Source organism: Pseudomonas sp. KCJK9016 (assembly GCF_046231795.1).
GTDB lineage: Bacteria > Pseudomonadota > Gammaproteobacteria > Pseudomonadales > Pseudomonadaceae > Aquipseudomonas > Aquipseudomonas bananamidigenes.
This window is the reverse complement of sequence record NZ_JBJJMM010000018.1, coordinates 1-114,227: the sequence shown is the minus strand read 5'-3', so window position 1 is coordinate 114,227 and position 114,227 is coordinate 1. Positions and strand designations below refer to the sequence as shown.

100 protein-coding genes and 2 pseudogenes (1 of these 102 running past the window's edge) are annotated in these 114,227 nt (G+C 61.1%); 63 read left to right on the top strand and 39 right to left on the bottom strand.

Annotation, left to right across the window (positions count from 1 at the left end; translation table 11 throughout):
• The 5 genes in view from ACK6BI_RS18735 to ACK6BI_RS18715 are tightly spaced (at most 48 nt apart) and all read left to right on the top strand, a layout consistent with a single transcriptional unit that may run on beyond the window.
• A protein-coding gene (locus tag ACK6BI_RS18735; protein WP_409318212.1) for a glycosyltransferase crosses the window boundary here: on the top strand, positions 1-804 show its 3' portion. The gene continues 501 nt to the left of window position 1, outside the view; only the last 804 of its 1,305 coding nucleotides appear in the window; its start codon lies off the left edge, out of view; it ends in the stop codon at positions 802-804.
• Positions 801-1,955, top strand: a complete 1,155-nt coding sequence (locus ACK6BI_RS18730; protein ID WP_409318211.1) for an acyltransferase family protein — start codon at positions 801-803, stop codon at positions 1,953-1,955. The genes ACK6BI_RS18735 and ACK6BI_RS18730 overlap by 4 nt, the downstream gene beginning before the upstream one ends.
• Entirely contained in the window at positions 1,949-2,767 is an 819-nt protein-coding gene (locus ACK6BI_RS18725) for a class I SAM-dependent methyltransferase (RefSeq protein WP_409318210.1), read from the top strand. The genes ACK6BI_RS18730 and ACK6BI_RS18725 overlap by 7 nt, the downstream gene beginning before the upstream one ends.
• Before the next feature lie 48 nt (positions 2,768-2,815).
• Positions 2,816-4,009, top strand: a complete 1,194-nt coding sequence (locus ACK6BI_RS18720) for a DUF3142 domain-containing protein (protein WP_409318209.1) — start codon at positions 2,816-2,818, stop codon at positions 4,007-4,009.
• Positions 3,996-6,134: a hypothetical protein gene (locus ACK6BI_RS18715; RefSeq protein WP_409318208.1), complete on the top strand. Its 2,139-nt coding sequence runs from the start codon at positions 3,996-3,998 to the stop codon at positions 6,132-6,134. The genes ACK6BI_RS18720 and ACK6BI_RS18715 overlap by 14 nt, the downstream gene beginning before the upstream one ends.
• Here ACK6BI_RS18715 and ACK6BI_RS18710 read toward each other — a convergent pair.
• On the bottom strand, positions 6,131-6,760 hold the full coding sequence (locus tag ACK6BI_RS18710; RefSeq protein ID WP_409318207.1) for a LysE family translocator: 630 nt from the start codon (positions 6,758-6,760) through the stop codon (positions 6,131-6,133). The two genes, ACK6BI_RS18715 and ACK6BI_RS18710, sit on opposite strands and share 4 nt — an antisense overlap.
• Before the next feature lie 144 nt (positions 6,761-6,904).
• Here ACK6BI_RS18710 and ACK6BI_RS18705 point away from each other — a divergent pair, with 144 nt between their 5' ends.
• Positions 6,905-7,378 (top strand): Lrp/AsnC family transcriptional regulator, encoded by a 474-nt coding sequence (locus ACK6BI_RS18705; protein WP_007954205.1) that lies wholly within the window; start codon positions 6,905-6,907, stop codon positions 7,376-7,378.
• A gap of 3 nt (positions 7,379-7,381) precedes the next feature.
• Here the strand turns inward: ACK6BI_RS18705 and lpdA are convergent, their stop codons facing one another.
• Positions 7,382-8,782, bottom strand: coding sequence for a dihydrolipoyl dehydrogenase (gene lpdA, locus ACK6BI_RS18700; protein ID WP_409318206.1), 1,401 nt, complete (start codon positions 8,780-8,782; stop codon positions 7,382-7,384).
• 193 nt (positions 8,783-8,975) lie between these two features.
• Between lpdA and hflK (ACK6BI_RS18695) the strand changes: the two genes are divergently transcribed.
• From hflK (ACK6BI_RS18695) to cfaB, 5 genes are all read left to right on the top strand, one after another.
• Complete coding sequence (gene hflK / locus ACK6BI_RS18695) at positions 8,976-10,934, top strand: protease modulator HflK (protein WP_409318233.1); 1,959 nt, start codon at positions 8,976-8,978, stop codon at positions 10,932-10,934.
• Complete coding sequence (hflC, locus tag ACK6BI_RS18690; RefSeq protein ID WP_409318205.1) at positions 10,931-11,974, top strand: protease modulator HflC; 1,044 nt, start codon at positions 10,931-10,933, stop codon at positions 11,972-11,974. The genes hflK (ACK6BI_RS18695) and hflC overlap by 4 nt, the downstream gene beginning before the upstream one ends.
• Positions 11,971-13,026 (top strand): protease modulator HflK, encoded by a 1,056-nt coding sequence (gene hflK / locus ACK6BI_RS18685; RefSeq protein WP_409318204.1) that lies wholly within the window; start codon positions 11,971-11,973, stop codon positions 13,024-13,026. Before hflC ends, hflK (ACK6BI_RS18685) begins: the two co-directional genes overlap by 4 nt.
• Positions 13,023-14,930, top strand: coding sequence for a cation-translocating P-type ATPase (locus ACK6BI_RS18680; protein WP_409318203.1), 1,908 nt, complete (start codon positions 13,023-13,025; stop codon positions 14,928-14,930). Before hflK (ACK6BI_RS18685) ends, ACK6BI_RS18680 begins: the two co-directional genes overlap by 4 nt.
• A 166-nt stretch (positions 14,931-15,096) precedes the next feature.
• Entirely contained in the window at positions 15,097-16,284 is a 1,188-nt protein-coding gene (cfaB, locus tag ACK6BI_RS18675; RefSeq protein WP_409318202.1) for a C17 cyclopropane fatty acid synthase CfaB, read from the top strand.
• Between the two features lies 1 nt (position 16,285).
• Here cfaB and cls read toward each other — a convergent pair whose 3' ends face one another.
• Positions 16,286-17,725, bottom strand: a complete 1,440-nt coding sequence (gene cls / locus ACK6BI_RS18670) for a cardiolipin synthase (protein WP_409318201.1) — start codon at positions 17,723-17,725, stop codon at positions 16,286-16,288.
• Positions 17,726-17,871: 146 nt separating this feature from the next.
• Between cls and ACK6BI_RS18665 the strand changes: the two genes are divergently transcribed.
• Positions 17,872-18,390, top strand: coding sequence for a DUF3617 domain-containing protein (locus ACK6BI_RS18665; protein WP_409318200.1), 519 nt, complete (start codon positions 17,872-17,874; stop codon positions 18,388-18,390).
• A 39-nt stretch (positions 18,391-18,429) separates the two neighbouring features.
• Here the strand turns inward: ACK6BI_RS18665 and ACK6BI_RS18660 are convergent, their stop codons facing one another.
• The 6 genes from ACK6BI_RS18660 to folE2 are packed head-to-tail and all read right to left on the bottom strand — an operon-like array spanning position 18,430 to position 23,642.
• Complete coding sequence (locus tag ACK6BI_RS18660) at positions 18,430-19,767, bottom strand: dihydroorotase (RefSeq protein WP_409318199.1); 1,338 nt, start codon at positions 19,765-19,767, stop codon at positions 18,430-18,432.
• A gap of 3 nt (positions 19,768-19,770) precedes the next feature.
• Entirely contained in the window at positions 19,771-20,331 is a 561-nt protein-coding gene (locus tag ACK6BI_RS18655) for a carbonate dehydratase (protein WP_409318198.1), read from the bottom strand.
• A complete protein-coding gene (locus ACK6BI_RS18650; RefSeq protein ID WP_409318197.1) occupies positions 20,328-21,203 on the bottom strand; it encodes a metal ABC transporter substrate-binding protein in 876 nt (291 codons plus the stop codon). The genes ACK6BI_RS18655 and ACK6BI_RS18650 overlap by 4 nt, the downstream gene beginning before the upstream one ends.
• A gap of 11 nt (positions 21,204-21,214) precedes the next feature.
• On the bottom strand, positions 21,215-22,081 hold the full coding sequence (locus ACK6BI_RS18645) for a metal ABC transporter permease (protein ID WP_409318196.1): 867 nt from the start codon (positions 22,079-22,081) through the stop codon (positions 21,215-21,217).
• Positions 22,081-22,749 (bottom strand): metal ABC transporter ATP-binding protein, encoded by a 669-nt coding sequence (locus ACK6BI_RS18640; protein ID WP_409318195.1) that lies wholly within the window; start codon positions 22,747-22,749, stop codon positions 22,081-22,083. Before ACK6BI_RS18640 ends, ACK6BI_RS18645 begins: the two co-directional genes overlap by 1 nt.
• Positions 22,746-23,642 (bottom strand): GTP cyclohydrolase FolE2, encoded by an 897-nt coding sequence (folE2, locus tag ACK6BI_RS18635; protein ID WP_409318194.1) that lies wholly within the window; start codon positions 23,640-23,642, stop codon positions 22,746-22,748. Before folE2 ends, ACK6BI_RS18640 begins: the two co-directional genes overlap by 4 nt.
• Before the next feature lie 84 nt (positions 23,643-23,726).
• Between folE2 and ACK6BI_RS18630 the strand changes: the two genes are divergently transcribed.
• Positions 23,727-24,926: an N-acetylmuramoyl-L-alanine amidase gene (locus ACK6BI_RS18630; protein WP_409318193.1), complete on the top strand. Its 1,200-nt coding sequence runs from the start codon at positions 23,727-23,729 to the stop codon at positions 24,924-24,926.
• On the opposite strand, the gene ACK6BI_RS18625 is transcribed toward ACK6BI_RS18630, so the two are convergent.
• Positions 24,923-25,297, bottom strand: coding sequence for a glutamine synthetase (locus tag ACK6BI_RS18625; protein ID WP_409318192.1), 375 nt, complete (start codon positions 25,295-25,297; stop codon positions 24,923-24,925). The genes ACK6BI_RS18630 and ACK6BI_RS18625 overlap by 4 nt on opposite strands.
• Positions 25,298-25,512: 215 nt before the next feature.
• Here ACK6BI_RS18625 and zigA point away from each other — a divergent pair, with 215 nt between their 5' ends.
• Positions 25,513-26,718: a zinc metallochaperone GTPase ZigA gene (zigA, locus tag ACK6BI_RS18620; protein WP_409318191.1), complete on the top strand. Its 1,206-nt coding sequence runs from the start codon at positions 25,513-25,515 to the stop codon at positions 26,716-26,718.
• The gene (locus ACK6BI_RS18615; RefSeq protein ID WP_409318190.1) at positions 26,718-27,368 is read left to right on the top strand and encodes a DUF1826 domain-containing protein; all 651 of its coding nucleotides are present in this window, start codon (positions 26,718-26,720) and stop codon (positions 27,366-27,368) included. The genes zigA and ACK6BI_RS18615 overlap by 1 nt, the downstream gene beginning before the upstream one ends.
• Before the next feature lie 11 nt (positions 27,369-27,379).
• Here the strand turns inward: ACK6BI_RS18615 and ACK6BI_RS18610 are convergent, their stop codons facing one another.
• A complete protein-coding gene (locus ACK6BI_RS18610; protein ID WP_409318189.1) occupies positions 27,380-27,736 on the bottom strand; it encodes an NADH:ubiquinone oxidoreductase in 357 nt (118 codons plus the stop codon).
• A 25-nt stretch (positions 27,737-27,761) separates the two neighbouring features.
• Here ACK6BI_RS18610 and ACK6BI_RS18605 point away from each other — a divergent pair, with 25 nt between their 5' ends.
• A complete protein-coding gene (locus tag ACK6BI_RS18605) occupies positions 27,762-28,733 on the top strand; it encodes a CobW family GTP-binding protein (RefSeq protein ID WP_409318188.1) in 972 nt (323 codons plus the stop codon).
• Between the two features lies 1 nt (position 28,734).
• On the opposite strand, the gene ACK6BI_RS18600 is transcribed toward ACK6BI_RS18605, so the two are convergent.
• Positions 28,735-29,148, bottom strand: coding sequence for a DUF3301 domain-containing protein (locus ACK6BI_RS18600; RefSeq protein ID WP_409318187.1), 414 nt, complete (start codon positions 29,146-29,148; stop codon positions 28,735-28,737).
• A 117-nt stretch (positions 29,149-29,265) separates the two neighbouring features.
• Here ACK6BI_RS18600 and pdxY point away from each other — a divergent pair, with 117 nt between their 5' ends.
• Positions 29,266-30,138, top strand: coding sequence for a pyridoxal kinase PdxY (pdxY, locus tag ACK6BI_RS18595; RefSeq protein WP_409318186.1), 873 nt, complete (start codon positions 29,266-29,268; stop codon positions 30,136-30,138).
• A 115-nt stretch (positions 30,139-30,253) separates the two neighbouring features.
• On the opposite strand, the gene ACK6BI_RS18590 is transcribed toward pdxY, so the two are convergent.
• Positions 30,254-30,736 (bottom strand): acyl-CoA thioesterase, encoded by a 483-nt coding sequence (locus ACK6BI_RS18590; RefSeq protein ID WP_003229693.1) that lies wholly within the window; start codon positions 30,734-30,736, stop codon positions 30,254-30,256.
• Positions 30,737-31,017: 281 nt separating this feature from the next.
• Here ACK6BI_RS18590 and ACK6BI_RS18585 point away from each other — a divergent pair, with 281 nt between their 5' ends.
• Positions 31,018-32,781 carry a cation:proton antiporter gene (locus tag ACK6BI_RS18585; protein ID WP_260521582.1) on the top strand — a complete coding sequence of 588 codons (1,764 nt, stop codon included), beginning with the start codon at positions 31,018-31,020 and terminating at the stop codon, positions 32,779-32,781.
• A 22-nt stretch (positions 32,782-32,803) separates the two neighbouring features.
• On the opposite strand, the gene ACK6BI_RS18580 is transcribed toward ACK6BI_RS18585, so the two are convergent.
• The 4 genes from ACK6BI_RS18580 to uvrD form a co-directional block, all read right to left on the bottom strand.
• Positions 32,804-33,211 carry an SMI1/KNR4 family protein gene (locus ACK6BI_RS18580; RefSeq protein ID WP_409318185.1) on the bottom strand — a complete coding sequence of 136 codons (408 nt, stop codon included), beginning with the start codon at positions 33,209-33,211 and terminating at the stop codon, positions 32,804-32,806.
• A gap of 137 nt (positions 33,212-33,348) precedes the next feature.
• Positions 33,349-34,224, bottom strand: a complete 876-nt coding sequence (locus ACK6BI_RS18575) for a Tim44 domain-containing protein (protein WP_409318184.1) — start codon at positions 34,222-34,224, stop codon at positions 33,349-33,351.
• Between the two features lie 175 nt (positions 34,225-34,399).
• Positions 34,400-34,840 carry an EamA family transporter gene (locus tag ACK6BI_RS18570; RefSeq protein ID WP_065260887.1) on the bottom strand — a complete coding sequence of 147 codons (441 nt, stop codon included), beginning with the start codon at positions 34,838-34,840 and terminating at the stop codon, positions 34,400-34,402.
• 129 nt (positions 34,841-34,969) lie between these two features.
• Positions 34,970-37,153 carry a DNA helicase II gene (gene uvrD / locus ACK6BI_RS18565; RefSeq protein WP_409318183.1) on the bottom strand — a complete coding sequence of 728 codons (2,184 nt, stop codon included), beginning with the start codon at positions 37,151-37,153 and terminating at the stop codon, positions 34,970-34,972.
• A 259-nt stretch (positions 37,154-37,412) separates the two neighbouring features.
• On the opposite strand from uvrD, the gene ACK6BI_RS18560 reads away from it, so the two are divergent.
• The 3 genes from ACK6BI_RS18560 (at position 37,413) to ACK6BI_RS18550 (ending at position 41,625) form a co-directional block, all read left to right on the top strand.
• Positions 37,413-40,286: a putative bifunctional diguanylate cyclase/phosphodiesterase gene (locus ACK6BI_RS18560; RefSeq protein ID WP_409318182.1), complete on the top strand. Its 2,874-nt coding sequence runs from the start codon at positions 37,413-37,415 to the stop codon at positions 40,284-40,286.
• 151 nt (positions 40,287-40,437) lie between these two features.
• Positions 40,438-41,304 (top strand): transcriptional regulator HexR, encoded by an 867-nt coding sequence (gene hexR, locus ACK6BI_RS18555; protein ID WP_065260884.1) that lies wholly within the window; start codon positions 40,438-40,440, stop codon positions 41,302-41,304.
• Positions 41,305-41,412: 108 nt separating this feature from the next.
• A complete protein-coding gene (locus ACK6BI_RS18550; protein WP_409318181.1) occupies positions 41,413-41,625 on the top strand; it encodes a PA3496 family putative envelope integrity protein in 213 nt (70 codons plus the stop codon).
• Here the strand turns inward: ACK6BI_RS18550 and ACK6BI_RS18545 are convergent.
• Positions 41,567-42,529, bottom strand: coding sequence for a LysR family transcriptional regulator (locus ACK6BI_RS18545; RefSeq protein WP_409318180.1), 963 nt, complete (start codon positions 42,527-42,529; stop codon positions 41,567-41,569). The genes ACK6BI_RS18550 and ACK6BI_RS18545 overlap by 59 nt on opposite strands.
• Before the next feature lie 191 nt (positions 42,530-42,720).
• On the opposite strand from ACK6BI_RS18545, the gene ACK6BI_RS18540 reads away from it, so the two are divergent.
• Positions 42,721-44,136 carry an acetyl-CoA carboxylase biotin carboxylase subunit gene (locus ACK6BI_RS18540; RefSeq protein ID WP_065260882.1) on the top strand — a complete coding sequence of 472 codons (1,416 nt, stop codon included), beginning with the start codon at positions 42,721-42,723 and terminating at the stop codon, positions 44,134-44,136.
• An 11-nt stretch (positions 44,137-44,147) separates the two neighbouring features.
• On the top strand, positions 44,148-45,956 hold the full coding sequence (gene oadA / locus ACK6BI_RS18535; protein WP_260521573.1) for a sodium-extruding oxaloacetate decarboxylase subunit alpha: 1,809 nt from the start codon (positions 44,148-44,150) through the stop codon (positions 45,954-45,956).
• Between the two features lie 80 nt (positions 45,957-46,036).
• Here the strand turns inward: oadA and ACK6BI_RS18530 are convergent, their stop codons facing one another.
• From ACK6BI_RS18530 to ACK6BI_RS18510, 5 genes are all read right to left on the bottom strand, one after another.
• Positions 46,037-47,518: an autotransporter domain-containing protein gene (locus tag ACK6BI_RS18530; RefSeq protein ID WP_409318179.1), complete on the bottom strand. Its 1,482-nt coding sequence runs from the start codon at positions 47,516-47,518 to the stop codon at positions 46,037-46,039.
• Positions 47,519-47,719: 201 nt separating this feature from the next.
• A complete protein-coding gene (locus ACK6BI_RS18525) occupies positions 47,720-50,677 on the bottom strand; it encodes an autotransporter domain-containing protein (protein WP_409318178.1) in 2,958 nt (985 codons plus the stop codon).
• Positions 50,678-50,889: 212 nt separating this feature from the next.
• Positions 50,890-51,561: a GNAT family N-acetyltransferase gene (locus ACK6BI_RS18520; protein WP_409318177.1), complete on the bottom strand. Its 672-nt coding sequence runs from the start codon at positions 51,559-51,561 to the stop codon at positions 50,890-50,892.
• A 12-nt stretch (positions 51,562-51,573) separates the two neighbouring features.
• A complete protein-coding gene (locus ACK6BI_RS18515; RefSeq protein ID WP_409318176.1) occupies positions 51,574-52,020 on the bottom strand; it encodes a GNAT family N-acetyltransferase in 447 nt (148 codons plus the stop codon).
• A gap of 10 nt (positions 52,021-52,030) precedes the next feature.
• Positions 52,031-52,654, bottom strand: coding sequence for an FMN-binding negative transcriptional regulator (locus ACK6BI_RS18510; protein ID WP_409318175.1), 624 nt, complete (start codon positions 52,652-52,654; stop codon positions 52,031-52,033).
• A gap of 92 nt (positions 52,655-52,746) precedes the next feature.
• Here ACK6BI_RS18510 and ACK6BI_RS18505 point away from each other — a divergent pair, with 92 nt between their 5' ends.
• Complete coding sequence (locus ACK6BI_RS18505; RefSeq protein WP_409318174.1) at positions 52,747-54,297, top strand: PLP-dependent aminotransferase family protein; 1,551 nt, start codon at positions 52,747-52,749, stop codon at positions 54,295-54,297.
• A gap of 114 nt (positions 54,298-54,411) precedes the next feature.
• Here ACK6BI_RS18505 and ACK6BI_RS18500 read toward each other — a convergent pair whose 3' ends face one another.
• The 3 genes from ACK6BI_RS18500 to ACK6BI_RS18490 all read right to left on the bottom strand — a co-directional run bounded on the left by ACK6BI_RS18500 (position 54,412) and on the right by ACK6BI_RS18490 (position 57,665).
• Positions 54,412-55,512: a polyamine ABC transporter substrate-binding protein gene (locus ACK6BI_RS18500; protein ID WP_409318173.1), complete on the bottom strand. Its 1,101-nt coding sequence runs from the start codon at positions 55,510-55,512 to the stop codon at positions 54,412-54,414.
• Positions 55,509-56,534, bottom strand: a complete 1,026-nt coding sequence (locus tag ACK6BI_RS18495; protein ID WP_409318172.1) for a histone deacetylase family protein — start codon at positions 56,532-56,534, stop codon at positions 55,509-55,511. Before ACK6BI_RS18495 ends, ACK6BI_RS18500 begins: the two co-directional genes overlap by 4 nt.
• A gap of 132 nt (positions 56,535-56,666) precedes the next feature.
• Positions 56,667-57,665, bottom strand: a complete 999-nt coding sequence (locus ACK6BI_RS18490; protein ID WP_409318171.1) for an AraC family transcriptional regulator — start codon at positions 57,663-57,665, stop codon at positions 56,667-56,669.
• Between the two features lie 330 nt (positions 57,666-57,995).
• Between ACK6BI_RS18490 and ACK6BI_RS18485 the strand changes: the two genes are divergently transcribed.
• Complete coding sequence (locus ACK6BI_RS18485) at positions 57,996-58,472, top strand: hypothetical protein (protein ID WP_409318170.1); 477 nt, start codon at positions 57,996-57,998, stop codon at positions 58,470-58,472.
• A gap of 74 nt (positions 58,473-58,546) precedes the next feature.
• On the opposite strand, the gene ACK6BI_RS18480 is transcribed toward ACK6BI_RS18485, so the two are convergent.
• The 3 genes from ACK6BI_RS18480 to aspA all read right to left on the bottom strand — a co-directional run bounded on the left by ACK6BI_RS18480 (position 58,547) and on the right by aspA (position 62,969).
• On the bottom strand, positions 58,547-59,554 hold the full coding sequence (locus tag ACK6BI_RS18480) for an asparaginase (RefSeq protein ID WP_409318169.1): 1,008 nt from the start codon (positions 59,552-59,554) through the stop codon (positions 58,547-58,549).
• Positions 59,555-59,657: 103 nt separating this feature from the next.
• Positions 59,658-61,103 carry an alanine/glycine:cation symporter family protein gene (locus ACK6BI_RS18475; protein ID WP_409318168.1) on the bottom strand — a complete coding sequence of 482 codons (1,446 nt, stop codon included), beginning with the start codon at positions 61,101-61,103 and terminating at the stop codon, positions 59,658-59,660.
• Between the two features lie 441 nt (positions 61,104-61,544).
• Positions 61,545-62,969 (bottom strand): aspartate ammonia-lyase, encoded by a 1,425-nt coding sequence (gene aspA / locus ACK6BI_RS18470; protein WP_085731330.1) that lies wholly within the window; start codon positions 62,967-62,969, stop codon positions 61,545-61,547.
• A 179-nt stretch (positions 62,970-63,148) separates the two neighbouring features.
• Between aspA and ACK6BI_RS18465 the strand changes: the two genes are divergently transcribed.
• From ACK6BI_RS18465 to ACK6BI_RS18445, 5 genes are all read left to right on the top strand, one after another.
• The gene (locus ACK6BI_RS18465; RefSeq protein WP_409318167.1) at positions 63,149-64,066 is read left to right on the top strand and encodes a LysR substrate-binding domain-containing protein; all 918 of its coding nucleotides are present in this window, start codon (positions 63,149-63,151) and stop codon (positions 64,064-64,066) included.
• A 216-nt stretch (positions 64,067-64,282) separates the two neighbouring features.
• Positions 64,283-64,774, top strand: coding sequence for a 5-(carboxyamino)imidazole ribonucleotide mutase (purE, locus tag ACK6BI_RS18460; RefSeq protein ID WP_003229641.1), 492 nt, complete (start codon positions 64,283-64,285; stop codon positions 64,772-64,774).
• A gap of 10 nt (positions 64,775-64,784) precedes the next feature.
• Positions 64,785-65,867 (top strand): 5-(carboxyamino)imidazole ribonucleotide synthase, encoded by a 1,083-nt coding sequence (locus ACK6BI_RS18455; RefSeq protein WP_409318166.1) that lies wholly within the window; start codon positions 64,785-64,787, stop codon positions 65,865-65,867.
• A gap of 112 nt (positions 65,868-65,979) precedes the next feature.
• Positions 65,980-66,225: a GlsB/YeaQ/YmgE family stress response membrane protein gene (locus tag ACK6BI_RS18450; RefSeq protein WP_065260866.1), complete on the top strand. Its 246-nt coding sequence runs from the start codon at positions 65,980-65,982 to the stop codon at positions 66,223-66,225.
• An 89-nt stretch (positions 66,226-66,314) separates the two neighbouring features.
• Positions 66,315-66,851 (top strand): DUF3299 domain-containing protein, encoded by a 537-nt coding sequence (locus ACK6BI_RS18445; RefSeq protein WP_065260865.1) that lies wholly within the window; start codon positions 66,315-66,317, stop codon positions 66,849-66,851.
• 125 nt (positions 66,852-66,976) lie between these two features.
• On the opposite strand, the gene ACK6BI_RS18440 is transcribed toward ACK6BI_RS18445, so the two are convergent.
• The gene (locus ACK6BI_RS18440) at positions 66,977-67,876 is read right to left on the bottom strand and encodes a D-hexose-6-phosphate mutarotase (protein ID WP_409318165.1); all 900 of its coding nucleotides are present in this window, start codon (positions 67,874-67,876) and stop codon (positions 66,977-66,979) included.
• 59 nt (positions 67,877-67,935) lie between these two features.
• The gene (locus ACK6BI_RS18435; protein ID WP_003229628.1) at positions 67,936-68,340 is read right to left on the bottom strand and encodes an acyl-CoA thioesterase; all 405 of its coding nucleotides are present in this window, start codon (positions 68,338-68,340) and stop codon (positions 67,936-67,938) included.
• 378 nt (positions 68,341-68,718) lie between these two features.
• Here ACK6BI_RS18435 and ACK6BI_RS18430 point away from each other — a divergent pair, with 378 nt between their 5' ends.
• The 8 genes from ACK6BI_RS18430 (at position 68,719) to ACK6BI_RS18395 (ending at position 79,238) form a co-directional block, all read left to right on the top strand.
• The gene (locus ACK6BI_RS18430; RefSeq protein ID WP_409318164.1) at positions 68,719-70,017 is read left to right on the top strand and encodes an MFS transporter; all 1,299 of its coding nucleotides are present in this window, start codon (positions 68,719-68,721) and stop codon (positions 70,015-70,017) included.
• A 154-nt stretch (positions 70,018-70,171) separates the two neighbouring features.
• Positions 70,172-71,173 (top strand): phosphate ABC transporter substrate-binding protein PstS, encoded by a 1,002-nt coding sequence (locus tag ACK6BI_RS18425; RefSeq protein WP_065258236.1) that lies wholly within the window; start codon positions 70,172-70,174, stop codon positions 71,171-71,173.
• 424 nt (positions 71,174-71,597) lie between these two features.
• Positions 71,598-73,631, top strand: coding sequence for an ABC transporter permease subunit (locus ACK6BI_RS18420; protein ID WP_409318232.1), 2,034 nt, complete (start codon positions 71,598-71,600; stop codon positions 73,629-73,631).
• A gap of 15 nt (positions 73,632-73,646) precedes the next feature.
• Positions 73,647-75,317 carry a phosphate ABC transporter permease PstA gene (gene pstA / locus ACK6BI_RS18415; protein ID WP_260521554.1) on the top strand — a complete coding sequence of 557 codons (1,671 nt, stop codon included), beginning with the start codon at positions 73,647-73,649 and terminating at the stop codon, positions 75,315-75,317.
• A gap of 82 nt (positions 75,318-75,399) precedes the next feature.
• On the top strand, positions 75,400-76,233 hold the full coding sequence (pstB, locus tag ACK6BI_RS18410; RefSeq protein WP_166221929.1) for a phosphate ABC transporter ATP-binding protein PstB: 834 nt from the start codon (positions 75,400-75,402) through the stop codon (positions 76,231-76,233).
• 65 nt (positions 76,234-76,298) lie between these two features.
• Positions 76,299-77,060, top strand: coding sequence for a phosphate signaling complex protein PhoU (phoU, locus tag ACK6BI_RS18405; protein WP_065258232.1), 762 nt, complete (start codon positions 76,299-76,301; stop codon positions 77,058-77,060).
• Positions 77,061-77,239: 179 nt separating this feature from the next.
• Positions 77,240-78,196: a response regulator gene (locus ACK6BI_RS18400; RefSeq protein WP_409318163.1), complete on the top strand. Its 957-nt coding sequence runs from the start codon at positions 77,240-77,242 to the stop codon at positions 78,194-78,196.
• 145 nt (positions 78,197-78,341) lie between these two features.
• On the top strand, positions 78,342-79,238 hold the full coding sequence (locus ACK6BI_RS18395) for a peptidoglycan DD-metalloendopeptidase family protein (protein WP_409318162.1): 897 nt from the start codon (positions 78,342-78,344) through the stop codon (positions 79,236-79,238).
• 53 nt (positions 79,239-79,291) lie between these two features.
• Here ACK6BI_RS18395 and ACK6BI_RS18390 read toward each other — a convergent pair whose 3' ends face one another.
• The 3 genes from ACK6BI_RS18390 to phoB form a co-directional block, all read right to left on the bottom strand.
• Entirely contained in the window at positions 79,292-80,632 is a 1,341-nt protein-coding gene (locus tag ACK6BI_RS18390) for a hemolysin family protein (protein WP_065258229.1), read from the bottom strand.
• 111 nt (positions 80,633-80,743) lie between these two features.
• A complete protein-coding gene (gene phoR, locus ACK6BI_RS18385) occupies positions 80,744-82,030 on the bottom strand; it encodes a phosphate regulon sensor histidine kinase PhoR (RefSeq protein WP_409318231.1) in 1,287 nt (428 codons plus the stop codon).
• 113 nt (positions 82,031-82,143) lie between these two features.
• A complete protein-coding gene (gene phoB / locus ACK6BI_RS18380) occupies positions 82,144-82,833 on the bottom strand; it encodes a phosphate regulon transcriptional regulator PhoB (protein WP_003229608.1) in 690 nt (229 codons plus the stop codon).
• A 151-nt stretch (positions 82,834-82,984) separates the two neighbouring features.
• Between phoB and ACK6BI_RS18375 the strand changes: the two genes are divergently transcribed.
• Positions 82,985-83,368 (top strand): hypothetical protein, encoded by a 384-nt coding sequence (locus tag ACK6BI_RS18375; RefSeq protein ID WP_409318161.1) that lies wholly within the window; start codon positions 82,985-82,987, stop codon positions 83,366-83,368.
• Positions 83,369-83,431: 63 nt separating this feature from the next.
• Here the strand turns inward: ACK6BI_RS18375 and ubiA are convergent, their stop codons facing one another.
• Together ubiA and ACK6BI_RS18365 are read right to left on the bottom strand one after the other, a co-directional pair.
• A complete protein-coding gene (ubiA, locus tag ACK6BI_RS18370; protein WP_409318160.1) occupies positions 83,432-84,322 on the bottom strand; it encodes a 4-hydroxybenzoate octaprenyltransferase in 891 nt (296 codons plus the stop codon).
• Positions 84,322-84,873 (bottom strand): chorismate--pyruvate lyase family protein, encoded by a 552-nt coding sequence (locus ACK6BI_RS18365; protein ID WP_409318159.1) that lies wholly within the window; start codon positions 84,871-84,873, stop codon positions 84,322-84,324. Before ACK6BI_RS18365 ends, ubiA begins: the two co-directional genes overlap by 1 nt.
• Positions 84,874-85,072: 199 nt before the next feature.
• On the opposite strand from ACK6BI_RS18365, the gene ACK6BI_RS18360 reads away from it, so the two are divergent.
• The 3 genes from ACK6BI_RS18360 to ACK6BI_RS18350 all read left to right on the top strand — a co-directional run bounded on the left by ACK6BI_RS18360 (position 85,073) and on the right by ACK6BI_RS18350 (position 86,881).
• A complete protein-coding gene (locus tag ACK6BI_RS18360; protein WP_065258224.1) occupies positions 85,073-85,240 on the top strand; it encodes a rubredoxin in 168 nt (55 codons plus the stop codon).
• Positions 85,241-85,264: 24 nt separating this feature from the next.
• On the top strand, positions 85,265-86,413 hold the full coding sequence (locus ACK6BI_RS18355) for an NAD(P)/FAD-dependent oxidoreductase (protein ID WP_409318158.1): 1,149 nt from the start codon (positions 85,265-85,267) through the stop codon (positions 86,411-86,413).
• A 192-nt stretch (positions 86,414-86,605) separates the two neighbouring features.
• Positions 86,606-86,881: an HU family DNA-binding protein gene (locus ACK6BI_RS18350; RefSeq protein ID WP_003213368.1), complete on the top strand. Its 276-nt coding sequence runs from the start codon at positions 86,606-86,608 to the stop codon at positions 86,879-86,881.
• 80 nt (positions 86,882-86,961) lie between these two features.
• Here the strand turns inward: ACK6BI_RS18350 and ACK6BI_RS18345 are convergent, their stop codons facing one another.
• The 3 genes and pseudogenes from ACK6BI_RS18345 to tssI (ACK6BI_RS18335) form a co-directional block, all read right to left on the bottom strand.
• Positions 86,962-87,315 (bottom strand): hypothetical protein, encoded by a 354-nt coding sequence (locus ACK6BI_RS18345; protein WP_409318157.1) that lies wholly within the window; start codon positions 87,313-87,315, stop codon positions 86,962-86,964.
• Positions 87,316-87,328: 13 nt separating this feature from the next.
• Positions 87,329-87,715: pseudogene (locus ACK6BI_RS18340) on the bottom strand (DUF2931 family protein); the annotation flags it as partial.
• Positions 87,682-89,579, bottom strand: a pseudogene (tssI, locus tag ACK6BI_RS18335) (type VI secretion system tip protein TssI/VgrG). The pseudogenes tssI (ACK6BI_RS18335) and ACK6BI_RS18340, both read right to left, overlap by 34 nt.
• A 715-nt stretch (positions 89,580-90,294) precedes the next feature.
• Between tssI (ACK6BI_RS18335) and tssA the strand changes: the two are divergent.
• The 21 genes from tssA to tssI (ACK6BI_RS18230) form a co-directional block, all read left to right on the top strand.
• A complete protein-coding gene (tssA, locus tag ACK6BI_RS18330; RefSeq protein ID WP_409318156.1) occupies positions 90,295-91,857 on the top strand; it encodes a type VI secretion system protein TssA in 1,563 nt (520 codons plus the stop codon).
• Positions 91,858-91,889: 32 nt separating this feature from the next.
• Entirely contained in the window at positions 91,890-92,393 is a 504-nt protein-coding gene (gene tssB / locus ACK6BI_RS18325; protein ID WP_409318155.1) for a type VI secretion system contractile sheath small subunit, read from the top strand.
• A 28-nt stretch (positions 92,394-92,421) separates the two neighbouring features.
• Entirely contained in the window at positions 92,422-93,897 is a 1,476-nt protein-coding gene (gene tssC, locus ACK6BI_RS18320) for a type VI secretion system contractile sheath large subunit (protein WP_065258217.1), read from the top strand.
• Positions 93,898-93,906: 9 nt separating this feature from the next.
• On the top strand, positions 93,907-94,314 hold the full coding sequence (gene tssE, locus ACK6BI_RS18315; protein ID WP_065258216.1) for a type VI secretion system baseplate subunit TssE: 408 nt from the start codon (positions 93,907-93,909) through the stop codon (positions 94,312-94,314).
• A gap of 11 nt (positions 94,315-94,325) precedes the next feature.
• The gene (locus ACK6BI_RS18310; protein WP_409318154.1) at positions 94,326-94,850 is read left to right on the top strand and encodes a PAAR domain-containing protein; all 525 of its coding nucleotides are present in this window, start codon (positions 94,326-94,328) and stop codon (positions 94,848-94,850) included.
• 11 nt (positions 94,851-94,861) lie between these two features.
• Positions 94,862-95,854 carry a DUF6402 family protein gene (locus ACK6BI_RS18305; RefSeq protein WP_409318153.1) on the top strand — a complete coding sequence of 331 codons (993 nt, stop codon included), beginning with the start codon at positions 94,862-94,864 and terminating at the stop codon, positions 95,852-95,854.
• Positions 95,851-96,237 (top strand): hypothetical protein, encoded by a 387-nt coding sequence (locus ACK6BI_RS18300; RefSeq protein WP_409318152.1) that lies wholly within the window; start codon positions 95,851-95,853, stop codon positions 96,235-96,237. The genes ACK6BI_RS18305 and ACK6BI_RS18300 overlap by 4 nt, the downstream gene beginning before the upstream one ends.
• A gap of 264 nt (positions 96,238-96,501) precedes the next feature.
• Positions 96,502-96,924, top strand: coding sequence for a hypothetical protein (locus ACK6BI_RS18295; protein ID WP_409318151.1), 423 nt, complete (start codon positions 96,502-96,504; stop codon positions 96,922-96,924).
• Positions 96,925-96,993: 69 nt separating this feature from the next.
• Entirely contained in the window at positions 96,994-98,781 is a 1,788-nt protein-coding gene (gene tssF / locus ACK6BI_RS18290; protein ID WP_065258212.1) for a type VI secretion system baseplate subunit TssF, read from the top strand.
• The gene (gene tssG / locus ACK6BI_RS18285; protein WP_409318150.1) at positions 98,745-99,752 is read left to right on the top strand and encodes a type VI secretion system baseplate subunit TssG; all 1,008 of its coding nucleotides are present in this window, start codon (positions 98,745-98,747) and stop codon (positions 99,750-99,752) included. The genes tssF and tssG overlap by 37 nt, the downstream gene beginning before the upstream one ends.
• Before the next feature lie 11 nt (positions 99,753-99,763).
• Positions 99,764-102,421: a type VI secretion system ATPase TssH gene (gene tssH, locus ACK6BI_RS18280; RefSeq protein ID WP_409318149.1), complete on the top strand. Its 2,658-nt coding sequence runs from the start codon at positions 99,764-99,766 to the stop codon at positions 102,419-102,421.
• A gap of 10 nt (positions 102,422-102,431) precedes the next feature.
• The gene (locus ACK6BI_RS18275) at positions 102,432-103,952 is read left to right on the top strand and encodes a sigma-54-dependent Fis family transcriptional regulator (RefSeq protein WP_065258209.1); all 1,521 of its coding nucleotides are present in this window, start codon (positions 102,432-102,434) and stop codon (positions 103,950-103,952) included.
• Positions 103,953-104,045: 93 nt separating this feature from the next.
• Positions 104,046-104,186: a type VI secretion protein gene (locus tag ACK6BI_RS18270; RefSeq protein WP_065258208.1), complete on the top strand. Its 141-nt coding sequence runs from the start codon at positions 104,046-104,048 to the stop codon at positions 104,184-104,186.
• An 18-nt stretch (positions 104,187-104,204) separates the two neighbouring features.
• The gene (tagH, locus tag ACK6BI_RS18265; protein WP_409318148.1) at positions 104,205-105,398 is read left to right on the top strand and encodes a type VI secretion system-associated FHA domain protein TagH; all 1,194 of its coding nucleotides are present in this window, start codon (positions 104,205-104,207) and stop codon (positions 105,396-105,398) included.
• A gap of 5 nt (positions 105,399-105,403) precedes the next feature.
• Complete coding sequence (gene tssJ / locus ACK6BI_RS18260; protein ID WP_065258206.1) at positions 105,404-105,904, top strand: type VI secretion system lipoprotein TssJ; 501 nt, start codon at positions 105,404-105,406, stop codon at positions 105,902-105,904.
• 2 nt (positions 105,905-105,906) lie between these two features.
• Positions 105,907-107,238 (top strand): type VI secretion system baseplate subunit TssK, encoded by a 1,332-nt coding sequence (gene tssK / locus ACK6BI_RS18255; protein WP_065258205.1) that lies wholly within the window; start codon positions 105,907-105,909, stop codon positions 107,236-107,238.
• Between the two features lie 5 nt (positions 107,239-107,243).
• Positions 107,244-108,119: a type IVB secretion system protein IcmH/DotU gene (gene icmH, locus ACK6BI_RS18250; protein WP_065258204.1), complete on the top strand. Its 876-nt coding sequence runs from the start codon at positions 107,244-107,246 to the stop codon at positions 108,117-108,119.
• A gap of 13 nt (positions 108,120-108,132) precedes the next feature.
• The gene (gene tssM / locus ACK6BI_RS18245) at positions 108,133-111,672 is read left to right on the top strand and encodes a type VI secretion system membrane subunit TssM (RefSeq protein WP_409318147.1); all 3,540 of its coding nucleotides are present in this window, start codon (positions 108,133-108,135) and stop codon (positions 111,670-111,672) included.
• Positions 111,672-112,400, top strand: coding sequence for a PP2C family serine/threonine-protein phosphatase (locus ACK6BI_RS18240; protein ID WP_065258202.1), 729 nt, complete (start codon positions 111,672-111,674; stop codon positions 112,398-112,400). Before tssM ends, ACK6BI_RS18240 begins: the two co-directional genes overlap by 1 nt.
• Positions 112,397-113,398 carry a serine/threonine-protein kinase gene (locus tag ACK6BI_RS18235; protein ID WP_065258201.1) on the top strand — a complete coding sequence of 334 codons (1,002 nt, stop codon included), beginning with the start codon at positions 112,397-112,399 and terminating at the stop codon, positions 113,396-113,398. Before ACK6BI_RS18240 ends, ACK6BI_RS18235 begins: the two co-directional genes overlap by 4 nt.
• 28 nt (positions 113,399-113,426) lie before the next feature.
• A partial coding sequence (gene tssI, locus ACK6BI_RS18230; protein ID WP_409318146.1) for a type VI secretion system tip protein TssI/VgrG occupies positions 113,427-114,227 on the top strand: 801 nt, incomplete at its 3' end.

Here is a 114,227-nt window from a genome sequence, read left to right as displayed (position 1 = left end):
CGCCTGACGATCAAGGGACTGGTGGCTGACAGTCGCGAGCTCGATCTGAATGCCTTCGGCCCGAAGCATCTGCGCCGTGGCCAGGGTATCGATTTCGGCGCGCCGGTCCGTGAGCAGGAATTGGTGCTGGACGGCGTGGTGTACACCTCGGTATTCAACCCCGGCGACGGGCGCAAGAACTGGGAAGACATGCTCAGCGCGTTCTGCGTGACCTTCCGCGATGTGGAAGACGCCACGCTGGTACTCAAACTCACCCACCACGATGCCGAAGAAGCCCTCAGCGACATCCTTCACCACCTGTACAAAAACCAGTCCTACCGCTGCCGCATCGTGCTGATCTATGGCTACCTTGCGGACGCGGACTACGAGCGTCTGGTGCAGGCCACCCGCTACGTGGTCAACACGTCCTACGGTGAGGGCCAATGCCTGCCGCTGATGGAATTCATGTCCTGCGGCAAGCCGGCGGTGGCGCCGCGCACCACGGCGATGATCGATTACCTGAGCGAAGAGAACGCCTTCCTGGTCCAGTCCACGGAGGAACTGACTGCATGGCCTCACGATCCGCGCAAGGCGTTCCGCACATTGCGCTACATGACCAACTGGGCGTCGGTCTGCGTCGCCTATCGCAACAGCTATGAGGTCGCGAAACACGATCCGCAGCGATATGCGCAAATGGCCGCAGGGGCGGTCAGCAGCCTGCAGGGATTTTGCAGCCAGGCGGTGGCCGAGCGGCGCTTGCGGGTCTTTCTCGCGCAGTTGTTCGAGCACCGGGCCGCTGCAGATACAAAGGTGTCCCGGGCATGAGCGGCAAACGAATCCTGGACATCGAAGTACTGCGAGCGATCGCAGTGCTGGGTGTGCTGATTCATCATATTCAGGGCAGCCTGTTCCCTGACCCGGTGCCGCTGCTTGAAAGGATTCATGCCTGGGCACAGCCGTGGTGGGGCGTTGACCTGTTTTTTGCCATCTCCGGGTTCGTCATCGCCCGCAGCCTGATCCCGGCGCTGCGAGGCTGTTCGACCCGCCAGGAATACTGGGAGCAGACGCGTAACTTCTGGTTGCGCCGGGCCTTCCGTCTTTTGCCGTCGGCCTGGTTATGGCTGGCACTGATGCTGCTGGCGTGCCTGTTTCTCAACCGCTCCGGGGCCTTCGGCACGCTGCACGCCAACCTGCAAGCGACGCTGGCGGGCGTGTTGCAGTACGCCAACTTCCGGTTTGCCGACAGCTTTTTTCATTACGAGTACGGCAGCAGTTTCGTGTACTGGAGCCTGTCGCTGGAAGAGCAGTTCTATCTGCTGTTCCCGCTGCTGATTCTGGTGTGCCGCAAGCATCTGGTCTGGGCGTTGCTGGCACTGGTCACGGTGCAGCTGTTCACCCTGCGCACGCCGCTGCTGATGGTGATCCGCACCGATGCGCTGGCTCTCGGGGTGCTGCTGGCGATGTGGAGCGTGCAGCCGTCCTGGCGGCGCTGGGAGCCGACTTTCCTGCGTCGCCCGTGGGCCGGTGTGTCTGCGCTGATCGTGCTGGCGTTGCTGTTGAGCTACATGGCCACCGACCGCTTCACTTTCGCGCCTTACCGCATAGGCTCGATTGCCGTGCTCGGTGCGCTGCTGGTGTGGATCGCGTCGTACAACCGCGATTACCTGCTGCCGACGGGCAGAGTGCAGCGGCTGATGGCATGGATCGGCAGCCGCTCCTACGGCATGTATCTGATCCACATCCCGGCCTATCAACTGGTGCGGGAACTGATCTTCCGCTTGCAGGGCGCCGGATTGCCCAGTCCTGCCGGGCATCCGGTCGTGACGCTGCTGATTGCCGGTGGCCTGATCGTGCTGCTCAGCGAGCTGAATTACCGTTTCATCGAAATGCCGATGCGCAATCGAGGCGCCGCCCTGGTGCGGCGCCTCGGTACATCGCGCAACGCCGTCCCATCCTCTGGAGCCACCTCATGCTGAGCCTTTTGAAGAAACTCACGGCGCCGACGCCTGCCCTGACTGCGGCGCAGCCTGCTGCCGACAAGGTCGATCCGTACATGCTCGGCCTGCACGACGCGATGCTCAGCGGCTGGTTCAACCAGGAGACCGGCGAGCTGTTCAAAGGCTTTCCGGTGAGCGCCGATGACACCTTGCTCGACGTCGGCTGCGGCGACGGTGGCAACGTGCATTTCTGTGGCATGCGCGGGGCGAAGATCATCATCGCCGACATCGATGCTGCCAAGGTCGAAGCCACCCGCCAGCGCTTGAGCGATACGCCGGCCCGCGGCGTCGAGTGCCACGTCACCGACTGCAACCCGCTGCCGATCGCCGATGGCACCGCCACGCGCGTGGTGTCCACGGAAGTCATCGAGCACGTCGACGACCCGGCACAGTTCCTCGCCGAACTGGTGCGTGTCGGCCAGTCGGGCGCGCTGTACCTGTTGAGTGTGCCGCACCCCAGTTCCGAGGATCTGCAGAAAGACATCGCGGCGCCGGAGTATTTCCAGAAGCCCAACCACATTCGCATCATCAGTGAAGAACAGTTCAAGGCGATGGTCAGCGAGGCCGGTCTGGAGATCATCAGCCATAGCCAGTACGGGTTTTACTGGTCGTTGTGGATGATGCTGTTCTGGGAAGCCAAGGTGGAATTCAGCAATCCGGATCATCCGCTGCTCAATCATTGGGCCGAGACCTGGCAGGCCGTGCTCGACTCGCCGCGCGGCGCGCAGATCAAACAGGCGCTGGATGCGGTGGTGGCGAAGAGTCAGGTGATCATCGCCCGCAAGCCCTGAGTGCTTTTGTGTAACCTTGCAGCCTGATGTCTCAGGGATCTGCAAGGTATGCGCTTTTTCATCGGGTGGTCGGCCCTCGTGGCCATGTTGTCGCTGTGTGCCTGTGAACGTCAGGACACCGTGCCGCTCGATCAGCAACTCTATGTCTGGCAGCGGCAATGGACGCCGGCCCATGAACGTGCCCTGAAGGACAGTCGCGGCGACTTCTCGACGCTTCGGGTGCTGGCGCTGCAAGCGTTCCCGAATGACGGGTGGCGTCGGGCGCGAGTGGATTTCGCGCTGCTGAAACAGGATGCCCGGCCGCTGATCGCAGTGATACGCCTCGACGGCCAGCTCAAGGCGCTCGACCAGCAACAGGTCAAGGAACGGATCCTTCAGGTGCTTGCCGACTGGCAAGAGCAGGGCCTGACACTCAGCGGTGTCGAGATCGATCATGATGCCGGCAATGCGCGACTGCCGGCCTATACCGAATTCCTGGCCCATTTGCGCGGCGTATTGCCGGCCAGCCTGCCCTTGAGCATCACCGCATTACCCGCGTGGCTCGACAGCCCGCAGTTGCCGGCATTGCTGGCGAGCGTCGACAGCAGCGTGTTGCAGGTGCATGCCGTCAGTGATCCGCGTCGCGGTCTGTTCGACCCCGGGCAAGCCCAACGTTGGGCCAGGGCCTGGGGGCGGGTGACTGAAAAACCGTTCTACCTGGCGCTGCCTGCCTACGGGGTGGCGCTGTTACCGGACGTCGGTGGCGCTCCAGTGGTGGAGAGTGAAGTCACATTGGAGCGCAGCGGCCAGCGACGGGAACTGCTCGCCGATCCGCAGCAATCAAGCCGACTGGCCAATGAATTACGCGAGGATCGCCCGGCGCATCTGGCCGGTCTGATCTGGTTTCGCCTGCCGCTGGCCAACGACCGCAGGGCCTGGAGCCTGGACACGCTGCGGGCGGTCGCCCGAGGGGACGCGTTGAGCAGCCATCTCAGCCTGACCTTCACCGAACAGAACGGCCTGCAGGACATCGCCCTGCGTAACGTCGGCAACCTCGACAGCGCCTGGCCCGCTCGCATCACCATCAAGGCCCGGGGTTGCGAAGGCGCCGATGCGCTCGCCGGTTATGCATTGCAACAGACCGCGGATCTGCTTACCTTCACCCGCTTGCGCGACGGTCGATTGCCGGCGGGCGGGCAGCGCGCCATCGGTTGGGCACGTTGCGCAACCATTGATCAAGGAGGTTCGCATGTTGACCCGTAACTGGCCCCGCCATCTGCTGTGCCTGAGCCTTGCCCTGCCGCTGGGATCGGCGCTGGCCTGCGGCCCGGATTTCCCGATGCGTCTGCTCGATGATCGCGGACAATCGCTGGCGGAATTGCCGGAGGGCAACTTCAGATTCGAGATCAGTCGCCTCGGCAAAGCCGTTGCCGGGCTCAAGAACGTCACGGCGGTCACCTACAACCCCGATGCCACCTATGGCGAACCGAATGACCCTGCCGATCAGCGTGAGAAGGCCGAACAGCTCGGGCTGAGCGCGGAACAGCAGGCACTGGTCAAACGTCTGCGCAGCCTGACCGATGCCCGCCAGGCCGAGGAGCAGGGCGCGAGCCTGCCGACGGAGCTGCGTCTGTATGTGGCGGGCGCCGTAGCATTCGGCGCCGGTGACCATCAATTGGCTGTCGAATACTTCCGCCAGTTGCTGGCACTGCCGGCCGAGCAGCGTCCATTGCGTAGTACCTGGGCCGCTTATTCGCTGGGCCGGGCGTTCTTCGCCATGAGCAGCGAAGCCGGTGATGCGCTCGACGCGCTGGAAAACGCCATCGAGGCTTTCCGCCAGACGCGGCAATTGAGTATCGACGGTTTCAGCGATCCGCTGGAGCTGGGCGTGGCCAGCCTCGGCGAAGAGGCTCGAGCGCTACGCACGGCGGGCAGTTGGGACAAGGCCGTCGAACTCTATGCCGCGCAAAATCTGCATGGCTCGGAGGTCGGCTACACCTCGCTGAAGCTGTTGATGAACGATCTGGCCGAAGAACCCGAAGACAGGCTGGAAAAGTTGCTGCGTGGCAAAGCGGTGCAGCAACTGGTGACCGCCTCGCTGATCAGCCGGATCGGCTGGTCGTTCGGCGATGAACCGCCCAACCAGAAGAAACTCATCAAGGCGTTGCAGGACAGCACCCGCGGCAGCCTCGACAACGCTGATCGCCTGGCGGCCATGAATTACCAACAGGGCGATTACGCCAGCGCCAGGGCGTTCCTCGAACACGCCGGCGACAGTGGCCTGGCGTGGTGGTTGCGAGCGAAGCTGGCGGTGCGCGATGGCGATAAAAACGCGGCTGCAGCGGCCTATGCCAAAGCCGCGCAAGCCTTCCCGCAGGACGAATCCTGGGGCGAACGGCGCACGGCTGACTGGAATCTCGAGACCCTGCAGCCCAAGTGTCGGGTCGAGGGTGAAAGCGCGATTCTGGCGCTGCAACGTGGCGAATACCTGCAGGCCTTCGATCAGTTGTATCGCAGCAAGGCCATTTATTGGTTCGACGCTGCGACTGTGGCCGAGCGGGTGCTGACGCTCGATGAGCTCAAACAGTATGTCGATGCCAAAGTTCCTGCGCCGCCTGCGCTGAGTCAGCAGGATCGCGACAATTACGTGCCGCTGCCAGTGGCTGCGAGCCTGCGCAATCTGCTGGGCCGGCGGTTGTTGCGCGAGGGCCGTTATGAAGAGGCCGTCGGGTATTTCGACAATGCCGGTCTGCAGAACAAGGCCCGGCTCTACGGTGAGCAACGCATGCAAGCCGATTCGGCGTGGTGGCCGACCAAACGCGCCAGTGCATTGTTCAATGCGGCGTGGACGGCCCGCGAGTGGGGCATGGACATCCTGGGCTACGAGATGGCCCCGGATTACGCGACCTTCGGTGGCAACTACAGCCTGGAAACCACCGAGCTGAAAGTCGGGCCGCTGGTGAGCGAAGCCGAGGTGCAACGGCAGAAGGCCAGTGAAGCGCAGCCGGACGAGCGTTATCACTATCGTTTTGTCGCCACCGCGCTGGCCAGCCGTGCCGCGGACAACCTCCCTCATACCAGCCAGGCGTTCGCTGCCGTGCTGTGTACGGCTGCCGGTTTCAACAGCAGCGTGCAGGAACAGAAGGCGCTCTATCAGCGTTATGTAAAGGAAGGTCCGTACATGGGCTGGGGTGGCTATTTCGGCCAGCAATGCCCTTACCCGGACTTCGCCAACGCCGACAAACGCTATGTGACACAAGTTGTCGATGCTGTACGCGGAGTGTTGCGACCCTACAAGCGGGCCGTGCAGATCGGCGCCGTCGTCGGGGTGACTGCCATCGCGCTGGTGATCATTACCCGTCGCCAGCGCAAGGCCCGCAAAACCTAAGCCTGCTGGACGAACGTCAGGCGTACGGCAAAACCGATCAACAGGCTGCCGAACAACCACTGTTGCACCCGTCGGGCCGTCGGGCTGTGTTTCAGCCAGCGGCCCAATGCGCTACCGAGCAAGGCATAGGCGCTGTCGAACAGCAATCCGGCGGCCACCAGCATCGCGCCGAGCGCCGCGAATTGCCTCAACACCGGCTCGCCATCCGCCACGATGAATTGCGGCAGCAGGACCGAGCAGAACAGCAGGGCTTTGGGGTTGAGCAGGTTGGTCAGCAGGCCGCGACGGATCGCTGCGCGCCACTGGCCATGGCTGTGCGCCATGGTGTCGGCGTGGAGGTCCGGCAGCAGCGTGGTGCGCAGGCACTGGACACCGATCCACAGCAGGTACGCCGCCCCGGTCATTCGCACCGCATCGAACGTCCATGGCGCCGCCTTGAACAGCGCCGCCAGCCCCAGTGCCGCGAGCGCTACATGACAAGCCCGGGCGATGGCCAGACCTGCCGCCGTGGCGAGCGCTGCAGCGCGCCCCTGACGGGCGCCGGTCTGCAACAGCAGGATCATGTCCGGGCCGGGCAGCAGATAGACCACCGCCAACGCCATGAAAAACAGCCAGAGACTCGCCATGTCGCACCCCTTTCGTTGTCGATTCGGTGCAACCAGTCTATGGCCGAGGGGCAGGGCAGGTGCTTGCGTAGTTGGCTTCTAAAGCTGTCCGGATTGGCATAACCTGCTTTCTTTTTGCGGTTAAACCATCAGGATCTGCCAACCATGAAACTCGACGCCTTTGATCGCAAGATTCTCGCCGCGCTGCAACGGGACGGGCGCCTGAGCAACGTGCAACTGGCGGACGAGATCGGCTTGTCGGCATCACCGTGTCTGCGTCGGGTGCGGATGCTGGAAGAGGCGGGGGTGATCCGCGGTTATCAGGCGAACCTGGATCGTGACGAAGTGGGGCTGGGGCTGACGGTGTTTGTCGGGGTCAAGGTCGAGCGGCACAACGATGAACAGGCCGAGGCGTTTCACCGGGCGGTGACTGCGTTGCCGGAAGTGATATCGGCGTTTCTGGTGTCCGGAGAATCGGACTTTCTGTTGCAAGTCGTGGTGCCGGATCTGCGCGCCTATGACCGTTTTCTCACCGGTTGCCTGTTGAAGCTGCCGGGTGTCAGCGATATTCGCAGCAATTTTGCGATTCATACCGTGAAAACCCCAGGGGCTTTGCCGCTGGGGCATTTGCCGTCCTGATACTTACATCTGCGTCGCCATGCCCTCGACATTCATCGCCGCCTGACGCAACGCTTCGGAACGGGTCGGGTGAGGATGGCAGGTCAGGGCGATGTCCTCGGCCGATGCGCTGAATTCCATGGCCACGCAATACTCGCCGATCATTTCGCTGACGCTCGGACCCACCAGATGCACGCCAATCACTTCGTCGGTGTGCGCGTCGGCGAGGACTTTGGCAAAACCTTCGGTTTCGTGATTGATCTTCGCCCGGCTGTTGGCGGTGAAGGGGAACTTGCCAACCTTGTAGGCCCGGCCTTCGGCCTTGAGCTGCTCCTCGGTCTTGCCGACGCTGGCCAGCTCCGGCCGGGTGTAGATCACGTTGGGGATCAGATCGTAGTTGACCTCGCCCGCCTTGCCGACGATCTGCTCGATGCAGGCCATGGCTTCATCTTCAGCCTTGTGGGCCAGCATCGGTCCTGAAGTGACATCGCCGATTACCCACACGCCCGGCGCTTCGGTGCGATGGTTCTTGTTGGCGAGCATGCCGCGTTTGTCGGTGTGCAGGCCGACGTTCTCCAGCCCCAGGCCCCGGGTATAAGGGCGACGGCCGATGGCGACCAGCACGTAATCCGCTTCCAGCAGCTCGGCGCTGCCGCCGGCGGCCGGTTCGATGCTCAGTTGTACACCGTTGGCCGAGGACGTGGCGCTGGTGACTTTTGAGCTCAGTTTGAACGTGATGCCCTGTTTGCTCAGTGAGCGTTGCAGGGTCTTGCCGGCTTCGCCGTCCACGCCCGGGCAGATGCGGTCGAGGTATTCCACTACCGTTACCTGCGCCCCGAGCCGCCGCCAGACCGAACCCAGTTCCAGGCCGATGACGCCGGCACCGATCACCACCAGATGTCTGGGCACTTCGCCCAGGGACAGCGCGCCGGTGGAATCGAGGATGCGCTGGTTGTCGATTTCGACGCCGGGCAGGGGCGTGGGCTCGGAACCGGTGGCGATGACGATGTGGGTAGCGGTCAGTTCAATGCGGCTGCCCTGATTGCCGGTCACGCTGACTTTTCCGGGGCCGTCGATGTGGCCCCAGCCCTTGATCCAGTCGACTTTGTTCTTGCGGAACAGAAATTCGATACCTTTGGTCAGCCCGGCGACGCTTTCGTCCTTCTGCTTCATCATCTGCGCGAGGTTGAGCGTCGGTTTGACCTCGATGCCAAGGTTGGCAAATTCCCCACCCGTTGCAGCGTCGTACAGTTCGGACGCGTGCAACAACGCCTTGGACGGCATGCAACCGACATTGAGGCAGGTCCCGCCCAGCGTGGCGCGGCCTTCCACGCACGCGGCCTTGAGGCCCAACTGACCGGCGCGGATCGCTGCGTTATAACCGCCGGGCCCGCCGCCCAGAATCACTACGTCATAGTTGCTCATGCGCTTACTCCTGGCTGAAGAATGCGGATCGCTAAAAATTACGTACGTAATATGTGCGTTTCCGGACATTTCGGTCAAGGCTTCAGGAACGCGACAGGTTGGGCATCCTTGAATGTGAAATTGAGTGCAAATATTTCACGGCTTTCGTTATATCGTAACGAGTTGTGCAGTGAGCCAAGGGTTTTGGGGGGATATGCAAGTCGATCTGGACGTTGATGGCACGCAAGTCACCGGTTTGCCGCGCTTTCAGCAGGCGGCGGCGCAGGGGCGTCGATTGTGCCGGTTGGCCATTGGGCTCGGTGGGTTGGCGGCGGTCGGAGTGGTGCTGGCGTTTTTTGTGGGCCTGTTCGCCGCGCAATCGCTGTGGCCAGCGCTGTTGATCAATCAGAGCGCTGCGTTGCTGGTGTTGGTCGCCGGGTTGCAATCGGCGGGGTGGGTGACCGATTGGCGAGCACGGGTGATCAACCCGGTGGCGGCGGTTACCGGCGATGAGGCAGTCCCCGAGCCGGACGGCTGGTACGAGCGACTGCTGGATCGGCTCAGTCGTCGCAGCTTGCATCTGCTGGGTCAGATCGGAGCGCCGACCTTATGGCTGGGCGGTCTCGCGCTGTTGGCATTATTGGGTATCGAGCAGGTGTGGAACCTGGCATTGCCCTCCGCCACCGTGGGCATGTCCGCCTCCGTCAGCGCGGCGATTGCCCTGCTGCTGGCGTTCGGCCTGCTGGTGCTGGAGCGGCAACTGGCCCAGGAACATCCGGCGCAATGGCCCGAGGCCGGTGCGCTGGCACAACTGACGCGTGTGACCATCATCAGCCTGGTGCTGGGCGCGTTGTGCTTGTTGTTCGCCAACGAGAATTCGGTCTGGCCCGTACGCCTGGCAGTGCTGATCGGCATCTTGCCGGGGCTGGTCGCTGCGGAGTTGCTGCTGCGCGCTGTGCTGTCGCTGTTCAGCCCGCGCCGTGAACAGCTGGAGCCGGTGCTGCTGGCCCGCAGTTTCGTCGCCGATCTGCTGCGCTGGCCGCCGCAACCGTTACTCGCGTTGCAGCACGAATTGCACAACCGCTTCGGTATTGATCTGCGGCAGATCTGGGCGTTCAGCTACATGCGTCGCGCATTCCTGCCGATATTGGTGCTGGTGGCGGCAGTCGGCTGGTTGCTCACCGGCGTTCATGAAATTCCACTGCAAAGCCGTGGCATTTACGAGCGCTTCGGCAAACCGGTGCAGGTGTTCGGCCCCGGTTTGCATGCTGGCCTGCCATGGCCGTTGGGCCGGGTACTGAGTGTCGAGAACGGCGTGGTGCACGAACTGGCGACCAGCGTCGGCGAGAACCCGGCGCCGGTTCAGGTGGATCCGGCGGAAGGTCCGGCACCGGTCACCGCCAACCGCTTGTGGGACGCCAGCCACGTCAATGACAAGTCACAGGTCATCGCCAGCAGTCGTAACGAGCAACAGAGCTTCCAGATCGTCAACATGGACGTGCGGTTTGTTTACCGCATAGGCCTCAGCGATCAGGCTGCGTTGGCCGCGACTTACAACAGCGCGGATGTGCCGACGCTGATCCGCAGTACCGCGAGCCGGATTCTGGTTCACGATTTTGCATCGCGCACCCTCGACGGTTTGCTGGGGCAGGACAGGACAGGGCTGGCTGACGAGATCGGTCGCGCGGTGCAGAGCGATCTGCAGAAACTCGACAGTGGCGTAGAAATTCTCGCCACGGTGGTCGAGGCGATTCATCCTCCGGCGGGTGCTGCCAATGCCTATCACGGCGTGCAAGCGGCGCAGATCGGCGCCCAGGCGTTGATCTCTCGCGAGCGTGGTGCGGCGGCCGAAGCGAGCAATCAGGCGCAATTGCAGGCAAGCCTCGCGCGCGATCAGGCCAGCGCCAATGCCCACGAAACCCGCTCGATCGCCCGTGCGGCGGATCTGAAATTCAGCGCCGAACAAAAGGCCTATGCCAGTGCCGGCCAGGCCTTCGTGCTGGAGCAATACCTCAGCCAGCTCAGTCAGGGACTGGGCAAAGCCAAACTGTTGGTGCTCGACCATCGTCTGGGCGGCAGCAGCAACGCGCCGACCATTGACCTGCGTACGTTCATGCTGCCGGCTGACCCGTCGCCGGCGCGCACCACCGCTCAACCAGGAGCCACCCATTGAGCCAGTCGCACACACACGATCACCATGACCACAGCGGTCATGACCATGCTCATGGCGGCCACCACCATCACGGGCATCATCACCATCATCATGGCGCGCCGGAGGAGGCCGGGCCTTTCCCGTGGCGACGCATGGGCTGGGCTGTGTTGCTGGTGGCGTTTGCCATCGCAGCGGCCAGTCTGGTGCAGGTGCGCTCCGGCGAAGCCACGGTGATTACCCGTTTCGGCAACCCTTCCCGGGTGTTGCTGGAGCCCGGTCTGAGTTGGCGCTGGCCGACTCCGTTTGAGGCGGCTATCCCGGTTGATCTGCGCCTGCGCACTACATCCAGCGGTTTGCAGGATGTCGGCACCCGTGACGGTTTGCGCATCATCGTGCAGGCGTATGTCGCGTGGCAGGTGCAGGGTGATGCGGACAACGTCCAGCGCTTCATGCGTGCGGTGCAGAACCAGCCGGATGAAGCGGCGCGGCAGATTCGCACCTTTGTCGGCTCGGCACTGGAAACCACCGCCAGCAGTTTTGACCTGGCCAATCTGGTGAACACCGATGCCAATCAGGTGCGCATCGCCGATTTCGAGGCACAGTTGCGCCAACAGATCGATCAGCAATTGCTCGCCACTTACGGCGTGCGTGTGGTGCAAGTGGGTATCGAGCGACTGACCTTGCCGTCCGTGACCCTTACCGCGACAGTCGACCGGATGCGCGCCGAGCGTGAAACCATCGCCACGGAACGCACGGCTATCGGCAAGCGTGAAGCGGCACAGATTCGTTCGGGTGCCGAGCGTGATGCGCGAATCGTGCAGGCCGATGCCACAGTGAAAGCGGCGGAAATCGAGGCGCAATCACGCGTCGAAGCTGCGCAGATTTACGGCCGCGCTTACGCGAGTTCTCCGCAGCTCTACAACCTGCTGCGCTCGCTTGACACCCTCGGCACCATCGTTACGCCGGACACCAAATTGATCCTGCGCACTGACGCCGCACCGTTTCGCGTGCTGGTGGACGGTCCGCCGACTCTGGATAGCAAGCGTGGAACGCAGCCATGAGCGATGAAGTTCCACGTGGAACACAATCACTGGACAGTCCGTGGATTCAGGCCGGTCGTCTGACCTTTTTCGCTTTGTACGCGGTAACGGTTCTGGCAGCGCTGGCCTGGGCGTTTTCCAATGTACGGCAGATCGACCCGCAGAACCGCGCAGTGGTCAGGCATTTCGGCGCATTGGACCGCATCCAGAATGCCGGGCTGTTATTGGCCTGGCCACAGCCGTTCGAACAGGTCGTTCTGCTGCCTGCGGCCGATCGGGTCATCGAGCGTCGCGTGGAAAATCTGCTGCGCAGTCCTGCTGCGATACAAGCGGATCGCGTCGCGACCTTTGCCACGCCAATAAGCGATGCATTGGCCGGTTCCGGCTATTTGCTCACGGGTGACGCCGGTGTCGTTCAGCTGGATGTGCGGGTGTTCTTCAAGGTCACCGATCCTTATGACTTCGTGCTGCAAGGCGATCATGTGCTGCCAGCACTGGATCGACTGGTGACCCGCAGCGCGGTGGCCCTGACCGCGGCGCGGGATCTGGACACCATTCTGGTGGCGCGACCGGAGCTGATCGGTGCCGACAATCAAGCTGCCGAACGACGGGAGCGGTTGCGTGGCGATCTGGTGCAAGGCATCAATCGGCGCTTGGCGGAATTGAAGGCGAGCGGGCAGGGCATCGGTATCGAAGTGGCGCGGGTCGATGTGCAGTCGAGTCTGCCCGAGCCGGCCGTCGGCGCGTTCAACGCTGTGCTGACCGCCAGTCAACAGGCTGACAAGGCTGTGGCCAATGCTCGTACCGACGCCGAGAAAATCACTCAGACCGCCAACGAACTGGCCGACCGTACCTTGCAGGTCGCCCATGCCCAGGCCGGAGAGCGTCTGGCCAAAGCCTCCGCCGATACCGCTACCGTGCTGAGCCTGGCGGGGCAACAGAACACCGACCCGCAGATGCTGCTGCGCCTTTACCGCGAACGGGTACCGAAAATTCTCGGCCAGGCCGGTTCGGTCACCACGGTCGATCCGAAAGATGATTCCCGCCTGATCATTCAGGGAGCCAGTAAATGACTGTCACCAATGCCGCACCGAGCCTGTTGTCCTCGGCCGAACAACGTCGTGCTGCGCGCCAGTTGACCCTGGCGATGCTGGCCCTCGGTTTGCTCGGGCTGGGATTGATCTGGCGCTGGTTGATGCCTGAACAGACAGGCGTCAGTCAGTTACTGCTGGGTGTCGCGTCTTTGCTGGTGGCAGTGCCGGTGATGCGCTCGGCATGGTTCAGCTTGCGATACCCGAGCCTGCACGGCATCACCGATCAATTGATTGCACTGGCGATGCTCGGCGCCTGGGCCACCGGTGATCTGCTCACCGCTGCACTGCTGCCCATCATCATGATCTTCGGCCATGTGCTGGAGGAGCGTAGCGTGATCGGCTCACAAGAAGCGATTCATGCGTTGGGCCAGCTCACTCGCAGCCATGCACGAAAAGTTCAGGCAGATGGTACGGTCATCGAAGTCGATAACGGCACGCTCAAGGCCGGCGACACCGTCGAAGTCCGGGCCGGTGATCGGTTGCCGGCGGACGGTCGCGTGTTGTCTGGCCAGGCCAGCCTCGACACCGCGTCGATCACGGGTGAGTCGGTGCCCGTTGAGGCAGGTGTCGGAATGCCCGTGTTCGGCGGGGCGATCAACCTCGATGGTCTGTTGCGGATAGAAGTGACCCGCACCGGCGGTGAATCTACCCTGGGCAAGGTCATCGCCCTGATGCAGAACGCCGAGCGCTCCAAGCCGCCGATCACCCGTCTGCTGGAGCGTTATGCCGGCAGCTACATGGTGCTGGTGTTGCTGCTGGCGGCAGTGACGTGGTTTGTCACCCAAGATGCGCAGGCGATGCTGGCTGTGCTGGTCGCAGCCTGTCCTTGCGCATTGGTGTTGTCGGCACCGGCCACGGCGATTGCCGGGGTGGCGGTGGCGGCGCGGCACGGGATTCTGATCCGCAGTTCGGCTTTTCTTGAAGAACTGGCCGACCTTACTTCACTGGTGGTGGACAAAACCGGCACGCTGACTTACGGCACGTTGCGCTTGCAGTCGATCAGCAGCACGCAGGCGGATCACGATTCGGTGAGGACACTGGCCGCCAGTCTTGGCGCTGCCAGCAGTCACCCGGTCAGTCGGGCGCTGGCCGGACTGATCCACGCAGACCAGATGCTGGTGCTGACCGACATTCACGAACGCCAAGGGCTGGGTGTGGTCGCCAGAACGGAGCAAGGTGAAGCCGCGCTGGGTCGCCCGGAGCTGTTCGCGCAACTGGGCATTGCGACCACATCGATTCCCGAGCATGACGGCCCGATTGCCGGCCTGGCATTGAACGGCAAGTTCCTCGCCTGGCTGTTGCTCGCTGACAGCGTCAAACCGGAAGCGAAATTCGCTTTGAGCGAACTGCGCGAGTTGGGCCTCGGTCGGCAACTGCTGCTGACCGGCGATCGCCAGAGCGTGGCGCACACCCTGGCCCGGGATGTCGGCTTGCAGGAAGTCGAAGCTCAGGCGTTGCCCGAAGACAAACTCAATCGGGTATTGAAGGAAATCGACAATGGTTTCCGGCCGATGGTGGTCGGTGACGGCATCAATGATTCGCTGGCACTCAAGGCCGGTGTGGTAGGCGTTGCGATGGGCGCGGGTGGGGCGGATATCGCGTTGGCGTCCGCCGACATCGTGCTGATCGGCAGCGATCTGCGCCGGCTCGGCACGTGTGTGCGCCTGAGTCGCCAATGCCGGCGCACGTTGCAGGTGAACGTGATCATCGGTCTGGGCTGGACGTTGGCCATCGTCGTATTCGCTGCGTTCGGTTGGCTGGGGGCGGCCGGGGCGATGATTGCCGCGTTGTTGCACAACCTGAGTACCTTGTTGGTATTGGGCAACGCCGGGCGCTTGTTGCGATTCCAGGAGCCGTTGTTGAAGCTTGACGGGCAGAACTGATCATTTTTCGAACGGTGCGCCGATCCCGCAGTCTTCTGTACAGGCGCACCGCAGGAGGGAGATCGGTGCTGCTGTGTGATAGGTGGCGACTATTGAATCGATAGCCTGCTAATTTTCAAGGATGGTCTACCCTCAGATCAGACGTCTGAAACCAGGGGGATATTCCATGCTCGCGCAACTTCCACCGGCCTTACAGAATCTGCGGCTTCCGCTTCGCCTGCGACTCTGGGACGGCCATGAATTCGATCTTGGGCCCGAGCCCAGCGTGACCATCGTGGTCAAGGATCCGCAAATGGTGGCCCAGCTCACCCATCCCAGTCTGGATGCGCTGGGGGGCGCATTCGTCGAGGGTAAGGTCGAGCTTGAAGGCTCGATCAGCGAGGTCATCCGCGTCTGCGACGAGCTGAGCACCGCGCTGCTCGATGAAGATGAAGGCAGTCATCCCGTGCGCACCTTGCACGACAAGGAAACCGACGCCCAGTCGATTTCCTACCACTACGACCTTTCCAACGAGTTCTACCAGCTGTGGCTGGACAGCAACATGGTGTACTCCTGCGCCTATTTCGAGACCGGCAGCGAATCCATCGAGCAGGCGCAGGAAGCCAAGTTTCGCCATTTGTGCCGCAAACTGCGGCTGCAGCCGGGTGAGTATCTGCTGGATGTCGGCTGCGGCTGGGGTGGGCTGGCGCGTTTCGCTGCCCGGGAATTCGGTGCCAGGGTTTTTGGCATCACCCTGAGCAAGGAGCAGTTGGCGCTGGCCCGTGAACGGGTGAAAGCCGACGGCCTGGAAGATCAGGTCGAATTGCAGTTGCTCGACTACCGGGACCTGCCTCAGGACGGGCGGTTCGACAAGGTCGTGAGCGTGGGCATGTTCGAGCATGTCGGTCACGCCAATTTGCCCGAGTACACCCGCATCCTGTTCGGTGCGGTGAAAGAGGGCGGTCTGGTGATGAACCATGGCATCACCGCCAAGCATACCGATGGCCGCCCGGTGGGACGCGGCGCCGGGGACTTCATCGAAAAATATGTGTTCCCCAACGGGGAGTTGCCACATCTGGCGATGATCACGGCCAACATCAGTGAAGCAGGTCTGGAGATTGTCGATGTCGAGAGCCTGCGCCTGCATTACGCGCGAACCCTCGATCACTGGAGCGAACGTCTGGAAGACAATCTGGAAGCCGCCGCGAAACTGGTACCGGAACAGGCCCTGCGCATCTGGCGACTTTACCTGGCCGGTTGTGCCTATGCGTTTGCCAGGGGCTGGATCAATCTGCACCAGATACTCGCCGTGAAGGCGCATCCCGATGGCAGTCATGAGCTGCCTTGGACACGCGACGACATCTACAACCCTTGAACTAGAGAATCGGTGAAATCAGCCGGGCGATCCGCATGCCGAGTTGTTGCAGGCGATGGATCTCCCGGCTTTCTTCCTTGGCGACTTCGTAAGACAGGGCGAAGTCATCGTTGAGCATCTGTTCCACGTGGCCGGCGAATTCGCTGTCGACTGTCAGCAGCATCACTTCGAAATTCAACCGGAACGAACGGTTATCCAGGTTGGCGCTGCCGATGGCGCTGATCTCGTTATCGACCAGTACCACTTTCTGATGCAGGAAACCCGGTTGGTAGCGGAACACCCGCACCCCGGCGCGCACCGCTTCGAACGCATAGAGGCTCGACGCGGCGTAGACGATCCGGTGATCGGGACGCGAGGGCAGTAACAGTCGCACATCGACACCGCGCAGAACCGCAAGACGCAATGCAGCGAATACCGCTTCGTCAGGAATGAAGTAGGGGCTGGTGATCCACACGCGTTCAGTGGCGGCATGGATGGCTTCGACGAAGAACAGCGAGCAGGTTTCACAGGCATCCGCCGGGCCGCTGGCCAGCAACTGGCAGAGTACGCCGTCATCCGGGTAAACCTCGGGCAGGATCAACGGCGGCAGTGTGCGCGCGGCCCAGAACCAGTCTTCGGCAAATGACTCCTGCATGCAGGCGACCACTGGCCCCCGCACCTGCACATGCGTATCGCGCCATGGCGCCAGGGGTGGTTTTTCGCCCATGTATTCGTCGCCGACGTTGTGTCCACCGACAAACCCGATCATTCCGTCGACCACTACGATTTTGCGGTGGTTGCGGAAGTTCACCTGAAAGCGATTGAGCCAGCCGCTGCGGGTGGCGAAGGCCTTGACCTCGACACCGCCGTCACGCAATTGCTGCACGTAGCTGTGGGGCAGGGCGTGGCTGCCGATGCGGTCGTAGAGCAGGTGAATGGCGACGCCTTCGGCGGCCTTCTTCAACAACAGTTGGAGCAGGCGCTGACCGAGGCGGTCGTCGTGAATGATGAAAAACTGAATCAGCACCGCTTCCCGTGCCTGGCCGATTGCGTGGAAAATTGCCTCGAATGTGGTGCTGCCGTTGATCAGCAATTGCACTTCGTTATTGGCCAGGCACGGCATGCGTCCCAGCTTCGGCATTGCCCGCAACGAGTCGTAGGCGTTTGAAGCGCGAGCCGTCAGGGCCTCTTCTACCCAAGGGCGCCAGTTCAGTTCGGATACGGCCTGGCGCATCTGTTCGTTGGCCTGGCGTCGGGCCTTGATATAACCGTCGAAGGTGCTGCGACCGAACACCAGATAGGGAATGAGCGTGAGATAGGGAATGAAGACCAGAGACAGCGCCCAGGCGATCGAGCCTTGTGCGGTACGGACGGTCAACACGGCATGAATGGCGGCAATGGTGCCCAGACTGTGTATCAGTGCGATCAGATAACCGAAGATGTGCGGTCCGAAATAATCCATGGGGCAACCTTGCTCCTGAAGATTCAATGCTTAACAGACCATGTTCCTTTGCGCTTGTCGCTATTTTATTTTCAGCCGTGAAAGCCGCCCATGAACCGAAACAAGCGGCTGGCGTCTAACGGCCACTACTGATCAGGAGTTTTGTAATGAACGTTCGTCTGCTGGGTTTGGCGCTGGGTCTGGGGTTGGCATTGCCGTTGGTGGCTCAGGCGCAAATGCTGCAGCCGGGGTTGTGGGAAATGACGTCGAGCAACGTGAAAGTCGATGATCAGGTCATGGACGTGCAATCGATCCTTGGCCAGATTCAGGGCCAGATCACTCCGCAACAACGGGCGCAGCTGGAGAAGCAGGGGATCAATATCGGCGGCAAGGGCATTCGTGCCTGCCTGACGCCACAGCAAGTGGCGACCAACGATATTCCGCTGGCGGATCCGCAGTCGGGCTGCAAACAGCAAATCACCGAGCGCAACGGCAATCAGTGGAAATTCCGCTTCAGCTGTCCTCGGGCTCAGGGCACAGGTGTGGCCACGTTCGTCAGTGATCGCGAGTTCACGACTGTCGCCAACGGCACGTTCAATGCCATCGGGATCAACCAGAAGGGTAGTCTGGAGACCCGCGCCGTGTGGTTGGGACAGGATTGCGGCACGGTCAAACCAAGAGCCTGAAAAACGAACCGCCTCCACAACATTGTGGGGGCGGTTTTTTTAGCGCATGAATCGCAGTGGCAACCCCTGACACGCTTCGTGCAGTCGATTGGAGTGCCACGCGATCTGTCCCGATACCAGCGTCGTACTCACCCGATGGCGAAAGCTGCGACGGGCAAACGGCGTCCACCCGCACTGTGACAGAACCGGTTGCCGCGATACCGCGACACCCTCGGGCTCTGGCTGAATCAGTACCAGATCCGCCCAATATCCCTCCCTCAGATAACCGCGATCCGGAATGGCAAACAGATCCGCCACCCGGTGGCTGGTCTTCGCCACCAGGGTGGTGATCGGCAACACGCCGTCCGCTACCAGCTCCAGCAGCGCCGGCAACGCATGCTGCACCAGTGGCAGGCCGGACGGTGCCTGGGCGTATGACAGCTGTTTCTCCGCCCAGGTATGCGGGGCGTGGTCACTGCCGATCACATCCAGACGATTGCTCAGCAAGGCAAGACGCAGGGCATCGCGGTCAGTCCGGGTCTTGATCGCCGGGTTGCATTTGATCTGGTTGCCGAAGTCCGGATAGTCGCGATCATCGAACAGCAAATGATGCAGGCAGACTTCCGCCGTGATGCGTTTGTGCGCCAGCGGTTTGTCCTCGAACAGTTCCAGTTCTCGCGCGGTGGTCAGGTGCAGCACATGCAAGCGCGTGCCATGGCGTTTGGCGAGATCAACCGCCAGCGAAGAGGAGCGATAACAGGCCTCGGCATTGCGGATCAACGCATGGGCGTCCGACGGGAGATGCTCGCCGAAACGCTCATACAGCTTTGCGGTGTTGGCCTCGATACTCGGCGTGTGTTCGCAATGGGCCAGCAGAATCGTCGGCACCTCGGCGAATAATCGTTCCAGCGTCCGGGGATCATCGACCAGCATATTGCCGGTCGACGCGCCCATGAACACTTTGACCCCGGCCACCTCACTCGGATTGAGCGCCGCGACAGTGTCCAGGTTGTCGTGGCTGACACCGAAGTGAAAGCCGTAGTTGCCCACCGAATTGATCGCCGCCCGGCGCTTTTTGTCAGCCAATGCTTCGAGGGTGAGGGTGGCCGGGTTGGTGTTGGGCATGTCCATGAAGCTGGTGATGCCCCCGGCCACCGCTGCGCGGGATTCGGTGTAGATGCTGCCCTTGGTCGGCGAACCCGGTTCACGGAAATGCACTTGATCATCGATCATTCCTGGTAGCAGCCATTGACCGCCGGCGTCGATTTCCAGCACGGCGTTTTCGCCTTCGATGCTGCGGGCGATCTTTATGATGCGACCGTGGCTGACCAGCAGATCGGCGTCGAACTCACGTCCTTCATTCACCAGTCGCGCATTGCGAATCAGCACACTGTTCATGGTTCAGAACTCGTTCTGCAGGGCCTTGTAGCCGCGCACCAGATCGACATTGGTGCGCGCCACATCTTCGGAAAACTCTGAAGCGCTGACGCTCACCGGCGGGTACTGCGACAGATCGGTGTTCGGCCCGATACGGGTGGTGGAGGGGACGTAGAACGCATCCGGCAAATCCCGGCCATCGACCACCGAGTTGTGCCGCACCACACAACCGTTTCCGACCACGCAATTGAACAACACGCTGTTGAAACCGATGAACACCCGGTCGCCGACTTTGCACGGGCCATGCACGATCGAGCGGTGGGCGATGGAGCTGAACTCGCCGATGGTCACCGCTGCGCCAGACTTCGAGTGAATCACCACGCCATCCTGGATGTTCGAGTTGGCGCCGATGGTGATCGGCTCCATTGCGCCCGAGGCGTCCACTTCATCGGCGCGAATGACCGCGTAGGGACCGACGAACACGTTGTCGCCGATCACCACTTTGCCGCAGATGATTGCGGTTTTATCGACGTAGGCAGACTCGGCAATTTGCGGTAGATCGCCGGAAGGATTTTTTCGGATCATGGTTGGCTCAGGGCGTCGTAAAGAGTGTTGAGGTTGGATTCGAACAGGCCGGTAAACGTGCTGGCCGGACCCGAAGCGGCGAGGGCGTCGGAGTACAGCGTGCCGCCGATGTGCGCGCCGCTTTCGTCGGCGATCTGTTTGAGCAGGCGTGCGTCCTTGATGTTTTCCATGAACACGGCTTTGACCTTGGCCTGGCGGATCTGGGTGATCAGCGCGGCGACTTCGGCGGCGGAAGGTTCGCGCTCGGTGGACAACCCTTGCGGCGCCATGAAGTCGATCCCGTAGGCCTGGCCGAGATAACCGAACGCGTCGTGGCTGGTGACGATCTTGCGATTGCCGGGCGGCAGTGAACCCAGTTTGGCCTTGGCTTCGGCGAGCAAGGCGTAAATTTGTTTCAGGTAGGTCTTGCTGTTGCGTTCGTAGTCGGCCTTGTTCGCCGGGTCTGCGGCAATCAATGCCTTGGTGATGTTGGCGACGTACAGTTCGGTGTTGGCCAGGTTGTGCCAGGCGTGCGGATCGGGAACGGTTTCGCCGTCTTCTTCCAGAGCGCGGGGGATCACGCCGTGGCTGGCGCTGATGACCGTGGCTTTGGTGTCGGTGCTGGTCACCAGTCGATCCAGCCATGGTTCGAAGCCCAGGCCGTTTTTGACGATCAATTTTGCTTTCAGCAGTGCCTTCGCATCTTCCGGTGTCGGTTCGTAGGTATGGGCATCGGCGTCGGGACCGACCATGTTGGTAATCTGGATATGCTCGCCGCCGACCTGATGCACCATGTCGGCAAGGATGCTGAAACTGGTGACCACTGGCAGTTTTTCCGCCGCCGACAATGACATCGACAGCATCAGGCTGAACAGCACAAGTAGAGCGCGCATCGGGAAACACCTCATTGGAATGTGAACAAGGGCGGGCGACGCAGCAGGCCATGAACCGGCCCGAGCACGACAGACAGCAGGTAACCGATGCCTGCGACCAGCACGATGGCCGGGCCGCTGGGCAACGAGTAGTAGAACGACAGCAGCAGCCCGAGCCATACCGACAGGCTTCCAATCACGGCGGCAATGGCGATCAGGATCGGCAGGCGCCGGCTCCAGAAACGTGAAGCGGCGGCGGGCAGCATCATCAGTCCGACCACCATCAACGCACCGATGGCCTGGAACCCGATAACCAGGTTGAGCACCACCAGCGTCAGGAACACGCCGTGGGCGATCGGGCCGAGTCGGCTGACGGTGCGCAGGAAGAGGGGATCGAGGGTGTCGAGTAGAAGCGGGCGGTAGATCAGCGTCATGGCCATCAGACTTAGCAGCGACACGCCGAGCATTCCGTTCAGAGTGGGACCGTCGACGGCCAATGCCGAGCCGAACAATAAGTGCAACAGGTCGAGACGTTTGCCGGCGATGCCCAGAATCAGCACGCCGCTGGCCAGGGAGATCGGATAGATCGCCGCGAGGCTGGCGTCTTCGCGCAGGCCGGTACGACGGGTTATCCATGCGGCGAGACCCGCCATGCTCAGGCCGGCACCAAGGCCGCCAAGGGTCAGCGCGGGGAGACTAAGGCCGGCAAACCAGAAGCCCAGCGCGGCACCGGGAAGAATGCCGTGGGCGACGGCGTCGCCGATCAGGCTCATGCGCCGCAGGATCAGGAATACGCCCAATGGTGCGGTGCTGCACGCCAGCAGCAGACCGCCGAGCAGGGCGCGGCGCATGAACACGAATTCAAGAAACGGTTGCCAGAAATGCGCGGCACTGAGCATCAGGCCACCTGCACGTCAGGTGCTTGCTGGATCAGTTCGACACTGGGGCCGAACACGCAGCCGCTGTCTTTGATCAGCAGCGTTTGTGGAATGTGTTGGCGGACGGCGGCGAGGTCGTGGCAAACCATGACCAGCGTCCGGCCCTGCGCATGCCAGGTATGGAGGTGTTGCCACAGGAGCGCCTGGCCCAGTTCATCGAGAGCCGCATGGGGTTCGTCGAGCAGCAGCAAGGGTGTGTCGGCCAGACTCAATCGAGCGAGCAGGGCGCGTTGCAGTTCACCGCCGGAGAGCGCCATCAGCGGACGCTGTTCCAGACCGCTCAAGTGCCAGTCTTTCAGTGCCTGGGCCAGTCGTTGTGTGCGCAGTCGCGACGACAGTCGGCGCCCCCAGAAACCGGCGGCGACCAGCTCTTGAAGACTGATCGGGAATTGGCGATCCAGGTGCTGCTGTTGGGGGAGGAATGACAAACCACTTTGGCGGGGGACGCCCAGCGCTACGGTGCCGGCGAGCGGTCGCTGCAATCCACTGATGACTTTGAGCAGGCTGCTTTTCCCGCTTCCGTTCACACCGATGATCGCGGTGAGACTGCCGCGTTCCAGTTGAAGGGTCAGCGGTGGCGTGAGCGGTTGGCCGGGGGCGCCCCAACGCAATGACTGCAGACGGATCATACTGTCTCCCGGCTCCAGTGACTTTCAGCGACTGCATCGTGGGCGTGGAGGCTTTCGGCATGGATCACCCGTAGATGGAATTCGCGGATGCCGGGTGAGCGGCGCAGTGCCAGATTCAAGCGACGAGCGGCGTCTTCGCAGAACATCAGGTTCTGGCCATTGGCGAGGGAAAAGGCTTGTTCGTCAGCGCGTTTTACCGCGGTTTGCACGGCGGTGCCGAGAGCGGCTTCGGTGTCATTGATGGCTGAGGTCAGCGGTAGTCCGTCGACGAACTCTTCAAGGTGCAGATGCAGTTGTGCAGTACTGCGCTGGCTGTGGGGTGTAGCGATGATCCCATGAGTCGAGCCCAGCCAAGCGAGAACTTCAGCATGTTGCAATGGCTTGTTGGCAAAGTCGTCGACGAATTGCTGCTGGATCAATTGCCTCGCCAGAGCAGCAGAGCAGGGGCAAGTCGATGAGTAGGCCACCTCAATTTTCAGTTCCACGTGGAACACTGTGTTTTTCAGAGTGGCTGCAATGGTCACCGGATAGGCTTTCCAACCTGCCAACGGGCTGACCAGCGCGGGTCTTTTGAGCAGCAGATCGGTATGGATATTCAGATAAGCGTTGTTAGCCAAGTCTTCATGAGTGTCGAGAAAACGCTGCAGAACCTGGTGCAGAAGTGCCGGCGTAAGATTTTTCTGTTCCAGCATTTCCAGCGCCAGATACAGCCTTGACATGTGAATGCCACGGGCTTCGCCGTCATCCAGGCTGACACCCACATCGGCTTTGGCAGCCAAGCGTTGGCCTTCGAGAGATACAGGTAGAGCGATGCCGCGCATTCCCACCCAATCAAGCGGCAAGGCTTGGCGGGCGGCTTGCGAGGCGATATCCGGCAGCGTCAGCGCATTCATGTTCAGTACCATCGTGTTGATTGTGACTTATGTTACATTATAACAATTCAAACCACGATGCCTTTTTCATGAATGGGCTTTCTTATGCACAGACGTCATTTGCTTAACCTGATGTTGGCCAGCGCCGCACTGGTTTTCCCTTTCAGCGCCAATGCCACGCAGATTCGTAACGCTCGCCTTTGGCGTTCGGATGACAAGCTCCGTCTGGTGTTTGATTTGAGTGGGCCGGTGACTTACAAGACGTTCACATTGAGTGCGCCTGATCGTTTGATCATTGATCTGAGTGGTTCCAGTTTGAATGGAGATTTCAGCCAGCTGGCGCTCAGCGAAACGGTTATTCGCAGTATCCGTTCCGGGCATTTTGGCAAGGATGACACGCGCATCGTTCTGGATTTGAATCACCCTGTTCAGCTCAATGCTTTCCTGCTGGCACCTCAAGATGGGCAGGGACATCGCCTGGTTCTGGATCTTTTGAACGATACAAAAGTGACAAAGCTAAGCGTTCCACGTGAAACACCGGTGAAAACAAGTCACCCAAAACGAGACATCATTGTCGTGGTTGACCCTGGCCATGGCGGTAAAGATCCTGGTGCAGTAGGCGCGAAAGGTGAGCGTGAAAAAGACGTTGTGCTCTCGATTTCACAACTTCTCGCACGTCGTCTGAAACGGGAAAAGGGATTCGATGTGAAGCTCGTGCGCAATGACGACTTCTTCGTACCCTTGCGCAAGCGTGTCGATATCGCCCGTCAGCACAAGGCCGACATGTTCATCTCGATACACGCGGATGCTGCGCCGCGTCTGACGGCTTCCGGTGCTTCGGTGTATTGCCTGTCTGAAGGAGGTGCAACATCCGCCACCGCGCGCTTTATGGCACAGCGTGAGAATGGTGCCGATCTGCTTGGAGCGACGAGCCTGCTGACCCTCAAGGACAAGGATCCGATGCTTGCTGGTGTGATCCTCGATATGTCGATGAATGCCACCATTGCTGCCAGTTTGCAATTGGGCAGCACAGTCCTGGGAAGTCTGGCTGGTATCACCACGCTGCATCAAAAGCGCGTGGAACAGGCGGGGTTTGCGGTACTGAAGTCACCCGATGTGCCATCCATTCTCGTGGAGACCGGGTTCATTTCTAACGCGCGGGACAGTCAGCGCCTGGTTACCGCGCGCCATCAACAAGCAGTTGCCGATGGACTGTTTGATGGATTACAGCGCTATTTCCAGAAAAATCCACCGGCTGACAGCTATATCGCTTGGCAGCAAACACAGCAACAGATTCGCGTCTAGCAGCCAGTGATTCGACTGCAGGTGAACCTTGCGCTGCTTCCGCCGGAGCTGGAAAAACGATTAATTGTCGTCCAGCCCACCCGGCGGTTGTAGCCGACCCAGGTTTCGCCGTCTGAGGCGATCCCGGTGAAGAACGTCAATTGTCCGTAAACGCTGTTGGTTTGAGCCCAATAGCGCCGGCCAATCTTGTCGAAACCGCGCAGATAAATCGTCTTGCCGGCCGTGTTGACACTGTAGGCGCTGCCATCGGCATCGACACACGACAACAGGTTCGCGCTCCGTGTGCAGGTGGCGAGTCCTGGGACTTGTGCCCATGAATCAGAGGTCATCAACACCAAAGCAAGGAGTGAGCATTTCAGCGCATTTTTCATGAGACGACTCGACGGCGAAGTGTTTTCAGCTTCCGGCCCTTTGTCATTTCCGGCAAGAAGAATATGGATCTTCAATATTGTTATACTATAACATATGAGGAAGAACCTTTCCGTGGCTCTGTGTTTTCATGCGTCTGCTGCTTCATCGACGCCCGAGAGCGCCTGCCACCGAGAGTATTTTCTGCGTTTAGCTACCGCTTGAAGAGGTTTATCCCATGTCTTCTCGACTTCCCGTAACCGTTTTATCCGGTTTCCTCGGCGCCGGAAAAAGTACACTTTTGAATTACGTACTACGTAACAGGGACGATCTACGTGTAGCTGTCATCGTCAACGATATGAGTGAAATCAACATTGATGGCGGCGAAGTTCAGCGAAATGTCGACCTGAACCGCGCAGAAGAAAAGCTCGTGGAAATGAGCAACGGTTGCATCTGCTGTACGTTACGCGAAGACCTTCTGGAGGAAGTTGCCAAGTTGGCCCGGGAAAACCGATTCGATTATCTGCTCATAGAATCCACCGGAATCTCCGAACCGCTGCCGATTGCCGAAACCTTCACCTTTCGCGACGAGCAGGGCCAAAGCCTGGCCGACATCGCTCGCCTCGACACTATGGTCACTGTAGTCGACGGTCTGAATTTCCTGCCTGATTTCCAGGCGGCCGAGAGTCTGGCCTCCCGTGGTGAACTGCTCGCAGAAGAGGATGAGCGTTCGATCACCGATCTGTTGATCGAACAGATCGAGTTCGCCGACGTTCTGCTGATCAGCAAAATCGATCTGATCAGCCGCAGCGAGCGGGAAGAGCTCATGGCGATCCTCAAGCGGCTGAACGCCAACGCCGAAATCATCCCGATGGTGATGGGGGAAGTACCGCTGAAAAAGATCCTCAATACCCGTCGCTTCGACTTCGACAAGGCAGCGACGGCCCCGGGTTGGCTCCAGGAACTGCGTGGCGCCCATGTGCCGGAAACCGAAGAATACGGCATCGCCTCCACGGCCTATCGCGCGCGCCGTCCCTTCCACCCACAGCGTTTTTTTGAATTCATCGCCAGCCCTTGGGTGAACGGCAAACTGCTGCGCTCCAAAGGGTTTTTCTGGTTGGCAAGCAAACCCACGGATGCCGGCAGCTGGTCCCAGGCCGGCGGTTTGATGCGCCACGGTTTCGCCGGTCGCTGGTGGCGCTTTGTGCCGAAGAATCAGTGGCCACAGGATCAGGAAAGCACCGCTGCGATCATGGAAAACTGGACCGCCAGCGTAGGAGACTGCCGTCAGGAACTGGTGTTTATCGGTCAGAATATCGATTTCGGACAACTCAAATCAGCCCTGGATGGCTGCCTGCTGACCGATACGGAGATGGCGCTCGGTATAGAAGGCTGGCGATTGCTGGCCGATCCGTTCGGCTCCTGGCATGACGAGGTCGCGTGATGCTTGCGCTCAAACCGCCGCAAAACGGAACGCGCCATCAAGTCCTCGGTCCGACCCCGCAAACACTCGCGAGCATTCTTGAGGATGAAATCAACCTCGCCGTCTGGCAGCGCCAGCTTCCGCTGCACGTCGCTGATTTTGCGAGCTTATTGCTCTCACTGGATGAACCTTATGCCGAAGCGCTGAGCCTTGAATTGCCCGATGAAGACAGCGAACCGGACCTGAGCGGGCTGGCCAGCGAATACCGTGATCTGGAAGGTCATGAAGGGTTTATCGCTGACCTGAAATGGTTGACCGGCGCCTTCGCCTGCCTGCTCGGCGCCCGACGGATCGGCTTGCGGTTGCGTGTGCTGGACAAGGCCATGTGCCCGCGTTTTCACGTTGATCATGTGCCTGTCAGGCTGATTACCACCTACGCCGGCATAGGCAGCGAGTGGTTGAAGGAAGGGGAAATGGATCGCCGGCAACTGGGAAAACCGCTCGCCGAACCGCAGGAAAAATCGCGGATTCAGCAGCTGGCGAGCGGCGAAGTAGCGCTGCTCAAGGGAGAGAAGTGGCATGGCAACGAGGGTTTCGGCCTGATCCATCGCTCTCCGAAACCGGCGCCGGGCGAACGGCGTCTGATGCTGACCCTCGACTGGTTGGGCTGAAGGCTCAAGGCTCAAGGCTTGAGCCAGTTACCCTGGCTCTGGCTTTCGCAGTACGGCTTCAAATACGCCGCATCGGTGGTCACGCCGTAATAGTGGATATCCTGGCGATAAGGCATATTGGCGACTTGCGCGTTGCTGCATACGCCAAACGCTCCGGCAGGGCACTGATCGACGTATTGCACGTCGACTGTCTGCCCCGCCAACGTGGGTTGGCAGAAGCCGTCATTGAACAGTTTCTCCGGGATGTTGCGGTTCTGTTGGCAGACCTTCACGTCGAGGCGTTCCGCCTGGCTGTGCACCACACACGCCTGTGCCAGGGCTTCGCCCGACATCAGCGCCAGCAGCAATGACCATCCCATCCACCGCATTCCCGACCTCCAGAAATCCTTGATCATGTTGCAGAACATTCCCACCCATGTCATCGCAGGCCCGTTGGGCGCCGGCAAGACCAGCCTGATCCGCCAGCTCATGGCGCAGCGACCGGCCGGTGAGCGCTGGGCCGTGCTGATCAACGAGTTCGGCCAGATCGGCATCGATGCTGCGCTATTGACCCGGGACGCCGATGGTATCGCACTGGGCGAAGTCGCCGGGGGCTGTTTGTGTTGTGTGAATGGCGCACCGTTTCAGATCGGATTGGGACGATTGCTGCGCAAGGCTCAGCCGGATCGTCTGTTCATCGAGCCTTCCGGACTCGGGCACCCGGCGACATTGTTGCAGCAACTGCTTGAAGCGCCATGGCGTGGCGTTCTTGCGGTTCAACCCAGTGTGCTGGTACTGGATGCCCAGGTGCTGGCGGCAGGCAAGGTACTACCGCCAGCGCAACGGGAGGCGATTCCGAATGCCGGTTTGCTGGTGTTGAACAAGGCGGAAAACCTCGATAAGCCCACACGGGAGCGGATCGCCCGCCAGCTGCCATTCGTCAGGCTTATCTGGACGCAACAGGCGTTGTTGCCATTGAGTGAGTTGCCGGGTGTGAAGGAACAAGCGCAGGCAGGTGTGGATAAGTTCGTCGTTCCCAAGGGGCTGGCGCAGATGCCGGCCGTCTGGAGCGATCCGGCGTTGCCGATCTGCCTGAGCCAGGCGCAGGAGGGCGGCTGGAGCATCGGCTGGCGCTGGCACCCGAGCCAGGCATTTGACGTGATTCGCATTACCCAGTGGCTCGAAGCCCTGAACTGGCGTCGGGCGAAGCTGGTTATCCACAGTCCGACTGGTTGGGAATCAGCCAATGCCCTGGATAATGCCAAAGTGGAATGGCTGCCCAGCGAGTGGCGCAAGGATTCACGGATCGAGCTGATTTTCGAACAGCCGCAGAGCCTCGAGGAATTGCAGACGGCATTGGCCGGCTGTCGGATTCAAGCGGTGTAGCTCAAGGCTTCCACTTGGTGTGCTCCTGGCGCCACTGGCTCAGTTCGATGACTTGCGCGCTCGGCCTGGCCACTTCTACCACCGGCGGCGTGTCGTCGAACGGTGCCGGGTAGGGCGCCAGCTCGATCTGCACGCTGTGGGGGCCGTATTGGGTGATGCTGCCGTTGTGACGGGTTTCGCCGGTCACCGTGAATTCGAAGTTGTAGACCCGCGCCAGACGTCGCCGACCGCTGGCATCCTTGATGAAACCGATCTTCTTCAACGCCACGTTGCCGTCGAGCAGTTCGACGCCGACATTCACGCAGTGCTGCTTGACTCGTTCCAGCGCCCGTTCACGCAGGCCATGGTTGTGCCATAGCCACGCGCCGGCAACGGCGAACAGCATCAGCACGAAAATGTTTTCCAGGGTCAGCATCAACGAGAAACTCCAAAAGTTGGCGTCAGCTTAACTGTGTCGCCGGTCTGTCGTACAGGCTGCGTTTCGTCGCATACTGCGCGGCTTGAATTTCAATCGTTTTACGGAAAAACCCGAATGAAACGTACGCCTCATCTGCTCGCCATCCAGTCCCATGTGGTGTTCGGCCACGCCGGCAACAGCGCTGCGGTTTTTCCGATGCAGCGGGTCGGGGTCAATGTCTGGCCGCTCAACACCGTGCAGTTTTCCAACCATACCCAGTACGGCCAGTGGGCCGGGGAAGTGCTGGCACCACAGCGCATTCCGGAACTGGTCGAGGGCATCGCGGCCATCGGTGAGCTGGGCAATTGCGACGCGGTGCTGTCCGGCTATTTGGGCAGTGCGGCACAGGGACGGGCGATTCTCAGTGGCATCGAACGGATCAAGGCGACCAATCCCAAAGCCTTGTACCTGTGTGATCCGGTGATGGGGCATCCGGAGAAGGGTTGCAGCGTGCCGGCCGAGGTCAGCGATTTCCTGCTCGACGAAGCCGCGGCGGTCGCAGACTTCATGTGTCCGAACCAGTTGGAGCTGGACAGCTTTTCCGGGCGCAAGCCGCAATCATTGTTCGATTGCCTGGCGATGGCGCAGGCGCTGCTGGCTCGCGGGCCGAAAGCGGTGCTGGTCAAACATCTGGATTATCCGGGTAAACCGGCGGATGGCTTCGAGATGTTGCTGGTGACGGCCGAGGGCAGTTGGCATCTGCGGCGGCCGCTGCTGGCGTTTCCGCGTCAGCCGGTGGGAGTGGGCGACCTGACGTCCGGCCTGTTCCTGGCCCGGGTGCTGCTTGGCGACACTCTGTTGGCGGCATTTGAATATACGGCGGCAGCGGTGCATGAAGTGCTGCTGGAAACCCAGGCCTGCGCCAGTTATGAGCTGCAACTGGTGCGGGCGCAGGACCGGATTGCGCATCCGCGAGTGAAGTTCGAGGCCACGCCGATCAGTCTGTAAGACCGCGTTGCCCTCATTCGCGAGCAAGCCCGCTCCCACATTTGGAATGCGTTTCTCCTGTGGGAGCGGGCTTGCTCGCGAACTATCTACAGAGCGCCAAAGATCGAAGGGCTGATCAGGCGTCGCCCTTGATTTCCTGATAGCGCTTTTCCAGCTCCTGGCGAATCTGCCGGCGTTGCTGGGCCTGCATGTAGCGGCGCTTGTCTTCGCTGTTCTGCGGCTGCAATGGCGGCACGGCAGCAGGCTTGCGCTGATCGTCCACGGCGACCATGGTGAAGAAGCAGCTATTGGTGTGACGTACCGAGCGTTCGCGGATGTTTTCGGTGACCACTTTGATACCGACTTCCATCGAGGTATTGCCGGTGTAGTTGACTGACGCCAGGAACGTCACTAGTTCGCCGACGTGGATCGGCTCGCGGAAAATTACCTGGTCCACCGACAGGGTCACCACGTAGCGGCCGGCATAACGGCTGGCGCAGGCGTAGGCCACTTCGTCGAGGTATTTGAGCAGGGTGCCGCCGTGGACATTGCCAGAGAAGTTGGCCATGTCGGGGGTCATCAGTACCGTCATCGACAGCTGGGCGTTTCCGGGTTCCATAACGTTCTCACGGGTCAAGGCAGGTTGCTGGAAGAGGCACCTCTGCGGGTGCCTGGTCGCTTTTCAAAAGCACCGTTATCGGGACGCCGGGCGACTGGTCGCCGTCACGCTCGGGTCGATCTGTTTCCATATATTGCACCGCCTTTCAGCCGGAAGTCGCGGTGTTACCCTGCCAAAGCCCACCCCAAGGGCGATTCCCGCACCTAAAGCGGATTTTTACCCAGCTCGCCCAGACATTTCTCACGTCTGTCGCGGGCATCGTCATTCAAGGAGCCCACGCCATGCATGCCATCAGCTTTATTCAGGATCTGGCGGTGATCATGTTGGTTGCAGGTGTGGTGACCGTGCTGTTCCACCGTTTCAAACAGCCGGTGGTGCTCGGTTACATCGTCGCGGGCTTCATCATCGGCCCGCACACCCCGCCGTTCGGCCTGATTCACGACGAGGAGACCATCAAGACCCTCGCGGAGCTGGGCGTGATTTTCCTGATGTTCTGCCTGGGGCTGGAATTCAGTCTGCGCAAGCTGTTCAAGGTGGGGGCCACGGCGTTTATTGCGGCGTTCCTGGAAATCATCCTGATGATCTGGATCGGCTACGAAATCGGCCGCTGGTTCGACTGGAACACTATGGATTCGCTGTTCCTGGGCGCGATCCTGGCCATTTCCTCGACCACCATCATCGTCAAGGCGCTCAACGACCTGAAGATGAAAAACGAGCGCTTCGCCCAGTTGATCTTCGGCGTACTGATCGTCGAGGACATTCTTGGCATTGGCATCATCGCCCTGTTGTCGAGCATCGCGGTCAGCGGCACGGTGAGTTCCGGTGAAGTGTTTTCAACGGTCGGCAAACTCTCGTTGTTCATGATCGTCGCGCTGGTCATCGGGATACTGCTGGTGCCGCGCTTGCTGGCTTATGTAGCGAAATTCGAAAGTAACGAGATGCTGCTGATCACTGTGCTCGGACTGTGTTTCGGCTTCTGCCTGCTGGTGGTCAAGCTTGAGTACAGCATGGTACTTGGCGCATTCCTGATCGGCGCGATCATGGCCGAGTCACGGCAATTGTTGAAGATCGAGCGCCTGATCGAGCCGGTTCGCGACCTGTTCAGTGCCATCTTTTTCGTTGCCATCGGCTTGATGCTGGATCCGATGATCCTTTTGCAATACGCGTGGCCGATTGCGGTGATCACCGTCGCCGTGGTGCTGGGCAAGATGCTGTCCTGCGGACTCGGGGCGTTTATCGCCGGCAATGACGGACGGACCTCACTGCGAGTCGGGATGGGGCTTTCGCAGATTGGCGAATTCTCCTTCATCATCGCTGCACTGGGCATGACGTTGCAGGTCACCAGCCATTTTCTATACCCGGTCGCCGTGGCGGTCTCGGTCATCACAACGTTGCTGACGCCCTACCTGATCCGCGCAGCCGATCCGTTGTCGATCAAGCTGTCGGCCGCCATGCCAAAACGTCTGGGCCGGGTGTTCGGGATGTACGGCGAATGGTTGCGCAGCATCCAGCCGCAGGGCGAAGGCGCGATGCTGGCGTCGATGATCCGGCGGATTCTGCTGCAGGTCGGGGTCAATCTGGCGCTTGTGATCGCGATTTTTTTTGCCGGAGCGTTCTTTGCCGGACGCCTCTCGACCTGGCTGCAGGACTGGATCAGCGATCCAAGCTGGCAAAAGGCATTGATCTGGGGCGGGGCGCTGCTGTTGTCGCTGCCGTTCCTGATTGCTGCTTACCGCAAGCTCAAGGCCCTCTCGATGCTGCTGGCGGAGATGGGCGTGAAGCCGGAGATGGCGGGGCGACATACACAGCGAGTGCGCCGGGTGATCGCCGAAGTGATCCCGATTCTCTCGCTGCTGGTGATTTTCCTGCTGCTGGCAGCCTTGTCGGCCAGTATCTTGCCGACCAACAAGTTGCTGGTGCTGGTCGCCGTGGTCGCGGCCGCCGTGGCGGCGCTGCTCTGGCGCTGGTTCATCCGGGTGCATACGCGGATGCAAGTGGCCTTGCTGGAAACCCTCGACAATCACAAGGAATCGTCGGGGCATTGACCCCGGTGGGGCGGCTGGCGGCTCAGCTTTCCAGCCAGACGTCCCGGGCCCAGTGCCAGACCGATTCCCAGGATTCTTCGGTGATCAGCTCTTCTTCGCCGGACCACAGCACCACGGTGCCGTCTTCTTCGACGCAGTAGTAGTTGTCGCCGTCCTGGCAGATCGGGATCAGATCGCGCGGTACGCCGGCATCCCATGCGTTGGCCGCCACATCCGGCAGATAGGTGTGGGACTGCGGGTCGGTGACGGTCACCGGCTCCAGGCTGCCATAGACCACATCGCTGACGGTCAGCAGGAATTCCTTGAAGAGGAACGGGATGTTGATGAAGAGTTCTTCTTCGATCTCTACCAGTTGGTCTTCGTCAGGCAGCTCCAGAGGAACCGGCACGGGTTCATTGGCTTCGCGCAGTTGTTCGATGATTTCTTCCACGTCCGGGATCCTCTTGCTTGAATGGCGCGGTTTATATGGGCCGGTTTATACAGTAGCTCGCTATAGATGCAACCGCGAAATAGAAAACCCCGGCCTGGGCCGGGGTTTCCTTTGCTGCATGTTTGACGCCGGAGGGATCAGCCGTTCTGGCGGATACCGGCGACCAGCCAAGGCTGGTTTTCGCCCTGAGGACGTTCCATGTTCCAGCTTTCGCTGAACACTTCGCCCTGGTCGAAACGCGAGGTTTTCGACACGCCGCTGAAGGTCAGGGTGGCGATGGTCTTGTCCGCCCGATCGTCCACGCCATCCAGCTGTACCTGAAGGTTGTCGATGTAGGTGGACTGGAAGCCGTCACCCAGATCCGCACGCTCACGCTTGAGGAATTCGAGCATTTGCGGGGTCACGAACTCGGCGATCTTGTCCATTTCGTTGGCATCCCAGTGCTGCTGCAGCGCCTGGAAGTGGCTGCGGGCGGCCTCGAGGAAGCGCTGCTCGTTGAACCAGGTCGGTGCGTTGATCACCGGACGGGCGGCAGCCGGAGCGGCCGAACCACCGAAGATCGAGCCCATGGCTGCTGGCTTCTGTTCGAACACTTCACGCTGCATCGGTGCGCCGGCCGGAGCGAACTGCTCCTGCTGCTTGCGGCGACGAGCGGCGATGAAGCGGAAGATCACGAACGCGATCACGGCCATGATCAGGATGTCGAAGAACTGCATGCCCTGGAAGCCGCCGCCCATGAACATGGACGCCAGCAGGCCACCGGCGGCGATGCCGGCCAGAGGGCCGAGCCATTTCGAAGCGCCGCCGGCCTTGGCAGCAGCGCCCGCGGCACCGGCAGCACCGGCGGTCGCCGCGGCGCCGCCCATGGCTGGGGAAGACGGAGCCATCTGGCTGGTCTGGTGCGTCGGCGCAGCGCCGGCGCTTTTGCCACCACCGAAGCGCTTGGCGTTGGCGTCGAGGCTCATCGTCAGGCCGATGCACAACGCCATGGCGATGCTAAGAAAACGTTTCATAAAGGGAATTCCCGTTTGTGGAGACACGCGCGCCATGTTGCACAGCTGAAGTGTCACTGGCTAGCGAGAGAGTGTTTCGGGCTTTTGCCTGACAGGTTACGTTCAGCTCGGTCGAGGCAATAAGACCATGTACTTTTGTCTGTAGGAAAAAGATGTAGGTTCAGTGAGAAGTTGATCAACGTTTAAGCGCCAGCATCACCACGCCTGCCGTGATCAAGCCGATGCCGCCCCATTGGCGCAGGTCGAGTTTCTCGCCCAGCAGGATCACGCCGAGTACCGCCACCAGTACCACGCTGAGCTTGTCCACTGGAGCGACCAGCGAGGCCGGCCCGACTTTCAAGGCGCGGAAATAGCACAGCCACGAAGCCCCGGTACCCAGCCCCGACAACAGCAGGAACAAATAGCTTTTGGCAGAGATCTCTCCCAGCGACTGATATTGGCCCGTGGCGTATAAAATCAAGGCCAGGCTGACCAGTACCACGATTGTTCGCAGAAGGGTGGCAAAGTCGGAATTGACGTTTTCGATGCCCACCTTGGCGAAGATCGCCGTCAGCGCGGCGAAGGTGGCCGAAAGCAGGGCCCAGAATGTCCAGGAGGAAAAGAAGCCTGAGCCCATGGATAACGCCCCGTTGGATGAATGGTGACATGAATGCTGCTCGCGATGGCTGCACCGTGGTTTATCAGGTAAACCGCGGCGCTTCGATTCGCGAGCAGGTTCGCTCCCGCAACACAGCAAAACCGGGTTTCAGATCGCTTCCAGCTTCGCATACCCCAGCATCAGCCACTTGCTGCCTTCACTGAAGTTCACCTGAACCCTGGCCTGAGCGCCGGTCCCCTCGAAGTTGAGGATTACGCCATCGCCAAAGATCGAGTGCCGGACGGCCTGGCCGAGGCTCAGGCCGGTCTCCGGAATCTCGCTGCCGCTGAACAGGTTGCTGCCGCTCATCGACTGATTGCCGCCGAACGGACGGCTGACGCTGTTCGACAGCCGCACCTCCTGGACCAGACCTTTCGGCACTTCCCGTACGAATCGCGATACCTTGTTGTAGGTTTCGCTGCCATACAGGCGCCGGGTTTCGGCATAGGTCATCACCAGATTCTGCATGGCCCGGGTGATACCGACATAGGCCAGGCGTCGCTCTTCCTCAAGACGCCCCGGTTCTTCCAGACTCATCTTGTGCGGGAACAGACCTTCTTCCATGCCCACCAGGAACACGTAAGGGAATTCCAGGCCCTTGGCGCTGTGCAGGGTCATCAGCTGAATGCTGTCTTCATGTTCGTCGGCCTGGGTGTCACCGGCTTCCAGCGAGGCGTGACCGAGGAAAGCCGCCAGCGGTGTCAGGTCTTCGTCCTCTTCGGTGTTCTCGAAGTTGCGCGCAGCGCTGACCAGTTCTTCAAGGTTTTCCACCCGGGCCTGGCCTTTCTCGCCTTTTTCCGCTTCGTGGTAAGCGATCAGGCCGGATTGCTCGATGACGGTCTGGGTCATCAGATGCAACGGCATATCGGCGCATTTGGCGGCGAGGTTCTCGATCAGCTCGATAAACGCACCGAGGGCGCTGGCTGCGCGACCGGTCAGGCCTTTGTTGGTCACCAGCTGGCGCATGGCTTCCCACATTGACACATCGCTGTGGCGTGCATGTTCGCGGATCGCCTCGACGGTTTTCTCGCCGATGCCCCGTGCCGGAACGTTGATCACCCGCTCCAGTGCTGCATCGTTGCCGCGACCTTCCAGCAAACGCAGGTAGGCCATGGCGTTCTTGATTTCCGCTCGCTCGAAGAAGCGCTGACCGCCATAGATACGGTATGGAATGCGCTCGCGCAGCAGGGCTTCTTCCAGAACGCGGGACTGGGCGTTGGAGCGGTAGAGAATCGCGATATCGCTGCGAGCCAGGCCGGTTTTCAGTGCGCTTTCGATGGTTTCGACAACGTAGCGTGCTTCATCGTGTTCGTTGAACGCGGCGTACAGATTGATCGCTTCACCGTCGCCACCGTCGGTCCACAGCTCTTTGCCCAGACGTCCGGTGTTGTTGGCAATCAAGGCGTTGGCCGCTTTCAGGATGCCGGCGGTGGAGCGGTAGTTCTGCTCCAGACGGATGGTCTCGGAATCCGGGAAGTCGGAGGAATACTGATGAATGTTCTCGATTTTCGCGCCGCGCCAGCCGTAGATCGACTGATCATCATCGCCGACCACCATCAGGCTGTCGCCGCCCTTGCCCAGCAGACGCAACCAGGCGTATTGCACGGCGTTGGTGTCCTGGAACTCGTCCACCAGGATGTGCCGGAAACGCTTCTGGTAATGCGCCAGCAGGCCCGGATGGTCGCGCCACAGGTCGAGGGCGCGCAGCAGCAGTTCGGAGAAATCGATGACCCCGGCGCGCTGGCAGGCAGCCTCGTAGGCCTCATAGATGCCGCGCATGGTGGCCAGGTACAGGTCGCCGCTGGCCTGAATGTGTTGCGGGCGGAGACCTTCATCTTTCTGCCCGTTGATGAACCACTGGGCCTGACGGGCCGGCCAGCGCTGTTCGTCCAGCCCCAGCTCGCGGATCACCCGCTTGACCAGCCTTTGCTGGTCATCGCTGTCGAGGATCTGGAAGGTCTGGCTCAGCCCGGCTTCCTGCCAGTGCGCCCGCAGTAAGCGGTGCGCCAGGCCATGGAAGGTGCCGACCCACATGCCGGCCGGGTTGATGCCCAGCAATTGCTCGATGCGGTGACGCATCTCGGCGGCGGCCTTGTTGGTGAAGGTCACCGACAGGATCGAGTGGGGCGAGGCGTTTTCGACCTGGATCAACCAGGCGATACGGTGCACCAGCACTCGGGTTTTGCCGGAGCCGGCACCGGCCAGGACCAATTGACGACCAACGGGGGCCGCTACGGCCTGGCGTTGGGCATCGTTGAGGGAATTCAGCAGAAGGGAGAGATCATCGCGCATCGGGGCATTCTAGGGTGCGTCGCAGGCCCGGGCAAACCGAGCTTTGCATTAGCCGATGAAAGTGCTGTCAATGACGACCGGTCGGTCACCCGCCACAGGCGTTGGCCCGCCTCGCTTCGGGGCTTTGACGGGTGGCGTGAGGCTGAAAAGTTTCGGCGAAATTATGATCTGGAGCAGTTTGGCAAGTGGTTGGGCTTGTGTATGCTCCGTCCACGTTTTCGGGCGCATGCTCACACTTATAAGAACAAGAACGTTGCCTATGACCCTCAGCTTCGACCTGTCGGGCCCCTCTGTGGAACCCCGGATGATCCGCAAGCATTACGCCACCCAGATGGCGGTCGAACGCACGCGTCTTCTTTATCAGGGTTCGCTGTTGCCCACCCTGTTCATGCTGATCAATGGTCTTGTCTGCGCCGGTCTGCTCTGGAGTCCGCAGCGCTACTTCGTGGTCAGCGCCTGGCTGATCTGGCTATTGTCGCTGGTGGCGTTGCGAGTGATCCAGGTCGCGGCATTCGATTCGGCGATACCCGATCGCCAGGCCCGGCCGGTTTGGGGGCGAATGTTTCTGCTCGGGTCGACCATGACCGGTTTGACCCTGGCCGCAGCCGGCATCGCCCTCGTGCCGGCCGACAATTTCCTGCAGCAGGCATGGGTTTTCGGCCTGATCGGCGCTGCGACGCTGTCGGCCAGCGTGGCCTACGCCGTAAGCATTCCGGCCTTTCTATCCTTTACCTTGCCATGCCTGCTTCCGGCCATCGGCTATCTGTTCTGGGGAGGCGACGAACTGGCGCGTGGCTGGGGCTGGCTCGGTCTGATTCTGCTCGGTTCCCTGAGCGTGGTGGCATGGCAGGTCAACCGCTTGATCGACCGTGGCTTGCTGCGGCGCTTTCAGAATCAGCACCTGATCGAACACCTGCAACAGGCGCAAACTCGCAGCGATCTGCTCAATCAGGCGTTGGCAAAGGAAATCGAGCAGCGTCGCTCGGCCGAAGGCAAGTTGCGTGAGGCGCAGGCCGAGCTGGAGGATCGGGTGGCCCGGCGCAGCCGTGAGCTGGATGTCGCCAATCAGGCCCTGAGCAAAAGCGAAGCGCGCCTGGCCCTGGCGTTGAAGGCCAGTGAGCTGGGGTTGTGGGACTGGAACCTGCAGACAGACGAGGTTCACCACACGCAGATCCAGGAATTGTTCGGCATTGACCCTGAATACGTCACCGGCTTGCTCAGGCATTTACGACCACGCTTGCATCCCGAAGATGTGCCGCCACTCAAACGGGCGCTGATCGAGCATTTGAAAGGCCGCAGCGAGGACTATCAGATCGAATACCGGGTGCGTCATGGCGACGGGCACTGGGTCTGGATCGAAGACCGGGGCCGGGCGGTCGAGCGCGATGAGAGCGGTCGGGTGCTCCGTATGGTCGGCACCCGACGCGACATCAGCGCCAGCAAAAATCTGGAAGCCCAGCAGCAATTGGCCGCGACGGTGTTCGAGGCGGCCAGTGAAGGCATCGTGATCCTCGACCCGAATTATTCGCTGATCGCGGTCAATCAGGCTTTCAGCCGGGTGACCGGTTATGACATCGATGACATGCTTGGTCGCAATGTCGTGGAACTGCCATGCAGCCGCGACGCCCGGCGACATTACGTCTCCATCCGCCAAGCGCTGGAGCAGCACGGCAGCTGGCAAGGCGAGCTGGTGGAGACCCGCAAGAACGGCGAGCTTTATCCGCAATGGCTGCAATTGAATGCGGTGCGCGATAGTCGGGGAAATGTCAGTCATATCGTCGGCTTCTTCGCCGATTTGTCCGCGCGTCGCGAATCCGAGGAGCGGATGCGCTACCTGACCCACTATGACGAACTTACCGGCCTGGCCAACCGCTCGCTGTTCCGCGAAAGGTTGCATGAAGCGCATCAGCGTGTGCGACAGGGCGGGCGACGTAATCTGGCGCTGCTGCACATCAACCTGGATCGCTTCAAATTGCTCAATGACAGCCTGGGCCATGAGATAGCCGACCAGTTGCTGCAAAGGATGTCGCGGCGCCTGGTCAGTGCCTTGCCGGAAGCGGACACGATCGCCCGATTATCCGGCGACGAGTTTGCGGTGTTGTTCGATGCTTACAGCAACCTGTCGAGCCTGGCGCGAGTCGCGACACGGTTGTCGTGCAAGCTGCGTCTGCCGCTGACGGTGGAGGGGCATGAGCTGGTGGTGAGCGCTTCGATGGGGATCAGCATGCTGCCGGACAACGCCCGGGAGATCGCGGCGCTGGTCAGTCAGTCGAACATGGCGATGCAACATGCCAAGCATCTGGGCGGCAACAATTTCCAGTTCTACACCGACAGCCTGCAGGCCAGCACGTTGGAGCGTCTGCAACTGGAAAACCAGCTGCGCAAAGCCATCGAAGAGCGGCAGCTGAGCGTGTTCTACCAGCCGAAACTGTGTCTGGAGACCGGCCGTCTCAACGCCGCCGAAGCACTGGTGCGCTGGGATCATCCGAGCATGGGCCGAGTGCCGCCGGGGGATTTCATCGGGCTGGCGGAGGAGACGGGGCTGATCGGCCCGATCGGCGAGTTTGTGCTGCGTCAGGCTTGTCGGCAGGCGTGCGATTGGCAGCGTCAGGGTCTGGAGCCGATTCGGGTTTCGGTGAATCTTTCAGTGCATCAGTTGCGCCAGGGAAAACTGGCCAGCCTGGTGCGCCAGGTGCTGGAAGAAACCGGGCTGGCGCCGCACCACCTCGAGCTGGAGCTGACTGAAAGCCAATTGCTCGACAGTGTCGAGCACATCATCGCAACCTTTCAGCAATTGCGTGATTTGGGTGTGAAGCTGGCGATTGACGATTTCGGTACCGGTTATTCGTCATTGAGTTATCTGAAGCGGATCCCGGTGGATTACGTGAAGATCGATCAGGCATTCATTCGCGGGTTGGGCGAGGGCAGTGAAGACGCAGCGATCACCCGCGCGATCATCGCCATGGCCCATGGGCTGTCGCTGAAAGTGGTGGCTGAAGGTGTCGAGCGGCAGGAGCAACTTGATTTCCTGAAAGCCGAGGGCTGTGACGAAGTGCAGGGGTATCTGATCAGTCGCCCGGTGGAGGCCGCCGGCCTCGCTGGCTTGTTGCGTCGGCAGGAAAATCCTCGGTAAAGGGGCTACATGCAATGCATGTCGCCTGATACGGGGCGATCCGGTTACGCATTGAGCAGGCAAAAAGCCAATTCATGTAGTATAACTACAAGCTTGCTACATCCCCGGCATCTGGCCAAAGCACATCTTTCCATAACAAGAGTCCAGCCCCTTGAATCTGCTGCAGCACATCGCCCAGTCACGTCACCTGTTACGCAAGTCGGAGCTCAAGGTCGCCGACCACGTGCTGCTTGACCCCGCGGCGGTGATGCACAGTTCCATGGCAGACCTGGCCCACAGCGTCGGCATCAGTGAACCGACCATCGTGCGTTTTTGTCGTGCCATCGGTTGTTCCGGTTTTCAGGATCTGAAACTCAAGCTTGCGCAAAGCCTCGCGGCGGGCGCGAGTTTCGGTCAGTTCGCGATCCATGAAGACGACTCGGTCGCCGACTACAGCCTGAAAATTTTCGACACCACCCTGCACACGCTGATGGAAGTTCGCGAGAAGCTCGATCCGCAGGAGTTGCAGCGCGCGGTGACGCTGATGTCTCAGGCCCAGCGCGTCGAGTTCTATGGTTTTGGTGCATCGGGCGCAGTGGCTGCGGATGCGCAGCACAAGTTCTTCCGTCTGTTGCTGACCGCTGCGGCGTATTCCGATCCGCACATGCAGGCGATGTCGGCGGTGACGCTGAAGCCCACCGACGTGGCGATCTGCATTTCCCAGTCCGGTCGTTCCAAGGATTTGCTGATCACTGCCAACCTCGTCCGGGAAAGCGGTGCATCGCTGATCACCTTGTGCCCGAGCCAGACACCGTTGGCTGAGCTGTCGACGGTCAACCTGGCAATCGATGTGCACGAGGACACTGAAATCTATACGCCGTTGACGTCGCGCATCGCCCACCTGGTCGTGATCGATGTGCTGGCCATGGGCGTGGCCATGGCGCGGGGTCCGAGCCTGGTGAACCACCTCAAGAGCGTCAAGCGCAGTCTGCGCAGCTTGCGACTGTCGCCAAAAGCGGTCAAAGCGCTGGATGACTGAAGGTCATGGAATGAGGTCAATCTTCATCTGTCTGTAACCCCGGCGAAGCCAAACCGTCATCCCCCGCGCCTATCGTGAAACTCCCGTACTCGCCTTGGGAGACTCGAAATGGCTCAGCCTTACGAAGAACGCAACAGCGCCGCGAAAACCCGTCGTCAGCAGGAAGACCAGCGCCGCATGGAATTTCGTCGCGCCATCGAAGATCGCTTCGAACTCCGTCAGCTTCAGTGCGAGATCAGCGATTTTCCCGAGGATATAGAACTCAACTACTGGCAGGCATCTTCCGCGGCTTCCCGTCGAAGCGCTCAACCAGCGCGCTGACCTGCGCTCGCTCGCTACGGATGAATGCCAGGAAGGCATGCGCCACCGGTGACAGCCGCTTGGCCTTGGCCTGTACCAGGCACCAACTGCGAAAGAGCGGCAGTTCTTCGACCGGAAGCTCCACCAGGCCGCCGGTCGCCAGCTCCAGGTTCAGGGCGTGGCGCGTCAACAGCGCCACGCCCAGACCTGCCACAACGCATTCACGCTGAGCTTCGGCCGACGCCACTTCCTGTGTCTGCGTGAAGTGCACGCGTTTTTCCTTGAAGTACTCCTCGCAGGCCAGTCGCGTTCCCGAACCCGGCTCCCGAATCAGCAGTGTGTAGGGTTCGAGGTCCTGCAAGCGCAGCGGCCCCATGTGCGACAGCGGGTGATCCGGCGGGGCGACCGCGACAATCGGGTTGTTGAGGAACGGCAGAAACTCCAGGCCCATGTCCTGCGGCACCATCGACATGATCACCAGGTCGTCGCGGTTGTCGGAAAGGCGGCGGATCACCTGACCGCGGTTGACCACCGTCAGTTGCAGATTGACTTCGGGGTGCTGGCGCCGGAAAGCGGCGAACAGGTGCGGCACGAAATACTTGGCGCTGGATTCCACCGCCAGTTTCAACTGACCCTGCAAGGAGCCCTGCATGTCCGACAACTGCATGTCGAGGTTTTCCAGGCGGCCGAAGATGTCGCGGCTGGCGCGCTGAAGTGCTTCGGCGGCCTCGGTCATGTAGAGTTTTTTGCCGACATAGTCGAACAGCGGCTGTCCGATCAGCTCTTCCAACTGACGAATCTGTAGGCTGACGGCCGGCTGCGTGAGAGACATTTCCTCGGCTGCGCGACTGTAGGAGCGTAAGTCACACACTTCGTTGAAGATCTGCAATTGACGCAATGTCATACGCATCAAGGACTTACGCATTTTTCACCCACTCGGGCCACTGGCTGATGCTGTGACTATAAGTCTTTACTTATGCCTGACCCAATTTTTATTCATTTTTGTTAATTCCTTGTGAGCGCTAGTGTGAAGCCGCGACCAGATTGAAACATTTGGTCACGCGTCGACCTGGGTCTAGCAGGTCGTGGGTACCACCGGCTCAAGGGAACCTCCAAGTGATAACAAAGATCCTGATCGCCAACCGGGGTGAGATCGCCGTACGAATCGTGCGTGCCTGCGCCGAAATGGGCATTCGCTCGGTTGCGATTTTTTCCGACGCCGACCGCCATGCCTTGCATGTGAAGCGTGCCGATGAGGCCCACAGCATTGGTGCCGAGCCGCTGGCCGGTTACCTCAACCCGCGCAAGCTGGTGAATCTGGCCGTGGAAACCGGCTGCGATGCGCTGCATCCCGGGTACGGTTTCCTTTCGGAAAACGCCGAACTGGCGGAGATTTGCGCCGAACGCGGAATCAAATTCATCGGCCCGTCGGCGGAAGTCATTCGCCGCATGGGTGACAAGACCGAAGCGCGCCGCAGCATGATCAAGGCCGGCGTACCGGTCACACCGGGTACCGAAGGCAACGTCTCGGGCCTGGAAGAAGCCTTGAGCGAGGGCGACCGTATCGGTTACCCGGTGATGCTCAAGGCCACCTCCGGTGGCGGCGGGCGCGGTATCCGTCGTTGCAACAGCCGCGAAGAACTCGAACAGAATTTCCCTCGGGTCATTTCCGAAGCCACCAAGGCTTTCGGTTCGGCGGAAGTGTTCCTGGAAAAATGCATCGTCAATCCCAAGCACATCGAAGCGCAGATCCTCGGCGACAGCTTCGGCAACGTTGTGCACCTGTTCGAACGGGACTGCTCTATCCAGCGTCGCAACCAGAAGCTGATCGAAATCGCCCCGAGCCCGCAACTGACCCCGGAGCAGCGTGCCTACATCGGCGATCTGTCGGTGCGTGCAGCCAAGGCAGTGGGTTACGAGAATGCCGGCACCGTGGAGTTCCTGCTCGCCGAGGGCGAGGTGTACTTCATGGAGATGAACACCCGGGTGCAGGTGGAACACACCATCACCGAAGAAATCACCGGGATCGACATCGTCCGCGAACAGATCCGCATCGCCTCCGGCCTGCCGCTGTCGGTGAAGCAGGAAGATATCCAGCATCGCGGTTTTGCCCTGCAGTTCCGGATCAACGCTGAAGATCCGAAAAACAACTTCCTGCCGAGCTTCGGCAAGATCACCCGTTACTACGCTCCCGGCGGCCCGGGCGTGCGTACCGACACGGCGATCTATACCGGCTACACCATTCCGCCGTTCTACGACTCGATGTGTCTGAAGCTGGTTGTGTGGGCACTGACCTGGGAAGAGGCGATGGATCGTGGCCTGCGAGCCCTCGATGACATGCGTCTGCAAGGTGTGAAGACCACCGCCGCGTATTACCAGGAAATCCTGCGCAACCCGGAATTCCGTAGCGGCCAGTTCAATACCAGCTTCGTGGAAAGCCACCCTGAACTGACCAACTACTCGATCAAGCGCAAACCCGAAGAGCTGGCCCTGGCCATTGCCGCCGCCATCGCCGCCCACGCAGGCCTGTGAGGAATAGAACAATGACTAAAAAGATTTTCGTAACCGACACCATCCTGCGCGACGCCCACCAATCGCTGCTCGCCACCCGCATGCGTACCGAAGACATGCTGCCGATCTGCGACAAGCTCGACAAGGTCGGCTACTGGTCGCTGGAAGTCTGGGGTGGCGCGACCTTCGACGCCTGCGTGCGCTTCCTGAAAGAAGACCCGTGGGAGCGCCTGCGCCAACTGCGTGCCGCGCTGCCCAATACGCGTCTGCAGATGCTTCTGCGCGGCCAGAACCTGCTGGGCTACCGGCATTACAGCGATGACGTGGTCAAGGCGTTCGTCGCCAAGGCAGCGGTCAACGGTATCGACGTGTTCCGCATCTTCGACGCGATGAACGACGTGCGTAACCTGCGCGTGGCGATCGAAGCGGTGAAGGCTGCCGGCAAACACGCCCAGGGCACTATCGCCTACACCACCAGCCCGGTGCACACCATCGATGCCTTCGTCGCCCAGGCCAAACAAATGGAAGCCATGGGTTGCGACTCGGTGGCGATCAAGGACATGGCCGGCCTGCTGACCCCGTACGCGACGGGCGAGCTGGTCAAAGCATTGAAAGCCGAGCAGTCGCTGCCGGTGTTCATTCACTCCCACGACACCGCCGGCCTGGCTGCCATGTGCCAGCTCAAGGCAATTGAAAACGGTGCCGACCACATCGACACCGCGATCTCCAGCTTCGCTTCGGGCACCAGCCACCCGGGTACTGAATCGATGGTCGCGGCCCTCAAGGGCAGCGAGTTCGACACCGGTCTGGACCTGGAGCTGTTGCAGGAAATCGGCCTGTACTTCTACGCCGTGCGCAAGAAATACCACCAGTTCGAAAGCGAGTTCACCGCCGTCGACACCCGTGTTCAGGTCAACCAGGTACCGGGCGGGATGATTTCCAACCTGGCCAACCAGTTGAAAGAGCAGGGCGCTCTCAACCGCATGAACGAAGTGCTGGCGGAAATCCCGCGTGTGCGTGAAGACCTCGGCTTCCCGCCGCTGGTGACACCGACCTCGCAGATCGTCGGTACCCAGGCGTTCTTTAACGTGCTGGCCGGCGAGCGCTACAAGACCATCACCAACGAGGTGAAGCTTTACCTGCAAGGCGGATACGGCAAGGCGCCGGGCACAGTGAACGAAAAGCTGCGCCGTCAGGCCATCGGCAGTGAAGAAGTGATCGACGTGCGTCCCGCCGATCTGCTCAAGCCGGAAATGACCAAGCTGCGTGCCGACATCGGCGCACTGGCCAAGTCCGAAGAAGACGTGCTGACCTTCGCCATGTTCCCGGACATCGGTCGCAAGTTCCTCGAAGAGCGTGCCGCCGGCACCCTCACGCCGGAAGTGCTGCTGCCGATCCCGGAAGCGGGCAAGGTGGCCTCGGCCGGCGGCGAAGGTGTACCGACCGAGTTCGTCATCGACGTCCATGGCGAAACCTACCGCGTGGACATCACCGGTGTGGGTGTCAAGGCCGAAGGCAAGCGCCACTTCTATCTTTCCATCGACGGCATGCCGGAAGAAGTGGTGTTCGAACCGCTCAACGAGTTCGTCGGCGGCGGCAGCAGCAAGCGCAAGCAGGCGTCGGCACCAGGCCATGTCAGCACCACCATGCCGGGCAACATCGTTGATGTGCTGGTCAAGGAGGGCGATATCGTCAAGGCGGGCCAGGCCGTGCTGATCACCGAAGCGATGAAGATGGAGACGGAAGTCCAGGCCGCTGTTGCCGGCAAGGTCACCGCCATCCATGTCGCCAAGGGCGACCGGGTGAACCCGGGCGAGATCCTGATCGAGATCGAAGGCTGAAATAACGGCCTCGATACAACGCTTTAAACCTCGGGGGGGCATGTGCTCCCCTTTTTTTTCGGCCGCGCCCCGAAGAGGATTCAGAACGCCATTCGCCATTGACCCGATACGCCGTGGTTGCGGCTGTCGGAGCCGATCTCTCCGGACAGACCGATATCCAGTGTGTGACTGTCAGAGAGTGCCAGTTCCAGTCCTGTGTCGAGTTTCAAGCTGTTGCGATCCAGTTCTGCTCCATAAACGGTGTAGTCGGACCCGCCGGCGACCAGCCGTTGTCGGGTACTGGTGAAGGTCTCTCCGTAAACGTGTTTCCACCCTGCGCTGAACCGCGGCGTGAGACGCATGCCGTTATCCAGTGTGCCGACCTTCGCCATGCGCAGACCGACGGTGGTGTTGAAGTTGCCTTGAGTTTGCGCGTGAACCTTGAGCGCCGCCGCGCCGCCTGTTTCGGTGTAACCGTTGCGCCGGTAGTGCTGATAACCGACACCGGCAAAGGGTTCGAAGGTCACGTTGGCCCCTCCCAGGTTGTATCCCGACTCGATGAACGCTTGTCGGGTGCTGGCGTGGTAGTTGCCCTTGAGCCGGTCATGGAAGCGACCGAATGCGACTTCGCGGCGGGTGCGGCCTTCATGACCGCTCCAGATTGCACCGAAGCGAAGTGACGACGGGCCGCTCTGGCGCAAGGCGTAGGCACCCAGGTGCCAACTGTCGAGATCGCCGTTCAGTTCTTTAGTGTCGATGCGAGTGTCGGATATCCCTCCCATCATTCCCAGGTACCATTCTTCGGTAACGCGCCAGTCCGTACCCAGCAGCAATCCTTTGGTGAAATGCTGCATGGGTTCCACATCGCGATCCAGTTTGCCGCCATGGCCGAGAGCTTGCAGCCAGACCCTGCCGCTGTCTGTGCTTGCGGCCGCATGACGTGGAGCGTTTCCCTGAACATCATGGGTGTCATCGAGTTGATGCATGGCCGATAGCAGGCTGTCGCTGACCGGTGTGACACTGCTTAAAGTCGCCTTGGCGAGGGTGGCATTGCTTCCGCCCGCCAGTTGATCCCAGGCGATGGCGGCTGTGGTTTCGTCGACCGCAAGCACGGCTTCGATGGCTGCGTTGCCGGCGGATGGAGGAGCATCCGTTGACGCTGGCAGCTCAACCACTTGGGTTTGTTGAGCTACGGGCGTTTCGGCCAGAGCCGGTTCCGGTGAAGGCACCGGTTTTTCGATGCTTTCTTCGAGGGCGCTGCCACTTTCTGTCGTGGCGAGCCTCTTGGAAGCAATGTCATTGGAAGGAATGTCATCGGATGTGTGAACTGGAACCGCCAAGTCCTTGGTGCTGACCGGGCTTGTTATGGGCGTCGGAGTGTTCCTTTCTTCACGAGGGGGTTCTTCAGCGGGACTGAGTGGAGCAGGTATTTCCTTCTTCTTGCGCGGCTTTTTGACCTTCACTTCGATATCGACGTGCGCGTCGGGCTCTGATTGCTCCGCCAGTGAAAATTCTACGCAACCGGTAGCCAGCGCAATGGCCAGGACAAGATGTTTGAGCTTGGAATTATGTTGTAGGGGCATTCCGTTCGGCCTCTTGAAGGGTGAGGCCAAACTGTAAAAGTCGAAGCAGGTGCCTCGATGCCGGGCGATTCCGAACCGTACGAAGGTGTTGGCGTCCGCTTTTGTAGCTCAATCAATGGCGAGGCATGAACCCGCCATGATTACTTGATCGACCGGACGCTTTTGCCTACAGCATCTGCTGAAGTATCGATTGGCGAAACCTCAGAAACTCATCTGCCATTGCCCGATCAACCCATGATTGCGACTGTTGCTGCCAATCTCGCCGCTGTAACCCAGCCTCAGCGTGTGCCGCGCGGAAACACCCAGATCCAGGCCGGCCTCAAGCACCAGGCTGTCACGATCCAGCGCGGTGCCATCGACGTTGAATGCTGTACCGCCAACGACGAAGGCCTGACGGGTCGAGCTGCTGACATCACCATAGGTGTGCTTCCAGCCGGCGGCCATCCGTGGTGTCAGGCTCATGCCATTGTCCAGTGAGCCGAGGTGCGCCAGGCGTACGCCGAAGGTGCTGCTGAAGTTGTCCTGGGTTTGGCTGTCGACCTGCAAAGCCGCCGCGCCGCCCTTTTCCTGATAGCGGTCGCGGTGATAACGCTGGTAGCCGAGGCTGGCGTAAGGTTCGGCGCTGAGCCGGCCGCTGCCCATGGCGTAGCCGAGTTCGGCGAAGGCCTGCTGGCTGTCGGCGTCGTAGTCGCCTTTGGGGCGGTCGCTGAAACCGTTGAACGCGACCATGCGTTTGCTTTCGCCTTGATGACTACTGTAAGCCGCGCCCAGGCGCACTGCGAACGGGCCATTCTGATGGTGGGCGTAGACCCCGGCGTGCCAGCTCTCGACATTGCCGTCGACACCGGTGGCGTCCAGATCGGTCTTCGAATACCCACCAAGAATGCCCAGTCGCCATTGTGGATTCAGTACCCAATCGGCACCGAGCACGCTGCCCCTGGTGCGCTGCTCGAGGCTGCCGTTGCCGTGTTCGCCATCGAGCTTGCCGTAGCCGCCGATGGCTTGTAGCCAGAGTCGTCCGCGAGCATTCGGATCATTCAGGTTTCGCGCTTCGGATGGCACACCGTTGGCGGCGAGGATCGGTGTGTCACGCTGCTCGAGGCCGACCATCAAGCCGGGACTGCCGCCCATTTGCCGCATCGCTGAAAGCATGCTGCCGCCCACCTGGCTGCTGGCGCCGAGGGTAGCGCTGGTCAGGTTGGCGTTGCTGGCGCCGGCCAGTTGTTCGATGGCCGCGCCGGCACTGCCTTGAGTGGTGTTGAGCAAGGCGTTGTACAGCACGTTGTTCTTACCTGTCGAGGCCAGGCTGTTGGCGGCGTTGCTGCCGTTGCCGGTGATGGCGTATTCATTGAACGCCACATCATTGCGGGTGTAGGTCAGATCAACCTGAGTCGGCGAGTAAGCAAGTGTCGGGGTGAGAAAGGCGTAGTCGCTGGTGACCGCACCGAACGTGCCGTTGACCTGCGCAGCCTGCAACACCGTGTATCGGCTTTGCCATGGATAGGTGCCGGTGCCGGGATTGACCGCGAGCGTCGCACCGTTGAGGTTGGCCGTGCCGCCGACCTGCACCGGGGCGCTGCTGCCATCGGCGTTGACGCCGTAAGCGAGGGTGGAGGCGTTGCCCATGTTCAAGTCGTGCACGACTGACGCGGTGCCGAGTCGGGTGTCGGTGCGCAAGGTACCATTCACATTGAGGTTGCCCACTGAGCCACCGCCGGCATAAACGCCGCCGGCGTCTACAGTCAGGTTGCCGGCGATGCCGCCCTGGTTGATCAGGGTGGCGCCATTGCGCACGGCACCGCCGTTGCTGAAATCGCCGCTGCCGCTCAGCGTCCAGGCGCCTTGCTTGACTTCCAGCCACTCGAAATTGCGGCTGTTACCAAAGCTGCCGCCCGCCGCGTCGTCCATCACCACGCGGTCATAACCGCTGCCGCCATCGACGACACCAATAAACCGGCTGCCGCTGCGCAGGGTCAGGCTGTCGTTGCCACCGCCCAGGTCCAGCGCCAGACCGTTGCTGCCGCTGAGGGTGCCGCCGTTGATCACGTTGTCGGCGAATTCACCGACGAACTTCACGCCGAAGCCGTCGAGCCCTTGAATGGTGCCGTAGTTCTCCAGCGTGGTGGCCGCCAGTCCCGAACCACCGCTGCCGTCGTCCACCAGAATGGCACTGTTGGCGCCGCTGATCAGCGCGCCTTTGCCGTTGAGGATGTAACCGCCGCCAAGGGCGATGCCTTCACTGCCATTGGCGAAGCCGCCCTTGTCCACGCCGCCCGCGCCGATGCCCTGAATGGTGCCGTAGTTTTCGATGTGGGCGATCTTGTCGATATCCACGCCGTCACCGTCACCATTGGCTTGCAACCCGGAATACGCGCCAGTGATGGTGCCGTGGTTGATCACCGTGCCGTCGCCATCGGAGCCGAAACCCGAGCCATTGCGCCCGGTGATCTGCCCGTAGTTGACCAGCGTCGCGCCAAGGTCGGTGGTGATGCCGTGGCGTCCACCGGAAATCACGCCGTAGTTGGTGACGGTGACGCCGGTTGCACTGTCGATATCGATGCCGTCGAACTTCTGGTCGGCGTTGAGCGAGTCGCCGGTCGATATCTCGCCGTAGTTGCTGATGGTCGCGTTGGCACCGGTCTTCATGCCGTCGCTGGCGTCGCCGCGAATCAGTCCGCCCGCGCGGTTGATGATCGTGGTTTTGACGCCGTCGCTGCGCAGCGCATCCAGATCCAGGCCCTGGCCTGTGGTCGAACGAAGGGTGCCGCTGTTGTCGATCAGCAGGTTGCCGCTGACGAAGTTGCTGTCGATGCGAATCGCGTCGTTGGAGCCGAGAATCTGCCCGCCGCTGCGGTTGTAGATTGCATAGTTACGCGCCTGGGTCAGGTCGCCGCTGCTGTCGATGGCCCGGCCACCGGTGGAGATGATCTTGCCGGCGTTGTCGATGATCACGCCGGCACTGCTGGTGCCGTCCTTGAGGCTTACGGCCTTGCCGCTGTTGGTGATACTGCCCGGTGCCGAAATCGTCAGGGTGTCACTGCCGCCCAATGTCTGCGACGCGGTGGTGGCGGTGTCGATCACGACATTCTTGCCGTGGGCGGCACTGGTGGCGATCAACAGGGCAGTGGCAAGCGACAGGCGCTGAGGCGGGAGCGGCATGGGGAGAACGTCCTTTTAGTTATTAGAGAGGGCGTTCTGTATAGCGAAGGGGTTTTACAGAATGATGTCTGGGTTATGTGCATTCTTTTGCAGATATGTCTGCGAGTTGAGTGCTTCATCTGCAATTCGCTGCAGATGAAGCAATAACAGACAAGAAACCCCTTCAACTGCCGCACTCGCCGTCGGGGGCTTCCTTCTTTGCGTTTACATACTCAGGCGCGGCACTCGACCAACCCCTTCACCTGTCCCTCGGCCGTCTGGTTCTCATCGCTCAACCAGCGCTCGAATCCGGCCGCCATGGCCGGCCATTCCGTATCCAGAATCGAATACCACGCGGTATCGCGGTTCCGGCCTTTCACGACCATGTGCTGGCGGAACACGCCTTCGAAGCTGAAACCCAGGCGCTCGGCCGCGTACTTGGAGCGGGCGTTGCCGTTGTTGCATTTCCATTCGAGGCGACGGTAGCCGAGGGCAAAGGATTCCTTGGCCAGCAGGTACACCGCCTCGGTGCTTTTCGGCGAGCGCTGCATGGGGGCGCCGAAGGTGACGTGGCCGATTTCGATGCGGCCATGAGCCGGGACGATCGACATCAGACTGAGAATGCCTTGCACCTGGCCGCTGGCGCGATCGATGACGCTGAAGAAATACGGATCGCTGTGGGCCGCGTGGTTGTTCAGCCAGTCATTGAAAGCGCTGCGTTCCGGAAACGGGCCGTAGGGCAAGTAGTCCCAGAGCTTCGGGTCGGCGCCCGGGCCTTGCAGGGCGTTGAACAGGTCGTTGCCGTGGCGCGCCGGGTCGAGTTTTTCCAGGCGAATGAAGCGGCCTTCGATCAGGGTGGTCGAAGGCGGTGGAACGCCTTTCCAGTCAGCGAGAGAAATCGTCATGCGCGTAGATCCTTAAATGGCTTTGCGAAACTGGATGAAACCCGGGCGTTCGGCGATGCGCTCGTAGAGCTGGATCGCGGTGGCGTTGGTTTCGTGGGTCAGCCAGTGCACCTTGCAGCACCCGTCGGCCTTGGCCGTGGCGTAAACGTGTTCGATCAGCAGGCGTCCCACGCCGGTGCCACGGGATTGCGGCTCCACCAGCAGGTCCTGCAGGTAGCAGGAGTTCTCGATGCTCCAGTTCGAACGATGGTAGATGAAATGCACCATGCCCACCGCCTTGTCACCGGCCCAGGCGAGCGCGGCATGAGTCGGTTCGTTCGGGTCGAGAAAACGCTGCCAGGTGCTGTGGCTGACGGCCTCCGGCAATTGGGTGTTGTAGAAGCGCAGGTAGGCCTGCCACAGCGGCAGCCAGGCCGCGTGATCGTCGGCGCAGACCGGACGGATGTCGATTTGACTCATGGTGATTTCCTTAACGCATCAAGTGAGCGAGGGTTTGATCATTGATGTCGGAGCTGGCGGCCAGGCCTTCGCGTACGCCGGCGATATCGGCGGGGCTGCGGTTCTGGCTGAGCTTGCGTTTGCCTTCGAGACGGTCGATCGGGATGGCAAAGCCGACGATGGCCTTGAGCATGCCGTCGATGTAATCGGCCGGAGCATCGTCGACCGACCAGGGCTCGGCACGGCCAGCCTCATGGCGATCGGTAAGGGTGCTGACGATGTCCAGCAGGCGACCGCCATCGCTGAAGGTTTCGGCGTGGCCGTAGGCGTGCACGGCGACGTAGTTCCAGGTCGGTACGACTTTGCCGTGTTCGGCCTTGCTCGGATAAAAGCCCGGGCTGACGTAGGCATCGGCACCTGGAAAAACCACCATGGCTTCGGCGCCGTCGCGCAGGTCTTTCCATTGCGCATTGGCCTTGGCCAGATGCCCGTACAGCGTACCGTTCGGACCTTGTTCGCGATGCAGCAGCACCGGCACATGGCTGGCCTGCAAACCGTGCTCACCGTGGGTCACCAGGATGGCGAGGCGGGTGGCGAGGATCAGTTCGTGCAGTTGGGACATGTCGTCGATGGCAAAGGCGCGGGGCGTGTACATGGAGAGATTTTCCTTGGCGAATGCCTGCATCGTAGGCAGGCTATTGGTCTGTTGTAAGAGCCATTGACGGCCAATTTCATAGGTCCATTGTCATGCCCGATCCGACCACCCTGTCGTTGTCGTTCAATCCTGCCGGCATCGAGCTCGACCGCCGCAAAGGCCTCAGCCGTCAGCTCTATCAGGCACTGCGCCTGCGGGTGCTGGACGGGCGTCTGGCCAGCGGAACCCGCTTGCCGGCCAGCCGGGATCTGGCCGCCGCGCTGTCGGTCTCCCGCAACAGTGTGGTGCGGGCTTACGATCAGTTATATGCCGAAGGATTTATCGAAGGGCGGGTCGGGGACGGTACTTACGTGGCGCAGTTGCCTGAATCGATAACGCCGTCGAAAAAACTGTCCACACAAGTATCCACAGGCTTTTCAACAGGGTTGCCCACAGACTTATCCACAAAAACCGTCGATTCCACTGTCTATTCATCCAGAAAAGTTATCCACAGCGGTGCGTTGCAGCGCCTGGAACAGAACCATTTGCCCCTGCCGCCGAGCGGACCGCCACGGGCGTTTCGCGTCGGTGTTCCGGCCTATGATCTGTTCCCGTTCGACGTCTGGGCCAAGCTGAACGCGGCGTTCTGGCGCAAGCCCGATCTGCAGCAATTGTGTTATGGCGATCCGGCAGGTGATGCGCGTCTGCGCGGTCTGGTCGCGGCCTATTTGCGCAGCTCTCGCGGCATGCAGTGCTCGGCTGAACAAATTGTGATCACCAGTGGTGCCCAGCAGGGAATCAGCCTTTGTGCACAGTTGTTGGTGGAACCGGGTGCAGGGGTGGGCATCGAGAACCCCGGATACCGCGCAGCGGGTCATGCCTTTGCGCTGGCCGGCGGCCGCCTGCGCGGCATTGCCGTGGACGAGGAGGGCATCGACTGTGCGGCGCTGGCCGCTGCCGAGGATTGCCGGGTGGCTTATGTGACACCGTCGCATCAATACCCGACCGGTGTGGTGATGAGCCTGGCACGACGCCTGGAACTGCTGGCCTGGGCGGAGCGTACCGGCGGCTGGATCGTCGAGGACGACTACGACGGCGAATATCGCTATACCGGTGCACCGTTGGCCCCGTTGGCTGCGCTCGATCGCCAGGGGCGCGTGCTGTACGTCGGCACTTTCGGCAAAGTCGCGTTTCCGGCGCTGCGTCTGGGCTATCTGGTATTGCCGCCAGGACTGGTGCGAGCGTTTACGCAACGGCGCGCGGTGGATGTGCGGCACTCGGAAGTGAGCACCCAGGCCGTGATGGCCGAGTTCATGGCCGCCGGGCACTTCCAGCGACACATCCGACGGATGCGCCGTGCGGCCCTGAGCCGGCGTAACACCCTATTGGCGGGGTGGCCTCGAGACGTACCTGGTGTCGGCAGCCTGCCGAGCGTCGCGGCAGGGCTTCACTTGACGGTCGCGGTCGATTCATTGGCCCGGGAGCAGGCGCTGGTCGAAAGCGCCGCCCGGGCTGATGTCGAGATCAACGGGTTGAGCAGTTACTGGTTGCCGGACTCGGACAGCCCCATGGACCGGCGAGCCGGACTGGTTCTGGGATTTGCAGCGGTGCCCGAGGCCGGCATCACGGCCGCTTTGAAGCGCCTGGAACAGGCCTGGCGGTAACGGAGACAAACGCTCCGCTGCGGTGTAATCGTCGTTCGGTGTGTCAGGGGCGGGGTAAAGAAGGACCCGCGCAGGCGCGGGTCGTCAAGGTTGGCAGATGCGGCTTCTCGGCAGTCAGGTACCGGACTTGATCTTGGTCCACGCCCGGGTCCGTGCCCGCTCCGCATCGCGCGGCAGCGGCTGCAGGGTGTAGAGCGTATTCATCGCCGCTTCGGTCGGGTACAGGTTGGGGTTGTTGCGGATCGCCGGATCGACGTGTTCGGTGGCGTCCTTGTTCGGGTTCGGATAGCCGACAAAATCGCTGACCGGCGCAATCACTTGCGGTTGCAGCAGGTAGTTGATGAAGGTGTAGGCGTCCTGCGGGTTCTTCGCGCCTTTCGGGATGGCCAGCATGTCAAACCAGATCGGCGCCCCTTCCTTCGGCAGGCGCATGTCGACCACCACACCGTTCTTCGCTTCCCTGGCACGGTTGGCGGCTTGCGAGAAGCTGCCCGAATAGCCGACCGCGACGCAGATGTCACCGTTGGCGATGTCGGCCATGTACTTGGACGAATGGAAGTAGGTCACGTACGGACGAATCTTCATCAGCAACGCTTCGGCCTTGGCATAGTCCGCCGGGTTCTTGCTGTTGGGATCCAGACCCAGGTGTTGCAGGGCCAGCGGCAGGATCTCCGATGGCGAGTCGAGCAGAGCGACGCCGCATTGCTTGAGCTTACTGATGTTTTCTTCCTTGAAGATCAGGTCCCAGCTGTCCACCGGCGCGTTGTCACCCAAGGCAGCCTTGACCTTGGCCGGGTTGAAGCCGATCAGGATGGTGCCGTACATGTACGGCACGGCGAACCGGTTGCCCGGGTCGTTGGCCTCGATCAGCTTCATCAGTTTCGGGTCGAGGTGGTTCCAGTTCGGCAACTGGCTGCGATCCAGCGGCTGGAACACCCCGGCCTCGATCTGCTTGGCCAGGAACACGTTGGACGGCACCACCACGTCGTAGCCCGAGTTGCCGGTCAGCAGCTTGGCCTCCAGCGCTTCGTTGGTATCGAAGATGTCGTAGACCAGTTTTGTCTGACTGTTCTGCGCCTTGAAATCTTCCAGGGCCTTGGGCGTGATGTAGTCGAACCAGTTGTAGACGCGCAGGGTACGTTCTTCGGCGTGGGCCACGCCGTTCAGCAGCACTGCGCACAGCGCGGGAGCGATGAAGTGCTTGAGACTTTTCATGACTCGAAACCTTCCAGCACGTTCACCGCATTGATGCCGATTTCTTCCACTGCGTAGCCACCTTCCATGACGAACAGGGTTGGTCTGCCGAGGGCGGCGATGCGTTTGCCCATGGCCAGGTAGTCCGGGCTGTCGAGCTTGAACTGCGAGATCGGGTCGTCCTTGAAGGTGTCGACGCCCAGTGACACGACGACGATGTCGGCACCGTAGTTTTCGATCTCCCGGCAGGCCTGTTCCAGCGCAGCGCTCCAGACATCCCAGCCGGAACCCGCCGGCAGCGGGTAGTTGAAGTTGAAGCCTTCGCCGGCCCCTTCGCCGTGCTCATCCTCGTAACCAAGGAAGAACGGAAATTCCGCTTCCGGGTGGCCATGGATCGAGGTGAACAGCACGTCGCTGCGCTCATAGAAAATCGACTGGGTGCCGTTGCCGTGGTGATAGTCCACATCGAGGATGGCGACTTTTTTGTGGCCTTGATCGAGGAATGCCTGAGCGGCAATGGCAGCGTTGTTGAGGTAGCAATAACCGCCCATCAAGTCACCGGCAGCGTGGTGTCCCGGTGGACGGCACAGAGCGAAGGCACTACGGGCACCACGCTGGATTTCCGCTTGCGCGGTCAGCGCAACCTGCGCTGCGCTGTACGCCGCTTGCCAGGTGCCAGCGGTGATCGGCGCGCCGCCGTCGAAGCTGTAATAGCCAAGCTGGCCGTGCAGGCTGGTGGGTTTGACTTGACGCAGGGTGCGCGCCGGCCAGGTGTAAGGCAGCAAGTCGCCGTCGGTGTTGAATTCGGTCCAGCGCGCCCAGGCGCCTTTGAAGAAATCGAGGTAATCGCGGCTGTGGATGCGCTCGATCGGTCCGAGGCCGAAATCCTTCGGCGCTTCGACCGGGCCGAGGTTTTGGTTTTTTACTCGTTGCAGTACATGGTCGGCGCGGGACGGCATCTCGAAGCAAGGCTTGAGCTGGCCGTCGATCAATTCGCAGCGGCCATGGTGCAGATGGTGATCGTCAGAATAGATCGTCAGCATTTGTTGTTCTCCGCAGGGGCTGATTCGGTGGGCCCCAGTGTTGCGGCGCAGCGCGCATCGGAAAACGGCCAGAGAGGCCAAAAGGGGATCGATGTGGCCAAAAATGCTGACCTGATATCGCCCCTCGACGGTTTAACCGTGTGGACGGAACTGACTGGGTGCCACGCCGCTCCAGCGCACGAAGGCATGGCGGAAGCTTGCGGTCTCGCTGAAACCCAGGGCTTCGGCGATGCGATAGATGGGCAGCTGATCCTCGCAGAGCATCTGCTTGGCCCGCTCGAAGCGCAGTTCGTCGAGCAGTTCCTGATAGCTGCACCCCATGTCTTTCAGATGCCGTCGCAGCGTGCGTGGCGAGCAATTCATCTGCTGTGCCAGACCTTCCAGCCCCGGCGCGGCGTTGAGTTGCGCGCTGAGCAGCTGGCGGATACGCCCCAGCCACGCCTGACGACCGGTGAACTCGGTGTTCTGTTTGCGGCAACGCTCGGCCATGGCCTGGTGAGTAATGATGTCGGCCAGTGGCAGCGGTTGGTCGAGCCAGCGCCGGTCGAAAGCGAAGGCATTGTCCCTGGCACCGAAGTGCAGAGGGGCATTGAAGTGTTCGGCGTAGCTGTCGCGGTAGTCCGGAGCGGCGTGCTCGAAGCGGGCGGCCAGCAGTGGCAGTGAATGACCGAGCAGGTCGTCGCAGATGACTTTCAGCGACACCAGACAGAACTCGGCATTGAACACGGCCATCGCCGGACTCTCGCGGTAATCGGCGGCGACGAACCAGACGCGCTCGCCGTCGTCCTCCAGGCTCAGTTCGAAAAGTGTTCCCAGCAGCGCCGGATAACGGATCGCCAGCCGCAAGGCGTCACCGAAGGTGGCACAGGTCAGTAGCGCGTAACCGAGGATGCCGTAGCAGGAAACATGCATGCGCCGGCCCAGTTCCAGGCCAATGTCATGCTTGAGCGCGACCGCGTTGGCACAGACCTGCATCTCCTGATTGGTGGTGATGCGGGTGTCGGCCCGGCTCAGATCCGCCGCGCTGATGCCGCTGCCGGCGAGCAGTGCCTCGCTGGACAGACCCTGGTCCCTGAAGGTGTTGAGCACAAGGGCGACGGCGTTGAGGGTGGTGAGGTGGGAGTGGAGCATAGAGACGTCCCGAGCGAAATACCTCTCTTTAAAGGCAAATTACATACCAAAACTTGGTCTCGGTTGTTTGCGGTAATTAATGTGTCACAGACACGGCCCTTTTTAATTCGTCCGATATAGGGAGCATGGCTCCCGCCTGTTTAATTTAATGCGAAATCATTTTCCTGGCGACTGTCAGAAATAACAGGTTTTCAAATATATAAACACCGTTGGTCATTTAGTTGCTAAATTTACTTAATTTGATTTCTTTCCTTGATTTGTATTTTTCGGGGTCTACGCTCAGTTTGTAGTCTCGGTGTTTGGCGTTTTTTAATAAGGGAAAGTGAAAAAATGAATCCGAATAATAGGGAAGTCGATGATCATCGCGCTTATGTAGAAAATATCTTGAAAACGCACGGAGAAGGAAAGAATCCTGTAAGTGAGGGGAGCATAAAAGGGAAGCTGGATGACCATGAATTTGAATGTCCGGCCGACTCATGGGTGGAATTTACGAACAAATACGGAGAGAGATTACTGCTCCTGTTCCGGAGCGATGACTTGCGTATTAATCTGGAGGTCAAACAATCAGCTTTATCCTCGAGTACTTATGTGTTCGATATGGGTGGAGGCGATTTTCTTTATGTACTTCCTGGTAATGATCAGCCCCGGTGGAATGCGGACACAGCAAAGTTTTCAAGTGTGTATTTTGATGCTGGTACAGGAAGGCTCGAGTCCGACGTCGAGGCGACTCTTTGGCGGGGTTATCCCCCAGATCAGGAAACGGCAAGATTGAAAGCGAAACTCTTTGTGGTTAAGCCTGCAAAATAGTAGATACCCCTCCATTGCAGTAAGGAGGGGTGTCTTTCATCTTAATTGATGAGTTGACCGCAGAATAGATCAACTTACAAAGACAGTTCTCCACATAGATCCAGTTCCACGAACTGCCGAACGCTTGTTATTTCAAGTCCCGCACCCAGCAAGGCATTCAACTTGCCGAACGCTGCTTCGCGAGTCATGCCGCCACCGGACAGCACGCCAACGCCCCGCAAGCGGCTGCCGGCTTCGTAGATATCCAGCTCCACGCCGCCCTCATGACACTGCGTGACCGCAACCACCACGACACCTTTATCCCGCGCCCGACCGAGGCTGGCGAGAAACTCCGGGTTGTCGCTCGGCCCGGTGCCGCTGCCGTAGCACTCCAGCACCAGACCCTGAATGCCGCTGTCGAGCAGGCCGTCGATGATCCCGGCGCTGATGCCCGGGAACAGCGGTAACACGGCAACTTTGGCCAGTTGCTTAGGTTGGTTGTAATTCAGCGCTGCCGGCAGGGACGTGGCTTTCACGCCGCCGCCCTGACGCTCCAGACGTTTGAACGGATGACGGCCGAAGCTGCGCACTTTTGCGCAACGGGTCGGGGCCAGCAGCTCGCCGTGGAAATACAGGTGAACACCCGGCGCCAGGCCGTGGCCGAGGGCGACCAGTGCGCCGCTGAGGTTTTCCCAGGCGTCGCTGTCGGTGACGCCGGCCGGCAGCATCGAACCGGTGAAGCACACGCGGGCATTCAGGCCCAGCAGTTGGAAACTCATGGCGGCGGCGCTGTAGGCCAGGGTGTCGGTGCCGTGCAGGATCAGCACGCTGTCGCAGCCTTGCACATCGACGGCATCGACCACGGCTTCGCGCAGTTGCTGCCAGTAGGCCGGCGTCATGTTGGCGCTGTCGATCAGCGGCGCCATTTCGCGAAAGCGCCACTGCGGCACGATCAGCTCGGGCTGGCTGTGCAGGTAGTCGCGCATCCGCGCTTCGAAACCGGAGGCCGGGGCCAGGCCGTTCGCGCTGGCCTGCATGCCGATGGTGCCACCGGTGTACAGCACCATGACGTGCCGGGCGGCAGGGTAGGTCGAGGAATGCATGGGGAGTTCTCCGAAACGATGAGTTCCTGTGGGAGCGAGCTCGCTCCCACAGTTTTTCGAACTGTAACTGACGGGCGCAGGGGATGCGCCCGTCATTCACCCATCAGCGTTGCGCTGCAGGGATACCTTGCGCCTGAGCGTCCGCCTTGGCAGCAACCGAAGAGTCGGTCGGCCAGGCCTTCAGGTCCAGGTCCAGATCGCTGAACTTGCTGGCGTCGAACACCGGCTGGTCGACACCGGCACGGCGCTGCTCGTCGTAGTCGCGCATTACACGCAGACCGACCTTGAACAGCATGGCCAGGGCCATCAGGTTGACGAAGGCCAGGCAGGTCATGGTGATGTCGGCGAAGGCAAACACGGTCGACAGGTCCTGCATCGAACCCCAGACCACCAGCGCCAGTACCAGACCACGGAACGTCATCAGCACAGCGCGGTTGCGGCTGAGGAACTGCAGGCTGTTTTCGCCCAGGTAGTAGTTGTAGAGGATGCAGGTGAAGACGAACAGCGACAGTGCCACGCTGACGAACAGGCGGCCCCAGTCACCGACCACGGCGGCCAGCGAGTTCTGGGTCAGGACGATACCGTCACCTTCGAAGCCCGGGGTGTAGAAGCCCGACAGCAGGATCAGCAGCGCGGTGCAGGTGCAGATCACGAAGGTGTCGAGGAATACGCTGAAAGCCTGGACCACGCCCTGGGCGCCCGGGTGCTTCACCGCCGCCACGGCAGCGACGTTCGGCGCACTGCCCAGGCCCGCTTCGTTGGCGAACACGCCACGCTTCACGCCCATGACGATGGCGCTGCCAAGCAGGCCGCCGAAGGCCGGGTCGAGGCCGAAGGCGCTCTTGAAGATGGTTTCCAGCATCGCCGGCACATGTTCGATCTGGGTGCCGATCACGTACAGCGTCACGGCGATGTAGGCCAGGGTCTTGATCGGTACCAGCAGGTCGGACACCGCAGCGATGCGTTTGATGCCGCCGATGAAGGTAATGGCCAGCAGCACCGCCAGGACGATACCGGTGTGACGCGGGTCGAAGGCAAAGGCGTTCTGCAGCGAATGGGTCACGGTGTAGGACTGCAGGCCGATGAAGGCGAAGCCGTAGGTCACCAGCAGCAGGATGGAGAACACCACTGCCATGCCTTTGAGCTTCAGGCCGTGCTGGATGTAGTAGGCCGGACCGCCACGGTACAGACCGTCACCGTCGGCGCGCTTGTAGACCTGAGCCAAAGTGCATTCGAAGAAGCTGCTGGACATGCCGACCAGAGCGGTCACCCACATCCAGAACACGGCGCCCGGACCACCGAGGGTCACGGCGATGCCGACACCGGCGATGTTGCCCGCACCGACGCGGCCGGCGAGGCTGAGCATCAGGGCCTGGAACGAGCTGAGTTGACCGGCGCTGCCTTTGAGGCTGTCGCGGAACACCGCGAACATATGGCCGAAGTGACGCAACTGGACGAAACGCGAGCGAATCGTGAAGTAGCTACCGAGCCCGACAATGAGCACGATCAGTACTTTCCCTGAGAGGAAGTCGTTGATGACTTCGAGCATGGATTTTTCCTCGCTGTTTTTTGTGTAAGCAAATACTGGATGGTTGGAAACATCGCGTTACACCGGTGTGCGTGCGGCACAACAGGCGAGGCGAAGGTTCGTCCCGGATCCATATCGCGGGTTTGTTATTAGTTCGGGTTTCGCATGGGTTATGGCCTCGTTACCGACGACCGCTCACGCGAAGAGGGGCGGCACTATACCGATCAGTGCGGCGCCCGTCTGCACGGTTGTGGTGCAAGCGACGAAACGAAGCTTTGAAACACCCGACGTTACCGGCGTCGGGTTTGTCTGAAAGCCGGTGTTTGGCCAGCTTTCATACATACGGTTCTCAGGTTCAAACAGTTAAAAAAAAGGGCTTGGGGAGAGTCCCCCAAGCCCTCAAAAGGTGAGAGGTGTCTAGTCCCTCGACCTGGTGAGCGGTGCTACGAGTAACGCGTCGGATCAGGCTTTCAGAGGCACCAGACGCGGAGCAATCATGTTTTCCGGGCGCAGGATGTCGGCGAGCATGGCATCGTCGAGCAGACCTTCTTCGCGCACCAGTTCCAGCACGCCGCGGCCGCTTTCAAGCGCGATACGGGCGATGCGGGTGGCGTTTTTGTAGCCGATGTACGGGTTCAGCGCGGTAACCAGACCGATCGAGTGTTCGACCAGTTCGCGGCAGCGGGCTTCGTTGGCGGTGATGCCGACGATGCAGTGCTCGCGCAGCATGTCCATGGCGCGTTGCAGCAGGCGGATCGAGTCGAGGATCTTGAAAGCGATCAGCGGCTCCATCACGTTCAGTTGCAGTTGGCCGCCTTCGGCCGCCATGGTCAGCGCCAGATCGTTGCCGATGACCTGGAAGGCCACCTGGTTCACGGCTTCCGGAATGACCGGGTTGACCTTGCCTGGCATGATCGAGCTGCCTGGCTGACGCGCCGGCAGGTTGATTTCGTTGATGCCGGTACGCGGGCCGCTGGACAGCAGGCGCAGGTCGTTGCAGATCTTCGACAGCTTGACCGCCGTGCGCTTGAGCATGCCGGAGAACAGCACGAAGGCGCCCATGTCGGAGGTGGCCTCGATCAGGTCGGCAGCCGGTACCAGCGGTTGACCGCTGATCAGCGCCAGACGCTGTACCGCCAGGGCCTGATAGCGCGGGTCGGCGTTGATGCCGGTGCCGATCGCGGTGCCGCCCAGGTTCACTTCGGTCAGGACTTCCGGAGCCAGCGTCTTCAGACGGGCCAGGTCTTCGCTCATGGTGGTGGCGAAGGCGCGGAACTCTTGACCCAGGGTCATCGGCACGGCGTCCTGCAGCTGGGTACGACCCATTTTCAGGACGTGATTGAATTCTTCACCCTTGGCCGCGAACGCCTGGATCAGGCTGTCGAGGCTGGCCAGCAGCGCGTCGTGACCCAGCAGCAGACCCAGGCGGATCGCGGTCGGGTAGGCGTCGTTGGTCGACTGCGCCATGTTGACGTCGTCGTTCGGGTGCAGGTACTGGTATTCGCCTTTCTGGTGACCCATCGCTTCCAGCGCGATGTTGGCGATCACTTCGTTGGCGTTCATGTTGGTGGACGTACCGGCGCCACCTTGAATCATGTCGACCACGAACTCTTCGTGGAAATCACCGCGGATCAGACGTGCACAGGCTTCGCTGATGGCAGCGTGCTTGGCTTCGCTCAGGTGGCCCAGCTCACGGTTGGCGTCAGCGGCGGCCTGTTTGACCATTGCCAGGCCGACAACCAGTTTCGGGTAGTGCGAAATCGGAACGCCCGAGAGGCGGAAGTTGTTCACCGCTCGCAGGGTCTGGATACCGTAATACGCTTGAGCAGGGACTTCGAGGGAGCCAAGCAGATCGTTTTCTGTACGGAAAGATGCAGCGGAGGACATGATGGAAATCATCTCGATATGGACCCGGTCTGTGCCGGAACGCTGCGAATCCTAGGCTTCTGCGATTTTTTGGGCCAATGCTGTTAAACACTGCCCTATGCATATTCGGCATAATGCCCGTGTGACGCCGCATGCGCGGCAGACGTGTGACCTGTTTTGGTGCGTGTCCGGGAGGACGTATGAATCTGGAAAGCAAATGGCTTGAAGACTTCAGTGCTTTGGCCGCTACCCGCAGCTTTTCGCAGGCGGCCGAACGGCGCTTCGTGACCCAGCCTGCGTTCAGCCGGCGGATCCGCAGCCTGGAAGCGGCGCTCGGGCTGACGCTGGTCAACCGCTCGCGCACGCCGGTGGAGCTGACGGCGGCAGGGCAACTGTTTCTGGTGACCGCCCGCACCGTGGTCGAACAGCTCGGCGAAGTGCTGCGCCATTTGCATCATCTGGAAGGCGGACAGGGCGAAGTCATCCAGGTCGCGGCGGCGCACTCGCTGGCGCTGGGCTTTTTCCCGCGCTGGATCGCGCAACTGCGTAATGAAGGTCTGAACATCGCCACGCGGCTGGTGGCGACCAACGTCGGCGATGCCGTGCACGCGCTGCGTGAGGGTGGCTGCGATCTGATGCTGGCGTTCTACGACCCGGATGCAGCAATGCAGATGGACCCGGAAATCTTCCCCTCGCTGCATTTGGGCCAGACCGAAATGCTCCCGGTGTGCGCGGCGGACGCCAACGGCAAGCCGTTGTTCGATCTGGAAGGTGACGCCAGCGTGCCGCTGCTGGCCTACAGCGCCGGAGCGTTTCTCGGGCGATCGGTGAACGGTTTGCTGCGTCAGCGTCAGCTGCGTTTCACCACGATTTATGAAACCGCCATGGCCGACAGTCTGAAAAGCATGGCCCTGGAAGGCCTGGGTATCGCCTGGGTTCCGCAGTTGAGCGTGCGCAACGAGCTGGCCCGGGGTGAATTGGTGATCTGCGGCGGCCCGCAATGGCATGTGCCGCTGGAAATTCGCCTGTACCGCTGCGCGCTGGTGCGCAAGGCGAACGTTCGGCTGTTGTGGCGCAAGCTGGAAGGCGGCGCGGCGCAAGGTACGGCCGGTGCGTGAAACCTGTCTCGGCCACTGACCTTCGAGTCAATAAAACCGGGCTTTTGCGGCAGATGACAGATGGTCGCAACGGGGGCTGTTTATTGCTTTCTTTGCGGTATACTGCGCGGCCTTCGGCCGGTTCGTCCGGCCATTTTTCCTACAACAAGCCACGCAATCTGCGTGGCTTGTTGTTTTTGACGCGCCTGCGGGCGCCCAGAGAGAAGAGGCGCGACGATGAGTGCACTGGTTGGCGTGATCATGGGCTCCAAGTCCGATTGGTCCACCCTTAGCCACACCGCCGATATGCTGGAAAAGCTCGGCATCCCGTACGAGGTCAAGGTGGTTTCCGCCCACCGCACCCCGGATCTGCTGTTCCAGTACGCCGAAGAGGCCGAAGGCCGCGGCATCGAGGTGATCATCGCCGGTGCCGGTGGCGCAGCCCACCTGCCAGGCATGTGTGCGGCCAAGACCCACCTGCCGGTGCTGGGCGTGCCGGTGCAGTCTTCCATGCTTTCGGGCGTCGACTCGCTGCTGTCGATCGTGCAGATGCCGGCGGGCATCCCGGTTGCCACCCTGGCCATCGGCAAGGCCGGCGCGATCAACGCCGCTCTGCTGTCGGCGAGTATCCTGGGCGCCAAGCATCCACAATTCCACGCGGTACTGAAGACCTTCCGTGCCGAGCAGACAGACAGCGTCCTGGACAATCCAGACCCACGTATTGCCTGAGGGTGTCGAGATGAAGATCGGTGTAATCGGTGGCGGCCAGTTGGGTCGCATGTTGGCCCTGGCGGGCACTCCGCTGGGCATGAACTTCGCTTTCCTCGATCCGGCGCCTGATGCTTGTGCCGCTGCACTGGGTGAACACCTGCGGGCCGATTACGGCGATCAGGATCACCTGCGGCAACTGGCCGATGAAGTCGATCTGGTGACTTTCGAGTTCGAAAGTGTCCCGGCCGAGACCGTGGCCTTCCTTTCACAGTTCGTGCCGGTCTACCCGAGCGCCGAAGCCTTGCGCATCGCCCGCGACCGCTGGTTCGAGAAAAGCATGTTCAAGGACCTGGGGATTCCGACCCCGGCGTTCGCCGACATCCATTCGCAAGCCGACCTGGACGCCGCCGTCGCGTCGATCGGTCTGCCGGCCGTGCTGAAAACCCGCACCCTGGGTTACGACGGCAAGGGCCAGAAAGTCCTGCGCAAGCCTGAAGATGTGGTCGATACCTTCGCTGAACTCGGCAGCGTACCGTGCCTGCTGGAAGGCTTCGTGCCGTTCACCGGTGAAGTGTCGCTGATCGCCGTGCGGGCCCGCGATGGCGAGACGAAGTTCTATCCACTGGTGCACAACACCCACGAGAGCGGCATTCTCAAGCTGTCGGTCGCCAGTTCCGATCACCCGTTGCAGGCCCTGGCTGAAGACTATTCCGGCCGCGTGCTCAAGCAACTGGACTATGTCGGCGTGATGGCATTCGAATTCTTCGAAGTCGACGGCGGCCTCAAGGCCAACGAAATCGCTCCGCGCGTGCACAACTCCGGGCACTGGACCACCGAAGGCGCCGAGTGCAGTCAGTTCGAAAACCACCTGCGGGCTGTCGCCGGTCTGCCGCTGGGGTCGACCGCCAAGGTCGGCGAGAGCGCGATGCTCAACTTCATCGGCGTCGTGCCGCCGGTTGAAAAGGTCATCGCCATTGATGATTGCCATCTGCATCACTACGGCAAGGCCTTCAAGGCCGGGCGCAAGGTCGGCCACGCCAACCTGCGCTGCAAGGACAAGGCGACCCTCGAGCAGCAGATCCTCAAGGTCGAGGCGCTGATCGCCGAGTAACGAGAGTTTCATCTGGCAGCGGCGGAACCATTACGGGGCCGCCGTTCTCTGATGGCAGGATGCCAAAGTCTGACTAGGCTTTTGCATAACGACCAATTCAGAGGGAAATGCCATGGGAATTATTGGAACCATCTTTATCGGCCTGATCGTCGGCCTGCTGGCGCGGTTCCTCAAACCGGGCGATGACAGCATGGGCTGGATCATGACCATCCTGCTGGGTATCGGCGGTTCGCTGGCAGCCACCTACGGCGGCCAGGCCCTGGGCATTTATCAGGCGGGTCAGGGCGCAGGCTTCTTCGGCGCGCTGGTGGGTGCGATCATCCTGCTGGTGATCTACGGCCTGATCAAAAAGAACTGATCCAAAGCGACAAGGCCCTCTCCGCCAAACCCGGGGAGAGGGCTAGAATGCTCGGCGATTTACTGTTTCCTCCTTCTACGAGCATCTTCATGCGCCGTTTTCTGTTGACTCTCCTTTTGCTGGGCTGCGGTCTGGCCCATGCCGGCGAACTGCCGGAAACCGACTGGCTGGAGCTGATGCCCAAGTCGGATCAGAAGGCCCTCGAGGCCATGCCGGAAATCGACCACAACTCCCCGGAAGCCACCGGCACCTTCACCCAGAAAGGCGGGATGAAGCAGGCCAAGGGTTTGCCGGCGGTGATGTATTCGACCAAGACCGTGGCGTCGATGAACGACAAGCACATCCGCATCGGGGGTTACCCGGTGCCGCTGGAATCCGACGCCAAGGGCCGCAGCACGTTGTTCTTCCTGGTGCCTTACCCGGGCGCGTGCATCCACGTGCCGCCACCGCCGCCGAACCAACTGGTGCTGGTGCGTTATCCAAAGGGTTTGAAGCTGGATGACATCTACACGCCGCTGTGGGTGACCGGCACGTTGAAGATCGAAAAGGTCAGCAACGACCTGGCCGATGCGGCTTATGCGCTGGACGCCGACAAGGTGCGGGTGGTGCAGGAGTCCGATCTCTGATAGTCACCGCAAAACAACTGTGGGAGCGAGCCCGCTCGCGAAAGCGCTGTATCAGACACTGAAAGGGTGGCTGACGTAACGCATTCGCGAGCAGGCTCGCTCCCACATTTTGTTTACGGTATCGATTAAAGCGGCTTGCTGCCGACGCTGACACCCAGGGTGTGACTGGCCTGCGGTGCCAGGGTCACCACGTCATCCATCACATTCGCCGTCTCGATGCACAGCATGCGCTGCCAGCCGTCGTTGTCCATGTCGCTGAACGCGGCGGCGCGGTCGATCCACGGGTTCCAGATCACGGCGGTGCGTGAGCCGGTTGCCGTCAGCACGATGCGCCGCTCCCAGGCCGGATCGACGATGCTCAATTGCGGCGGAGTATCGAGGTAGATGCGGTCGGTTTCCCCGGCAAAGCGCAGATGGCCTTGCTGGTGGTGAGTGTTCCAGTCATCCAGCGTCTCGATGTAATCCAGACCCTCCACCCCTTCGACGCGCACGTTGCGCACATCGCTTACAGCGAAATAGCTGTGCAGCGCCTGGCTGATGCTGACGGTGTCGGTACCACGGTTGTGGCTGGTCAGGCTGATGTGCAACTGATCGTCGAGGCGCAGGGTCAGCGTCAGGTCGACCTGATGTGGCCAGCCCGGGAAACCGCCTTCGGGGCAGGGCAGGGTGAACTCCACCTTCAGGCTTTCGCCCTCGGTTTCGATGCCGCCCAGTTCCCAGTCCGTCGCCCGGACAAAACCGTGAGCCGCCGCCGGCTCTTCGCTGGCACGCATCGCCTGCACGCTCTGCGGATTGCGGGCGAAGACGCCGAACCACGGCCAGCACACTGGCACGCCGGCACGGATGCTTTTACCGGTCTTGAACACGGCCTTGTCGTTCAGCCAGATCAGCGGTGGCTGGCCGTCCACCTGATAACTGAGAATGTGCGCGCCTTGCTGGGCCACCAGCACTTCGGCCTGACCGTGGCGGATGCGCCAGCAGTTCAGTTCATCCAGTTTCACGGCTTCAACATTGGGCGTGTTCATGGGACAACTCTCGAATCAGCAACTTGGGACGACTATCGACCTGCGAACGACCGCAAGGTTTAACGTGCGCGCGGCGGAACCGAACGAGTGCGACCGCTGCCATCGATGGCCACGAACACGAACACGGCTTCGGTCACTTTACGCCACTCGCTGGACAACGGATCGTCGCTCCACACCTCGACCATCATCTGGATCGAGCTGCGGCCGATTTCCAGGGTCTGGGTATAAAAGGACAGTTGTGCGCCGACGGCCACCGGCACCAGAAACGCCATGCGATCGATGGCAACGGTTGCGACACGACCACCGGCGACGCGGCTGGCCATCGCCGTACCGGCCAGGTCCATCTGCGCCACCAGCCAGCCGCCGAAAATATCGCCAAAGCCGTTGGTTTCGCGGGGAAGCGCGGTGATTTGCAGGGCCAGGTCGCCTTGCGGGATCGGATCTTCTTGTTCGAGTTCTATCATGCCGGGGGTGCCTCGGACCCGTGACTCTTCGTTTGGTATCGCTGGTGGTAGCCGTCTTCAGGAAAAACGATTCAGCACCGAACATACTACGTTCGTCACGTTTTCCATAAGGCAACTAAAGGGAAACTCTGCGAAACCGGCTGGATCCACGCACCAGGGCGACCAACGACGTTTTCGCACAGCAACCCCTTACAAGCCGGAGCAGGATTGCGAGTATATCGGTCGGTAGACTCCGCGACGACCATCCGGTTCTCATTTCGGCCGTCAAATGCGCGCCTCTATGTGCTTTTTCGAACAATTTGCTATGGTGCCGAACCTGCCCGAGCCACAGCCAGCGTTGTTGTGGCGGCAGATCCGACTATAAGAGAAGACCTTGCCATGACCACAGCGCCCTCGAGCATCGCGCAGCCGGACCAGCCCGCACGACCCCTGACCCGCAATGACTACAAGACTCTGTCGCTATCGGCCCTGGGCGGTGCGCTGGAGTTCTACGATTTCATCATTTTCGTGTTCTTTGCCACCGTGGTCGGCAAGTTGTTCTTCCCCGCCGACATGCCCGAATGGCTGCGCCTGATGCAGACCTTCGGCATTTTTGCCGCCGGCTACCTGGCGCGGCCGCTGGGCGGTATCGTCATGGCGCACTTCGGCGACCTGCTGGGGCGCAAGAAGATGTTCACACTCAGCATCTTCATGATGGCCGTGCCGACCCTGATCATGGGCCTGCTGCCGACCTACGCGCAGATCGGCCTGTGGGCGCCGATCCTGCTGTTGTTGATGCGCGTGATCCAGGGTGCGGCGATTGGCGGCGAAGTGCCCGGGGCATGGGTCTTCGTTTCTGAACACGTACCCGGCAAGCACATCGGTTATGCCTGCGGCACCCTGACCAGCGGCCTGACGGCGGGCATCCTGCTCGGTTCGCTGGTCGCCACCGTGATCAACAGCATTTATACGCCGGTGGAAGTCTCGGATTACGCCTGGCGGATTCCGTTCCTGCTCGGCGGCGTGTTCGGCCTGTTCTCGGTCTACCTGCGCCGCTGGCTGCACGAAACCCCGGTGTTCGCCGAATTGCAGTTGCGCAAGGCTCTGGCTGAAGAAGTGCCACTGCGCGCGGTGCTGCGTGACCATCGCGGGGCCATCGCGGTCTCGATGCTGCTGACCTGGCTGCTGTCCGCCGGCATCGTCGTGGTGATCCTGATGACCCCGACCGTGCTGCAGACGGTCTATCACTTCTCGCCGACGGTGGCGCTGCAATCCAACAGCCTGGCCATCGTATTCCTGAGCTTCGGTTGCATCATTTCCGGCGCACTGGCGGATCGCTTCGGTGCCGGTCGTGTGTTCGTGTTCGGCTGCCTGGGTCTGTTGGCCAGTTCCTGGACCTTCTATCACAGTCTCGCCGATCACCCGGGCTGGCTGTTCCCGCTGTATGCGCTGACCGGTTTCCTGGTCGGCACCATCGGAGCGGTGCCGTACGTGATGGTCAAGGCATTCCCGCCGGTGGTGCGCTTCAGCGGTCTGTCCTTCTCTTATAACGTCGCCTACGCGATCTTCGGCGGCTTGACCCCGATGGTGGTCAGCCTGCTGCTGAAGGAAAGTGCGATGGGGCCTGCCTACTATGTGGCGGTGCTGTGCGGGATGGGGATTCTGGTGGGCGGGTGGTTGTGGAGCAAGGGGCGCTGATTCATCCCACATGTCCGGTTACATCTGAAAGGCCAGCCTTCCGACAGGGGATGCTGGCCTTTCATCCAATTGTCATATTTCAGCCATAGAGTGTTCACACGGCCTGCTGATACTTGGCCCCGACTTAACACCCCCTATCTGCTAGGAGTAAGGCATGAAACTGAAGCGTTTGATGGCGGCAATGACTTTTGTCGCTGCTGGCGTTGCGACCGCCAACGCGTTCGCCGCTGTTGACCCGTCGATCCCGAGCTACACCAAGACCACCGGTGTGTCGGGCAACCTGTCCAGCGTCGGCTCCGATACCCTGGCCAACCTCATGACCCTGTGGGCCGAGAACTACAAGAAAGAATACCCGAACGTAAACATCCAGATTCAGGCCGCCGGCTCCGCCACTGCGCCACCTGCGCTGACCGAAGGCACCTCCAACCTGGGCCCGATGAGCCGCAAGATGAAGGACACCGAACTGGCAGCCTTCGAGCAGAAATACGGCTACAAGCCAACCGCCATCCCGGTTGCCGTGGACGCCCTGGCGGTGTTCGTACACAAGGACAACCCGATCCAGCACCTGACCATGGAACAGGTTGACGCGATCTTCTCGTCCACCCGTCTGTGCGGCGCCAAGGCCGACGTGAAAACCTGGGGCGACCTGGGCGTGACCGGCGACCTGGCCAACAAGCCGGTGCAACTGTTCGGTCGCAACTCGGTATCCGGCACCTACGGCTACTTCAAGGAAGAAGCCCTGTGCAAAGGCGACTACAAGCCTAACGTCAACGAACAACCAGGCTCGGCTTCGGTCGTGCAGTCGATCAGCTCCTCGCTGAACGGCATCGGTTACTCGGGTATCGGTTACAAGACCGCCAGCGTGAAAACCGTTGCTCTGTCGAAGAAAGGCAGCACCGATTTCATCGAAGACACCGAAGAAAACGCCCTGAACGGCAAGTACCCGCTGTCCCGCTTCCTGTACGTGTACGTGAACAAGGCCCCGAACAAGCCTCTGGCCCCGCTGGAAGCCGAGTTCGTGAAACTGGTCCTGTCGAAACAGGGTCAGGAAGTGGTGGTGAAAGACGGTTACATCCCGCTGCCAGCCAAAGTGGCTGCAAAAGCACTGGCTGACCTGGGTCTGCAGGAAGGCGGCGCTGAAGTCGCAAAAAAGTAACAAACTGAGTCAGGGGTGAACCCCGCCTGACTCCCGTGTGGGGCCCGGCCCGCAAGCGGCCCGGCCCCCACACTCCGCGAATTCTTTTATCCACTGCCAGTGCCCTGCTGGCGGCGGATTTGGTGCGTCACTGCATTGTCATCTTTCTGTCATACAGGATCGCTAGGGTGTGCGCATGAATGATCTGGCCAATTCCAAAATGACTACGAACCCTCCCAAGCGCATTGATTTCAATACGCCTGAGTTGCAACGCAAGCGCCGCATCCGTGCGCTCAAGGATCGCTTCACCCGCTGGTACGTCCTCGTCGGCGGCCTGGCGGTGCTGGCAGCCATCACCCTGATCTTCTTCTTTCTCGCCTACGTCGTCGCGCCGCTGTTCAAGGGTGCCGAACTGACGGCCAAAGACGCACTCACCCCGGCCTGGATGCAGGACGCCGGCAAGCCACTGATGATTTCGCTCGAAGAGCAGAATCAGGTGGCCATGCGCGTTTCCGACAAGGGCCAGGCGCTGTTCTTCGATATCGACAGTGGCGCTGAATTGAAACGCGTCGATCTGCCGTTGCCGGCAGGTGCCAGTGTGACCTCCATCGGCGAAGACCAGCCGGGCCATCCGCTGGTGGCGGTGGGCCTGTCCAACGGCCAGGCACTGGTGTTCCGTCACACCTATAAAGTCAGCTACCCGGAAGGCAAGAAAACCATCACCCCGGCACTCGAGTTCCCGTACGGCGAGGCGCCGATTGCGCTCAACGAGAACGGCGGTGCGCTGGAGCACGTCAGCCTCAATGCCACCGATTCGACCCTGCTGCTGGCCGGCTCGACCGGATCGCAATTGCATGTGCTGTCGCTGACCAGCGAAGAAAACATGATGACCGGCGAAGTCACCAACGAGCAGAAGCGCATTGATCTGCCGCAGATGACCGAGCCGGTGAAGAACATCTTCGTCGACCCGCGCCAGCAATGGCTGTATGTGGTCAACGGGCGTGCTCAGGCGGATGTGTTCAGCCTGCGCGACAAGAGCCTCAACGGTCGCTACAAGCTGCTGGAAAACGCCGATGCGCAAGTCACTGCATCCACCCAGCTGGTGGGCGGCATCTCGCTGATCGTCGGCGACTCCACCGGTGGCCTGGCCCAGTGGTTCATGGCCCGTGACACCGATGGCGAGCTGCGTCTGAAGCAGATCCGCACCTTCCAGATGGGCAAGACGCCAATCGTTGAAATCGCTGCTGAAGAGCGCCGCAAAGGCTTCGTTGCCCTGGATGCCGGCGGCAAGCTCGGCGTGTTCCACAGCACCGCGCATCGCACCTTGCTGGTCGATCAGGTCGTCGAAGGCCAGGGTCTGTTCGGTCTGTCGCCGCGCGCCAACCGTGTGATCGTCGAAGCGGGCGGCAAGTTGCAGCCGCTGCTGCTCGACAACCCGCACCCGGAAGTGTCATGGAGCGCGCTGTGGAGCAAGGTCTGGTACGAGAACTACGACGAGCCTAAATACGTCTGGCAATCGACCGCGGCCAACACCGATTTCGAACCGAAACTGAGCCTCTCGCCACTGACCTTCGGCACCTTGAAAGCGGCGTTCTACGCGATGCTGCTGGCGGCGCCGCTGGCCGTTGCCGCGGCGATCTACACCGCGTACTTCATGGCCCCAGGCATGCGCCGCAAGGTCAAACCGGTGATCGAACTGATGGAAGCGATGCCGACGGTGATCCTCGGCTTCTTCGCCGGCCTGTTCCTGGCGCCGTATGTGGAAGGGCATCTGCCGGGCATTTTCAGTCTGCTGATGCTGCTGCCGATCGGCATTCTGGTCGCCGGTTTCGCCTTCAGCCGTCTGCCTGAGTCGGTTCGCCTGCGCATCCCGGATGGCTGGGAAAGTGCGCTGCTGATTCCGGTGATCCTGTTCGTGGGCTGGCTGTCGCTGCACATGAGCCCGTACATGGAAAACTGGTTCTTCGGCGGTGACATGCGCCTGTGGATTTCCCACGACCTGGGCATCACCTACGACCAGCGTAACGCTCTGGTGGTCGGTCTGGCCATGGGCTTCGCGGTCATCCCGAACATCTACTCGATCGCCGAAGACGCCGTGTTCAGTGTGCCGCGCGGTCTGACTCTGGGCTCGCTGGCCCTCGGCGCCACGCCGTGGCAGACCATGACTCGCGTGGTGATCCTGACCGCCAGCCCGGGCATCTTCTCGGCACTGATGATCGGCATGGGCCGTGCAGTCGGCGAGACCATGATCGTGCTGATGGCCACCGGCAACACCCCGGTCATGGAAATGAACCTGTTCGAAGGCCTGCGCACCCTGGCGGCCAACGTCGCGGTGGAAATGCCGGAGTCGGAAGTCGGCGGCAGCCACTATCGCGTGCTGTTCCTCTCGGCGCTGGTGCTGCTGCTGTTCACTTTCATCATGAACACCCTCGCGGAACTGATTCGTCAGCGTCTGCGCAAGAAATACTCGTCGCTTTAAGAAAGGTAGAAGTCTGTGAAACAGAACTCCCTGAAAGGATGGTTCAAGAGCGGCGCCCCGGGCGTCTGGATCAGCGGTGGCGCGGTGTCCATCGCGGTCATCATGACCATTGGCCTGCTGGCAGTGATTGCCGTGCGCGGTCTGGGTCACTTCTGGCCGGCGGACCTGATCCACGCCAGCTACGACGTCCCGGGCCAGGGCAATCACCTGGTCATCGGCGAAGTGGTGCAGAAGGAAGAAGTCCCCCGCGCACGCCTGAAGAGCGCCGGCCTGCCGGTGCCTGACCAGGGCCCGGAATTCATGACCCGCGAGCTGATCAAGGTCGGCAACCGTGACCTGAACGGCAACGACTTCACCTGGATCGTCGGCGAGTGGCTGAACGACCAGAAGAATCCGCCGGAGCTGATGGCGCTGGAGCGTCGCGAGTGGGGCAACTTCTACGGTTACCTGGTCAACGTCAAACAGGACGGCAAAGTGATCGCCGAGGGCGAAGCCGCGTGGCCCGAGCTTCAGGCGCGGATCGACCGCGTGAGCAAGCTCGCCGCGCAATTGAAAACCCTGGAAAAGACCGACATCGGCGCGATCAACGCCGGTCTCGAGCGCATCCGTCTGCATGGCCGCAAACTGGAACTGGAAGGCAAGCTCGACGCCACTGCGCAAGCGGACATGGACGCCGAGCGCGCCGAGCTGAACGCCCGCTATCAGGACGTCGAAGCCCGTCTGGCCGACCTGCACGCGCAGTTCAACCGCGACGCTTTGACGGCTCGCGATGCCAACGGCAAGGAAGTCGAAATCGGCCTGGGCAAAGTGGTTCACGCTTACCAGCCGAACGCCATGGGTACTTTCACCAAGGTCGGGTTCTACTTCAGCAAGGTCTGGGAATTCCTCTCCGACGACCCGCGCGAAGCGAACACCGAAGGCGGGATTTTCCCGGCGATCTTCGGCACCGTGATGATGACCCTGATCATGGCGATGATCGTGACCCCGTTCGGCGTTCTGGCGGCGGTGTACCTGCGTGAGTATGCGAAACAGAACACCCTGACCCGGGTGATCCGGATCGCGGTGAACAACCTGGCGGGTGTTCCGGCCATTGTTTATGGCGTCTTCGGTCTGGGCTTCTTCGTCTACGTGCTGGGCGGTTCGCTGGACCGTCTGTTCTTCCCGGAAGCGCTGCCGGCACCGACCTTCGGTACGCCGGGCCTGCTCTGGGCTTCGCTGACCCTGGCGCTGCTGGCGGTGCCGGTGGTGATCGTGGCCACCGAAGAAGGTCTGGCGCGTATTCCGCGCACCGTACGTGAAGGCTCGCTGGCCCTTGGCGCAACGAAGGCTGAAACCCTGTGGAAGATCGTTCTGCCGATGGCCAGTCCGGCCATGATGACCGGCATGATCCTCGCCGTGGCCCGCGCCGCCGGTGAAGTGGCACCGCTGATGCTGGTGGGTGTGGTGAAACTGGCGCCGTCGCTGCCGGTGGACGGCAACTACCCGTACCTGCACCTGGACCAGAAGATCATGCACCTGGGCTTCCACATCTATGACGTCGGCTTCCAGAGCCCGAACGTCGAAGCCGCACGACCGCTGGTGTACGCCACCGCGTTGCTGCTGGTGCTGGTGATTGCCGTGCTCAACCTGTCGGCAGTGTGGATTCGTAACCACCTGCGCGAGAAGTACAAGGCGCTGGACAGCTGATCGCCGTCACAAGAATTGAAGGGCTGCCGGTCTGATTCCCGGCAGCCAACCGAACCGAATTTGTTAGCACAGGGGATCTCCCATGCAGCACGAAACACATACCCACGGCATCAACATGTCTGCCCTGGGTCGCGACAAGCAGAGCCTGAACCTCGAGCAGGAAACCGTGGCCATCGAAGTGCCGGGCCTGAGCCTGTTCTACGGCGAGAAACAAGCGTTGTTCGACGTCAGCATGAACATCCCGAAACAGCGCGTGACGGCCTTCATCGGCCCGTCCGGCTGTGGCAAGTCCACACTGCTGCGTACTTTCAACCGCATGAACGACCTGGTGGACGGCTGCCGCGTCGAAGGCGCGATCAACCTCTACGGCAACAACATCTACCGCAAGGGTGAGGACGTGGCCGAGCTGCGTCGCCGGGTCGGCATGGTGTTCCAGAAGCCCAACCCGTTCCCCAAGACCATCTACGAAAACGTTGTCTACGGCCTGCGCATCCAGGGCATCAACAAGAAGCGCATCCTCGACGAAGCCGTCGAGTGGGCACTCAAAGGCGCCGCCCTGTGGGACGAAGTGAAAGACCGTTTGCATGACTCGGCCCTTGGCCTGTCCGGCGGTCAGCAACAGCGTCTGGTGATCGCCCGTACCATCGCCGTGGAACCGGAGGTACTGCTGCTCGACGAACCGTGCTCGGCGCTCGACCCGATCTCGACCCTGAAAGTCGAAGAGCTGATCTACGAGCTCAAATCCAAGTTCACCATCGTCATCGTGACCCACAACATGCAGCAGGCGGCGCGGGTGTCCGACTACACGGCGTTCATGTACATGGGCAAACTGGTGGAATTCGGCGACACCGATACCCTGTTCACCAATCCGGCCAAGAAGCAGACCGAAGACTACATCACCGGTCGTTACGGCTAGCAGACGCTGGTTGTCGCTCACTGAATTGACGCTCGCACCTTACCGGACGCTCCAAGGACGCCAACATGATTAGTAAAGAAGGCCTTACCCATCACATTTCCGCGCAGTTCAACGCCGAACTGGAAGAAGTGCGCAGCCACCTGCTGGCCATGGGCGGGCTGGTCGAGAAGCAGGTCAATGACGCGGTCACCGCGCTGATCGAGGCCGACTCGGGCCTGGCCCAGCAAGTGCGCGAGATCGACGATCAGATCAACCAGATGGAACGCAACATCGACGAGGAATGCCTGCGCATTCTGGCCCGCCGTCAACCGGCGGCTTCGGACCTGCGTCTGATCATCAGCATCTCCAAATCGGTGATCGACCTGGAGCGCATCGGCGACGAAGCGACCAAGATCGCCCGTCGCGCCATTCAGCTGTGCGAAGAAGGTGAAGCGCCGCGCGGTTACGTCGAAGTGCGTCACATCGGCGACCAGGTGCGCAACATGGTGCGTGATGCACTGGACGCCTTTGCCCGTTTCGATGCCGATCTAGCGCTGTCGGTGGCGCAGTACGACAAGATCATCGACCGTGAATACAAGACCGCCCTGCGTGAGCTGGCAACCTTCATGATGGAAGACCCACGCTCTATCTCGCGGGTCTTGAGCATCATCTGGGTGCTGCGTTCGCTGGAGCGCATCGGCGACCACGCCCGTAACATCTCGGAGCTGGTGATCTACCTGGTGCGCGGCACCGACGTGCGCCATATGGGCCTCAAGCGCATGAAGGAAGAAGTTGAAGGAACAAGCGGCGAAACCGCTAATGTTCCGGGCGATGCTGACGATAAGTAAGATTGCCTGAGAAAAGCGCCCGGCCCTTTGGCCGGGCGTTTTTGTTTGTGCATTTCCAGAATGCGCAATCGAATTAAAAAGCAGCACCCGCGAACGAAAAGTCCCGGCGTGACTGAAGAGTTTTGGCAATGTGCCATCAGCCAGCGTTATGCTTGCCGGGATTTTAATAGGGGTGTTGGATGAGCAAGATCAGTGTGTTGGTCGTGGACGATGCATCGTTCATTCGTGACCTGGTGAAAAAGTGCCTGCGTAATTACTTCCCGGGGATCCGCACCGAGGACGCCATCAACGGCAAGAAGGCCCAGGCCATGCTGGCCAAGGAAGCCTTCGACCTGGTGCTGTGCGACTGGGAAATGCCGGAAATGTCCGGCCTCGAACTGCTGACCTGGTGCCGTGAGCAGGACAACCTCAAGACCATGCCGTTCATCATGGTCACCAGCCGTGGCGACAAGGAAAACGTGGTGCAGGCGATCCAGGCCGGCGTTTCCGGCTACGTCAGCAAACCGTTCACCAACGAGCAGCTGCTGACCAAGGTCAAGCAGGCCCTGAACAAGATCGGCAAGCTCGATGCCCTGATGAACAGCGCCCCGACCAAGATGAACTCGGCGTTCGGCAACGATTCTCTGAGCGCGTTGACCGGTGGCAAAGCTGCAGTGGTCGGCTCTGCACCGGCTGCGCCTGCGGCCAACCCGTTTGCCAAGCCTGCCGCTGCCGCCCCGGCACCTGCCGCCGCACCACAGCGTGGCCTGCTCAACAGCCCGCCGGTGAAAGCACCGGCAGCTTCTGCCGCCCCGGCCAGCGGTCGTGGTCAAGGCCAGTTGCGTCTGCCAGGCGGTACCCAGCAGTGCGTGATCAAGGCCCTGAGTATCAAGGAAGCGCTGTTGGTGGTGAAGCGTACCGACAGCCTGCCTCAGATCCTCGACAGCGCCGTGCTGGACCTGGAGCAGGGCGATAACGCCGAGATCGCTCGTCTGAACGGTTACCTGCACGCGGTGGTCGCCCACGAGCCGAAGCCGGACAGCGAATGGCTGCAACTGACCTTCCGTTTCGTCGATCAGGACGCACAGAAGCTCGACTACATCTCCCGTCTGATCGCCCGCGGCACGGCGCAGAAGCACTTCGTTCCGGGCGCGTAAGCGTCGCGGGCAAAAAAAGACCGCCGCCTGTGCCGGGCCGCGGTCTTTTTTCTGGCTGTGCCAAATTTGAAACATCTGTCGACTAGCCTGGTCTGCTTCAGCTGCTAGGCTCATTCCCAGGCCTCACTCGACAGAACGTTTGCCCATGCCCCTGCGCCTGCTGTTTTTCTGTGGTCTGTTCATGGCCTCCACCTCGACCGTGGCCATGACGATCTACAAGTCCACCGATGCCAACGGAGTGGTCTCGTACAGCGACCGTCCGAGCAAAGGCTCCCAGGTGTTCGTGTTTCAGGACCGGATGGTCGAGCGGCTCGAGCGCCAGGTCTATCTCGATATCAAGAAGCAGAAGGGCACGGACGTGGTGTTCGTGCGCAACGACCTGTACGCGCCGGTGGAGGTCGCGCTGGCGTTCACCGGGATGAGCAACGTTCGCGGTGCACCGACGCAGGCGATCCGTCGGGTGCTGCCGGCACGCAGCAATACACGGCTGGCGTTGCTGACGGCGGTGTCCGCTGGCAAGCCGCTGGTGTATACGCCGCAATTCCAGTATTCCCTCGGCGACCCCGCTGGCGCCGCCCAGAGCTATCGCTATCCGTTTCCGTGGCGTGGCGGGCCGTTCCGTCTGAGTCAGGGCGCCAATGGCGATTACAGCCACTATGGACCGAAGAACAAGTACGCGATGGATATCGCCATGCCGGTGGGCACGCCGATCATCGCGGCGCGGGCCGGGGTGGTGGTGAAGACCGAAAACTCGCAGAGCGGGCGCGGCACCGATCCTTCCGGCAACTTCGTGCGGATATTGCACGACGACGGCACGATGGGCGTGTACCTGCATCTCAAGCAAGGCTCGGTGAGCGTGCGGGAGGGGCAACGGGTAGCGGTGGGCAGCCCGCTGGCGCTGTCCGGCAATACCGGCAACAGCAGCGGCCCGCACCTGCACTTTGTGGTGCAGCGCAATACAGGAGGGGGGCTGGTGTCGATTCCGTATCAGTTCAATCAGCCGCTGGGGGCATTGCCCAACTTTGCGCTGGGCAAGCGATAAAGTGTGGCGAGGAAGCAAGCTCCCTTGCCACAAAATCTACCCCGCAACACTGCTCAATCGAGCATCAGCACCTTGGCCAGAATGATCTTCGGGCCCTTCATCTTCTTGATGATGATCCGCAGACCTTCGACTTCCAGCACCTCTTCTTCTTCCGGCACCCGCTTCAGGGTTTCGTAGACTAGCCCGGCGAGGGTTTCGGCTTCGATATGGTCCAGATCGATGCCCAGCAGGCGCTCGACCTTGAACAGCGGCGTATCGCCCCGCACCAGCAGCTTGCCCGGCTGGTAGGCGAGGATGCCGCGTTCGGCCTTGCGGTGTTCGTCCTGGATGTCGCCGACCAGCACTTCCAGCACGTCTTCCATGGTCAGGTAGCCGATGATGTTGCCATCGGCCTCTTCGACCACGGCAAAGTGCGAGCCACCCTTGCGGAACTGCTCCAGCAGCTGCGACAGCGGCATGTGTCGCGATACCCGCTCCAGCGGCCGGATCAGCTCGGCCAGGTTGAACGACTCCGGAATGTGATCCAGCGCCGCCAGTTCCAGCAGCAGGTCCTTGATGTGCAGCAGGCCGACGAATTCCTTGCGCTCGCTGTCGTACACCGGATAGCGGCTGAACTTGTGGCGGCGGAACATCGCCAGGATTTCTTTCAGCGGCGCGTTGAACTCGAGGGTGATCAGGTCTTCCCGGGAGTTGGCCCAGTCGACCACTTCCAGTTCGCCCATTTCCACCGCCGACGCCAGCACGCGCATGCCCTGGTCGCTCGGGTCCTGGCCACGGCTGGAGTGCAGGATCAGTTTCAGTTCTTCACGGCTGTAATGGTGCTCGTGATGCGGGCCCGGTTCGCCCTGGCCGGCAATGCGCAGAATGGTGTTGGCGCTGGCGTTGAGCAGGTAGATCGCCGGGTACATGGCCCAGTAGAACAGGTACAGCGGCACCGCCGTCCACAGCGACAGCAGCTCGGGTTTGCGGATTGCCCAGGATTTGGGTGCCAGCTCGCCGACCACGATGTGCAGGTAGGAAATGATGAAGAACGCGGTGAAGAACGAAATGCCTTTGACCACTTCGGCCGACTGCACGCCGACCGCGCTCAGCACGGGCTCCAGAAGGTGCGCGAACGCCGGCTCGCCGACCCAGCCCAGGCCGAGGGAGGCGAGGGTGATGCCGAGCTGGCAGGCCGACAGGTAAGCATCGAGCTGGCTGTGCACGGTGCGCAGGATGTGCCCGCGCCAACCGTGCTGCTCAGCGATGGCTTCGACCCGGGTCGAGCGCAGTTTGACCATGGCGAACTCCGCCGCAACGAAGAAGCCGTTGAGCAGAACCAGGATCAGAGCGAAAAGAATCATGCCGAAATCGGCGAATATCGTTGCGAGGGACAAGCCAGGGGAAGGGTCCATGATGGAGTTTTGCGGGTTCCGTGTGATTCGTAATGGAGAAAGATTCGCGCCTGAAAGGCAGGCGCAAGTCAGCCAATGTAGCGGCTGACCTGGCGATTGCCTAGTCCGGCATTACTCAGCGGTGCTGATGACTCGTGCCTGAGCGATCTGCGCCGGGGCGAAATGGCAGGTGAAGGTGCTGCCGTGGCCGGGCACGCTGCTGATCTCCATCCGCGCGCGGTGACGCAGCAACACGTGTTTGACGATGGCCAGGCCCAGGCCCGTGCCGCCGGTGTTGGAGTTGCGGCTGGAGTCGACGCGGTAGAAACGCTCGGTCAGGCGCGGCAGGTGTTTGCTGTCGATGCCGATCCCGGAATCCTGCACGCTCAGGTGCGCACCCTGATCGTCGCCCCACCAGCGGATACGGATGTTGCCTTCGGCCGGGGTGTATTTGACGGCGTTGAACACCAGATTGGAAAACGCGCTGCGCAGTTCCGCCTCGCTGCCCTTGAGCAAGATGCTGGCGTCGGCCTCCAGGGTGATTTTCTGATTCTTCGTCCCGGACAATTGCTGCGCATCGCTCTTGATCGACTGCAACAGGGTGTCGATGTGCACGGGCTGGTTGTCCGACGGGTAATCGGTGGCTTCCAGTTTGGCCAGCAACAGCAAGTCGTTGAGCAGGGTCTGCATGCGCCCGCCCTGTTGCTGCATCTGCTGCAGGGCACGGTTCCAGCGCGGGTTCACTTCCTCGACGTTGTCGAGCAGGGTTTCCAGGTAGCCGCAGATTACCGTCAGCGGGGTCCGCAGCTCATGAGAGACGTTGGCGATGAAGTCCTTGCGCATCTGTTCCAGCTGATGGATGCGCGTGACGTCGCGCACCAGCATCAAGTGTTCGTTGTTGCCGTAGCGCGTGAGGTACATCTGGATGCGCACGCGGTCGTTGGTCGGCGAAGGGATTTCCAGCGGCTCGGCGTAGTTTTCCTGCTCGAAGTATTCCTTGAAGCGCGGATGGCGGACCAGGTTGGTCACGGGTTGGCCGCTGTCTTGCGGGGTCTTGAGGCCGAGCAGGGTTTCGGCGGCGCGGTTCCACCATTCCAGGTTGCCGTCGCTGTCGAGCATGATCACCGCGTCTTTAAGCGCGGCGGTGGACTCCTGGACGCGGTCGATCACCGCTTGCAGGCGCCCGCGTACCCGTTGGTCGCGGCGTTGCAGGTGGTAGATGCTGTCGAACACTTCGCCCCACAGACCATAGCCGTCGGGTGGTGCTTCATCGGGTTGATGCAGGCGCAGCCATTCGTGCAGACGCAGCAACTGCTTGAGCGTCCAGGCCAGGTAGAGGCCTAGTCCCGCCGCGAGGCTCCAGCCGTAGTAGCCGGTGATCAGGCCGATCACCAGACAGGCGGTGACCAGCAACAGCATGTGGCGAATCAGGGTGCCATGCCAGTTTTGATTCACGGAGCGTCCTTTACTCAGTTTCAAGCTGCAAGCCAAGGCGCATCGGCTGCTTGTAGCCAGAAGCCTGCAGCGGCTTTTTATGCCTTGGTGGAGAACCGATAGCCGGTGCCGCGCACGGTTTGTACCAGATTTTCGTAAGCATCGCCGAGGGCCTTGCGCAGGCGCCGGATGTGCACGTCGACGGTGCGCTCTTCAACATAGACGTTGCCGCCCCAGACCTGGTCCAGCAACTGGCCACGGGTGTAGGCACGTTCCTGGTGGGTCATGAAGAATTGCAGCAGCCGGTATTCGGTCGGGCCCATCTCGGCCGGACGGCCATCGATCGTCACGCGGTGGCTGATCGGATCGAGCAACAGGCCGCCGACTTCGATCGGCGCTTCGCCATCGGTCGGACCGGCGCGACGCAGCACGGCCTTGAGGCGTGCCACCAGTTCGCGTGGGGAAAACGGTTTGGTGATGTAGTCGTCGGCGCCGACTTCCAGGCCCTGGATCTTGTTGTCCTCTTCGCCTTTGGCGGTAAGCATGATGATCGGGATGTCCCCGGTCAGTTCGTCACGCTTGAGGCGGCGAGCCAGTTCGATGCCGGAGGTGCCCGGCAGCATCCAGTCGAGCAGGATCAGGTCCGGCTTGCGGTCGACGATGATGGCGTGGGCCTGCTGCGAGTTCTCTGCCTCGAGGCAGTCATAGCCGGCCATTTCCAACGCAACGGCGATCATTTCGCGAATGGGCGCTTCGTCGTCGACGATCAGAATGCTCCTGCCAACCATGCCTTAATCCTCTTGTCATTTAACTGTCTTGCGCCGCATTAGATAACGGAATTATTGCAGTCGTGTGACAGTATTTTAGTCCGGCGGCGATTGTGCAAATCCTGGACTAAGCTCTAAGTCCGAATCCTGACAACCACAAAAGAAGGTTTCCATGACTCAAATGACTGCTTCCTTCAAAGCCCTGCTGATGACCGCCGCGCTGACGCTGCCGGGACTGGCGATGGCGGCCGAACCGGCCATGATGAAAGACGGCATGATGGTCGATCACAAAGGCATGACCGTATACACGTTCGACAAGGACGCTGGCGGCAAGTCGATGTGCAATGACAAATGCGCCGAGAACTGGCCTCCGATGATGGCGCCGGCAGGTGCCAAGGCAGAGGGCAAGTGGACGGTGATCAAGCGCGATGACGGCAAGATGCAGTACGCCTACGACGGCAAACCGCTGTATACCTTCAAGATGGACGCCAAGCCGGGTGACATGATGGGCGACGGCAAGATGGATGCGTGGCACGTGGTTCACGAGCACAAATAAGCCATCGGCAGTGAAACGGGATCGCGGCCCGCAGGCATTGCCTCGGGCCGCGGTTCTTTCAGATCAGCGCAACGCGTAATCCAGCACGATCCCGACGAAGATTGCCATCCCCGCCCAATGGTTGTGCAGGAATGCCTTGAAGCAGCGCATCCGGTCGCGGTCGCGGGTGTACCAGGACTCCCAGGCGTAGCAGCCGGCCGCCACCAGCAGGCCGAGGTGGAACCAGATCCCCAGCTCGAACTTCGACCCCGCCAACACCAGACAGCCCAGCGACAATGCCTGCAAGGTCAGGATGATCACCCGGTCCGCATCGCCGAACAGGATCGCCGTGGATTTCACGCCGATCTTCAGGTCATCGTCGCGGTCGGTCATCGCGTAATAGGTGTCATAGCCCACCGTCCACAGCAGATTGGCGATCCACAGCAGCCAGGCCGACGCCGGCAGCTCGCCGGTCTCGGCGGTGAACGCCATCGGCATGCCCCAGGAAAACGCCGCGCCCAGCACCACTTGCGGGTAATAGGTATAGCGCTTCATGAACGGATAGGTGAACGCCAGCGCCAGACCGCCCAGCGACAACCAGATCGTCGCGGCGTTGGTGCACAGCACCAGCAGGAAGCTCACGCCCATCAGCAGTGCGAAGAACACCAGCGCCTCTTTCGAGCTGATCCGGCCGGCGGCCAGCGGGCGTTCGGCGGTGCGTTTCACATGGCCGTCGACCTTGCGGTCGGCCCAGTCATTGATCACGCAGCCGCCGGCACGGGTCAGTACCACGCCGAGGACGAAAATCACGATGTTGGCCAGCGAGGGCGAACCTTTACCGGCAATCCACAGGGCCCAGAGCGTCGGCCACAGCAGCAGGTAGATGCCGATCGGCTTGTCCATGCGGGTCAGTTGAATGAAATCCCAGGCCCGGGGATTCAGGCGGTTCAGGGACTTGAGCAGGCTCTGATACATCAGCAATTCTCCGGACTGGCGCGGACGGCATTCCACAGGGCCGGCAGGAAGATCTCTGCCACCAGCACGCTCAGCGCACCACGGTCGAAGCGCGAACGGCGCCCCCACAATCCTGAAGCGCGAGCGGCTTCGGGCAGCCATCGCTCAGGATAGTCACAGACTTCGATGGCCTGACGCTGGAAGGCGTGATCGCAGAACAGCAGTTCGCCCAGAGAGCGGCTGCCCAGTTCATCCATGTGCAGGCCGTCGCCCTGCAAGGCGCCGCGCGAAGCCACGCTGCGGGCGAACACCCAGGCTTCGCCATGACCGCGCAGATAGACCTCGCGCACCCAGCCTTCGCTGCCTTCGGCCAGTTCCAGCGCCGCGCACTCGTCGTCGCGCAGGGTCTGCCAGCCTTCGAACAGCGGCGTGACGCTGAAACCGTCACCGGACAGGCGGGTCAGGCGTCGGGTCAGGGAGCCTTCGTCGAACAGCCAGTCGAGGGTGGACATGTCGGGGAGGGGATCGAGGTGGCTTCGCAGGCGCCACAGCGGGGCGTTTGAGTGTTGCACAATGAGTCATTATTGGCAGCGAAAGAGGCGGCGAGCTTACCATGGCGAGCCGCGGGTTTGATTGATCCGTCGCGCCATTGCGCCGAACAGGCTTGCATCCGGCCGGTTCGATCAGTACAAAACGCCCTGAGCCGGACGGCAACGCTGCACCATCGACCGTCCGCGCCGGACACCGCCTGAATCCTGAGGAAGTACCTGAATGAAGAAGTGGCAATGCATCGTCTGTGGGCTGATCTACAACGAAGCCGAGGGTTGGCCGGATGACGGCATCGCGCCGGGCACTCGCTGGGAAGACGTGCCGCAAGACTGGCTGTGCCCGGACTGCGGCGTCGGCAAGATGGACTTCGAAATGATCGAAATCGCCTGAGACCCAACACTGAAGGAGTAGGAAATGAGTGCACCTGTCGTGATCGTCGGCACCGGGCTGGCGGGCTACAACCTGGCCCGCGAGTTTCGCAAACTCGATGGCGAAACCCCGCTGCTGCTGATTACCGCCGATGACGGTCGTTCCTACTCCAAGCCGATGCTGTCCACCGGTTTCGGCAAGAACAAGGATGCCGACGGCCTGAGCATGGCCGAACCGGGCGCCATGGCCGAGCAATTGAAGGCCGAGATCCGCACCCACACCCGCATCAGCGGTATCGACCCGGGCCACAAGCGTCTGTGGATCGCAGAGGAAGCGGTGAACTATCGCGACCTGATCCTCGCCTGGGGCGCGGAGACCGTGCGTGTGCCGATCGAGGGCGACGGCGGGGACCTGGTGTTCCCGATCAACGATCTTGAAGACTACGCACGCTTTCGGGCCGCAGCGGCGGGCAAACGCCGTGTGCTGTTGCTCGGTGCTGGCCTGATCGGCTGCGAATTCGCCAATGACCTGATTCTCGGCGGCTACGAAGTGCAACTGGTTGCGCCGTGCGAGCAGGTGATGCCGACCCTGTTGCACCCGTCCGCTGCGGCAGCGGTGCAGGCCGGGCTGGAAAGCCTTGGCGCGCGTTTCCACCTCGGCCCGGTGCTGACCCGTTTGCAGAAGGTTGCCGATGGTCTGGAAGCGCATCTCTCCGATGGTCAGGTGATTTCGTGCGATGTGGTGGTGTCGGCCATCGGCCTGCGCCCACGGATCGATCTGGCAGCGGCTGCCGGCATCCAGACCAATCGCGGCGTGATGGTCGATCGTCACCTGCAAACTTCACACGCCAATATCTATGCCTTGGGCGACTGCGCAGAAGTCGACGGGCTGAATCTTCTGTACGTCATGCCCCTCATGAGCTGTGCGCGAGCGCTGGCACAGACCCTGGCCGGCAACCCGACAGCGGTGAACTACGGGCCGATGCCGATCACCGTGAAAACCCCGGTCTGCCCGCTGGTGGTTTCACCGCCGCCACGGGGTCGCGAAGGTGTCTGGACGGTCGAAGGGCAGGGCGCCGACGTCAAGGCGCTGTGCCACGACGCCGAAGGGCAATTGCTCGGTTATGCGCTGACCGGCGCCGCGGTGATGGAAAAACTCGCCCTGAACAAACAGCTTCCGGCCTTGCTGGCGTAAATACCGGTCGTTCTGTCGGAATCACCCCGCTTTTGCCCCCACAAAGGTCGCGGGGAGACTGGCGCCGCCCGTATCCGCGTGCCATTCTCACTCCCGTCTGCCGCAGAGTAGAGCCTGCGGCGCCTTGGGCGCTGTTCCAACGAGAACAGCACGGACATAACAACAAAAAACCGACTCAAAGGGGCTTCACTAATGCGTAAACCAGAACTCGCCGCTGCAATCGCTGAAAAAGCGGATCTGACCAAAGAGCAGGCCAACCGCGTTCTCAACGCCGTCCTCGAAGAAATCACCGGCGCCCTGCACCGCAAGGACAGCGTCACGCTCGTCGGCTTCGGCACCTTCCTGCAACGCCATCGCGGCGCCCGCACCGGTAAAAACCCGCAAACCGGTGAACCCGTCAAGATCAAGGCCAGCAACACCGTAGCGTTCAAGCCGGGCAAGTCGTTGAAAGACAGCGTCAATCCGTGATCCACCACCCGCGTGGCGGGGGAGCGGCATAAAAAACGGGCATACCGATTGCGGTCGGATGCCCGTTTTTGTTGGCGTGGCTATTTCCGAAAACAAGCTTTGCCGTTGCCGAAATCCACCGCCAGGCAATTGGGTTCGATGGCGAGTTGCAGATCCTCAAACAAAGCGGATAAATCGTTACTGGAAGATGGTTTGGTTTCGCTTTTCAGCGTCAACGTGCTGTTTTCTACATGCCATGTACCTTTTGCAAAACCGTCAGCGCTGCCATATGCCACGCCTGCGTCAAAGGTTCCGTCCTTGCGCAGCAGCAGTGCCGCGCCCATCTCCATGGCGCCTTGCAGAACATAATGTCCTTCCAGCGACCGGGTATCTGCGGACGCCTCGGTAGCAGGCAGTAACAGCAGCGCCGTGAGAAACAGGGGGTTCAATTCCATGAGTTGTTGCTCCTTACCAGCTTCCGAAGGGGATGCCGTATTTTTCGATGTAGGTATTGGATTCGGGTGAAAGAGGTAGCGCGTAGCGTCCTTCATTTTTCCCTTGGTACGGCCCCTGCTTGACGATGCTCCCTTCAACCCGAGCAATTTCGACAGGCTTGAGACAAGGCCCACGCTGCCAAACCTTGGCAATACCGCCAGGCGCCAAGCCAATAGTTATGCGGTCGCGGTAGTCTGTGATCCATTTGCCATCCAGTCTGCAGAAAGCCTTTTCCGGTTAACGCATGATTTCCCGCGCAGACTCGGGAATGACAATGTAGGCCTCGTAGGTTTGTGGCTCTGCCAATGATTGCCATCGTACATAAATCAAGCGGGGAAGATCGGCACCGGTGACGTCACGCCGGGTAACACCAGATCAATCTCACCCAGGCTGTTAAGGGCAAAGTTCTCGCGATATTCATCACGAGCCACCAGGTGCACCACTTTGTTGGCGCAACCCTCCGGCAGCTTCAAGTTCAGTCCCGGACTTCTGCTGTTGGCGCCTGTGAAGTCAAGCACAGCTGCTTCAGCCAGATTGGCATCTGGCGCATAGCAAGCCGCGACCGTTTCGCAGTTGGCCTTGTTGTTCCCCGTTCCATCGAAAAACACACCAATCCGCAACGTAATCCCGGCAGGGGTTTCATCCTCCAGTTCGACCTCTTCCTCCTCTTCCTCGAGTTCGCCGTCCTCAAGATCTTCAGTGGAGGCAGCCGTCGGTCTTGCTGCCAGCGCGCCCGCCCCGTCGGTCGCCGGAGACTCAGCGGCGTTGCCAGCGGATGATTTGCCGCCCGTCACGATTTCGGTGCTGCTGAAGATTCCAGCCTCGTCGATCACGATTTGATGACCACCCGCTCTCAGCGTGATGCTGGCGCCTGCATCCAGCAGCACATTCGCGCCGGCCTTGATCTGTACCTGCTGACCCGCCTCGACCGTGCTGACCTTGCCGGCAGTCGTCTGGCTGTTGCCGTTGATGCTTTCATCGATCGCGCCCGACTTCCAGCCGGCTGTCATTGAGAATCTGCCGCTGCATGTCGCGCCGGGCGCGCAGGTAGATCAGTTCCAGTCCGGCGCGGTCTTCAAGTGTCAGTTCGTTGTAGCCGCCGGTGTCGGGCGGTCTGGCTCACAAGCGCAGGTCGGCGCGCTGGCAGTGGCGGGCGGAAAACCACCTCGGCAGGCATGGCGCGAAAACTGTTGCGGTAAGCCTGAGTAAAATCGTTTGCGCAGGACGGTTCGTGGATGGCGTACTCCTCCAGCACTTGAGGCTGTCGTCCGGTGTGCCGGACTTCAAGTAATTGCCACAGTCCGTTGTGTCGCTTGCGGGGATGCCCGGTCAGTTCGAGCAGGTGGCCACAACGCAGGGCAGGCTGGTCGCTGTCACCTTCAGTCGTTTCATAATCGGCGCGATGACGTTCCAGGGCCTGACGGGCCAGTTGTTTGCCGCGTTTTTCATTCTCCATCGCCAGCGGATATCGATAGTCCCCGAGTCGGGGCGTGAACTCGGCAACAAAGCGGCTCTCGAGCGAAAGATGAGGGCGTTTTGGATCGTAGTCGCGACGTGTGACGCGGCTGGTACGCGTCCGGGCCTGCCAGGAAAACCGGCGGACCACCGGGTGTTCCGCCACCATGGCGCTGTTACGTCGGTAGGGTGTGGCAGGCAGTGTTGGCAGAAACACCGTGTCATCGGTGAACACCAGCAGGTGCCTCTCCACCGAGTGCCGGTGATGCCATGCGATGCCGTCTTCGGCACACAGGCGCTGGATGAACTCGAAATCCGTTTCGCCATATTGCGTGCAGTATTCCCGTGGCGGCTGCGGTTGCACATGGAACCTGAAGGCGTCGGTGAGGATGCCGTGCCGTTTGAGTACGTGGGTGATGATCTGCGGGACAGTCAGGTTCTGGAAAATCCTCTGGTCCTGACTGAACTGCAGGTAATGAAGGGTTGGAACCAGCGTCAGGCCATAATGCGCCAGGCGTTTTCCCGACTCGCCCACCTGCACTTCTTCGATACGCCCGTGTATCCCTTCGCCTTTCAGACCGAAACGCAGGAATGCCGAATGGGCGAGCAACGCTTCCATGTCGAGATCATGACGTTCGCTGACGAGCTCAACCTTGAAGGCATAAAGCGTACTGACGGCCTCGGAGCCTTCGAAAGACAGCACCCTTAAGTCGTGGGGAACGGCGGGGATTTGCAGTGTAAAGCGCGCAGAAGTGACAGCTTCAGGCATACGCTTGTCCTTAAGCAGAGAGGGGGGCTGGCGTGATGTCGAAACCCTCCCTGGTCAACGGACGCGAATATTTCCCGGCACGCTAACAAGGTATGAAACAAACTTATGTAAGAAACATCTCTGGATGAAGTCGGACTGTTCCGCGTTGTAAAACAACGTTCAGGGTGTGGGAAGTGTCTGCAGGAAAGTGAATCAGGAAGATAAAATACTGTGCGGCAACCCGGCCCTTACGGGTGTTCAAATAATATTCAGTGTGTGAATTGCCATCAATTTGATGGCACTTTTATTGATCACGGTTGTCCTCCGTGATTTGTTAATAGATGACAGCGCATTTTAGGACGTGTCCTACTTCAAATTTTTTTCTTCTTTGTCATGCTGTCTCCCGTATTTATGGGACGGGCGTACGAAACGCGGCAGGCACCGGTACGAACCGCTCTAGATCAATGATCACGGGGTTGAAGGCGGAAAATGCAGAATATAAACCGATATCAGGGAAAACCTTGTTGCATATAGGGTGATCTCCTACACACCCCAATGAACAGTTCGTCTTGTTGTTTAATCAGATGCTTGCTAGTGGCCATCATAGTGATTACGATGCGCGCACTTGCAAGAGCACGTACTCAATTGGATGAGTCTTTACACTGCTCTTCGATACTGTCCCCGCGCCGCTTCAATTCCAAAAGGCGTACGACCGTAATCCAAACAAAGGCCATGGATGTCCTACTCAAGCAAACTTTCCGCCCATTACCTCGATCTCGCTAAAGCCTCTGTTTCCAAAGAGAATTTTGCGGGCGAAGACGTTCGTTTCTCGAGCGAGTTCGAGGCGCTGGAAAGCGAGCTGGCCAAAGCTTCGTCGATGCACGAAAGCGGGCAGGTCGACTGGCTGAAAATCCGCGAAAACAGCGAAAACCTGCTGCGTACCCAATCCAAGGATCTGCGTGTCGGCGCCTGGCTGACGTGGTCGCTGTACCAGCGTGAATCCTTCCCCGGCCTGCTGGCCGGCCTCGCTTTTCTGCACCATCTGTCGGAAAACCATTGGGCGGACGTTCACCCGCTCAAACCGCGCACCCGGGCCGCCGCCATTGGCTGGCTGGTACCGCGTCTGGAGCAGGTGCTCACCGAAAACGTCGCGATCAAGGAGCAACTGCCGATGTTCCGGCAGTTGTCCGAGCACCTGTCCGGTCTTGACGCAGCCTGCACCGAGCATCTGGGGGACGACGCGCCGTTGCTGCTGCCGCTCTCCCGCCGCCTGAAAACCATGATCCAGCGCGCTGCCGACAACCAGCCGGCGCCCGGCGTGGTGGGTGCGGCGGTGGCTCAGGTCAAGCAGGCGGCCACGCAGTTGCTGACCCCCGGCGCCCCGATCGATAACGAGAAGGAAGCCCACAAGGCCCTGCGCGCCCAGCAGGAAAGTGCCCGTCCATTGTGCGCCTGGTGGCTCAAGCAGAAGGCCACCGACCTGCGCGCCCTGCGCCTCAACCGCACCTTGCTGTGGATGACCATCGACGCAGTGCCCGAGCGCAATGCCGAGCAGATCACCGTGCTGCGCGGGCTGCCGGTGGACAAGCTCAAGCAGTATCAGGACCGCTTCGACCAGGGCAAATACGCTGACCTGCTGGTAGAACTGGAGGCGAGCCTGGCGAAGGCGCCGTTCTGGTTCGATGGCCAACGGATGGTCTGGGAATGCCTCCAGAACCTCAACGCCGAGCTGGCCATGCGCGAAGTGGAAATCCACTTCGCGCTTTTGATTCAGCGCCTGCCCGGCATCATCGAATTGCGTTTCCATGACGGCACTCCGTTCGCCGATCCGTCCACCCGGGCGTGGATCGCGGCCAACGTCATGCCGCACCTGCAAAGCGCCAGCGCGCCGCGCAAGGTGGAAACCGAAAACGTCGAAACCCAGCCAGCCTGGGAAAAGGCCCTCGAGGAAGTCCAGCCGATCCTGCGCAAGGAAGGCCTCAAGCCTGCGGTGCAGATCCTCAAGCAGGGGATGCAGTCGGCTCACGGCGGGCGCGAACGCTTCTTCTGGCAGTTCGCCCTCGCGCGGCTGTGCTTCCTGGCCAAGAAATACGAACTGGCCAGGAACCAGCTCGAAACCCTCGATCAGACATTACAGGACTCAGGCCTGCACGCCTGGGAGCCCGATCTTGCATTGGAAGTGCTGCACCTGCTGCACAGTTGCTGCGAGTTGTTGCCGCAGAACCATGCCGTACGTGAACGCAAGGAAGAGATTTATCGCAGGCTGTGCCACCTCGACCTCGAAGTGGTACTCGAATAGGCCCCAGGGCCACAACCGCAAGGAGAAAAGCCATGGCCAAAGAAGGCTCGGTAGCCCCCAAGGAACGCATCAACGTCACCTTCAAACCCGCCACCGGCGGTGCTCAGGAAGAGATTGAACTGCCGCTGAAGCTGCTGGCAATCGGTGACTACACCCACCGCAAGGACGATCGCAAGATCGAGGATCGCAAGCCGATCAGCATCGACAAGATGACCTTCGACGAAGTGCTGGCCAAGCAAGAGCTGGGTCTGATGCTGAGCGTGCCCAACCGTCTGCAGGAAGATGGCGAGGCTGACGAGCTGGCCGTGCAACTGCGCGTCAACTCCATGAAGGACTTCAACCCGGCCAGCCTGGTCGAGCAAGTGCCCGAGCTGAAAAAACTGATGGAACTGCGCGATGCGCTGGTGGCCCTCAAAGGCCCGCTGGGTAACGCACCTGCGTTCCGTAAAGCCATCGAAGGCGTGCTCGCCGACGACGAATCCCGCGGTCGCGTACTCGGTGAGCTGGGCCTGAACGCCACAGCCCCGGACGCCTGAGACTCCAGCAGCCAAGGAAGCCAACACAATGAGCACTAGCGCAGCACAACAGAACGCCGCCGAGAACGGCGAATACAGCATCCTCGACAGCATCATCGCCGAAACCCGCCTGACGCCGGACGACGAAGCCTACGACATCGCCAAGCGCGGTGTGTCGGCGTTCATCGAAGAGCTGCTCAAGCCGCAGAACAACGGTGAGCCGGTCAAGAAAGCCATGGTTGACCGCATGATCGCCGAGATCGATGCCAAGCTCAGCCGTCAGATGGACGAAATCCTGCACCACCCGGACTTCCAGGCGCTGGAATCGTCGTGGCGTGGCCTGCAACTGCTGGTCGACCGCACCAACTTCCGCGAAAACATCAAGATCGAAATCCTCAACGTCTCCAAGGACGACCTGCTGGACGACTTCGAAGACTCGCCGGAAGTGATGCAGTCGGGCCTGTACAAGCACATCTACACCGCTGAATACGGCCAGTTCGGTGGTCAGCCGGTTGGCGCGATCATCGCCAACTACTACCTGTCCCCAAGCTCGCCGGACGTGAAGCTGATGCAGTACGTCTCGAGCGTGGCCTGCATGTCCCACGCGCCGTTCATCGCCGCTGCCGGTCCGAAATTCTTCGGCCTGGAAAGCTTCACCGGCCTGCCGGACCTGAAGGATCTGAAAGATCACTTCGAAGGCCCGCAATTCACCAAATGGCAGAGCTTCCGTACCTCGGAAGACTCCCGCTACGTCGGCCTGACCGTGCCGCGTTTCCTGCTGCGTAACCCGTACGATCCGGAAGAGAACCCGGTCAAATCGTTCGTGTACAAGGAAAACGTTGCCAACAGCCACGAGCATTACCTGTGGGGCAACACCGCTTTCGCCTTCGGTACCAAGCTGACCGACAGCTTCGCCAAATTCCGCTGGTGCCCGAACATCATCGGCCCACAGAGCGGCGGCGCGGTCGAAGACCTGCCTCTGCACCACTTCGAAAGCATGGGCGAAATCGAAACCAAGATTCCTACCGAAGTTCTGGTTTCCGACCGTCGTGAATACGAACTGGCCGAGGAAGGCTTCATCTCCCTGACCATGCGTAAAGGCTCCGACAACGCGGCGTTCTTCTCCGCAAGCTCGGTGCAGAAGCCAAAGTTCTTCGGCATCAGCGCAGAAGGCAAGGCGGCAGAGCTGAACTACAAGCTCGGCACCCAGCTGCCGTACATGATGATCGTCAACCGCCTGGCTCACTACCTGAAAGTGCTGCAGCGCGAGCAACTCGGTTCGTGGAAAGAGCGTACCGACCTCGAACTGGAACTGAACAAGTGGATCCGCCAGTACGTGGCCGACCAGGAAAACCCGAGCGCCGAAGTCCGTGGCCGTCGTCCGCTGCGCGCTGCGCAAGTGATCGTCAGCGACGTTGAAGGCGAGCCGGGCTGGTACCGCGTCAGCCTGAACGTGCGCCCGCACTTCAAGTACATGGGTGCCGATTTCACCCTGTCGCTGGTTGGCAAGCTGGACAAAGAGTAAGAGCGACTCATGGACGGATACGGCAGCCTTTTCGAACGCCTCAACGGCGACGCGGAACTACGCAAGGGCAAGAGCCTCGAGGCTTCTGCCATGGCGTCGGTGGCTGCCCATCTGGCCAAAATGCTCAGCACCCGGGCCGGCAGCGTGCAAACGCTGTCCGACTACGGGTTGCCCGATCTCAATGACATGCGTCTGAGCCTGCACGACTCCCTGAGTCAGGCCCGCCTGGCCATCGAAAGCTTCATCGAAGCCTACGAGCCGCGCCTGAGCAACGTGCGTGTCATTTCCCTGCCGCGAGACCACGACCAGCTTCGCCTGGCCTTCAGCATCGAAGGCCTGCTGGAAGTCGAGGGTTTCAAGCGTCAGGTCAGTTTCGCCGCGCGCCTGGATGGCAGCGGTCAAGTGAAGGTCAACTAAGGAGAACCCCGATGTCTGGCAAACCTGCAGCACGCGTATCCGACCCCACCGCTTGCCCGCTCCCCGGCCACGGCACCAACCCGATTGCCGCCGGTTCCGGCGACGTGTTCTTCGACGGCCTCCCGGCCGCTCGCCAGGGCGATGCCTCGGCGTGTGGTGGCGCGTTGGTCGGCGATCTGGCGACGACGGTTCTGATCAATGGCAAACCTGCCGCCACCGTTGGTTCGGTTGGTTCTCACGGCAATAAAGTCACGGCTGGATCAGGGACGGTGATTATCGGCAATTCGCATTCACCGGCGCCGTTTGTGCCGCCGTTGCCGGTGGAGATTCAGTGGCCGTTTAGTCAGCACTTTGTGGTTCGTAATCCTAGAACCGGAACACCGGTCGCTGACCGACCGTACACCTTGCGTACAGCCTCCGGTAAAGAGGTCAAGGGCGTTACTGATGCACAAGGCCGAACGAGGCCTATTGCTTCCCACCTGGCTGAAAGTGTCACGCTTATTGTCGAAGAACAGACTTCGCTAGTGATTGCTTAAAGGACTATCACATGCCTGCACCTACTCCTGTAACAGCTCAACTCACCCCTTCCTCTGACAAGAAGCCAGCGGAAGCGGCCGTCGATCATTTCCAGATCACCGATATTCCAGGTGTGATGAGGAAAATGGGCTGGAAGGAAAGCGCTCGAATCATGCAGCGTTGGTTCGACGGTGCGCCTTTTGTGATGTCCTCAAGCGAGAAGCGGGGACGTCTTGCCGTTGACAAGATCACCAAAGAAAAGCTGTTCGATGATTTGGATTTTGAATGGCTTACATCCTCCTCGCCCCACACTGGTGAAACCATCAAAGAGCTTATTGCGAAGGCCGCAAGCCCCAGTCAATACAATGAGCTTATTGGTCGTCAAAAGGGACTGACGCAGTTGGCGCCGGGGCTTTTGCAATTTATGACCTGCATGAGAACTCTTGGAGTCCTCGATGAGGCTAACCAGGATCTTGTAAAGGGAACTCATGACTACAGTGCCTTGAATGCGAGAATGCTGGAGTCCGCTACGCAATACAATTTTCGTTCTATCGGTATTACCACTTCGGAAAAGAAGAATAACCCATTGGATGACGTGTACGGCACGTTGGGTGGGTTTGTTATTAAGTTTGCAGTTACAAAATTCAGTACTACGCCCAAGACGAAAAAGATGGCTGCTACATTAATGATTGAAGAAATCGGTTGTTATGTACGTGATACATATGAATTTCTGAATGAAGATGGCAGCGACCAATTGCTTGGGTACTGGAATCATGACGGCGTTGTCAGGCCAAGCATTTTTGCATATTTAACTTCTCCAGAAACATATGAGTCTGAGGGGAAGGTTTACTTCAAGGTGACCAACGATAGTTACAACAGTTACCGCAACAAGCTTGGGAAGGGCGGTGATTTGTTTGTGTACTCTACGGTCAAAAAATTTCCCGTATCCATTCATCATCGTTTCACTTCTGCAGATTTCGCAGAGTTTTCGCAACGATCGACCAAGCCTAAGGCAATGCCATGAAAGCGTCTTTTAGAAAGAGCTTTTTAACTTTTTCGTTGTGCGTGCTTGTGCCGGTTTTGGTTCTTTTGGGCCTGAAGGTGATTAGCTCAAAGGCCGCGGAGCCTCTTTTCATTGACTGGAATGACTCAGGAAGCTGCTATATCGCAACGTATTCACCGAATTACAATTTTTTGGGTGCAGTGGCCGGTCGTGCATTTAAGTACTTCAGCAGTCCGTATTTTTATCGCGTTTATACAAAGAATAACGATCTACTGAAAACATCAGAATGGTATCTCTGGCGGGAGGAGGGAAGTCCCGGCGTTGCCCCCGAATTTCGCGGAGAGATGATTGTTTATCCAGGCTCTGAAGGTTGGGAAAGTTGGATAGTTTCAGAGTGTCGTTGATGCCTGATTTAAAGCCGGCGTCGCTACCTGAGAAAGTTGGAGAGCGGTATTCATGGACGCAATGAGTTTGCAGGGGTATCTGGCTGGTGTCGCTGACAGTGATCTGTTTGGCTGCCTGGCCCTGTTGAGCTTGGTATTGCTCCTGACTGCCTCGCATCGGGCTGCTCGAAATTCACGTCTTCATCGTGCACTAACGCTCTCGGTTTTGGCGGCTGTTGTAGCTATCCATGGCCTTGGAACGTGGTACGGAAACCTGAGACCAGCATGAGCAACTACTCGCGTATCGCCATGTGCCTGTTTGTCCATGCCTTCGGATGCGTGGGCTACGTGTTTTTGAATGATGCAGTCGTACATGCCTACAAGCATCTGAACGGTGGGTTCACCACTCGTGGAGTCGCCATCGGTATGGCCAGCTACGCGATGTTTTACATATTTCTCGGGGTCAATCTGATTGCAGCGCTGATTCCAAGCCTCGTCGCCAAGCTAGTGATCCTGAGCCTTCTGGTGGGATTCATCCTGCTCTGGATGCTCCCCGACAACCCGTTGAGAGCCTTGTTTTATGGCGTGGCTCAAGGTTGCGTCACCTTGCTGGCAATCCTGACCACTCAAGTCATCGAGTTGCGTTGGGCATCGCGAAACATCGCTGGACGCATCCAATCGGCCCAGCCTGAGAGTGTCATCCCATGAGCAGATCGGGCATCGAGCGTAATCCACAGGACAGTTTTTTCATGAGTTCCACTACCAGGCAGGTAACCCGTGTCCTTTAACCACTACTACCAAAGCGAACTCACCGCACTGCGCCAACTGGGCCGCCGTTTCGCCGAGCGTAGTCCGGCGCTGGCGCCGTTTCTGGGGCAGGCCGGGCGGGATCCGGATGTGGAGCGGTTGCTGGAGGGCTTTGCGTTTCTGACCGGGCGTCTGCGCCAGAAGCTCGATGACGAGTTGCCGGAGCTCAGCCATTCCCTGATGCAGTTGCTGTGGCCGAACTACATGCGCCCGCTGCCGGCATTCAGCATTCTGCAATTCGATCCGCTCAAGCGTTCGGGACCGGCGCTGAAGGTCGAGCGTGATACGCCGATCGAAAGCGTGCCGATCGAAGACGTGCGTTGCCGTTTCCGCACCTGCTATCCGACCGAAGTCATGGCGCTGGATCTGGCCGCGCTGAACTACTCGGTGAAGGGCGACGGTTCGCTGCTCAGCCTGCGCCTGGAGATGAGCGCCGACGGCCACCTCGGTGAGCTGGAGCTGAGCAAGCTGCGCCTGCACTTTGCCGGCGAGCGCTACATCAGCCAGATGCTCTACCTGAGCCTGCTGCGCAACCTCGACGGCATCGAACTGATCCCCCTCGACGGCGCCGGCAAGCCAATCGACGGCGTGAGCGGCAAACCGATGGCGTTCAAGATTCCGGGTGACCGCGTCAAGCCCGTGGGCTTTGCCGAAGAAGAGGCGCTGATCCCGTATCCGCTGAACACCTTCCGGGGCTACCGCTACCTGCAGGAATACTTCGCCTTCCAGGACAAGTTCCTGTTCGTCGATGTCCACGGCCTGGACATCCTCAAGGCGCTGCCGGAAGACACCCTCAAGCAGATGCGCGGCCTGGAAATGCGCTTCGATATCCGCAAGAGCGGGATCATGCGCATGCGCCCGACCCTGGATAACGTGAAGCTGTTCTGCACGCCGATCGTCAATCTGTTCAAGCACGACGCACTGCCGATCCGCCTCGACGGCAAGCAGGACGAATACCTGCTGCTGCCGGCGGAATTCGACCTGGAAAACTGCGGTGTGTTTTCGGTGGAAGGCGTGACCGGCTGGAAGCCCGGCGGCCTCGGTTATCAGGAATACGTGCCGTTCGAATCCTTCGAGCACGACCCGAGTTTCGACGTGCCCAACAGCCGCCCGCATTACAGCATCCGCCAGCGCTCGTCGCTGCTGCACGACGGCCTCGACACTTACCTGAGCTTCGGCATCCGCCACACCGAAGCCCACGAAACCCTGTCCATCGAGCTGGTCTGCACCAACCAGAACCTGCCGCGCAAACTCAAGCTCGGGCAGATCTGCATGGCCTGCGAAGAGACCCCGGAGTTCCTGAGTTTCCGCAACATCACCCCGGCCACGTCCAGTTTCGCGCCGCCGCTGAACCGCGACTTCCTGTGGAAGCTGATCAGCAACATGTCGCTCAACTATCTGTCGCTGGCCGACGTCAACGCACTGAAGGTGATTCTCGAAACCTACGACCTGCCGCGTTACTACGACCAGCACGCGGAGAAGGTCAGCAAACGCCTGCTCGGCGGCCTGAAGCTGATCAAGCATCACCACGTGGACCGGTTGCACCGTGGCCTGCCGGTGCGCGGTCTGCGCACCGAACTGACCATCGACCCGGAAGGGTATATCGGTGAGGGCGACCTGTTCGTCTTCGCCTCGGTTCTCAACGAGTTTTTCGCGCTTTACGCCAGTCTCAATTCGTTCCACGAACTGCGGGTAAAAAGCACACAGGGAGAGGTGTACCAATGGACACCACGTATGGGCCTGCAGCCCCTGCTTTAAGCGGGCTGAGCCGGGTAATACGCGAGTACTCGCTGTTTCAGGCCGTGCTGCTGGTGATCGACCGGCTGCGCGAGGCGCACCCGTACCTGAGCGAAGAGGATCTGTACGATCAGCTGGAATTCCAGGCCAACCCGAGCCTGGGTTTCCCCGGCAGCGACGTCGACCGCGTGGAGTTTTTCGAGGAACACGGGCAGATGCGCGCGCGTCTGCGTTTCAACCTGATCGGTCTGGTCGGTTCCGGTTCGCCGTTGCCGGCGTTCTACGGCGAGCAGGCCCTGGGCGACAGCGAGGACGGCAACCCGACGCGCAACTTCCTCGACCTGTTCCACCATCGCCTGCAACGGCTGTTGCTGCCGATCTGGCGCAAATATCGCTACCGCGCCAGCTTCCAGAGCGGCGCGGTGGACCCGTTCTCGTCGCATCTGTTCGCGCTGATCGGCCTCGGCGGCGACGAGATCCGCAAGGCCAAGGAACTGAACTGGAAGCGCCTGTTGCCGTACCTCGGCCTGCTCAGTCTGCGGGCGCACTCGGCGGCGCTGATCGAAGCGGTGCTGCGTTACTACTTCAAGCACGAAGACCTGGTCATCGAGCAGTGCATCGAGCGCCGCGTGGAAATCCTCGAAGAGCAGCGCAACCGCCTCGGGTTCGCCAACAGCGTGCTGGGCGAAGACCTGGTGCTGGGCGAGCAAGTGCGCGACCGCAGCGGCAAATTCCGCATTCACATCACCGAACTCGACTGGGAGCGATTTCACGAATTCCTGCCCATCGGTTTCGGTTACCAGCCGCTCTGCGCGCTGGTGCGGTTCACCCTGCGTGACCCGCTCGATTACGACATTCGCCTGGTGCTGCGTCCGGAGGAAATCCGCGAACTGCGCATTGGCGAGAAGAACGACTGTCGCCTGGGCTGGACCAGTTGGCTGGGCTGCGAAAAAGCAGACGGCGTGGTGACCCTGGGCAGCAAAATTCATTAAGGACGTGAGCCATGATCAACGTAGACCTGCAACAACTCATCCAGGCGCTGGACGCCGAAACCCGCCGCGATCTTGAGCGTTCGGCCGAGCGTTGCGTCGCCCGTGGCGGCAGCAAGATTCTGGTCGAGGACTTGCTGCTGGGCCTGCTGGAGCGTCCGAACGGTCTGCTCTCCCGTGCATTGCAGGATGCCGACGTTGATGCCGGCGAGCTGAGCGCCGCGCTGCAGACGAGAGTCGAACACAGCGCTTCGCGCAACCCGGTGTTCGCTCCGGAACTGGTGCAGTGGCTGCAGGACGCGTTGCTGGTGGCCAACCTTGAACTGGGCCAGACCTCGGTCGAAGACGCGGCCCTGATCCTCGCGCTGCTGCGCAACCCGATGCGCTATGCCGGCAGCCGCTATCAGCCGTTGCTCGCCAGACTGAACATCGAGCGCCTGAAAGAGTTTGCCCTGTCGCAACAGCCTCAGGCAGCGGCCAGCGGCAAACCGGTGGCCCCGGGTGAGTCGCTGCTGGAGCGCTTCACCCACAACCTGACCCAACAGGCCCGCGACGGCAAGCTCGACCCGGTGCTGTGCCGCGATGGCGCGATCCGCCAGATGGTCGACATCCTCGCCCGTCGTCGCAAGAACAACCCGATCGTGGTCGGTGAGGCTGGCGTGGGCAAGACCGCCATCGTCGAAGGCCTGGCCTCGCGCATCGCTGCCGGTGAAGTGCCGCAAGTGCTCAAGGGCGTCGAGCTGCTGGCGCTGGACATGGGCCTGTTGCAGGCCGGCGCCAGCGTCAAGGGTGAATTCGAACGGCGTCTGAAAGGCGTGATCGACGAGGTCAAGGCCTCGCCGAAACCGATCATCCTGTTCATCGACGAAGCCCACACCCTGATCGGCGCGGGCGGCAATGCCGGCGGTTCCGATGCGGCCAACCTGCTGAAACCGGCACTGGCTCGCGGCGAGCTGCGCACCATCGCCGCCACCACCTGGGCCGAGTACAAGAAATACTTCGAGAAAGACCCGGCACTGGCCCGTCGCTTCCAGCCGGTTCAACTGCACGAACCGACCGTGAGCGAAGCCGTGACCATCCTGCGTGGTCTGGCGCAGGTCTATGAAAAGAGCCACGGCATCTACCTGCGCGATGACGCGGTGGTGTCGGCGGCGGAACTGTCCGCCCGTTACCTGGCCGGTCGGCAACTGCCCGACAAGGCCGTCGACGTGCTCGACACCGCGTGCGCCCGCGTGCGCATCAGCCTCGCCGCCGCCCCGGAAAGCCTGGAGCGACTGCGAGGTGAACTGGCCGAAGGTGGCCGTCAGCGTCAGGCCCTGCGCCGCGATGCCGAAGCCGGTCTGCCGATCGACCTCGAGGCGCTGGAGGCACTGGAAGCGCGGCTGGACGAAGCCGAGGCTGAAAAGGTTGCACTGGAAACCCTGTGGACCGAGCAGAAGCAACTGGCCGAGCGTCTGCTGGAACTGCGTCAGCAACTGGCCAAGGCCCGTGAAGCGGCGGCGGTCGAGCCAGTGGTCACTGTTGAGGAAGACGCCGAAGGCACTGTGATCGAAACCGTCGCTGTCGAGGTTGAAGCAGGCCAAAGCGTCGAGGAGCTGGAAGCGCAACTCAACGAAACCCACAGCGCCCTGACCGCCGCCCAGGTCAAGGAGCGACTGGTCAGCTTCGAAGTCTGCCCGCGTCTGGTGGCCGAAGTGATCAGCGCCTGGACCGGCGTGCCGCTGGCACAACTGGCCCGTGAGCACAACGCCAAGGTCGCGAGTTTCGCCACCGATCTGCGTGCCCGCATCCGGGGTCAGGAACAAGCCGTGCACGCGCTGGATCGTTCGATGCGCGCCACCGCCGCCGGTTTGAACAAACCTGATGCACCGGTCGGCGTGTTCCTGCTGGTGGGCCCGAGCGGCGTCGGCAAGACCGAAACCGCACTGGCCCTTGCCGATCTGCTGTACGGCGGTGACCGTTTCATCACTACCATCAACATGTCCGAGTTCCAGGAGAAACACACCGTTTCCCGGCTGATCGGTGCACCGCCAGGCTACGTCGGTTACGGCGAGGGCGGCATGCTCACCGAAGCGGTGCGCCAGAAGCCGTATTCGGTGGTGCTGCTCGATGAGGTCGAGAAGGCCGACCCGGACGTGCTCAACCTGTTCTATCAGATCTTCGACAAGGGCGTGGCCAACGACGGCGAAGGTCGCGAGATCGACTTCCGCAACACGCTGATCCTGATGACCTCGAACCTGGGCAGCGACAAGATCAGCGACCTTTGCGAAAACGGCGAGCGTCCGACCGCCGAAGTGCTGGAAGAAACCATTCGCCCGGTGCTCAGCAAGCACTTCAAGCCGGCGCTGCTGGCGCGGATGAAAGTGGTGCCGTACTACCCGGTCGGCGGCCCGGTATTGCGCGAGCTGATCGAGATCAAGCTCGGTCGTCTGGGCGAGCGGCTGAACCGTCGTCAGCTGGATTTCACCTGGTGCCAGAACCTCGTCGATCATCTGTCCGAGCGTTGCACCCAAAGCGAAAGCGGTGCGCGTCTGATCGACCACCTGCTCGATCAGCACGTGCTGCCGCAGGTGGCTGACCGCTTGCTCGACGCCATGGCCACCGGTGAAAGCCTCAAGCGCGTGCATGCGACGCTCGATGGCGAAGCCAGCGTGACCTGCGAGTTCGCCTGAGGTGAGTGTGATGTTCACTCAAGTACCACAGCCATTGGTCTATGCCGAAGCCTTGCTGGCGCAGTTCGCCAGCCTGTCGCGGGCGGCGGACGGTGCTGCGCTGCTGGGTGATTTCGTGCGCGGCGTGGCCGGGTTGAGCGGTTGCGAGCTGACGCAGCTGTACCTGCTCGACGCCACCCACACCTGCCTGGGGATGAACGCCGAGTGCCTCGACGGCTTGTTGCAGCCCCGTGGCGCGGCGAGTCTCCCGGCGGATTACAACGGCGAGCAGTTGCTGCAATTCGCTCTGTGTCAGAACCGCGTGGTGTGCCTCGACGATCTGGGCGGCAGCCTGCACGAAACCAGCTTCCTGCCGGCCTCGGCCATGCCGTGGCAGTCGCTGTTGTGCGTGCCGCTGGTCAATCAGCAGAAGGCCGTCGAGGGTCTGTTGCTGTGCGCCAGCCGTCGTCACAGTGACCTGCAAGGCTTCGCCGACTCCCTCGGTCAGCTCGGCTCGTTCGTGCTCGGCCAGTTGCATTTGCTGCAGCGCCTGCGCCAACCGGCGGACGCCGTGGCGCCGGCGGTCCGCAGCGTGCCGAGCATCAGCGGCTACGGCCTCATCGGTAAAAGCGCGGCCATGCGCCAGACCTACTCGCTGATCAGCAAGGTCCTGCACAGTCCTTACACCGTGCTGTTGCGTGGCGAGACCGGCACCGGCAAGGAAGTGGTGGCCCGGGCGATCCATGATTGCGGGCCGCGCCGGTCCCAGGCGTTCATCGTGCAGAACTGCGCGGCGTTCCCGGAAAACCTGCTGGAAAGCGAGCTGTTCGGCTATCGCAAGGGGGCGTTCACCGGTGCCGACCGTGACCGCGCCGGGCTGTTCGATGCGGCCAACGGCGGCACGCTGCTGCTCGATGAAATCGGTGACATGCCGTTGTCGTTGCAATCGAAACTGCTGCGCGTCTTGCAGGAGGGCGAGATCCGTCCGTTGGGCTCCAACGACACCCACAAGATCGACGTGCGCATCATCGCCGCCACCCACCGCGATCTGGCGGTGCTGGTCAGCGAAGGCAAATTCCGCGAAGACCTGTATTACCGCCTCGCGCAGTTCCCGATTACCTTGCCGGCCCTGCGCCAGCGCGAAGGCGACATCCTCGATCTGGCGAAACATTTCGCCGAAAAGGCCTGCGCGTATTTGCAACGGGATCCGGTGCGCTGGTCGGACTCGGCGCTGGAGCACCTGTCCGGTTACACCTTCCCCGGCAACGTTCGTGAACTCAAGGCGCTGGTCGAGCGTGCCGTGTTGCTGTGCGAAGGCGGCGAGCTGCTGGCCGAGCATTTTTCCCTGCGCATGGAGCCGGTGCCGGAGGACGACAGCAGCCTGAACCTGCGTGAACGTCTGGAGCGGGTCGAGCGCACATTGCTGCTCGATTGCCTGCGCAAGAACGACGGCAATCAGACCCTGGCGGCCCGGGAACTGGGTCTGCCCCGGCGCACGCTGCTGTACCGGCTGGGCCGCTTGAACATCAATCTGGGTGACTTCGATGGGTAGGCAAAAGTCCGTCGGCTTCACCTCGTCCGCTTGTTTCAGCGCCGCCCGGAAGGGTCGGCGCTTTGTGCTTTGTCTACACCTGGAGACTCTCTGATGTCTGTTCGTCACTGGCACGCTGTCCTGCTGACCGTCGTCGTTCTGTGCGGCCTCGGCGGTTGCAGCGGCAATTACAAATTCAACGATAACGATTACCGCCCATTGGGTGATCCGCAGGCGGCCAATCGCGGCAAGTGACCGCAAGGAGCATCAAACATGGAACTGGTTTTCGAAATGCTGAACACCAAGCAGTTCGTGCCCACCGAACTGTGCCAGCGGACCTTCAAGCAGGCCGGCGGCGTGATCGGGCGGGGCGAGGACTGCGACTGGATCATCCCTGACCGCAAGCGTCACCTGTCCAACCACCACGCGATCGTCAGCTATCGCGAGGGCACGTTCTACCTGACCGACACCAGCAGCAACGGCGTCCAGGATGGCGACAGCGGCGCGCGCCTGCACAAGGGCGAACCGGTACGCATCGAGCATGGCAGCACTTACGTGCTGGGCGACTTCGAGATTCGTGCGCGACTGGTGCGCGACCCGGCGACCTTCGACGGTGAAGTGGGCCTGCCCCGCGCCGCCGGCAGCATCATCCCGGACGATGCTTTCCTCGATCTCGATCCGCTGAAATCGCTGGAGCAGCAGGAGCGCGTGTACTCGGAATTCGAAGAGATGCTCGCACCGGTCACCGACCCGCAAGATTCCCGTCAGCGCGCCGACTATGCACGCATCGACATGGAAAGCCTGATGGTGCCGGAGCTGATCGTCGAGCCCAAGCCTGAGCCGGCTCCGGCACCGAAAGCCGTCGAGCGTCAGAGCGAAACCTTCTGGGACAAGTTCGGCGCGGCACTCGGCGTGAACGTGAAGAACCTCAGCCACGACGAACGTGAAACGCTGGCGCTGAACGCGGCACGTCTGCTGCGCCAGAGCATCGGCGGTCTGCAACAGAGCCTGCGCACCCGTTCGGAATTGAAGAACGAGCTGCGTCTGGCCCAGACCACCGTGCAGGGCACCAACAAGAACCCGCTGAAATTCGCCGTGGACCCGAGCGAGGCGCTGGACATCCTGTTGCAGCCGCACAAGCCGGGGCACTTGCCGGCCGAGCAGGCGATCTCCCGGGCATTCCGCGACTTGCAGGCGCATCAGGTGGCGCTGCTGACCGCCAGCCGGGCGGCGGTGCGCGGCACGCTGGAGCACTTCTCGCCGGAGCAGCTGACCCTGCGTTTCGAGCGCGACAGCAAGCCGTTGCTCGCCACCGCCGGCGGTCGCTGGAGAGCGTTCAACCGTTACCACCAGGCGCTGCGTCAGGACGATGACTGGAGCGAGCGTCTGCTGGCCCGCGACTTCGCCCAGGCCTACGAAGAACAGATCCGCCTGATCTCCACCCTCCACACCGACCACCAAGGATGATGCGCATGTCTCGCCGCTCGACCGCTTTTTTCAAGACGCTGACCGCGCTCACCCTGATGGTGCTGCTCGCCGGTTGCTCGTCGCTGTCGCCGTATTCGAAAGTGACCAAGATCAACCTGAAACTGACCGGCAGCGATCAGCTGAATCCGGACCTCAACGGTCGTCCGTCGCCGATCGTGGTACGGCTGTTCGAGCTCAAGCACCCGGTGACCTTCGAAAACGCCGATTTCTTCAGCCTCTACGAGCGCGCCAAGGAATCCCTCAACCCGGATCTGGTGGCCAGTGAAGAACTCGAACTGCGCCCGGGTGAAACCGTGGAACTGAAACTCAGCGTGGAGGAGGGCAGCCGTTACATCGGCATCCTCGCCGCGTATCGCGACCTGCCGGAAACCAAATGGCGTCACACCTTCCCGGTCACCCCGCTGGAAGTCACCGAGGCCGATCTGACCCTGGACCAGGCCGGTATCCGCAAAACCAATGAAGTGCTCGCCAAGGCGGATGACTGATCATGAATACCCATAAAGTCATCTGGCAGGAAGGCATGTTGCTGCGTCCGCAGCACTTCCAGCACAACGACCGCTACTACGACCATCAGATGAAGACCCGCACCCAGTTGCTGGGCGGCTACACCTGGGGTTTTCTCAACCTGCAAATCGACTTGCAGTTCCTCAACATGGGCAAACTGGTGATCAGTGAAGCCTCGGGGATCCTGCCGGACGGCAGCCTGTTCGAACTCGGCGGCAACACCGAACCGCTGGCCCTGGACATTCCGCCGAACACCGGCAACATGCCGGTTTACCTGGCGTTGCCGCTGGTCACCGGTAACCATATCGAGGCCCGTCGCCCGGAGCAGTCGGACGTGCTCGCACGCTACACCGCGTATGACGCCGAAGTGGCCGACTCCAACGCCGGCGACGATTCCGCCAGCCAGGTCAGCTGCGGTAGGCCGGACTTCAAGCTGTTGCTCGGCGAGCAGCAGAGCGATCAGGCCTACGTGAAGCTGAAGATCTGCGACGTGCTCGACACCACGCCGGACGGCGTGATCAGCCTCGACCCGGACTTCGTGCCGACCTACATTCAGGCCCATGCTTCCAGCTATCTGCTGTCGTGCCTGAAGGAAGTGATCAGCATGCTCGGTCACCGCGGCGACACCATTGCCGAACGCATTCGTTCCAACGGCAAGGTCGGCGGCGCGGAAATCGGCGACTTCATGATGCTGCAACTGATCAACCGCACCGAACTGCTGCTGCGCCATTACCTGGGCCTGGAGCAGGTTCACCCGGAAGAGTTGTACCGTACGCTGCTGACCATGCTTGGCGATCTGGCGACCTTCTCCAGCGACAGCAAACGCCCGCGTCTGGACAGCCGCTACTCCCACGCCGACCAGGGTGCGAGTTTCCGCAAACTGATGGAGTCGATCCGTCAGGTGCTGTCGATGGTGCTGGAACAGCACGCCATCGAACTGATCCTGCAGGCGCGTCAGTACGGGATCATCGTGTCGCCGCTGCACGACCACAAACTGCTGGGCTCGGCGTCGTTCGTGCTGGCAGCCAGTGCCAACTGCGACTCCGAAGAATTGCGCAATCGCTTGCCTGCGCACCTCAAGGTCGGCCCGGTGGAACGCATCCGCCAACTGGTCAACCTGCACCTGCCGGGGATCAAGGTCAAACCGTTGCCGGTGGCCCCGCGGCAGATCGCGTTCCACTCCAACAAAACCTATTTCATCCTCGAACTCAGTTCCGAAGACCTGGCGCAACTCGAGCGCTCCGGCGGCTTCGCGTTCCACGTGTCCGGCGAATTCGCCGAGCTTGAACTGAAATTCTGGGCCATCAGGAACTGACCGACATGATCAAGGACATGGAACACAACCAGGACGACAAAACCGTCCTGCTCGACCGTCAGGGCCATGGCCCGGCGTCGAGTCCGCTGACCGACTTCGCCGCGCCGCCGCGCTTCGAACAACTGGAAGAACGGATGATCTACGCCGCGCGCCTGCGCCCGGCGGAAGCCTTCAACATCAGCCTCAATTCGCTGGTGGCGGCGTCCTCCGAACTGCTCTCGGAAGTGGTGCGCCTCAAGCACAGCGAAACCCGCGAGGATCTCTACGCGCTCAACGAGCGCCTGACCGCCGGGCTCAAGCTGTTCGAAGTGCGCGCCCTGCACAACGGCGCCGAAAGCAGCCAGGTGATGGCCGCCCGTTACGTGCTCTGCACCGTGGTCGATGAAGCCGTCGTCACCACGCCGTGGGGCAACGAGAGCGAGTGGTCGCAGATGAGCCTGCTCAGCAGCTTCCACAACGAAACCTTCGGTGGCGAGAAGTTCTTCCAGCTGCTCGATCGGCTGTCGAAAAACCCGGTCAAGCACCTGCCGATGCTGGAGCTGATGTACCTGTGCCTGTCCCTCGGTTTCGAGGGCAAGTACCGCGTGCAGGCCCGCGGCATGCTGGAGCTCGAAGGCATTCGCGACGCCCTGTACCGGCAGATCCGCCAGTTGCGGGGCGACGTGCCGCGTGAATTGTCGCCGCAGTGGGAAGGCCTCAACGATCAGCGCCGCAACCTGGTGCGCATCGTGCCGGCGTGGATGGTGGTGCTGTTCACCTTCGTCTGCCTGGTGATGATGTATTCGGGCTTCGCCTGGGTCCTGGGCGAGCAGCGCGACACCGTTCTGCAACCTTATCAGCCGCTTGATCCGGCCGCGGCCCAGCCGCAGTCGCAGCCGTAAACAGGGACGTGTGATGAAAAAGTTCTTCAAGAAAGTCGGCGCCTTCCTGCGCCAGACCTGGGTCTGGACCTTGCTGCTGGTGCTGTTCGTGGCGCTGCTGGTGTGGTTCGTCGGTCCGTTGCTGGCCGTGGATGACTACAAGTTCTGGGAGAGTCCGACCTCCCGCCTGCTGACCATCGCCGTGCTGTTCCTGATCTGGGGCCTGACCATGGTCTTCGTCAGCTGGCGCGCCGGCATCCGCAAGAAAGCCATCGAGGAAACCGAAGACGGCCAGGACCGCATCCGTCGCGATGACCTGATCGAGGAAGAGCAGAAGGAATTGAAGGAGCGTTTCAAGGACGCCCTGAAAACCCTGAAGACCTCGAGCCTGTATCGCGGTCGCAGCGAGCGCTGGCGCAGTGACTTGCCGTGGTACTTGCTGATCGGCCCGCAGGCCAGCGGCAAGACCAGCCTGCTGGATTTTTCCGGGCTGGAATTCCCGATCAATAAGATCGACCGCAAGCTGACCCGCGACACCCACGGCACCCGTCACTGCGACTGGTACTTCGCCGACCACGGTGTGCTGATCGACACCGCCGGCCGCTACCTGACCCAACCGGATCCGGAAGTCGACGGCAGCGCCTGGACCACCTTGCTGGAGCTGCTGCGCAAACGTCGTCGCGGCCGTCCGCTGAACGGCGTACTGGTGACCATTCCGGTGGAAACCCTCACCGGCGGCAGCGAGCAGGACATCGAAACCCTGGCCCGTCAGGTGCGTGCGCGTCTGCAGGACGTGTATCAGAAGCTGCACGTCGACGTGCCGGTGTATCTGGTGCTGAGCAAGGCTGACAAGCTGCTGGGCTTCGACGAGTTCTTCGATCAACTGACCCGCGAAGAAAGCGATCAGGTGCTGGGTACCAGTTTCCGCAAGGATCAGGTCGGCACCGACGTGGCCGTGTTGCGCAACGAATTCGAAGAGCTGCTGCGTCGCCTCAACAGCCAGGTGATCATGCGCATGCACTCCGAGCGCGACACCCAGCGCCGTGGCCGCATCCTCGACTTCCCGCACCAGATGGGCCAGATCGGCGAGCGCCTGTGCCTGTTCGTCGACATGGCGTTCACCGGCAACCGCTACCAGCGTGCGACGCAACTGCGTGGCTTCTACCTGACCAGTGCTCCGCACCTCACCCAGGAAATGGATGCGACCACCGCCGGTATCGGTGCAAGCCTGGGCATGAACGCCGGCGTGTTGCCGACGTTGCGCAGCGGTCGTTCGCGTTTCATCCACCACTTGCTCAGCCGGGTGATTTTCCCCGAGGCCGATCTGGCCGGTCTGGACAAGCGCGAGCGCAGCCGCATCCACTGGGGCCAGCGTGCGCTGTACGTCGGTGCGCTGGGCGCGCTGGTGCTGTTCGGCATGCTTTGGGCCGGCGGTTTCTCGGCCAACTACGAGCGCCTGGAAAACCTGCGCAATCTGGCGCAGAACTGGACTCAGCTCCGTACCGCGCTGTCGCCCCGCGACGATGCCATGGGCACGCTGAAAACCCTCGATACCAGCTACGCCGCGACCCAGGTGTTCCCGAAAAAGGGCGATGCCGCGTACCACGAGCGCGTCGGTCTGTATCAGGGCCAGGACGTCAATCCGGTGGTTCAGGAAGCCTACGAGCGCGAGCTTGAGAAGCAACTGTTGCCACGGGTCGCCACGATGCTCGAGGGTCAGATCCGCGCCAACATTAAGGACCGCGAAAAGCTGATCAACAGCCTGCGCGCGTACCTGATGCTGAACATGAAGGATCGTCGCGACGCGGCATGGCTCAAGGATTGGATCGCCACCGACTGGTCCCAGCGCTACACCGGCAACACCGCGGTGCAGAACGGTTTGAACGCGCACCTCGAGCGTCTGCTGAAGCTGCCGTTCATCTATCCGCTCAACGAGCAACTGGTGACCCAGGCGCGTCAGGTGTTGCGCAGCGAGTCCCTGGCCACCGTGGTCTACCGCATGCTCCGCGAGCAGGCGCGCAACCTGCCGGACTACCGTTTCAGCCAGCACCTCGGCCCGCAAGGTTCGTTGTTCATCGGTACCGAGTACGTGATTCCGGGCTTCTACACCCAGTCCGGCTATCAACAGTACTTCTCGGTGCAGGGCTCCGCGCTGGTCACCGACATCCTGCGTGACAACTGGGTGCTGGGCGAGGGCGCGGGCATCAGTGACATGGACCTGCGTCGCCTGATGGTCGAGCTGGAGCAACTGTACTTCCGCGATTACGCCAACTACTGGAGCGAGGCCGTCGGCCAGGTGGCACTGCCGCCGATCAGCGATGCCGGTGAAGGCGCCGAGCAACTGGCGGGCCTGACCTCGGCCAACTCGCCGGTGCTGGCGTTGCTGACCGAAGTGCGTGAGAACACCCGCTTCCCGGCCGCACCCGAACCTGTGGACGAAGCCGGCGAAGCCGCCGATGCGCTGGCGGGGCAGAAGGGCAAACTGGGCAAGGTCGGCAAGATCGCTTCCGCGTTGACGGACAAGGCTGCGGCCATGAACGTGGCGAAGAACCTGCCGGACACCGCCAAGAAGGCCCTGCAACGTCGCTTCGAGCCGTTGCATAAACTGCTCGACGACAACAACGGCCCGGCTGCCGACCTGACGCCGGCCTTCACCGCGCTCAATGACCTGCAACTGCAACTGGCGGGCCTCGCCCGTTCCAGCACGCCGGAGCAGGCCGCGTTCGAACTGGCCAAGACCCGCATGAGCGGCCAGCGCGATGCGCTGACCAACCTGCGCAATGCCTCCGGTCGTCTGCCGCGTCCGTTGAGCGTGTGGTTCAACGTGCTGGCCGAAGACTCGTGGCGCCTGGTGCTCAATGATGCCTACCAATACCTGAACGGCCGTTATCAGAGCGAGCTGTACAGCGTGTATGGCAAGACCATCAGCCAGCGTTATCCGTTCAGCGCAACAAGCACCAGCGATGTGGCGATCAGCGATTTCCGCGAGTTCTTCCGGGCTCAGGGCACCCTCGACCGCTTCTTCGACAACTACATGCGTCCGTTCGTCAGCGGTGACCCGGGCAACTACCGGATGCGCAGCGTCGACGGTCGCAGCCTGCCGGTATCCAAGGTCTTCCTCGATCAGATGGCCGCCGCACTGAACATTCGTCAGAGCTTCTTCTCGATCAATCCGGCCGAGCCGACCGTGCAGTTCAAACTGGAGCCGTACACCCTCGATCCGGCGGTCAGCCGTTCCGAGTTCAAGTTCGGCGACAAGACCATGGAATACCGCCACGGTCCGATCCTGCCGATGAACTTCAAGTGGCCGACCGATGCTGAAGACGGTCGCACCAGCCTGGTCATGGACAAGATGGCCGGGCGCCCGATCGGCATCGAGAAGAACTCCGGCCCGTGGTCGCTGTTCCGTCTGTTCGACCTGATGCAGACCGAGTACCTGACCGGTCGCGACGTGCTGGTGCTCAAAGCCGATGTGGGTGGCCTGCGCGCCAACTACCTGCTGACCAGCCAGCGCACGCCGAACCCGTTCGACATGGGCGTGATGCGCACCTTCCGTATGCCGGTGCAGCTCTGATGCTGGTGGCCAGTCCCTGGCGCAGCGCGGCGCGAACCGACCCGGGCAAGGTGCGGTCGCGCAACGAAGATGCCTTCCTCGACACCCCGCAGCATGGGCTGTGGGTGGTCGCGGACGGCATGGGCGGTCATCACGCGGGCGACGTCGCCAGCCAGATGATCGTCGCCAGCCTGGCTGAACTGCCGCAGCACGAGGATTTCGACGAACGCCTCAAAGCCATCCGCCAGTGCCTGCACTGGCTGAACCGGCGCCTGGGGCAGGAGTTGACCGTCACCGCCGGACGTCACGACAGCATCATGGGCAGCACCGTCGTGGCGCTGCTGATGGAAGGCAATCGTGCGGCCTGCATCTGGGCCGGCGACAGCCGTTGCTACCTGTGGCGCGGGCAGCGTCTGTATCAGCTGTCGAAGGATCATTCGCTGCAACAGCAACTGATCGACGAGCAACAGATGAGCGCCGAGCAGGCGGCGGCGCACCCGGCTGCCCAGGCCTTGACCCGGGCGGTCGGCGCGGCGGAACAGTTGACGCTGGATGTGCTGGAACTCGAGGTCTACCCGGGCGATGTGTTCCTGCTGTGCAGCGATGGTCTGTATCAAGGCCTGAGCAGCGATGCCCTCGGCAATGCGCTCAGCCTGGCGGCGCCGCAGGTGGCGCTGGAACGTCTGTTCGACGGCGCCCTGCGGGGGGCCGCCCGGGACAATCTGACAGCCGTGGTGATCCGCCAATGACTGAACTCGAATCCTCGGTGGACGACCTGCTGATGAGCGAAGAGCAGGCCAACAACCTGACCTACTTCGCCTTCGCCAGGGAAAACAAGGCAGAACCCTTGCTGGCGCCGACCAGGGCCAGCATCGGTGCGCTGCCGGACGTCCTCGCCGGTCGCTATCACCTCGAGCGCCTGCTCGGGGCCGGCGGCATGGGGGTGGTTTACCGGGCCCGGGATCTGCTGCACGAACAGTTTGGCGATCCCGACCCTTACGTTGCGCTGAAAATCCTCAGCGAAGAATTTGCCGAGTCGCCGGACGCCAGTGCCTTGCTCTACAGCGAGTTCGCCCTGACCCGACGCCTGCGCCACGACAACGTGTTGCGCGCGCACACGTTCGAAGTGGACACCGATTGCCAGCGGGCCTTCATCACCATGGAACTCATGCGTGGCCTGACCCTGGACAAACTGCTCTGCGAGCGGCCGCTGGGCCTGCCGTGGAAGGAATTGCGCGACATCGCGCTGCCGCTGCTCGACGCGCTGGCCTGTGCCCACCGTCGTGGCGTGCTGCACGGTGACATGAAGCCGAGCAACGTGATGCTCAGCGAAGACGGCGTGCGCCTGTTCGACTTCGGTCTCGGGCAGGCCGAGGAGGGCATCCTGCCCGGCCTGCCGCACCTGAGCCGCGAGCGCTTCAATGCCTGGACCCCGGGCTACGCCGCCCCCGAACTGCTTGAGGGCCAACCGTTGTCGGCCAGCGCGGACGTGTACGGCGTGGCCTGCGTGATCTATGAACTGGCGGGGGGCAAACATCCGTTCCGCCGCTTGCCTTCGACCCAGGCCCGTGACGAACACCTGGATCGCGAACTGCAAGCCCCGGCACATCTGCCGACACACTGCTGGCCGGCGCTGCGCACCGCGCTGGCCTTTGACGCGGCAGAGCGCAACATTTCTGCCGACCAATTGCGTGACGCCTTGGGCGCCACTTCGTCCTGGTTGCAGCGTTTGCGGCTGAGGGCGTAACGGATGACATTCGAACAGGGAGCACACTATGTTCAACCCAGCTAACGAAACGCACTTCAGCCTCACGGTCGAAGACTACGTGGGCGACCTGCAAGTCCTGTCGTTCACCGGCACCGAAGGCATCAGCCAGCCGTTTCGTTTCGACCTGGAACTGGTCAGCGAAAACCCGGATCTGGACCTGGAAAAGCTCCTGCACAAACAGGCGTTCCTCGCCCTCGATCCGCAGGGCTCGGGCATCCACGGCCAGATCTACCGTGTCGCCCAGGGCGATGCCGGCAAGCGCCTGACCCGCTACAAGGTTTCGCTGGTGCCGCAGCTGCAATACCTGCATCACCGCACCAACCAGCGCATCTACCAGCAGATGTCGGCGCCGAAAATCATCGCGCTGATCCTCGACGAGCACGGCATCAAGGGCAACGCCTACAGCTTTCAGCTCAGCCAGCCGTGCCCGGATCGCGACTACTGCGTGCAGTACGATGAAACCGACCTGCACTTCGTGCAGCGCCTGTGCGAAGAAGAAGGCATTCACTACCACTTCCAGCACAGCAAGAAAGGCCATCTGCTGGTGTTCGGCGACGACCAGACCGTGTTCCCCAACCTCGGCCAGCCGACCGCGTATGTTCAGGGCAGCGGCATGGTCGCCGAAGAGCCGGTGATCAAAGGCTTCAAGCTGCGTCTGGAAACCCGCACCAGCCGCACCACCCGCCGCGACTACGACTTCGAAAAACCGCGCCTGCAGATGGAAGCGGCCTACAAACCGGATGGCGAGAGCACCGAGCCGGATCTCGAAGACTACGACTACCCTGGCCGCTTCATCGACCGCGCGCGG

Excerpts from the sequence above, each read along its gene's own strand:
- ACK6BI_RS18730 (WP_409318211.1), top strand. The coding sequence starts at position 801 with ATGAGCGGCAAACGAATCCTGGACATCGAAGTACTGCGAGCGATCGCA.
- ACK6BI_RS18725 (WP_409318210.1), top strand. The coding sequence starts at position 1,949 with ATGCTGAGCCTTTTGAAGAAACTCACGGCGCCGACGCCTGCCCTGACT.
- ACK6BI_RS18720 (WP_409318209.1), top strand. The coding sequence starts at position 2,816 with ATGCGCTTTTTCATCGGGTGGTCGGCCCTCGTGGCCATGTTGTCGCTG.
- ACK6BI_RS18715 (WP_409318208.1), top strand. The coding sequence starts at position 3,996 with ATGTTGACCCGTAACTGGCCCCGCCATCTGCTGTGCCTGAGCCTTGCC.
- ACK6BI_RS18710 (WP_409318207.1), bottom strand. The coding sequence starts at position 6,760 with ATGGCGAGTCTCTGGCTGTTTTTCATGGCGTTGGCGGTGGTCTATCTG.
- ACK6BI_RS18705 (WP_007954205.1), top strand. The coding sequence starts at position 6,905 with ATGAAACTCGACGCCTTTGATCGCAAGATTCTCGCCGCGCTGCAACGG.
- lpdA (WP_409318206.1), bottom strand. The coding sequence starts at position 8,782 with ATGAGCAACTATGACGTAGTGATTCTGGGCGGCGGGCCCGGCGGTTAT.
- hflK (WP_409318233.1), top strand. The coding sequence starts at position 8,976 with ATGCAAGTCGATCTGGACGTTGATGGCACGCAAGTCACCGGTTTGCCG.
- hflK (WP_409318204.1), top strand. The coding sequence starts at position 11,971 with ATGAGCGATGAAGTTCCACGTGGAACACAATCACTGGACAGTCCGTGG.
- ACK6BI_RS18680 (WP_409318203.1), top strand. The coding sequence starts at position 13,023 with ATGACTGTCACCAATGCCGCACCGAGCCTGTTGTCCTCGGCCGAACAA.
- cfaB (WP_409318202.1), top strand. The coding sequence starts at position 15,097 with ATGCTCGCGCAACTTCCACCGGCCTTACAGAATCTGCGGCTTCCGCTT.
- cls (WP_409318201.1), bottom strand. The coding sequence starts at position 17,725 with ATGGATTATTTCGGACCGCACATCTTCGGTTATCTGATCGCACTGATA.
- ACK6BI_RS18665 (WP_409318200.1), top strand. The coding sequence starts at position 17,872 with ATGAACGTTCGTCTGCTGGGTTTGGCGCTGGGTCTGGGGTTGGCATTG.
- ACK6BI_RS18660 (WP_409318199.1), bottom strand. The coding sequence starts at position 19,767 with ATGAACAGTGTGCTGATTCGCAATGCGCGACTGGTGAATGAAGGACGT.
- ACK6BI_RS18655 (WP_409318198.1), bottom strand. The coding sequence starts at position 20,331 with ATGATCCGAAAAAATCCTTCCGGCGATCTACCGCAAATTGCCGAGTCT.
- ACK6BI_RS18650 (WP_409318197.1), bottom strand. The coding sequence starts at position 21,203 with ATGCGCGCTCTACTTGTGCTGTTCAGCCTGATGCTGTCGATGTCATTG.
- ACK6BI_RS18645 (WP_409318196.1), bottom strand. The coding sequence starts at position 22,081 with ATGCTCAGTGCCGCGCATTTCTGGCAACCGTTTCTTGAATTCGTGTTC.
- ACK6BI_RS18640 (WP_409318195.1), bottom strand. The coding sequence starts at position 22,749 with ATGATCCGTCTGCAGTCATTGCGTTGGGGCGCCCCCGGCCAACCGCTC.
- folE2 (WP_409318194.1), bottom strand. The coding sequence starts at position 23,642 with ATGAATGCGCTGACGCTGCCGGATATCGCCTCGCAAGCCGCCCGCCAA.
- ACK6BI_RS18630 (WP_409318193.1), top strand. The coding sequence starts at position 23,727 with ATGCACAGACGTCATTTGCTTAACCTGATGTTGGCCAGCGCCGCACTG.
- ACK6BI_RS18625 (WP_409318192.1), bottom strand. The coding sequence starts at position 25,297 with ATGAAAAATGCGCTGAAATGCTCACTCCTTGCTTTGGTGTTGATGACC.
- zigA (WP_409318191.1), top strand. The coding sequence starts at position 25,513 with ATGTCTTCTCGACTTCCCGTAACCGTTTTATCCGGTTTCCTCGGCGCC.
- ACK6BI_RS18615 (WP_409318190.1), top strand. The coding sequence starts at position 26,718 with ATGCTTGCGCTCAAACCGCCGCAAAACGGAACGCGCCATCAAGTCCTC.
- ACK6BI_RS18610 (WP_409318189.1), bottom strand. The coding sequence starts at position 27,736 with ATGCGGTGGATGGGATGGTCATTGCTGCTGGCGCTGATGTCGGGCGAA.
- ACK6BI_RS18605 (WP_409318188.1), top strand. The coding sequence starts at position 27,762 with ATGTTGCAGAACATTCCCACCCATGTCATCGCAGGCCCGTTGGGCGCC.
- ACK6BI_RS18600 (WP_409318187.1), bottom strand. The coding sequence starts at position 29,148 with ATGCTGACCCTGGAAAACATTTTCGTGCTGATGCTGTTCGCCGTTGCC.
- pdxY (WP_409318186.1), top strand. The coding sequence starts at position 29,266 with ATGAAACGTACGCCTCATCTGCTCGCCATCCAGTCCCATGTGGTGTTC.
- ACK6BI_RS18590 (WP_003229693.1), bottom strand. The coding sequence starts at position 30,736 with ATGGAACCCGGAAACGCCCAGCTGTCGATGACGGTACTGATGACCCCC.
- ACK6BI_RS18585 (WP_260521582.1), top strand. The coding sequence starts at position 31,018 with ATGCATGCCATCAGCTTTATTCAGGATCTGGCGGTGATCATGTTGGTT.
- ACK6BI_RS18575 (WP_409318184.1), bottom strand. The coding sequence starts at position 34,224 with ATGAAACGTTTTCTTAGCATCGCCATGGCGTTGTGCATCGGCCTGACG.
- ACK6BI_RS18570 (WP_065260887.1), bottom strand. The coding sequence starts at position 34,840 with ATGGGCTCAGGCTTCTTTTCCTCCTGGACATTCTGGGCCCTGCTTTCG.
- uvrD (WP_409318183.1), bottom strand. The coding sequence starts at position 37,153 with ATGCGCGATGATCTCTCCCTTCTGCTGAATTCCCTCAACGATGCCCAA.
- ACK6BI_RS18560 (WP_409318182.1), top strand. The coding sequence starts at position 37,413 with ATGACCCTCAGCTTCGACCTGTCGGGCCCCTCTGTGGAACCCCGGATG.
- ACK6BI_RS18550 (WP_409318181.1), top strand. The coding sequence starts at position 41,413 with ATGGCTCAGCCTTACGAAGAACGCAACAGCGCCGCGAAAACCCGTCGT.
- ACK6BI_RS18545 (WP_409318180.1), bottom strand. The coding sequence starts at position 42,529 with ATGCGTAAGTCCTTGATGCGTATGACATTGCGTCAATTGCAGATCTTC.
- oadA (WP_260521573.1), top strand. The coding sequence starts at position 44,148 with ATGACTAAAAAGATTTTCGTAACCGACACCATCCTGCGCGACGCCCAC.
- ACK6BI_RS18530 (WP_409318179.1), bottom strand. The coding sequence starts at position 47,518 with ATGCCCCTACAACATAATTCCAAGCTCAAACATCTTGTCCTGGCCATT.
- ACK6BI_RS18525 (WP_409318178.1), bottom strand. The coding sequence starts at position 50,677 with ATGCCGCTCCCGCCTCAGCGCCTGTCGCTTGCCACTGCCCTGTTGATC.
- ACK6BI_RS18520 (WP_409318177.1), bottom strand. The coding sequence starts at position 51,561 with ATGACGATTTCTCTCGCTGACTGGAAAGGCGTTCCACCGCCTTCGACC.
- ACK6BI_RS18515 (WP_409318176.1), bottom strand. The coding sequence starts at position 52,020 with ATGAGTCAAATCGACATCCGTCCGGTCTGCGCCGACGATCACGCGGCC.
- ACK6BI_RS18510 (WP_409318175.1), bottom strand. The coding sequence starts at position 52,654 with ATGTACACGCCCCGCGCCTTTGCCATCGACGACATGTCCCAACTGCAC.
- ACK6BI_RS18505 (WP_409318174.1), top strand. The coding sequence starts at position 52,747 with ATGCCCGATCCGACCACCCTGTCGTTGTCGTTCAATCCTGCCGGCATC.
- ACK6BI_RS18500 (WP_409318173.1), bottom strand. The coding sequence starts at position 55,512 with ATGAAAAGTCTCAAGCACTTCATCGCTCCCGCGCTGTGCGCAGTGCTG.
- ACK6BI_RS18495 (WP_409318172.1), bottom strand. The coding sequence starts at position 56,534 with ATGCTGACGATCTATTCTGACGATCACCATCTGCACCATGGCCGCTGC.
- ACK6BI_RS18490 (WP_409318171.1), bottom strand. The coding sequence starts at position 57,665 with ATGCTCCACTCCCACCTCACCACCCTCAACGCCGTCGCCCTTGTGCTC.
- ACK6BI_RS18485 (WP_409318170.1), top strand. The coding sequence starts at position 57,996 with ATGAATCCGAATAATAGGGAAGTCGATGATCATCGCGCTTATGTAGAA.
- ACK6BI_RS18480 (WP_409318169.1), bottom strand. The coding sequence starts at position 59,554 with ATGCATTCCTCGACCTACCCTGCCGCCCGGCACGTCATGGTGCTGTAC.
- ACK6BI_RS18475 (WP_409318168.1), bottom strand. The coding sequence starts at position 61,103 with ATGCTCGAAGTCATCAACGACTTCCTCTCAGGGAAAGTACTGATCGTG.
- aspA (WP_085731330.1), bottom strand. The coding sequence starts at position 62,969 with ATGTCCTCCGCTGCATCTTTCCGTACAGAAAACGATCTGCTTGGCTCC.
- ACK6BI_RS18465 (WP_409318167.1), top strand. The coding sequence starts at position 63,149 with ATGAATCTGGAAAGCAAATGGCTTGAAGACTTCAGTGCTTTGGCCGCT.
- purE (WP_003229641.1), top strand. The coding sequence starts at position 64,283 with ATGAGTGCACTGGTTGGCGTGATCATGGGCTCCAAGTCCGATTGGTCC.
- ACK6BI_RS18455 (WP_409318166.1), top strand. The coding sequence starts at position 64,785 with ATGAAGATCGGTGTAATCGGTGGCGGCCAGTTGGGTCGCATGTTGGCC.
- ACK6BI_RS18450 (WP_065260866.1), top strand. The coding sequence starts at position 65,980 with ATGGGAATTATTGGAACCATCTTTATCGGCCTGATCGTCGGCCTGCTG.
- ACK6BI_RS18445 (WP_065260865.1), top strand. The coding sequence starts at position 66,315 with ATGCGCCGTTTTCTGTTGACTCTCCTTTTGCTGGGCTGCGGTCTGGCC.
- ACK6BI_RS18440 (WP_409318165.1), bottom strand. The coding sequence starts at position 67,876 with ATGAACACGCCCAATGTTGAAGCCGTGAAACTGGATGAACTGAACTGC.
- ACK6BI_RS18435 (WP_003229628.1), bottom strand. The coding sequence starts at position 68,340 with ATGATAGAACTCGAACAAGAAGATCCGATCCCGCAAGGCGACCTGGCC.
- ACK6BI_RS18430 (WP_409318164.1), top strand. The coding sequence starts at position 68,719 with ATGACCACAGCGCCCTCGAGCATCGCGCAGCCGGACCAGCCCGCACGA.
- ACK6BI_RS18425 (WP_065258236.1), top strand. The coding sequence starts at position 70,172 with ATGAAACTGAAGCGTTTGATGGCGGCAATGACTTTTGTCGCTGCTGGC.
- ACK6BI_RS18420 (WP_409318232.1), top strand. The coding sequence starts at position 71,598 with ATGCAGGACGCCGGCAAGCCACTGATGATTTCGCTCGAAGAGCAGAAT.
- pstB (WP_166221929.1), top strand. The coding sequence starts at position 75,400 with ATGCAGCACGAAACACATACCCACGGCATCAACATGTCTGCCCTGGGT.
- phoU (WP_065258232.1), top strand. The coding sequence starts at position 76,299 with ATGATTAGTAAAGAAGGCCTTACCCATCACATTTCCGCGCAGTTCAAC.
- ACK6BI_RS18400 (WP_409318163.1), top strand. The coding sequence starts at position 77,240 with ATGAGCAAGATCAGTGTGTTGGTCGTGGACGATGCATCGTTCATTCGT.
- ACK6BI_RS18395 (WP_409318162.1), top strand. The coding sequence starts at position 78,342 with ATGCCCCTGCGCCTGCTGTTTTTCTGTGGTCTGTTCATGGCCTCCACC.
- ACK6BI_RS18390 (WP_065258229.1), bottom strand. The coding sequence starts at position 80,632 with ATGGACCCTTCCCCTGGCTTGTCCCTCGCAACGATATTCGCCGATTTC.
- phoR (WP_409318231.1), bottom strand. The coding sequence starts at position 82,030 with ATGCTGTTGCTGGTCACCGCCTGTCTGGTGATCGGCCTGATCACCGGC.
- phoB (WP_003229608.1), bottom strand. The coding sequence starts at position 82,833 with ATGGTTGGCAGGAGCATTCTGATCGTCGACGACGAAGCGCCCATTCGC.
- ACK6BI_RS18375 (WP_409318161.1), top strand. The coding sequence starts at position 82,985 with ATGACTCAAATGACTGCTTCCTTCAAAGCCCTGCTGATGACCGCCGCG.
- ubiA (WP_409318160.1), bottom strand. The coding sequence starts at position 84,322 with ATGTATCAGAGCCTGCTCAAGTCCCTGAACCGCCTGAATCCCCGGGCC.
- ACK6BI_RS18360 (WP_065258224.1), top strand. The coding sequence starts at position 85,073 with ATGAAGAAGTGGCAATGCATCGTCTGTGGGCTGATCTACAACGAAGCC.
- ACK6BI_RS18355 (WP_409318158.1), top strand. The coding sequence starts at position 85,265 with ATGAGTGCACCTGTCGTGATCGTCGGCACCGGGCTGGCGGGCTACAAC.
- ACK6BI_RS18350 (WP_003213368.1), top strand. The coding sequence starts at position 86,606 with ATGCGTAAACCAGAACTCGCCGCTGCAATCGCTGAAAAAGCGGATCTG.
- ACK6BI_RS18345 (WP_409318157.1), bottom strand. The coding sequence starts at position 87,315 with ATGGAATTGAACCCCCTGTTTCTCACGGCGCTGCTGTTACTGCCTGCT.
- tssA (WP_409318156.1), top strand. The coding sequence starts at position 90,295 with ATGTCCTACTCAAGCAAACTTTCCGCCCATTACCTCGATCTCGCTAAA.
- tssB (WP_409318155.1), top strand. The coding sequence starts at position 91,890 with ATGGCCAAAGAAGGCTCGGTAGCCCCCAAGGAACGCATCAACGTCACC.
- tssC (WP_065258217.1), top strand. The coding sequence starts at position 92,422 with ATGAGCACTAGCGCAGCACAACAGAACGCCGCCGAGAACGGCGAATAC.
- tssE (WP_065258216.1), top strand. The coding sequence starts at position 93,907 with ATGGACGGATACGGCAGCCTTTTCGAACGCCTCAACGGCGACGCGGAA.
- ACK6BI_RS18310 (WP_409318154.1), top strand. The coding sequence starts at position 94,326 with ATGTCTGGCAAACCTGCAGCACGCGTATCCGACCCCACCGCTTGCCCG.
- ACK6BI_RS18305 (WP_409318153.1), top strand. The coding sequence starts at position 94,862 with ATGCCTGCACCTACTCCTGTAACAGCTCAACTCACCCCTTCCTCTGAC.
- ACK6BI_RS18300 (WP_409318152.1), top strand. The coding sequence starts at position 95,851 with ATGAAAGCGTCTTTTAGAAAGAGCTTTTTAACTTTTTCGTTGTGCGTG.
- ACK6BI_RS18295 (WP_409318151.1), top strand. The coding sequence starts at position 96,502 with ATGAGCAACTACTCGCGTATCGCCATGTGCCTGTTTGTCCATGCCTTC.
- tssG (WP_409318150.1), top strand. The coding sequence starts at position 98,745 with ATGGACACCACGTATGGGCCTGCAGCCCCTGCTTTAAGCGGGCTGAGC.
- tssH (WP_409318149.1), top strand. The coding sequence starts at position 99,764 with ATGATCAACGTAGACCTGCAACAACTCATCCAGGCGCTGGACGCCGAA.
- ACK6BI_RS18275 (WP_065258209.1), top strand. The coding sequence starts at position 102,432 with ATGTTCACTCAAGTACCACAGCCATTGGTCTATGCCGAAGCCTTGCTG.
- ACK6BI_RS18270 (WP_065258208.1), top strand. The coding sequence starts at position 104,046 with ATGTCTGTTCGTCACTGGCACGCTGTCCTGCTGACCGTCGTCGTTCTG.
- tagH (WP_409318148.1), top strand. The coding sequence starts at position 104,205 with ATGGAACTGGTTTTCGAAATGCTGAACACCAAGCAGTTCGTGCCCACC.
- tssJ (WP_065258206.1), top strand. The coding sequence starts at position 105,404 with ATGTCTCGCCGCTCGACCGCTTTTTTCAAGACGCTGACCGCGCTCACC.
- tssK (WP_065258205.1), top strand. The coding sequence starts at position 105,907 with ATGAATACCCATAAAGTCATCTGGCAGGAAGGCATGTTGCTGCGTCCG.
- icmH (WP_065258204.1), top strand. The coding sequence starts at position 107,244 with ATGATCAAGGACATGGAACACAACCAGGACGACAAAACCGTCCTGCTC.
- tssM (WP_409318147.1), top strand. The coding sequence starts at position 108,133 with ATGAAAAAGTTCTTCAAGAAAGTCGGCGCCTTCCTGCGCCAGACCTGG.
- ACK6BI_RS18240 (WP_065258202.1), top strand. The coding sequence starts at position 111,672 with ATGCTGGTGGCCAGTCCCTGGCGCAGCGCGGCGCGAACCGACCCGGGC.
- ACK6BI_RS18235 (WP_065258201.1), top strand. The coding sequence starts at position 112,397 with ATGACTGAACTCGAATCCTCGGTGGACGACCTGCTGATGAGCGAAGAG.